This is a genomic window from Streptomyces sp. NPDC049597, from assembly GCF_040675505.1.
Taxonomy (GTDB): Bacteria; Actinomycetota; Actinomycetes; order Streptomycetales; family Streptomycetaceae; genus Streptomyces.
The window spans coordinates 49,229-163,407 of the sequence record NZ_JBFAOY010000003.1 but is presented as its reverse complement, the minus strand read 5'-3'; the positions used below and the strand labels follow the sequence as shown (position 1 = coordinate 163,407).

Sequence of the window (114,179 nt, the reverse complement as noted above, 5' to 3'; positions counted from 1 at the left end):
TGTCCGTCCGCTCCCCGAGCAGCCGCTCGGCGATCTCCTCGATCCGGGCCCGGAGCCCCTCCTGGCTCTTTCCGCCGTCGAGACGCTCGCCTCCGATGACGTACGTCGGCGTGCCCGTCACCCCGATCGCCTTGCCCTCGGCCTGATCCGCGTCGACGATCAGGATGTGCCGGCCGTCGATCAGGGCGGTGTCGAACTCCTCGGCGTCCAGGCCCAGTTCTCGCGCCACCTCCAGCAGTACGGGCTCGCCGCGCGCCGCCAGGTCACCGGTGCGCTCCAGCACGGCCTCCGCGTACGGCCAGCCCTTCCCCTGCTCGGCTGCCTCCTCCGCGGCCTGCGCGGCGGCGAAGGCGTGCTTGTGCTTGTCGAGGGGGAAGTGCCGCAGCCGCATTTCCAGCCGGTCGCCGAACCGCGCGCGCAGGGCCCGCAGGTCCTCCAGGGCGGCATGGCAGTCGGGGCACTGGAGCTCGCACCAGACGTCGAGGACGACGGGGCGGGCGGTGGTGGAGTCGCTCATGGGGCCAGTCTTCCAGCCGGCCCCCGGCGCACCCAATCGGGACCACGGGAGGAGGCCGCCCCCGAGATCCCCCTGAGATCGTCCCCGCGCATGGCCCGCGGTCAGCGGGACGGTGCAGGATGGAAGGGACGTAACACCTCGTGCCCGCCGATGCCTGGAGGACCGGATGCTTGCCGAGACCATTTGCTCCGCGGTGTCCGCGGCGGGCCTGGGCATCGCCGCGATCACGGCGTACCGCAGGCGTTTCCTCGCCGCGACCCGCATCGCCGCGTACTCCCTGGTCCCCGTCGGCCTGGTGCTGACCGGGGCCGTCCAGTGGCTCGTGGACACGGCCTTCAGCCCGTCGGCCTGGCTGGGCTTCGGCCTGCTCGGCGGCGCCTGGCTGCTGTTCATGACCACCCGCGCCGTCGAACGGCGCGCCGGAGGCAGCCGCCGCGAGCGCAAGGCCGCCGCCGCGGCGAAGCGCTCCGCCGCCGAGTCCGGCGCGTCCACGCCCGAGCTCGGCGGTGCGCGTCCCTCCGCGGCGCCGAAGCCGACCGCCGCCGACGACTTCAGCGACATCGAGGCGATCCTGAAGAAGCACGGCATCTGAGGCCCTGTCCGCGCGGACAGGGCGCGGCCCGGATGCGGCCGCGTGGCTCCACGGGATGTGATGAACTACCCCGCCGTCGGGGTGTGTTGGTCGATCACGTCCTGGCGCGCTGCGTCATGATCGGCCCCGAGATGCTCGATACCTCCCGGGGCCAGGCCCCCGCACCGACCCCGGAGCCGCGCGGCTGCCTGTTCGCGCTCTCCCAGCCGCCCCTCATGATCTTCCTCGGGGTGATCGGCCTGCTGCTGCTCATGGGCGCGGTGCACGACCTGTTCCTGCTGTGACCCCTCCCGTGCGCTCGGTGGCCGACGACGACCGGGGCGCGCAACAGGCGGGCCACCCGTCAGCCGGCGGCTTCCTTGCGGCGGGCCCGGTAGGCGGCGACGTGCAGCCGGTTCCCGCACGTGCGGCTGTCGCAGTAACGCCGTGACCGGTTGCGCGAGAGGTCGACGAAGGCACGCCCGCAGTCCGGCGCCTCGCAGCGCCGCAGCCGCTCCTGTTCGCCCGCGACGACGATGAACGCCAGCGCCATCCCGCAGTCCGCCGCGAGGTGGTCCGCCACCGAGGCGCCCGGCGCGAAGTAGTGCACGTGCCAGTCGTAGCCGTCGTGGTCGGTGAGCTGCGGCGTCGTACCGGCCGCGGCGACGAGCTGGTTGATCAGTTCCGCCGCGGTACGGCTGTCGGGCGCCGCGAAGACCTCCGCGAAGCGGTCGCGCACGCCCTGCATGGCGGCGAGGTCCTTCTGTCCCAGCTCACCCACGTCGCTGACGTGGTGGCTCCGTACGAACTCGTGGAGCGCCGCGACGTCCGCGAGTCCGTCCTCCTGGTCGCCCTCCGGTGCGGTGTTCACCAGATCGACGACGGTGTCGAGGGCGATACGGGTGTCGTGGGGGATCAGCACGATTCGCTCCCTGGCCGGCCGCGGGCCGGTGCCCGCCGAATTGCGCCGACTCTAGCGGTTCGTGCCGTGATCACAGCAGCGCCGTCGTCACGGTGGATTCCGCGACGACGGCGCAGGTGCCTGGTGTATCGGAGTTCTCCGCGCGGCGCCGTCTCCCCGAGACGGACGGCGCCGGGCGGCTTTTCGCCTGGCTCAGCTTTCGGCCAGGATGTGCGAGAGCTCCGTGTCGAGGTCGAAATGCCGGTGCTCGGTGCCCGGTGGCACCGCGGCGTCCGTCCGCTTGAGGAACGACTCCAGGGCCCGCGCCGGGGCCTCCAGGAGAGCTTCTCCCTCCGGGGAGCTGAGGGCGATGCAGACGACGCCCTGGCCGTGGCTGCGCGACGGCCAGACCCGTACGTCGCCCGTGCCGGTGGGGCGGTGCAGCCCCTCTGCGAGGAGGTCGCGGGCGAAGACCCACTCGACCGTCTCTTCGGCTCCGGTGTGGAAGGTGGCGTGCACGGCGTAGGGATCGGCCGTGTCATACCGCAGGCCCGCGGGTACAGGCAGTGAGGACTCGCTCGATACAACGAGGCGCAGGTGCAGCTCGCAGCTGACCGTGGTGTTCATAAGCGCCAGGGCCTTTCGCTCAGTGTGCGCTCGGGGATTCGCACGTCGGCGAAATCGACATGCCACCTACGGTGCCGTTGTAAACCCGTCTGACCGTTTTGTGATTCCTCGGGTCGCTCGTACGGCCGTGCATTACTTTGTGTTATACGGCCAATCCGGTGACGGTGTTCGATCGGGTAAGTTGGGCGTTATGAATGCGCAGAGTGACGAGCGGGACGAGGCGGTCGCGGGCGCGGCCTCCGCCCCCGCGACGGGGGACGTGACGACGGGCGCGGCGCAGCCGGCCCCGGAGGCGGAGCGGGACGACGAGCGGGAGCTCGGCTCGCGGGCGCCGCACTTCATCAAGCGGTCGAGAACCCTGCACATCAGCTGGCAGGTCGGCGTCTTCGTCGTCGGCCTCGCGGTCGTCGGCGCGGGCGTGGCGATGCTCGTGCTGCCGGGACCCGGCTGGGTCGTGATCTTCGCGGGCATGGCCATCTGGGCCACCGAGTTCGTCTGGGCCCAGCTGGTGCTGCGCTGGACCAAGCGCAAGGTCACCGAGGCCGCCCAGCGCGCGCTCGACCCGAAGGTCCGGCGGCGGAACATCATCCTCACGACCATCGGCCTGGTGATCGTCGCCGTGCTCGTCGGCATCTACCTCTGGAAGTTCGGGTTCGCGATGCCGTGGAAGATCGACGAGTGACCCCGCAGTGGTCCTGGGGACCCGCTGACATGGGGTAATGTTTGCGGTGCGCCCGGGCGATTAGCTCAGTGGGAGAGCGCTTCGTTCACACCGAAGAGGTCACTGGTTCGAACCCAGTATCGCCCACCCGGACCGAAGGCCCCGGAGACACCAGTCTCCGGGGCCTTCGGCGTTCAGCGCATACGCCCCAGGCCCTCCCTGAGCCTGCGCGCGTCCCGCAGCCGCTGCTCGTACGTGGCGCCGACCGCGAGGAGCAGCAGACCCGCCACCGCCGGGGGCAGCCAGCGCGGGAGCGCGTCGACGACCTGGACCACGTACGGGGTGAGCTCGTGGAGGGCGTCCAGCGCCAGCACCGCGCCGCCCAGCACCAGCAGCGCCTGCAGCCGCAGCCGCGCGCCCGCGAGGGTGACCGCGAGCGCGGCGACGCCCAGCAGGAGTGGTCGCAGCCAGTGCTCGTCGCCCCAGGCAGCGAAGAGACTCGGCACGAAGGTCGCGGCGAGGCCGGGACCGTACGACGTCCACGACGACGTCTGCGGGTCCCGTCGGCGGCGCAGCGCGCCGATCACGAGTGCCGGGACCGTGACGGGCAGCGTGTACGCCTCGGGCGAGGCCACCTCGGAGGCGAACAGACGCACCCAGGTCGCGAGCACGAACAGCACCGCCGCGACGTACCCGGCGGCCGGGCGGCGCTCGGCCCGCACCGCCGTGCCCGCGGCGATCACGCCGCACAGGGCCAGCACCAGGGCCAGGGTGGCCAGGTGTCCGGTGGCGAGCAGCACGGCGAGCGCGCCGGCGCCGGCCGCGGTGGCCTCCACCGGCAGGGCCACGGGGTGGCGGCCGAGGCGTGCCCCGGCCAGGGCGGCCGCGGCGGGGACGAGCAGCAGCACGAGGGCCGCGCGGTGCGCAGGCAGCCCGGCGGCGGCCGCGCAGGCCCCGGCGAGGCCGGTCGCGAACACGGTCGCCGCGCAGGCGGCCGCCTGCTGCGCCGGGCCGCGCGCCCGGAACGCCGCGGCGACGAGGGCCGCCGGCAGCACCCCCAGCACGACGAACGTCGCCGGCCGCGTCGCCAGGGAAAGCAGCGCCACGCTCACGGAGCCGGTCAGGCCGCAGGCCAGGGCGGTGTGCGCGACAGGGGCGGTCCTCGTGGCGCCGAGCACGCACAGCGCCACGGCGAGGACCAGCTGCCAGCCGACCGCGACGCCGTACGGCATGTCGAGGACCAGGGGCAGGACCAGCAGCGCGGCCCACCACAGGACCAGGGAGCCGCAGGCCGCCGCGGGACACAGCAGGGCGCGCAGAGCGCCGCCGCGGCCGTCGGTGGCCGTCGGACGGCCACCGGGCGCCGTGTGGTCCGGGGCGGCCCTCGATGCGGTGTCGTCGGCCCGAAGGCGGCGCGCCACCAGCGCCGCCGTCGCAGCAAGGACCGCGAGGACCAGCGGAGCAGCCGGGAGCACGGCGAGCGGCACGGCCGGGGACAGCGCCTCCCGCGTGCCCGCCGGTGCCGTCGACCAGATGTCCGTGACCCGCGTGACGGGGCCCGCCAGCGACACGAGCACCGCAGGCAGCGCCGTCACCGCGGCCGCCGCCTGCACGGCGCCCGACGACCGGACGAGACCTTGCCGCACACGGTCGGGCAGCGACGTGCGGACGACCGCGAGGAGCGCCGTCGCGCACAGGAGGTAGCCCGCGACCGCCCAGCCCTGCGGGACGGCGGTACGGATCATCCCGCCCACGGCCGCGACCGCCGCCAGACCGGCGACCACCGACGCTCCCGGCGCGGCGGCCGGCGAACGCCACGCCGCGCACAGCGCCACCGCCGATGCCGTGAGCATCAGGACCGCCGGACCGGCCGCCTCCCCGGGCGAGCCAGCGGCCACGGAGAGCCACAGGCCGGTCAGCACCGCCACACCGCCCGTGACCGAGGCGGTCACCCAGGCGAACCCGCGCACCACCGACTGCCGACCCCACAGCGCCACCGCGACGTCCGCCACCGCGGTCAGCAGCAGTGCCCACTGCGTCGAAGGCGCGGCCGGACCACCGGCCAGCGCCCACAGCGGCAGCGGCAACTGCGCCGTCACCAGTGCCGTCGGCAGCGGGGCGCGCAGCCGCGGCAGGGCCAGGCCGTACGCGGACCAGAGCCCGGCCAGCACCGCCGACACCCCGGCCGCGTACGCCAGTCCGTCGGTACCGGCCAGGGCGACCCGGTGCACCGCGTACGCGTCCAGCACCATCAGCACCAGCCCCAGCACGCCCACCGACTCGGCCGTCGAGACGAGACCGCGGCGCAGCAGGACCGCCGGCGTGCCGAGGGCCGCCAGCGTGACCGCGCCGAGCACCGCGCTGCGGCCGCCGATGCCCATGTGGCCCCAGCTGACCAGCGTGAACGCGATCGCCGCGACGGCCAGCAGGATGCCGCCGAGCGCCAGCAGCACGTTCTGCACGCTCGGCGGGGACGCCTCGGCGGGCGGCCGCGGGCCGGCCGGCCAGGGACCGGGCGGCGGGGAGGGCGGCTGCGCGGACACGGCGACCGGCGGCTGCAGGGCGGCCAGCAGCCAGCTGCGCCGGGCCAGCAACTGCGCCCGGCGGGCATCCAGTCGACGCAGCTCGCGGTCGAGGACAGCCAGCTCCTCGGCGGGTGTCGGAACGTTCTTCATGGCCGGAAGTGTGGGCCGCGCCACAAGGACCGGACATGGGCGCGCATACTCAGATCCGCGGTGAGTACGCATGCGGCGGTCGCAGCGGGCCAGACTGGGGCCATGGACTGGTGCCGCTACCGCTTCCGCAGTGTCTGGGACCTGCCCGCCGCCCCGCAGGCCGTCTACCGCGTGCTGGAGCGGGCCGAGGAGTACCCGCGGTGGTGGCCGCAGGTGCGTTCCGTCGACGTCGCGGACGAGGAGTCCGGCACCGTCCGCTTCCGCTCCTTCCTCCCTTACGACCTGTGCGTCACCGCGCACGCCGGCCGCCGGGACCCGGCGGCCGGCGTGCTGGAGATCGCGCTGGACGGAGACCTCGCGGGCTGGTCGCGCTGGACCGTGACGGAGCACGGCGCCGGGACGCGGGCCCTGTTCGAGCAGGAGGTCGAGGTGCGCAAGCCGCTGATGAGGCGCCTCGCCGTGCCCTGCCGCCCGGTCTTCAGGGCCAACCACGCGCTGATGATGCGCGGTGGACGACGCGGTCTGGCCGCCTATCTGGAAGCGGTTTGAAGGAAGGTGGCGACGCCCTGTATGGTTCAGTGCGTTCCCGGGCGATTAGCTCAGTGGGAGAGCGCTTCGTTCACACCGAAGAGGTCACTGGTTCGAACCCAGTATCGCCCACCGGGAGAGGCCGGTCCGTCAGCAGGCGGACCGGCCTCACGCGTTCGTGCCGCCGACCGTCACGCCGCCGCGGGCAGGTCCGGGCGCAGCGGCCACGCCGGATCGACCGGCTCCGGGACACCGCTGCGCGCGAACCACGCCTGCAGCCCCCGCGCCTGCGCCGCGTGCCACACCGCCTGAAGCGTGTGCAGCTCCGCGACGGACAACCGCTCAAGCCGCGCCGCGAAGCGCCGCCCCACCGCCCGTACGACCTCCATCGCCGCCAGCGCGTCGGTCGCGGCGTCGTGTGCCCCGTCCAGTGCCACGTCGTAGTGCGCGCACAGGTCGGTGAGCGTACGCCGTCCCTTGCGATAGCGGTCCAGATGCTTGTCCAGCACCCGCGGATCCAGCACGCACAGCGGTACGTTCTCCAGGTAGCGCGCCAGCGACGAGGCCCGGTGACGGCGCAACTCCCGGTCCAGGATGGTCAGATCGAACGGCGCGTTCATCACCACCAGCGGGCGCGACGCCGCGCACTGCTCCGCCAGCGACCTCGCTATCTCCTCCATCACCGGCGCCGGCCAGCGTCCGTTGCGCTGGAGGTGATCGTCCGTCAGGCCGTGCACCTCCGTGGCGGCCGGCGGCACCGGGATCCCCGGATTCACCAACCACCGTGTGATGCGCGGCCGTCCGCCGGGCGTGTCCTGGACGACCACCGCGGCCGACACGATCCGGTCCGCCTCGACGTCCACTCCGGTTGTCTCCGTGTCAAATGCGGCCAGTGGGCCGTCGAACCAGTGCGTCATCCCCGAACTCCTCGCACGTGCCTGGCAGATGGGCGAAGGGCCCTGCCCGAATCGGTGATACCCGGGCTGTTTGCGCCGTACGCCGCGCGGTGACAACACAGGTGACGGGGAAGGAAATTGTCATGGCGCTCGCCCAGCCCGAATCGGGAGGGCTGTCCCCCGCAAGCGGGAGGTGCCCCCAGCCGCAGTGGACCGTTCCGGTGCGCGGAGCGCTCGCCACCACCGCCTGTATGGAGACGCTCCAGGTGGGCTATCTGCACGCGGTCGCCGCCGCGGCGGGCTGCTCACTGTCCCAGCCGTTCCCTGACAACGGCATCGACTGGCACGTGAGCCACAGCTCGGCCCGGCACACGGTCGACGACGAAGTGACCATCAAGGTGCAGCTCAAGTGCACCTATCAGATCCCGCCCCACCCACCGGGACCCGCGTTCTCCTTCACCCTCGACAACGACCACCTGGTGAAGCTCGCCCGCACCCCGGTCTCGGTCCACAAGATCCTCGTCGTCATGCTCGTCCCCCGCACGCAGGACGAGTGGCTGCGCGCCAGCCACGACCGGCTCGACCTCAGGCACTGCTGCTACTGGACCAATCTGGCCGGCCACCCGGTGACGGGCAGGCGCCGGACCACTGTGCGGATCCCGACGACGCGGATCTTCGACGACCGCGCGCTCTGCGAGATCATGGCGCGCGTCGGGGCGGGAGGAAGACCTTGACGCACCGGCCCTTCGACGAGCACCTCCACCGGTTCCCGCAGCCCGGCGGCCGCCCCCAGCCCACGGCCGACCCACCCGGCCCCTGGGGCGCCTTCGTCGAGCCGGATCCCGCGCAGATCGATCCGGCCGTCCTCGGCGCACTCCTCGACCGCCACGGCTGGCGGCGGCGCGGCGGGGCCGCCGGGCGCTACACGCGCTGGACCCCGCCCGGCCCCGCCGCCGGCGGCACCAGCCTCCTCGTGCCCGAGAGCCGCGCCTTTCCCGACTGGGAGGACCTCATCGGCGAAGCCCTCACCGCACTCGCCCGCAGCGCCGCTCCCTCTGCCCGCGACGTCCTCGTCGGGCTCACCGTTCCCAGCGACGAGATCCGCTGGTGGCGCGACATCCCCCAGGGGCCGTCCGGCACCGTCTCGTGGACCGCGCAGGAACAGCTGCGTTCGGCCGCCCGCCAGATGCTGCTGGCCGGCGCCCTCGCCGTACGGGGCCGCGCCGGCTACTACGGCGCCCGGCACCGCAGGCAGGCGCAGGCCCTGCTCGAAGGCGTCCTGGTGGGCCCCGCGCCCGGCGGCCGCTCCCTCACCGCCTTCGTCCCCGTGCAGACCGGCCGCGCGGTCGCCGTGCGGCTCTCGCACGCGCTCCAGGCCACCCGCGAGGCCATCGACTACCAGCGGGCCACGGGCGGCATGGAGGCGTTCGACACCGCGGTGCAGGCAGGCGTCAGCCGCGAGCTGACCGAGGCCGTGATCGCGCTCGTGCGCGGCTCGGAGGGAGCGCGCATCACGCTCGCCTGGTCCCCGGCCGCCGGAGTGCCCCAGGGCTGCGCCGCCCGCATGGAGCCGGTGGAGTTCTCGGCGGGAGACCTTCCCGCGCTGCGCGAGGCGGGCGCCCGCTACCTCCAGGACGAGCCGTCCGTGCCCGTGCGGATCACCGGCGCCGTCGTCCGCATGCGCCGCTCGGGAACGCGAGGCCCGGGCACCGTACGGCTGCGGGTGCTGGCCGGGGCGGAGGTGCCGCACGTGCGGGTGGCGCTGGACGAGGACTCCTACCGCACGGCGGGCCACGCCCATCTGGTCGGACTGCCGATCCGGGTGGTGGGCCGGCTGGAGAGCCGGGGCGGATTCCGGAGGCTGACGGACGCCTCCGCTGTGACGCCGGTGCCCGTCGACGACGCCGAGCGGGACCGGCTGATGAAGTCGCTCCAGGAGAACCTGGACTTCTTCGGGGAAGCGGGGGACGAGGAGGACTGACGCCCGCGGCGACAATCGTTTCGCGAGTGGTCCCTCCGGCTCGGTACGATTCCAGGTGCGCGCGCTGTGCCAGGCCGTGCATCCACCTTCAGTCAGGAGAGACCGGTGTCAGACGTCCGTGTGATCATCCAACGCGATTCCGAGCGGGAAGAGCGCGTGGTGACGACGGGCACTACGGCCGCCGACCTCTTCGCCGGCGAGCGCACGGTCGTCGCCGCCCGCGTCGCCGGAGAGCTGAAGGACCTCGCGTACGAGATCAAGGACGGCGAGGAGGTCGAGCCCGTCGAGATCTCCTCCGAGGACGGCCTGAACATCCTGCGCCACTCCACCGCGCATGTCATGGCCCAGGCCGTGCAGGAGCTGTTCCCCGAGGCCAAGCTCGGCATCGGCCCGCCGGTCAAGGACGGCTTCTACTACGACTTCGACGTCGAGAAGCCGTTCACCCCCGAGGATCTCAAGGCCATCGAGAAGAAGATGCAGGAGATCCAGAAGCGGGGCCAGCGCTTCTCCCGCCGCGTCGTCACCGACGAGGCGGCCCGCGAGGAGCTCGCCGACGAGCCGTACAAGCTGGAGCTGATCGGCCTCAAGGGCTCCGCCTCGCACGACGACGGCGCCGACGTCGAGGTGGGCGCCGGCGAGCTCACCATCTACGACAACCTCGACGCCAAGACGGGCGACCTGTGCTGGAAGGACCTCTGCCGGGGCCCCCACCTGCCCACCACGCGCAACATCCCGGCCTTCAAGCTGATGCGCAACGCCGCCGCATACTGGCGCGGCAGCGAGAAGAACCCGATGCTCCAGCGCATCTACGGCACCGCCTGGCCGTCCAAGGACGAGCTGAAGGCGCACCTGGACTTCCTCGCCGAGGCCGAGAAGCGCGACCACCGCAAGCTCGGCAACGAGCTGGACCTCTTCTCCATCCCGGACCAGATCGGCTCCGGCCTCGCGGTCTTCCACCCCAAGGGCGGCATCATCCGCCGGGTCATGGAGGACTACTCGCGCAAGCGGCACGAGGAGGAGGGCTACGAGTTCGTCTACTCCCCGCACGCCACCAAGGGGAAGCTCTTCGAGACCTCGGGCCACCTCGACTGGTACGCCGAGGGCATGTACCCGCCCATGCAGCTCGACGAGGGCGTGGACTACTACCTCAAGCCCATGAACTGCCCGATGCACAACCTGATCTTCGACGCGCGCGGCCGGTCCTACCGTGAACTGCCGCTGCGCCTCTTCGAGTTCGGGACCGTGTACCGGTACGAGAAGTCCGGCGTCGTGCACGGTCTGACCCGTGCCCGCGGGTTCACCCAGGACGACGCGCACATCTACTGCACCAAGGAGCAGATGGCGGACGAGCTCGACTCGACGCTCACCTTCGTGCTCAATCTGCTCCGCGACTACGGTCTGACCGACTTCTACCTGGAGCTGTCCACCAAGGACCCGGAGAAGTTCGTCGGCAGCGACGAGGTGTGGGAGGAGGCCACCGAGACGCTGCGACAGGTGGCCGAGAAGCAGGGTCTGCCGCTGGTCCCGGACCCGGGCGGTGCCGCCTTCTACGGTCCGAAGATCTCCGTCCAGGCCAAGGACGCGATCGGCCGGACCTGGCAGATGTCGACCGTGCAGCTCGACTTCAACCTGCCGGAGCGTTTCGACCTCGAGTACACGGGCCCCGACGGGACCAAGCACCGCCCGGTCATGATCCACCGTGCCCTGTTCGGCTCGATCGAGCGGTTCTTCGCGGTGCTGCTGGAGCACTACGCGGGCGCGATGCCGCCGTGGCTGGCGCCCGTTCAGGCCGTCGGCATCCCGATCGGTGACGCGCACGTCGAGTACCTGCAGCAGTTCGCGGCGGACGCGAAGAAGAAGGGCCTGCGGGTCGAGGTCGACGCGTCCTCGGACCGGATGCAGAAGAAGATCCGCAACCAGCAGAAGCAGAAGGTCCCCTTCATGATCATCGTCGGCGACGAGGACATGAACGCGGGCACCGTCTCCTTCCGCTACCGCGACGGCTCGCAGGAGAACGGCATCCCGCGCGAGGAGGCCCTGGCCAAGCTCCTCGACGTGGTGGAACGACGGGTCCAGGTCTGACCCGAGCAGGCACGCGAGGGACGGTCCCGGAAGGGGCCGCCCCTCGCCGCATGCCGTCATCAGCGGCGAATATGCTGGCACGCATGACGACTGAGCCGGAGCAGCAGATCGGAGTCGGGACGCCTGACTCGTTCCAGCGCCTGTGGACGCCTCACCGCATGGCGTACATCCAGGGCGAGAACAAGCCGACCGGTCCCGGGGCCGACGACGGCTGCCCGTTCTGCTCGATCCCGTCGAAGTCCGACGAGGACGGTCTGATCATCGCCCGCGGCGAGACGGTCTACGCCGTGCTCAACCTCTACCCCTACAACGGCGGCCACCTGATGGTCGTCCCCTACCGCCACGTCGCCGACTACACCGAGCTGGACGACGCCGAGACCGTCGAGCTCGCCCGGCTGACCAAGCAGGCGATGACCGCCCTGCGGGCGGCCTCCGGCGCCCACGGGTTCAACATCGGCCTCAACCAGGGCAGCGCCGCCGGGGCCGGGATCGCCGCCCACCTGCACCAGCACATCGTGCCCCGGTGGGGCGGCGACACCAACTTCATGCCCGTCATCGGCACGACCAAGGTGCTGCCGCAGCTGCTCGCCGACACCCGCCGGATGCTCGCCGCCGTCTGGCCCGTCTGAGCCGCCCGCACCGGAGCCGCCCGCGCCGGAGCCGCCCGCACCGAGCCGCCCGCGCCGGAGCCGCTCGTACCGGAGCCGCCCGCACCGAGCCGCCCGCACCGGAGCCGCTCGTACCGGAGCCGCCCGGCTACGCGTCGTACAGGTCCGCGTTCCGCGGGGTCGGGTCCTGGACGAACCCGCTGACGACCATGGAGCGGTTGTCGAACTTCTCCGTGCTCACGCCGTTGTCGGCCAGGACCTTCATCGCGGCGGCGTGGGCCACGCGCAGCACCGGAGTGGCGGCGCGCATCGCGTCGTCAGCCATGAACCGGTGCCGCCAGGGCTTCTCGGCCCAGGCGTGGCGCAGTCCGAACGGCTCGGGCAGCACCAGCTTGCCGCCGAGGAAGTCGAGCAGCGGCGGGAACCAGGTGAAGGGCGCCCGCACCGCGAGGCGCACGACCTCGGGCGCGTCCACCAGCGGCAGCACGCGGTCGACCGTCTCCCAGAACTTGACGGTCTTGCTGACGGTGATCGTCTTGGGCTCGGGCTTGGTGGTGAACAGGGAGTGCACCGGGCCGAGCGCGTGCCCGGTGACCTCCACGCGCAGGGTCTCGTGGAGCACGGTGACCGTGATCATCATCGTGATGACCAACTGGCCGTCCCAGAGCGTGAACTGCACGCCCAGGTAGTGGCGGTTGCCGCCGCCGAACTGCTGGTGGTTGCAGATGCGCTGTATCTCGTGGCCCTTGACCTGGAAGGTCTCCACGTCCTGGCCCTCGGGCCTGGCGACCGCCGCGGCGTTCTCGCCGACCGGGGAGACGATCCAGTGCCGGACGGACGGGGTGGGGAAGCCGCCGGAGTTCAGCGGGCCGCGCTCCAGCAGCTTCAGCTTGTCGTGGATGGCCCGTATGACGTCCCAGCTGCGGAACTGGTTGATCTCCTTGCCCGGCTCGTCGGCGACGAGCTCCTCGGCCATCTGCCAGCTGCCCCAGCGGGTCCCCATGCCCAGTATTCCCTTGGGGCCCGCGTAGAAGACGACGTTGGAGTGCTGTTCGGCGGTGAGCTTCTGCAGACCCTGGCGCAGCTGTTCACGGGCGGTCTCGTCCGGATTCCCCGGCACGGCCTCGGGGACCTTGGCGCCGATGCCGCCGCCGCCGGACAGGAGGCTGTCCCACCGGGCGCGCATGTCCTTCGCGGTGGACTCGCAGATCCTCTTCGCGAGCATCCAGCCGACGACCGGGGCGACGATCATGCCCCGGATGTAGTAGCCCCAGAATCCCGTGAACGGCAGCCGCAGCAGCAGGATCACGGCCATGGCGCCGATGCCCACGAGCAGGATGGTGCCGAGGGCGCCGGCCCGCTTGTTCGCCGCGCCGGCGAGGGTACGGCGCAGCTGGAACACGCCGATCCACAGCAGCAGTCCGGGCAGGAAGACCAGCCCGCACAGCGCCATGACGGCGGTCAGCTTGGCGTCCCGCTCCTTGCGGATGCGGGTGGCGGCCAGGCAGTGCTCCACGACGGTCTGGGGCTCGGTGCCGAAGGACTGGATCAGCGCCTTGCGGGCGCCGCCGAGCATCCGCACCTGGACCGCCCGGGAGAAGGCCTCACCGAGGTTCGGCTCGAAGAGGGAGAACTTGCCCGGCTTCACCTCGGTCTTGTGCCACTCGCTGTTGGCCTTGAGGATCTCGGCGACCGGGCTGTCGCGGTACGCCGCCGAGGCGAGCGCATGGGTCGCCGCGGTCTGCCCGGCCGACCCCATGAGCGGGACCTGAGCCCCGGGTGTGAAATCGAATCCGTCTGTCACTACCGCCCCCATCGCCGCACGCGTCCGCACTGCGGCCTGTTCCCAACTGCCGCGCCCCGCACACCTGGTGAGCTGGACACCTCAGCGTATCGGGGGCCGGGCGGTCGCGGCAGGGGACATCGGGACGACCGTCCGCCGGCGGCGTGCGCCGGCGGACGGCCACCGGCTAGGCCTTCGCCGTCGCCTCCTCCCGCATCCGGTCGGCCACCTGCTGCGGCATCGGTTCGTGCCGTGCGTAGGTCCGGCTGAACCTGCCCGTGCCGTGCGAGATGGAGCGCAGGTCGACCGCGTAGCGCCCGATCTCGATCTCCGGCACCTCGGAGCGCACCAGCGTGCGCCCGCCGCCCGCCTGTTCAGTGCCGACGACCCGGCCGCGCCGGCCGGACAGGTCGCTCATGACCGGCCCCACGTACTCGTCCGGGACGAGCACCTGCACTTCGGCCACCGGTTCCAGCAGGTTGATCCGCGCCTCGGCGGCGGCCTCGCGCAGGGCGAGGGCTCCCGCCGTCTGGAAGGCCGCGTCGGAGGAGTCCACCGAGTGAGCCTTGCCGTCCCGCAGGGTGACCCGTACGTCGACGAGCGGATATCCCGCGGCGACGCCGCGTGCGGCCTGGGCGCGTACCCCCTTCTCCACGGAGGGGATGAACTGGCGCGGCACCGCTCCGCCGACGACCTTGTCGACGAACTCGACGCCGGAGCCGGGCGGCAGGGGCTCGACGTCGATCTCGCAGATCGCGTACTGCCCGTGGCCGCCGGACTGCTTCACATGACGGCCGCGCCCCGCGGAGCCGGCGGCGAAGGTCTCGCGCAGCTGGACCTTGTGGGGCACGACGTCGACCTGGACGCCGTAGCGGTTGCGGAGCCGTTCGAGGGCGACGTCGGCGTGTGCCTCGCCCATGCACCACAGCACCACCTGGTGGGTGTCCTGGTTCTGTTCGAGCCGCATGGTCGGATCCTCGGCGGCGAGCCGGGTCAGGCCCTGCGACAGCTTGTCCTCGTCCGCCTTGCTGTGCGCCTGGATGGCGAGCGGAAGCAGCGGATCGGGCATCGTCCAGGGCGCCATCAGCAGCGGGTCGTCCTTGGCCGAGAGGGTGTCGCCGGTCTCGGCGCGGGACAGCTTCGCCACGCAGGCCAGGTCACCGGCTATGGCGTGGGGGAGCGGACGCTGCTGTTTGCCGAAGGGCGCGGACAGGGCGCCGACGCGCTCGTCGACGTCGTGGTCCTCGTGCCCCCGGTCGGCCAGCCCGTGACCCGAGACGTGCACCGTCTCGTCGGGCCGCAGCGTCCCGGAGAAGACGCGGACCAGGGAGACACGGCCGACGTACGGGTCCGAGGCCGTCTTGACCACCTCGGCGACGAGCGGTCCGGCCGGGTCGCAGGTGATCGCCGGCCGCGGGGAGCCGTCCGGGGTCGTGACGTCGGGCGGCGTCGTCTCCAGCGGGGTCGGGAAGCCGCCGGTGATCAGTTCCAGCAGCTCGACGGTGCCGAGGCCCTGCCGGGCGCCGTCGGCCGCGGGGGCGGCGGCGAGGACGGGATGGAAGGTGCCGCGCGCCACGGCCTTCTCCAGGTCGTCGACGAGCGTCTTGAGGTCGATCTCCTCACCGCCGAGATAGCGGTCCATGAGGGTCTCGTCCTCGCTCTCCGCGATGATGCCCTCGATGAGCCGGTTGCGGGCCTCCTCGATCAGCGGGGTCTGCGCGGGGTCGGGCGGGGACTCCTTCCGTTCGCCGGACGAGTAGTCGAAGATCTTCTGCGTCAGCAGTCCGACGAGGCCGGTGACCGGCGCGTGACCGTCCGCCTGCTGCGGGCCGTACTGCGGCAGGTAGAGCGGCAGGACCGCATCGGGGTCGTCGCCCCCGAAGATCTGCCCGCAGACGGCGGTGAGCTCCTCGAATCCGGTGCGCGCGGTCTCCAGGTGCGTCACCACGATGGCACGCGGCATGCCCACCGCCGCGCACTCCTCCCACACCGCGCGGCAGGCGCCCGCCACGGCGTCGGCCTCCTGCGCGGCCGAGACGACGAAGAGGGCCGCGTCCGCTGCTCGCAGACCGGCCCGCAGCTCCCCGACGAAGTCCGCGTATCCGGGAGTGTCGAGAAGGTTGATCTTGTACCCGCCCCATTCGACGGGCACGAGGGACAGCTGTACGGAACGTTGCTGGCGGTGCTCGATCTCGTCGTAGTCCGAGACCGTGGCGCCGTCCTCGACCCGGCCGGCCCGGTTGACCGCTCCCGCGGTCAGCGCCAGCGCCTCGACCAGCGTCGTCTTGCCCGACCCGCTGTGGCCGACCAGCACCACATTCCGTACGGATGCGGGGTGGTCGGCCGTTACTGCTCTGCCGGCGGCTCCGGGGTGTGCATGCGCCTTGTCGCCCATGATCTTGCCTCCCGATCGATTGCACGGCGAGGAGGGAAAGCCGCGGGCGCGGGAAGCCGGGACGATGTCCCGAATCGTCGTCCGGGGCAGCTCCGGCGATGCCCGCGGTGTCTTTCGAGCTTTCCACTGTCGTCATGGTGCGTCCATACGTCGGACGCCGCAGTACCTGTCCGGGTCCGGCCCATGGGCCGTCACCGTCCTGGCTACGATGGGCCAGCCGGTGGCCGTGGGGCCACACGGCCCACCGAACCCTCGGGAAGGCCATGCTGAACAAGTACGCGCGTGCATTCTTCACGCGTGTTCTCACACCGTTCGCCGCGTTTCTGCTCCGCCGCGGAGTGAGCCCCGACGCCGTCACGCTCATCGGAACCGCCGGAGTCGTGGCGGGAGCGCTGGTCTTCTTCCCCAGGGGCGAGTTCTTTTGGGGCACGATCGTCATCACGCTGTTCGTCTTCTCCGACCTCGTCGACGGCAACATGGCCCGGCAGGCGGGCGTGTCCAGCCGGTGGGGGGCGTTCCTCGACTCGACGCTCGACCGGGTCGCCGACAGCGCGATCTTCGGCGGTTTCGCCCTCTGGTACGCGGGCAAGGGCGACGACAACGTGCTCTGCGCGGTCGCGATCTTCTGCCTCGCGAGCGGCCAGGTCGTGTCGTACACCAAGGCCCGGGGCGAATCGATCGGCCTGCCCGTCGCCGTCAACGGACTGGTCGAGCGCGCCGAGCGGCTCGTCATCTCACTGGTCGCCGCCGGCCTCGCCGGCCTCCACCGGTTCGGCGTGCCCGGCATCGACGTCCTGCTGCCGGTCGCACTGTGGATCGTCGCCGTCGGCAGCCTGGTGACGCTGGGGCAGCGGGTCGTCACCGTACGGCGGGAGTCCGCCGAGGCGGAGGCCGCCGATGCCCGGCCCGGCGGGGCCGAGCAGGAAGGGGCCGGGGCGTCATGATGCGCGACCGCTTGACCGACGCCCTGTACGGACTGGGCTGGGGCGCGGTGAAGAAGCTGCCGGAGCCCGTGGCCGCCGGACTCGGCCGCACCATCGCCGACGCCGCCTGGAGGCGTCGCGGCAAGGGCGTGCTGCGGCTGGAGTCCAACCTCGCACGCGTCGTTCCCGACGCGGGAGCCGAGCGCCTGGCCGAGCTCTCCAAGGCCGGCATGCGCTCGTACATGCGCTACTGGATGGAGTCCTTCCGGCTGCCCAGCTGGAACCAGGAGCGCGCCCGGCTCAGCTTCGACCCCAAGGACATCCACCTCCTGACCGACGCCCTCGCGTCGGGCCGGGGCGTCGTGCTCGCCCTGCCGCACCTCGCCAACTGGGACGTCGCCGGGATCTGGGTGACCCGGGCGCTCGGCATCCCCTTCACCACGGTCGCCGAACGCCTCAGGCCGGAATCGCTGTACGACCGGTTCGTCGCCTACCGCGAGAGCCTCGGCATGGAGGTCCTGCCGCACACGGGCGGCTCGGCCTTCGGCACGCTCGCCCGGCGGCTGCGCGACGGCGGCCTCGTCTGCCTGGTCGCGGACCGCGACCTGTCCGCCTCCGGCGTCGAGGTGACCTTCTTCGGCGAGAAGGCCCGCATGCCCGCGGGTCCCGCGCTGCTGGCCCAGCAGACCGGCGCCCTGCTGCTCCCGGTGACGCTCTGGTACGACGAGACGCCCGTGATGAAGGGCCGCGTCCACCCGCCCGTCGAGGTCCCCTCGTCAGGCACGCGCGCCGAGAAGACGTCCTCCATGACGCAGGCCCTCGCCGACGTCTTCGCCGAGGGCATCGCCGAGCACCCGGAGGACTGGCACATGCTGCAGCGGCTGTGGCTCTCGGACCTCGAACCCCGGGAGGACAGGACGTGAGGATCGGCATTGTCTGCCCGTACTCGTGGGACGTGCCCGGTGGCGTGCAGTTCCACATCAGGGACCTGGCCGAGCACCTCATCCGGCTCGGGCACGACGTCTCCGTCCTCGCCCCGTCGGACGACGACACGCCCCTGCCGCCCTACGTGGTCTCCGCGGGCCGCGCCGTGCCCGTGCCCTACAACGGCTCCGTCGCCCGGCTCAACTTCGGCTTCCTGTCCGCGGCCCGGGTACGGCGCTGGCTCCACGACGGCACCTTCGACGTCATCCACATCCACGAGCCGGCGTCGCCGTCCCTGGGCCTGCTGTCCTGCTGGGCCGCGCAGGGGCCGATCGTCGCCACGTTCCACACGTCCAACCCGCGGTCGCGGGCCATGATCGCCGCCTACCCGATCCTGCAGCCCGCGCTGGAGAAGATCAGCGCGCGGATCGCCGTCAGCGAGTACGCCCGCCGCACGCTCGTCGAGCACCTCGGCGGAGACGCGGTCGTCATCCCGAACGGCGTCGACGTCGGCTTCTTCGAGAGCGCCGAGCCGAAGGCGGAGTGGCAGAACGGCACGATCGGCTTCATCGGCCGCATCGACGAGCCGCGCAAGGGCCTGCCGGTCCTGATGAAGGCGCTGCCGGCGATCTTCGACGCCTGCCCGGACACGCGGCTGCTGGTCGCCGGGCGCGGTGACGAGGAGGAGGCCGTCGCCTCCCTGCCGGCCGAGATGCGCTCCCGGGTCGAGTTCCTCGGGATGGTCAGCGACGAGGACAAGGCACGGCTGCTGCGCAGCGTCGACGTGTACGTGGCGCCCAACACGGGCGGCGAGAGCTTCGGCATCATCCTGGTCGAGGCGATGTCGGCGGGCGCGCCGGTGCTGGCGTCCGACCTGGACGCGTTCGCCCAGGTACTGGACAAGGGCGCGGCGGGGGAGCTGTTCGCCAACGAGGACGCGGACGCGCTGGCCGCGGCGGCGATCCGTCTGCTGGGCGACCCGGACCGGCGGCGGGAGCTGCGCGAGCGGGGCAGCGCGCACGTGCGGCGGTTCGACTGGTCGACGGTGGGGGCGGACATCCTCGCCGTGTACGAGACGGTGACGGACGGTGCGGCGTCGGTGGCGACGGACGACCGGCCGGGCCTGCGGGCCCGCCTGGGGCTGGTGACCCGGGACTGAGGCGCGCCGGGAGCCCGGGGGCGCTCGTGCCCCTGGGCCCCTGGAGCAGTCCCGGACACGAGCCCCGGAGCGGCACGACGCCACCGCCCGCGGACCGGGTCCCCTGCGCGTGAAGCCGGACGTGCCGCCCGTGCCCGTGAAGCGGACGTGCCCCCGTGCCCGGGAAGCCGGACGTGCCCCGTGCACGCTGCGCAACACGCGGGCCCCGGCCGCGCCCGCGACCTCCGGTCCGTCGCTTTCCCCCACAGCCCTTCGGAGCGTGGGAGGCGCCCCCGTGGGCCCGGTAGCCTTGCCGCCCGTGAGCACCCTGATCTGGATCGTCGTCGCCCTCGTGGCCATCGGCATGTACCTCAGCTGGACCGCCGGGCGACTCGACCGGCTCCACGCCCGGATCGACGCCGCCCGGGCCGCGCTCGACGCGCAGCTCCTGCGGCGCGCATCCGTCGCACAGGAGCTCGCGACCTCCGGAGTGCTCGACCCCGCCGCGTCCATCGTGCTGTACGAGGCCGCGCACGCGGCGCGGCAGGCGGAGGAGGAGCACCGCGAGGTCGCCGAGAGCGAGCTCAGCGCCGCACTGCGGGCGGTGTTCGGGGAGGCCGAGCAGATGGAGGCCCTGCGCGCGGTACCGGGCGGCGAGGAGGCCGCCGGCGAGCTCGCACAGGCGGTGCGCCGCGTCCCCATGGCGCGCCGGTTCCACAACGACGCCGTCCGCGCCGCGCGCGCCCTGCGCCGGCACCGCAAGGTGCGCTGGTTCCGGCTCGCGGGCCACGCCCCGTTCCCCATGGCGTTCGAGATGGACGACGAGCCCCCCACCGCGCTGGCGGACCGGCCCGCCTGACCGGTGCCGGGTCGGGCCGGTGGAGTTGCCCGCCTGCCGGTGCCTGGGCGTGCCGGCGACCTGCAAGTCTGAACGGTCCCCGGCTGTTCGGGCGGCCCCGCCCGCCAAAACGATCCACGGGGTGAATATTGGCCCTTGATGTGGACTGGTCCCTGGATGTTCCATCGGTGACGCATCACAACGTCGTCATCGAGTGAGGTCCCTCCGTGTCCAGCACCACCACCCCGCAGACCCCCGAGACCGGCACCGCCCGCGTCAAGCGCGGCATGGCCGAGCAGCTCAAGGGCGGCGTGATCATGGACGTGGTCAACGCCGAGCAGGCGAAGATCGCCGAGGATGCCGGCGCCGTCGCCGTCATGGCCCTGGAGCGCGTGCCCGCCGACATCCGCAAGGACGGCGGCGTGGCCCGGATGTCCGACCCGAACATGATCGAGGAGATCATCGACGCGGTCTCCATCCCGGTGATGGCCAAGTCGCGCATCGGCCACTTCGTCGAGGCACAGGTGCTCCAGTCCCTGGGCGTCGACTACATCGACGAGTCCGAGGTGCTGACCCCGGCCGACGAGGTCAACCACAGCGACAAGTGGGCCTTCACCACCCCGTTCGTCTGCGGCGCCACCAACCTGGGCGAGGCCCTGCGCCGTATCGCCGAGGGCGCGGCCATGATCCGCTCCAAGGGCGAGGCCGGCACGGGCAACGTCGTCGAGGCCGTCCGCCACCTGCGCCAGATCAAGAACGAGATCGCCAAGCTGCGCGGCTTCGACAACAACGAGCTCTACGCCGCCGCCAAGGAGCTGCGCGCCCCGTACGAGCTCGTCAAGGAGGTCTCCGAGCTCGGCAAGCTGCCGGTCGTGCTGTTCTCCGCCGGTGGCGTGGCGACCCCGGCCGACGCCGCGCTGATGCGCCAGCTCGGCGCCGAGGGCGTCTTCGTCGGCTCCGGCATCTTCAAGTCGGGCGACCCGGCCAAGCGCGCCGCCGCCATCGTGAAGGCCACCACCTTCTACGACGACCCGAAGATCATCGCGGACGCCTCCCGCAACCTGGGCGAGGCCATGGTCGGCATCAACTGCGACACCCTGCCCGAGGCCGAGCGCTACGCGAACCGGGGCTGGTAATGACGACGCCCGTGATCGGTGTCCTGGCCCTCCAGGGCGACGTACGGGAGCACCTGATCGCCCTGGCCGCGGCGGACGCCGTGGCCAGGCCGGTGCGGCGGCCCGAGGAACTGGCCGAGGTCGACGGCCTGGTGATCCCCGGCGGCGAGTCGACGACCATGTCGAAGCTCGCCACGCTGTTCGGCATGCTGGAGCCGCTGCGCGAGCGCATCGCGGCCGGCATGCCGGTCTACGGCACCTGCGCCGGTCTGATCATGCTCGCCGAGAAGATCATCGACCCGCGCTCGGGTCAGGAGACGCTCGGCGGCATCGACATGATCGTCCGTCGCAACGCCTTCGGCCGGCAGAACGAGTCGTTCGAGGCGACCGTCGAGGTGTCCGGCGTCGGTCCCGTCGAGGGCGTCTTCATCCGCGCCCCGTGGGTGGAGTCCGTCGGCGCCCAGGTCGAGGTGCTCGCCGAGCACGACGGCCACATCGTCGCGGTGCGGCAGGGCAAGGTGCTCGCCACCTCGTTCCATCCCGAACTGACCGGTGACCACCGTGTGCACGGCCTGTTCGTCGACATGGTGCGCACGGGGGGCTGAGCGGATCCCGGTAGGATCTCTGGGGTTCGTTCAGGAATTGGTTACGCGAAGGAGACAGGCAGATGTCCGGCCACTCTAAATGGGCTACGACGAAGCACAAGAAGGCCGTGATCGACGCCAAGCGCGGCAAGCTCTTCGCGAAGCTGATCAAGAACATCGAGGTCGCGGCCCGTACCGGCGGTGCCGACCCCGACGGCAACCCGACGCTGTTCGACGCCATCCAGAAGGCGAAGAAGCAGTCCGTCCCGAACAAGAACATCGACTCCGCGGTCAAGCGCGGCGGCGGTCTCGAGGGCGGCGGTGTCGACTACGAGACGATCATGTACGAGGGTTACGGCCCGAACGGTGTCGCGGTGCTCATCGAGTGCCTCACCGACAACCGCAACCGCGCCGCCTCCGACGTGCGGGTCGCCATGACCCGCAACGGCGGCTCGATGGCCGACCCGGGCTCCGTCTCGTACCTGTTCAACCGCAAGGGCGTCGTCATCGTCCCCAAGGGCGAGCTGACCGAGGACGACGTCCTCGGCGCCGTCCTGGACGCGGGCGCCGAGGAGGTCAACGACCTCGGCGAGTCCTTCGAGGTGCTGAGCGAGGCCACCGACCTGGTCGCGGTCCGCACCGCCCTCCAGGAGGCCGGCATCGACTACGACTCGGCCGACGCCAACTTCGTCCCGACCATGCAGGTCGAGCTGGACGAGGAGGGCGCGCGCAAGATCTTCAAGCTGATCGACGCGCTCGAGGACAGCGACGACGTGCAGAACGTCTTCGCCAACTTCGACGTCTCGGACGAGGTCATGGAGAAGGTCGACGCCTGATCCACGCTCTGCGACGGGCCGACGGGGCACATCCCCGTCGGCCCGTCGCGTTGTCGGCGGTTGTCGGTGGCAGCCGATAGCCTGCACAAACAGCTGAGCGAAGGAGGGGTGGGACGCGTGCGCGTTCTCGGGGTGGACCCTGGGCTGACCCGGTGCGGTGTCGGCGTCGTGGAGGGCGTGGCCGGCCGGCCGCTGACGATGCGCGCCGTCGGAGTCGTACGGAGCCCGGTGGACGCCGATCTGGGCCACCGGCTGGTCGCGATCGAGCAGGGCATCGAGCAGTGGCTCGACGAGCACCGCCCCGAATACGTCGCCGTGGAGCGCGTGTTCAGCCAGCACAATGTCCGCACGGTGATGGGCACGGCCCAGGCCAGCGCCGTGGCCATGCTCTGCGCCTCCCGCCGCGGGATCCCCGTCGCCCTGCACACGCCCAGCGAGGTCAAGGCGGCGGTCACTGGCAGCGGACGGGCCGACAAGGCGCAGGTGGGCGCCATGGTGACCCGGCTGCTGCGGCTCGAGGCACCGCCGAAGCCGGCCGACGCCGCGGACGCCCTCGCCCTCGCCATCTGCCACATCTGGCGCGCCCCCGTGCAGAACCGCCTGCAGCGGGCAGTCGCCGCCCATCACGCAACGAAAGGCCGGACCGCATGATCGCCTTTGTGAGCGGCACGGTGGCCGCCCTCACCCCGACGACGGCCGTGATCGAGGTCGGCGGCGTCGGCATGGCGGTGCAGTGCACACCGAACACCCTCTCCGAGCTGAGGATCGGTCAGGAGGCCAGACTGGCCACGTCGTTGGTGGTCCGGGAGGACTCACTGACGCTCTACGGCTTCGCCGACGACGACGAGCGCCAGGTGTTCGAGCTCCTGCAGACCGCGAGCGGTGTGGGCCCGCGCCTGGCTCAGGCGATGCTCGCCGTGCACACACCGGACGCGCTGCGGGTGGCCGTCACGAGCGGCGACGAGAAGGCGCTGACGGCGGTACCGGGGATCGGCAAGAAGGGCGCGCAGAAGCTGCTGCTGGAGCTGAAGGACCGCCTCGGCGCACCGGTCGGCTCCACGCCGGCGGTCGGCGCGCCGGTCAGCCAGTCCTGGCGCGACCAGCTGCACGCCGCGCTGATCGGTCTCGGCTACGCGACCCGCGAGGCGGACGAGGCGGTGTCCGCCGTGGCCCCTCAGGCGGAGTCCCTGGGCCCGGCCCCCGAGGTGGGCCCCCTGCTCCGAGCGGCACTCCAGACCCTGAACAGGGCACGCTGAGATGCCCGCGGGGTGTTTTCCGCAACGCGCCCCACGGCTCGGCCGCCGTGGGAGGTACCCCCAGGTGGGGGCCCCGGTGCCTCAATCTCCCCCGACGGCCTGGCGGCCATGAGTGGGGATCCCGGCGACGCCGGGGGAGTGCCCCCAGCGGGGCGTGATCTGCCTGCGGCGCATCAGCCCGTGCGGGGGCGCCCAGGGAGAGATCGAGGACACCGCGCGAGGCGCGGTACGGAGGCCGGGGCTCGCCCCGGCCTCGGGATGGGGGTGCCTCCCACGGCCGCCAGGCCGTAGAGGGAGGGTCCGGGGGTGAAGCCCCCATTCGGGAAGGGGCCGGTAGGGGAAGACCCCGCAGCCCCGCCGGCCCGCACGCAACCGTACGAACCGAGAAGGCAGACACCACGTGAACTGGGACGACGAGACCACCGCCGAGACGGAACCGCGGCTGGTCGGCGGCGCCGCCGACGGCGAGGACCAGGCCGTCGAGGCGGCCCTGCGGCCCAAGTCGCTGGCCGAGTTCGTCGGCCAGGAGCGCGTGCGCGAGCAGCTCGACCTCGTGCTCAAGGCGGCCCTGGCCCGCGGCGCCACCGCCGACCACGTCCTGCTCTCCGGTGCCCCCGGCCTCGGCAAGACCACCCTGTCGATGATCGTCGCGGCGGAGATGAACGCCCCGATCCGCATCACCTCGGGCCCCGCCATCCAGCACGCGGGCGATCTCGCCGCCATTCTCTCCTCGCTCCAGGAGGGAGAGGTCCTCTTCCTCGACGAGATCCACCGCATGTCCCGGCCCGCCGAGGAGATGCTCTACATGGCGATGGAGGACTTCCGCGTCGACGTGATCGTCGGCAAGGGCCCGGGGGCGACCGCCATCCCCCTGGAGCTGCCCCCCTTCACCCTCGTCGGCGCCACGACCAGGGCCGGTCTGCTCCCGCCGCCGCTGCGCGACCGCTTCGGCTTCACCGCGCACATGGAGTTCTACGAGCCCGTCGAACTGGAGCGCGTCATCCACCGTTCGGCGCAGCTCCTCGATGTCGACATCGAGGCGGAGGGCGCCGCCGAGATCGCCGGCCGCTCACGCGGCACGCCGCGCATCGCCAACCGCCTGCTGCGCCGTGTCCGGGACTACGCCCAGGTCAAGGCGGACGGCCTGATCACCCGGGAGGTGGCCGCGGCCGCCCTCGGCGTGTACGAGGTCGACAGCCGCGGCCTGGACCGGCTGGACCGGGCGGTGCTGCAGGCGCTGCTGAAGCTGTTCGGGGGCGGCCCGGTCGGTCTGTCCACCCTCGCGGTCGCTGTGGGGGAGGAACGCGAGACGGTCGAGGAGGTGGCCGAGCCCTTCCTCGTACGCGAGGGTCTGCTGGCCCGGACGCCCCGGGGCCGGGTGGCCACACCCGCGGCCTGGTCGCACCTGGGGCTCGTGCCCCCTCAGCAGGGCGCAAGTGGACAACAGGGGCTGTTCGGGGCGTGACGGCGAGGGGAGTCGTCTCCTGCGGAACCACGGTGGGATGCTGGGCGTTGTTCCAGTGATGCGGACTCGCTTAGACTCCGCCGATGCCGACCTTCCGGGTCGGCATGCCCACCCCCGTAGATCAGGCCGTTCATCAGCGCGGTCGTGCGAAGGAATTCCCCGCCGTGGATATCTTGACCCTCCTCCCCTTCATCGTGCTCATCGGGGCCATGTTCCTGATGACCCGCTCCGCCAAGAAGAAGCAGCAGGCGGCCGCGCAGATGCGCGACCAGATGCAGCCCGGCACCGGAGTGCGGACCATCGGTGGCCTCTACGCGACCGTCAAGGAGGTCAACGACGACACGGTCCTCCTCGAGGCGGCCCCCGGCGTGCACCTGGTGTTCGCGAAGAACGCCATCGGCGCGGTCCTGGCCGACGACGAGTACAACCGCATCGTCCACGGTGACGACGATGTCAAGACCGACGACGCCACCGTCGTCCCCGACGACGTCTCCTCGCTGAGCGGCGACACCGCCGCCGACGAGGCCACCGACACCGGCAAGATCGACCTCGGCAAGAAGGCCGGCACGGACGCGGACGACGCCGAGGCGAAGGACGCCGACGCCAAGGACGGCAAGACCGACGGCGAGGCCGACGCGAAGTAGTCACGATCGGGGACCGCGGCGGCGCCCACCGGCGCCGCGCGGTCCCACGGTTGTGCCGACTGACCTTCGGGGGCAGGTCCCCACAACACTTCGTGGCCGCCTCGGCGCACACCCGGCGCGGGCGGTTGGACAGGGAGAAACGAGAAGGTGGCAGCACCGAACAGGGGCCGAAGGCCCGCGGGGGCTCAGGGCAAGCCAGGACGTTCCCTGGTTCTGATCCTGATCGCCATGGTCGCGCTCACGGGCGGCATGTTCTGGGCGGGGCAGCTCACGCCGCGTCTGGGCATCGACCTGGCGGGCGGTACGACCATCACGCTCGAGGCCAAGAGCGAGCCCGGCAAAGAGAACGCCGTCAACGAGACCAACATGAACACCGCGGTCGGCATCATCGAGCGCCGTGTCAATGGTCTGGGTGTCTCCGAGGCCGAGGTCCAGACCCAGGGCGACCGGAACATCATCGTCAACATCCCCAAGGGGACGAATTCCGAGCAGGCCCGTGAGCAGGTCGGCACCACCGCCCAGCTCTTCTTCCGGCCGGTGCTGACCGTCGCCGCCGGCACCCCCGCGGCCCCCGAGCCCTCCCCGAGCGCGTCGCCCAGCGGCAAGCCCAAGGACGACAAGGCCACGGACAAGCCGAAGGCCGGTGCCCCCTCCGGCTCCCCTTCCGCCGCTCCGTCGGCCAGTGCGACCACCCAGGGCCGTGCCGTGACCGAGGGCCTCAAGGCCCCCGCGGCGAGCCCCACGCCGTCCGCATCGGACAAGCCGAAGAGCTCCGAGAGCCCGAAGCCCTCGGACAAGCCCGAGCCGACGCCCTCCAGCGACCCGGGCGCCGCCGCGCTGGAAAAGCAGTTCACCGCTCTGGACTGCACGGACGCCAAGGCCCGCGGCAGGCTCGGTGACGGCGTCAAGCCGACCGAGACCGCCCTCGCCTGCGGCAAGAACAGCGTGGGCCAGTGGGAGAAGTACATCCTCGGCCCGGCCGAGGTGGACGGCAAGGACGTCGACGACGCCAAGGGCCAGCTCGACCAGCAGCGCGGCATGTGGATCGTCACGATGGACTTCACCGAGAGCGGTGCCAAGAAGTTCCAGAAGATCACCGGCCGCCTGTCCCAGCAGCAGCCCCCGATGAACCAGTTCGCCATCGTCCTCGACGGTGAAGTGGTCTCGGCCCCCCAGGTGAACCAGACGCTGAGCGCCAGCGCCGAGATCACCGGCAACTTCACCCAGGAGTCCGCCCAGAACCTGGGCAACATCCTGTCCTACGGCGCCCTGCCCCTGTCCTTCGAGGAGCAGAGCGTCACCACGGTCACCGCCGCCCTCGGCGGCGAGCAGCTCCAGGCGGGTCTGATCGCCGGTGCGATCGGCCTCGCGCTCGTCGTGATCTACCTGGTCGTCTACTACCGCGGCCTGGCCCTGATCGCGATCCTCAGCCTCATGGTGTCCGCGATCCTGACGTACACGATCATGGCCCTGCTCGGCCCGGGCATCGGCTTCGCGCTGAACCTGCCCGCCGTCTGCGGCGCCATCGTGGCGATCGGCATCACCGCCGACTCGTTCATCGTCTACTTCGAACGCATAAGGGACGAGATCCGCGAGGGCCGTACCCTGCGTCCGGCCGTGGAGCGCGCCTGGCCGCGTGCCCGGCGCACGATCCTGGTCTCCGACTTCGTGTCGTTCCTCGCCGCCGCCGTGCTCTTCGTCGTCACCGTCGGCAAGGTCCAGGGCTTCGCGTTCACGCTGGGTCTGACGACCCTCCTGGACGTGGTGGTCGTCTTCCTGTTCACCAAGCCGGTCATGACGATCCTCGCCCGCAAGAAGTTCTTCGCGAGCGGCCATCCGTGGTCCGGACTGGACCCGAAGCGGCTCGGCGCCAAGCCGCCGCTGCGCCGCTCCCGTCGCGTCTCCGCCCCCACCGACCTGAAGGAGGCGTGAGATGTCACGACTCGGAAACCTCGGTGCCAGGCTGTACCAGGGCGAGGTCGGCTACGACTTCGTCGGCAAGCGCAAGATCTGGTACGGCGTCTCGATCCTGATCACCATCACGGCCGTCCTCGGCCTCGTGGTCCAGGGCCTCAACATGGGCATCGAGTTCAAGGGCGGTGCCGTCTTCACCACTCCGAAGACCAGCGTGTCGGTCGCCCAGGCCCAGGAAGCCGCGGAAGAGGCCTCCGGCCACCCCGCGATCGTCCAGGAGCTCGGCACCGGCGGCATGCGCATCCAGGTCAGTGAGCTGGACACGCAGCAGGCCGACAAGGTCGCCGCCGAGCTCTCCGAGACGCTCGACGTCGACGCCGAGAGGATCAACGCCGAGCTCGTCGGGCCCAGCTGGGGCGAGCAGATCGCCAACAAGGCGTGGACCGGCCTCGGTGTGTTCATGATCCTCGTGGTGATCTACCTGGCCATCGCCTTCGAGTGGCGCATGGCGGTCGCGGCCCTGGTCGCGCTGATCCACGACATCACCATCACCGTCGGCGTCTACGCGCTCGTCGGCTTCGAGGTTACGCCGGGCACCGTGATCGGTCTGCTCACGATCCTCGGTTACTCGCTGTACGACACGGTCGTCGTCTTCGACTCCCTCAAGGAGGGGTCGAAGGACATCACCAAGCAGACCCGCTGGACCTACAGCGAGGTCGCCAACCGCAGCATCAACAGCACCCTGGTGCGTTCGATCAACACCACGGTCGTCGCCCTGCTGCCGGTCGCCGGCCTGCTGTTCATCGGTGGCGGTGTCCTCGGCGCCGGCATGCTGAACGACATCTCGCTGTCGCTGTTCGTCGGTCTCGCCGCCGGTGCGTACTCCTCGATCTTCATCGCCACTCCGCTGGTCGCCGACCTCAAGGAGCGCGAGCCGCAGATGAAGGCCCTGAAGAAGCGGGTGCTCGCCAAGCGCGCGGCCGCCGCGGCCAAGGGCGAGCCGGCGGAGTCCGAGCAGACCGACGGCGCCGACGACACCGACGACGTGCAGGAGGATGCGGCGCCGGCCGGCGCCGTCGTCGGCCAGCGCGGCCGCGGGCGCGGACGTCCCTCGGGCAGGCGCCGGTGACCGCCGCCGACATCCGGGAGCTGCTGCTCAGCCGCATCCGCGACGTCGTCGACCACCCGAAGCCGGGAGTGGTGTTCAAGGACATCACGCCCCTGCTCGCCGACCCGGTCGCCTTCACGGCGCTGACGGACGCGCTCACCGAGTTCTGCGTCCGCCACGGCGCGACGAAGATCGTCGGTCTCGAGGCACGGGGCTTCATCCTCGCGGCACCGGTCGCCGTCCGCGCCGGCGTCGGGTTCATCCCGGTGCGCAAGGCCGGCAAGCTCCCCGGGGCGACGCTGGGACAGGCCTACGAGCTGGAATACGGCACCGCCGAGATCGAGGTGCACGCCGAGGACCTGAGCGCGGGAGACCGCGTCATGGTCATCGACGACGTCCTCGCCACCGGCGGGACCGCCGAGGCCTCGCTGGAGCTCATCCGGCGGGCGGGCGCGGAGGTCGCGGGTGTCGCGGTCCTGATGGAGCTCGGCTTCCTCGGTGGCCGTGACCGGCTGAACGGCGCCCTGGGCGGGGCGCCTCTGGAGGCGCTGATCACGCTCTGACGGCCGGCCGCACGGCGGCCGCACGGCACACGACGGGTGCCCCGGATCTGTTCCGGGGCACCCGTCGCCGTTCCGTCGTGGCCCCGGGCGGCACCTGTGGCGCATGCCTCTCCACCGCCTCGTACGCACCTGGACTGCCGGGTCGATACCATGGGCTTTCCGGGCCTGACCGGGGGACCCGGAACCTCCCCCAGACTCCGTCCGGGGGAACCCCCAGAGGAGTGCCCTTGCCAGACGAGGCCCAGTCCGCCGCCGCGCAGCCCGGCCAGAAGGCCGAGAAGGCCGCGGCAGCCCCTGTCACGCCCGAGCCGAAGCCGGACCGTCGGCCGCAGCCCGCCACGCCCGAGCGCGTGAGCCAGGTGCCCGTCTCCGCGCCCAAGCCCGTACCGCCCGCCACGTCGCGGTCCGGCGGCTCCTCGAACCGGGTACGCGCCCGCCTCGCCCGTCTCGGCGTACAGCGCTCGTCGCCGTACAACCCGGTGCTGGAGCCGCTGCTGCGGATCGTGCGCAGCAACGACCCCAAGATCGAGACCTCCACGCTGCGCCAGATCGAGCGCGCCTACCAGGTCGCGGAGCGCTGGCACCGCGGCCAGAAGCGCAAGAGCGGCGACCCGTACATCACGCATCCCCTCGCCGTCACCACCATCCTCGCCGAGCTCGGCATGGACCCGGCGACGCTGATGGCCGGCCTGCTGCACGACACCGTCGAGGACACCGAGTACGGCCTCGACCAGCTGCGCCGCGACTTCGGCGACTCCGTGGCCCTGCTCGTCGACGGCGTCACCAAGCTGGACAAGGTCAAGTTCGGCGAGGCCGCGCAGGCGGAGACCGTGCGCAAGATGGTCGTCGCGATGGCCAAGGACCCGCGCGTCCTGGTCATCAAGCTCGCCGACCGCCTGCACAACATGCGCACCATGCGCTACCTCAAGCGGGAGAAGCAGGAGAAGAAGGCCCGCGAGACGCTGGAGATCTACGCCCCGCTGGCGCACCGGCTGGGCATGAACACCATCAAGTGGGAGCTGGAGGACCTCGCCTTCGCGATCCTCTACCCCAAGATGTACGACGAGATCGTGCGCCTGGTCGCCGAGCGGGCGCCCAAGCGCGACGAATACCTCGCCATAGTGACCGACGAGGTCCAGGCCGATCTCCGCGCGGCGCGCATCAAGGCCACCGTCACCGGCCGCCCCAAGCACTACTACAGCGTCTACCAGAAGATGATCGTCCGCGGCCGTGACTTCGCGGAGATCTACGACCTGGTGGGCATCCGCGTCCTCGTCGACACGGTCCGCGACTGCTACGCGGCTCTCGGCACGGTGCACGCGCGATGGAATCCGGTCCCCGGCCGGTTCAAGGACTACATCGCGATGCCGAAGTTCAACATGTACCAGTCGCTGCACACGACGGTCATCGGCCCCAACGGCAAGCCGGTCGAGCTGCAGATCCGCACCTTCGACATGCACCGCCGCGCGGAGTACGGCATCGCGGCCCACTGGAAGTACAAGCAGGAGACCGTCGCCGGGGCCTCCAAGATCCGTACGGACGTCCCCAGGGCCGGCAAGGGCACCGCGGGCCAGGACACCGTCAACGACATGGCCTGGCTGCGGCAGCTGCTGGACTGGCAGAAGGAGACCGAGGACCCGAGCGAGTTCCTGGAGTCCCTGCGTTTCGACCTGTCCCGCAACGAGGTCTTCGTCTTCACGCCCAAGGGCGACGTCATAGCGCTCCCGGCGGGCGCCACGCCCGTCGACTTCGCCTACGCCGTCCACACCGAGGTCGGTCACCGCACCATAGGCGCGCGGGTCAACGGCCGGCTCGTCCCGCTGGAGTCGACGCTCGACAACGGCGACCTGGTGGAGGTCTTCACCTCCAAGGCCGAGGGCGCGGGTCCCTCCCGCGACTGGCTCGGCTTCGTCAAATCACCGCGGGCCCGCAACAAGATCCGCGCCTGGTTCTCCAAGGAACGCCGCGACGAGGCCATCGAGCAGGGCAAGGACGCCATCGCGCGCGCCATGCGCAAGCAGAACCTGCCGATCCAGCGCATCCTCACCGGCGACTCCCTGGTCACCCTCGCGCACGAGATGCGCTACCCCGACATCTCCTCGCTGTACGCGGCGATCGGCGAGGGCCATGTGGCCGCGCAGGGCGTCGTGCAGAAACTGGTGCAGGCGCTGGGCGGCGAGGAAGCCGCCAACGAGGACATCGCCGAGTCCACCCCGCCCTCCCGCAGCCGCAGCAAGCGCCGCAACAGCGCGGACCCGGGCGTGGTCGTCAAGGGTGTCGAGGACGTGTGGGTCAAGCTGGCCCGCTGCTGTACGCCCGTCCCCGGCGACCCGATCATCGGCTTCGTGACCCGTGGCAGCGGCGTGTCCGTGCACCGCGCGGACTGCGTCAACGTCGACTCGCTCTCGCAGCAGCCCGAACGGATCCTCGACGTCGAGTGGGCTCCCACCCAGTCGTCGGTCTTCCTCGTCGCCATCCAGGTCGAGGCCCTGGACCGCTCCCGGCTGCTGTCGGACGTGACCCGCGTCCTGTCCGACCAGCACGTCAACATCCTGTCGGCGGCCGTGCAGACCTCCCGCGACCGGGTGGCCACCTCGCGCTTCACCTTCGAGATGGGCGACCCGAAGCACCTCGGCCACGTGCTGAAGGCGGTCCGCAGCGTGGAGGGCGTGTACGACGTCTACCGCGTCACCTCCGCGCGTCGGCCCTGACGGGCCGCGACCACGCCGGCGGCCCCGAGACGGCTCGATCGCGCAGGCTGAGCCGGCTCGCAGGGGCTCACCCCCAGCGACAGCGCCCTGTGCACGGCAAGGCCCCGGTACGCATCGCGTACCGGGGCCTTGTCCGTGAGCCCGAGCCGGCGCCTCAGCCGCCGAACTCCTCCAGCCCCTTCAGCGCCTGGTCCAGCAGCGCCTGACGGCCCTCGAGCTCCTTGGCGAGCTTGTCCGCCTTGGCGTTGTTGCCCGCCGCGCGCGCCGAGTCGATCTGCTCACGCAGCTTGTCCACGGCCGCCTGCAGCTGGCCCGTCAGACCCGCGGCACGCGCACGCGCCTCCGGGTTCGTCCGGCGCCACTCGTTCTCCTCGGACTCCTGCAGGGCCCGCTCCACGGCGTGCATCCGGCCCTCGACCTTCGGCCGGGCGTCGCGCGGCACGTGGCCGATGGCCTCCCAGCGCTCGTTGATGGACCGGAACGCCGCGCGGGCGGCCTTGAGGTCCGTCACCGGCACCAGCTTCTCGGCCTCGGCGGCGAGCTCCTCCTTGAGCTTGAGGTTCTCCGCCTGCTCGGCGTCACGCTCGGCGAAGACGCCGCTGCGGGCGGCGAAGAAGACGTCCTGCGCACCGCGGAAGCGGTTCCACAGGTCGTCCTCGGCCTCGCGCTGGGCACGGCCCGCCGCCTTCCACTGCGCCATCAGGTCGCGGTAGCGGGCGGCGGTGGGGCCCCAGTCCGTCGATCCGGACAGGGCCTCGGCCTCGGCCACCAGCCGTTCCTTGGTCTGACGGGCCTCCTCGCGCTGCGCGTCCAGCGACGCGAAGTGCGCCTTGCGGCGCTTGGAGAACGCCGAGCGGGCGTGCGAGAAGCGGTGCCACAGCTCGTCGTCGGACTTCCGGTCGAGCCGGGGCAGGCCCTTCCAGGTGTCCACCAGTGCCCGCAGCCGCTCACCGGCGGCCCGCCACTGGTCGCTCTGCGCCAGCTCCTCGGCCTCGGTGACCAGGGCCTCCTTGGCCTGACGCGCCTCGTCGCTCTGCTTCGCGCGCTGCGCCTTGCGCTCCTCGCGGCGCTTGTCGACCGTCGCCACGAGGGCGTCGAGACGCACGCGCAGGGCGTCGAGGTCCCCTACGGCGTGGTGCTCGTCCACCTGCTGACGCAGGTGGTCGATCGCCGCCATGGCGTCCTTGGCCGACAGATCGGTGGTCTTCACCCGCCGCTCGAGGAGGCCGATCTCGACCACCAGGCCCTCGTACTTGCGCTCGAAGTAGGCCAGCGCCTCCTCGGGAGAGCCCGCCTGCCACGATCCGACGACCTTCTCGCCCTCGGCAGTACGCACGTACACGGTGCCCGTCTCGTCGACGCGGCCCCACGGGTCGCTGCTCACAGCGCCTCCTCAACCTGATGCCCACGAGGGAGTTCGCCCCCGGGCATCGTCCACAGTTTCCTGGGACGGGCCTCGCCCGTCCTGAACAACGCGAAGCCGGCCCGCGCTGCACAACGCCAATCTAGGCGACCGGCCGCCTGGCTGTCCGCACTCAGCGCGGCCGAAATTCCCCGGCTCACACCTTGGGGACGGTGGCCTTCTCGATGCTGACCGCCTTCTTGGGCGCGCCGTCGCTCGCGCCGCCCTCGACACCGGCCTCGCCCACGGCCTGGACGGCCTTGAGGCTCTTGTCGTCCATCGTGCCGAACGGCGTGTACGTGGGCGGCAGTTTGCTGTCCTTGTACACGAGGAAGAACTGGCTGCCGCCCGAGTTCGGCTGGCCGGTGTTCGCCATCGCGACCGTGCCCGCCGGGTACGTCACGGTGCCGTCGGCGCCCGCCTTGCCCAGCGCCGTGAGGTTCTCGTCCGGGATCGTGTAGCCCGGACCGCCGGTGCCGTCGCCCTTCGGGTCGCCGCACTGCAGGACGAAGATGCCCTGCGTGGTGAGGCGGTGACACTTGGTGCCGTCGAAGTAGCCCTTGTCCGCCAGCGACTTGAACGAGTTGACCGTGCGCGGGGTCTTCGCGGCGTCCATCGCGATCGTGATGGCGCCTTCGTTCGTCTTGAGGGCGAAGGTGTACTTCGCCTTCTTGTCGATCGACATGGCGGGCTCGGGCGAGCTGCTCTCGGACGGCGACGGGGTCGCGCTGGGCGAGGCGTCCGGCGAGGCGCTGTCGTTCCTGTCCTTGTCGCCGTCGCTCAGGGCCGCGCCCGCGTAGACGGCGCCGCCGGCGGCGAGCACGACGGCCAGTGCGGCCGCGATGATCGCGTTGCGCTGCTTCGCCTTCTTCCGCGCCTGCTCCCGACGCTGCTGCTGGCGCTCGAACTTCTCCCTGGCGAGCTGCCGCCGCCGCTGATCGCTGCTGACCACCGGGTCTTCTCCTTGTGGGTCGAGAACGTCGAAACGTCGTGTCCGTCGAGGTGCCGTGCACGTGGCGGGATGCCGACCGCCGGGCTCAGGGGCTGTCCGGCCTGATCCGCCGGACGGCCTCAGCCCCGTACCGTATACGGGTTGGCTGTGTGGTGAGCAGCGCCGGTAGGCTCTGAACTGCTGTGATCGGCGCGGCACAGCCGCGCGCCGATCCGCCGCATGCCTCTCGACGACCGAACTGAGGACGATCGTGCTTATTGCCGGGTTCCCCGCCGGGGCCTGGGGGACCAACTGTTACCTGGTCGCCCCCGCCGCCGGCGAGGAGTGCGTGATCATCGACCCGGGCCACCAGGCCGCCGAGGGGGTCGAGGAGACGCTCAGGAAGCATCGGCTCAAGCCCGTCGCCGTCGTGCTCACGCACGGCCACCTCGACCATGTCGCCTCCGTCGTGCCCGTCTGCGGCGCCCATGACGTGCCGGCCTGGATCCACCCGGCCGACCGCTACATGATGAGCGACCCCGAGAAGGCCCTCGGCCGCTCCATCGGCATGCCGCTCATGGGCGAGCTGACCGTCGGGGAGCCCGACGACGTCAAGGAGCTGACCGACGGCGCCGCGCTCAGCCTCGCCGGCCTCGACTTCTCCGTCTCGCACGCGCCCGGCCATACCAAGGGGTCGGTGACCTTCCGGATGCCCGAGTCCGCGGACGTTCCGTCCGTCTTCTTCTCGGGCGACCTGCTGTTCGCCGGCTCCATCGGACGCACGGACCTGCCCGGCGGCGACATGGACGAGATGCTCGAGTCGCTGGCCCGGGTGTGCCTGCCGCTCGACGACTCGACCGTGGTGCTGTCCGGCCACGGTCCCCAGACGACCATCGGCCGTGAGCGCGCCACCAACCCGTATCTGCGCGAGGTGGCGGCCGGCCTCGGGAGCACCCAGCCCGCTCCCCGACGAGGAATGTGACGAGACTTTCCGTGAGTGTTTTCCAGGCCCCCAAGGGCACGTACGACCTGATCCCGCCGGACTCCGCGAAGTTCCTCGCGGTGCGCGACGCGATCTCCGCCCCGCTGAAGAACTCCGGCTACGGCTACATCGAGACGCCCGGCTTCGAGAACGTGGAGCTGTTCGCGCGCGGTGTCGGCGAGTCCACCGACATCGTCTCCAAGGAGATGTACGCCTTCGAGACCAAGGGCGGCGACCGGCTCGCGCTGCGCCCCGAGGGCACCGCTTCCGTGCTGCGCGCGGCCCTGGAGGCCAACCTCCACAAGGCCGGAAACCTGCCCGTCAAGCTCTGGTACTCGGGCTCGTACTACCGCTACGAGAAGCCGCAGAAGGGTCGCTACAGGCACTTCTCGCAGGTCGGCGCCGAGGCGATCGGGGCGGAGGACCCCGCGCTGGACGCCGAGCTGATCATCCTGGCCGACCAGGCCTACCGCTCGCTCGGTCTGCGCGACTTCCGCATCCTGCTGAACTCCCTGGGCGACAAGGAGTGCCGTCCCGTCTACCGCGAGGCGCTCCAGGGCTTCCTGCGGGACCTCGACCTCGACGAGGACACCCGCCGCCGGGTGGAGATCAACCCGCTGCGGGTCCTCGACGACAAGCGCGCCGACGTGCAGAAGCAGCTGGTGGGCGCGCCGATGCTGCGCGACTACCTGTGCGACGCGTGCAAGGCGTTCCACGAGGAGGTGCGGGCGCTGCTGACGGCGGCCGGCGTCGCCTTCGAGGACGACGAGAAGCTGGTGCGCGGCCTCGACTACTACACGCGCACCACGTTCGAGTTCGTCCACGACGGCCTGGGCTCTCAGTCCGCGGTCGGCGGCGGCGGCCGCTACGACGGCCTGTCCGAGATGATCGGCGGCCCGGCGCTGCCCTCCGTCGGCTGGGCTCTCGGCGTCGACCGCACGGTCCTCGCGCTGGAGGCCGAGGGCGTCGAGCTCGACCTGCCCGAGGCCACCAGCGTCTACGCGGTCCCGCTCGGCGAGGAGGCCCGCCGTGTGCTGTTCGGTGTGGTGACCGAGCTGCGCAAGGCCGGCGTCGCCGCCGACTTCAGCTACGGAGGCAAGGGCCTCAAGGGCGCCATGAAGAACGCCAACCGCTCGGGCGCCCGGTACGCCCTCGTCGCGGGCGAGCGCGATCTGTCCGAGGGCATGATCCAGCTCAAGGACATGGAGTCCGGCGAGCAGCAGCCCGTCGCGCTGGACGGCGTGGTCGCCAGGCTGCGCGCCGAGCTCGGCTGACAGCGCGCCGCGAAGGGGCCCGGGGCGTCAACTGCCGCGGGCCCCTTCGCCGTTGTGCCGTTCCCGCGGCGTCGCCCGGGGGTTTTCCTTATCCGCAGCGAACGGAGAGAACCGGGTGCGGTGCGGCAGAATGGCGGTGCCCAGCAGACCGGCGAACGATGGAACGGCGATATGACGACTGCAGCGGTTGACGGCGTGTCCTCCGGGACGGGGGACGACGCGCGCGGGCGTGTCGGAGCGGGGCGTGGGTTCGCGTGGATGCTGGTGGTCACGGGTGCGGCGGGGCTGCTCGCGGCGTGGGTGATCACGCTCGACAAGTTCAAGCTGCTGGAGGACCCGGGGTTCACGCCCGGGTGCAGTCTGAATCCGGTGGTGTCGTGCGGGAACATCATGAAGAGCGAGCAGGCGGCGGTGTTCGGCTTTCCGAACCCGATGCTGGGCCTGGTCACGTACGGCATGGTGATCGCGATCGGCACGGCACTGCTCGCCGGCGCCCGCTACCGCCGCTGGTACTGGCTGGGGCTGAACGCGGGGACGCTCTTCGGCGTCGGGTTCTGCACGTGGCTGATGCAGCAGTCGCTGTACGAGATCAACGCGCTGTGCCTGTGGTGCTGCCTGGCGTGGGTCGCCACGATCGTCATGTTCTGGTACGTGACCTCGCACAACGTCCGTCACGGTCTGCTGCCGGCGCCGGCCGCGGTGCGGGGGTTCCTGGACGAGTTCACGTGGGTGCTGCCGGTGCTGCACATCGGGATCATCGGGATGCTGGTGCTGACCCGCTGGTGGGACTTCTGGACCGGCTGACCGGCCCATGGGCGGTGTCAGTGCTCTGACATAGGCTTCACGATGTGGAGCCCGACCTGTTCACCGCCGCAGCCGAAGAACGCCAGGAGAAGGACCCGACCAGCAGCCCCCTGGCGGTCCGGATGCGCCCGCGCACCCTGGACGAGGTGGTCGGCCAGCAGCATCTGCTCAAGCCCGGATCACCGCTGCGCAGGCTGGTCGGCGAGGGCGGCTCGGGCCCGGCGGGCGCCTCCTCGGTGATCCTCTGGGGACCGCCCGGCACCGGAAAGACCACCCTCGCGTACGTCGTCTCCAAGGCGACCAACAAGCGCTTCGTCGAGCTGTCCGCCATCACCGCGGGCGTCAAGGAGGTCCGGGCCGTCATCGACGGCGCCCGCCGGGCCGCCGGCGGCTTCGGCAAGGAGACCGTCCTCTTCCTCGACGAGATCCACCGCTTCTCCAAGGCCCAGCAGGACTCCCTGCTCCCCGCCGTGGAGAACCGCTGGGTCACGCTGATCGCCGCCACCACGGAGAACCCGTACTTCTCCGTGATCTCCCCGCTGCTCTCCCGCTCCCTGCTGCTCACCCTGGAGCCGCTCACCGACGAGGACATCGCCGCTCTGCTGGAGCGCGCGCTCACCGAGGAGCGCGGGCTCGGTGGCGCGCTCGCCCTGCGGGAGGACGCGCGGGCGCACCTGCTGCGCATCGCGGGCGGCGACGCCCGGCGGGCCCTGACCGCCCTGGAGGCGGCGGCCGGCGCGGCCATCGACAAGGGCGAGGAGGAGATCACCCTCGAGACCGTCGAGGAGACCGTCGACCGCGCCGCCGTGAAGTACGACCGCGACGGGGACCAGCACTACGACGTCGCGAGCGCGCTCATCAAGTCGATCCGCGGCTCGGACGTGGACGCCGCGCTGCACTATCTGGCCCGCATGATCGAGGCGGGGGAGGACCCCCGGTTCATCGCCCGCCGGCTGATGATCTCGGCCAGCGAGGACATCGGTCTCGCCGACCCCACGGCCCTGCCGACCGCCGTGGCGGCCGCCCAGGCCGTCGCCATGATCGGCTTCCCCGAGGCCGCTCTCACGCTCAGCCACGCGACGATCGCGCTGGCACTCGCCCCGAAGTCGAACGCGGCCACCCTCGCCATCCAGGCAGCCCAGCAGGACATCCGCGACGGTCTCGCCGGCCCCGTCCCGCCGCACCTGCGCGACGGCCACTACAAGGGGGCAAGGAAGCTCGGCCACGCCCAGGGCTATGTCTATCCGCACGACGTCGCCGGAGGCATCGCCGCCCAGCAGTACGCGCCGGACGCGGTCCACGGCCGCCGGTACTACGAGCCGACGCGCTACGGCGCCGAGGCGCGGTACGCGGACGTGGTGGAGAAGGTGCGCGAGCGGCTGCGCGGGGACGCGAAGTAGCCCGCACCGTGCCGGTCAGTGCGCGGCGGCCTCGAAGAGCGTGTGCATCGCGCGCCGCAGTGCGGTGATGTCGCGCACGGGCTCCGGGAAGTCGAAGCGGGCGTCGAACGGCTTGTCGCCGGTGAACCGCACCCGCAGTCCGAAGCGGTCGAGCGCCAGCGGCACCGCCCGCCGTCCCGCGCCCGCGCCCGTGTCCGCGCCGCGCTCGCCGAGCAGTCCGGCGAGCGCCTGCACCTGGTCCGAGTGCGCGGTGTCCAGGTGCTGGAGCAGTTCGGTCTCGTGGGCCACCAGCGGATCCGCCGACGCCCGCGCCAGCTCCTCCGCCTCGACGGCGGACGCGCCCCACAGGTCGTCGACGCTCGCCTCGCCCACCTCCAGGCGCAGCATCATGGAGCCGGGCTCGGTCGCGAGGCCGGGCGCGCAGGTCAGCCAGCCGGAGACCCAGGCGCGGCCGCGGATCCGGTGGGGCACGGCGACCGGCGCGACGTCGGTGATCTCCAGCACGGCCGAGAGCTCGTCGTCCTGCGCGTGGGTCGCCGCCCGGACGACGGGGGAGTCCACGGGGAAGAGGAGGAACACCTCGCCGTCCGTGCCGAAAGCCCTGGCCTGCGGGCTCAGCTGGTCGAACCGGGCCCCCTCGACTCCGGGAACGAGCAGTACCGCCGAGGATGTACTCTGTACGAGAGTTCGTGTGCGCTCGGCTGCTGACGGCATCCGGGTGATTTCAAGCCCGCTGGGACGCGGCTGACCATGAGCTGATCGGACCTCCGTCACCTCGGCGCTCGACGAAGCGTCGGCGTTCTTCGTGCTGTCCGTGATGCGCTTGGTGTTCCCAGGGCGAGACATGCGATCTCCTTGAGTAAGGTGAGCCTAACCTAACCTACAACGGAGGTCTGGAGAACGTGCCTAACCAGTCGCGTCCCAAGGTCAAGAAGTCCCGTGCGCTCGGTATCGCGCTGACGCCTAAGGCCGTCAAGTACTTCGAGGCCCGCCCCTACCCGCCGGGCGAGCACGGCCGTGGCCGCAAGCAGAACTCGGACTACAAGGTCCGTCTGCTCGAGAAGCAGCGTCTGCGTGCCCAGTACGACATCAGCGAGCGCCAGATGGCGCGCGCCTACGACCGCGCCAAGAAGGCCGAGGGCAAGACCGGTGACGCGCTCGTCATCGAGCTCGAGCGCCGCCTCGACGCCCTGGTCCTGCGTTCGGGCATCGCCCGCACCATCTACCAGGCCCGTCAGATGGTCGTCCACGGCCACATCGAGGTCAACGGCGGCAAGGTCGACAAGCCGTCCTTCCGTGTCCGTCCCGACGACGTCGTGATGGTCCGCGAGCGCTCCCGCGACAAGGCCCTGTTCCAGGTCGCTCGCGAGGGTGGCTTCGCCGCCGACGGTGAGACCCCGCGCTACCTGCAGGTCAACCTGAAGGCCCTGGCGTTCCGCCTGGACCGTGACCCGCAGCGCAAGGAGATCCCGGTCATCTGCGACGAGCAGCTGGTCGTCGAGTACTACGCCCGCTGATCCTGGGACCCTCCCAGCGGCAGCCGGCGGAGTAACTCCCCCGCGCCTCAGCCCGCCGCTTCCCCACCGTTTCCGGTGGGGGAGCCGGCGGGCTTCCGCGTTCTCGGGGCCGCGGCCGTACGCGGGTCCGGTGGCGGGGCGCCGCCGGCGCCGGCGGTCAGCAGCGTGACACCGCGGGTCGGCCGCCGCGGGCGCAGGCGGTCAGCACCGTGAACCGCAGGCCGGCCGTCGCGTGCCGCGAGGAGCGGCGACGTGCCGATTCACCGGCGACGACCGCTGTCACCGGCCGGGAGCAGCCGGGAGCAGCCGGGAGCGGTCGGGAGCGGCCGGGCGCGTGGCCGACTGCTGCGAGCTCGTCCGCCCTGCCCACGAGGTGGCTCGGTTCCGCGCGGAGGACCGTCCCCAGGGGGCATCCGGTCGGCCGGTGGGGAGCCGGCGCGAGGGGACCATCGAGCAGGGCACGCAGCGTACCGATACGGAAGCATTGCGTACAGTTCGGTTCCCCATGGCGCCGCTCGCCGACCGCTAATGCGGTACGGGGTGCCACCCCGGGCGCGATAGGGTCGGGATACGACTTTTCAGGTGCCAGACGACAGCAGAGAGCGGTGCGCAGTGACCGGTGGAGAGGTTGCCGGGATTCTGGTGGCCGTCTTCTGGGCGATCTTGGTCTCCTTCCTCGCCGTGGTGCTGGTGAGGCTGGCGCAGACGCTCAGAGCGACCACCCGACTCGTGGCGGACGTGACCGAACAGGCGGTGCCCCTGCTGGCGGACGCCTCCGCGACCGTGCGCTCCGCACAGGCCCAGCTCGAGCGGGTGGACGCCATCGCGAGCGACGTCCAGGAGGTCACCTCCAACGCCTCGGCGCTGTCCACGACCGTCGCCTCGACGTTCGGCGGCCCGCTCGTCAAGGTCGCCGCTTTCGGGTACGGCGTACGGCAGGCTCTCAGCCGCAGGGGCGAGGACGCCCCGGCCCCTGACCCGAGGCGCACCGTGATCGTCGGCCGGTCCGTGCCCTCCGCGCGACGCAAGAAGCGGAAGGGCTGAGGCGCCATGTTCCGCCGCACGTTCTGGTTCACGGCGGGCGCCGCAGCCGGCGTCTGGGCCACCACCAAGGTCAACCGCAAGCTCAAGCAGCTCACCCCCGAGAGCCTCGCCGCGCAGGCGGCGAACAAGGCGATCGACGCGGGCCACCGTCTCAAGGACATCGCCGTCGACATCCGCGCCCAGATGCTGCAGCGCGAGGCCGAACTGGGCGAGGTCCTGGGGCTGAACGCGGCACCCGGCGGTGAACTCCCCGCGGCCGGGCGCCGGGCAGAGATCGAGCACGGCCGGCCCGCGCCGATCACGTACCTGCACAGCAGGACCAAAGACCCCTACCGCACGACCAAGGACACCACCGAAGCCTCGGGCCCCGAGACTTCGTACAACCGGAATGAGGACCACTGATGGAGTCGGCTGAAATCCGCCGCCGCTGGCTGAGCTTCTTCGAGGAGCGCGGGCACACCGTCGTGCCTTCGGCGTCGCTCATCGCGGACGACCCGACTCTGCTGCTGGTCAACGCGGGCATGGTGCCGTTCAAGCCGTACTTCCTCGGTGAGACCAAGCCGCCGGCCCCGCGCGCCACCAGCGTGCAGAAGTGCGTCCGCACCCCGGACATCGAAGAGGTCGGCAAGACCACCCGCCACGGCACGTTCTTCCAGATGTGCGGCAACTTCTCCTTCGGCGACTACTTCAAGGAAGGCGCCATCAAGCTCGCCTGGGAGCTGCTCACCAGCCCCCGGGACAAGGGCGGTTACGGCCTGGAGCCGGAGAAGCTCTGGATCACGGTCTACCTCGACGACGACGAGGCCGAGACGATCTGGCGCGACGTGATCGGCGTGCCCGCCGAGCGCATCCAGCGCCTCGGCAAGAAGGACAACTTCTGGTCGATGGGCGTCCCCGGCCCCTGCGGACCGTGCTCCGAGATCAACTACGACCGCGGCCCGGAGTTCGGCGAGGAGGGCGGCCCGGCCGTCAACGACGAGCGCTACGTGGAGATCTGGAACCTGGTCTTCATGCAGTACGAGCGCGGCGCCGGCGAGGGCAAGGAGGACTTCCCGATCCTCGGCGACCTGCCGAGCAAGAACATCGACACCGGTCTCGGCCTCGAACGCCTCGCGATGATCCTGCAGGGCGTGCAGAACATGTACGAGACCGACACCCTGCGCGTCGTCATGGACAAGGCCACGGAGCTGACCGGCGTCCGGTACGGCGACAAGCACGAGTCGGACGTCTCGATGCGCGTCGTCGCCGACCACATCCGTACGTCCGTGATGCTCATCGGTGACGGCGTCACCCCGGGCAACGAGGGCCGCGGCTACGTGCTGCGCCGCATCATGCGCCGCGCCATCCGCAACATGCGCCTGATGGGCGCCACCGGCCCGGTGGTCAAGGACCTGGTCGACGTCGTGATCGAGACGATGGGGCAGCAGTACCCGGAGCTGATCACCGACCGCAAGCGCATCGAGACCGTCGCCGCCGCCGAAGAGGCCGCCTTCCTCAAGGCCCTCAAGGGCGGTACCAACATCCTCGACACCGCCGTCACCGAGACCAAGGCCGCCGGCGGCACCGTGCTCCCCGGCGACAAGGCGTTCCTGCTCCACGACACCTGGGGCTTCCCGATCGACCTCACTCTCGAGATGGCCGCCGAGCAGGGCCTGAGCGTGGACGAGGACGGCTTCCGCCGTCTGATGAAGGAGCAGCGGGACCGGGCCAAGGCCGACGCCAAGGCCAAGAAGTCCGGCCACGCCGACCTGTCCGCCTACCGCCAGGTCGCCGACACCTCCGGCACCACCGAGTTCACCGGTTACACCTCCACCGAGGGCGAGTCGACCGTCGTCGGCCTGCTCGTCGACGGCGTCTCCTCCCCGGCCGCCTCCGAGGGCGACGAGGTCGAGGTCGTCCTCGACCGCACGCCGTTCTACGCCGAGGGCGGCGGCCAGCTCGCCGACCAGGGCCGGATCAAGCTGGACACCGGTGCCGTCATCGACGTCCGCGACGTCCAGCAGCCCGTCCCCGGCGTCAGCGTCCACAAGGGCGTCGTCCAGGTCGGCGAGGTCACCGTCGGCGCCTCCGCCTACGCCGCCATCGACGTACGGCGCCGCCGGGCCATCGCCCGCGCCCACAGCGCCACGCACCTGACCCACCAGGCGCTGCGGGACGCCCTCGGCCCGACCGCCGCCCAGGCCGGCTCGGAGAACTCGCCGGGCCGCTTCCGCTTCGACTTCGGCTCGCCGAACGCCGTCCCCGGCACGGTCCTCACCGACGTCGAGCAGAAGATCAACGAGGTCCTCGCGCGTGAGCTCGACGTGCACGCCGAGGTCATGAGCATCGACGAGGCCAAGAAGCAGGGCGCCATCGCCGAGTTCGGCGAGAAGTACGGCGAGCGGGTGCGCGTCGTGACCATCGGTGACTTCTCCAAGGAGCTGTGCGGCGGTACGCACGTCCACAACACCGCCCAGCTGGGCCTGGTGAAGCTGCTCGGCGAGTCCTCCATCGGCTCCGGCGTACGCCGCGTCGAGGCCCTCGTCGGCGTGGACGCGTACAACTTCCTCGCCAAGGAGCACACGGTCGTCGCCCAGCTCCAGGAGCTGGTCAAGGGCCGCTCCGAGGAGCTGCCGGAGAAGATCGCCGCCATGCTCGGCAAGCTGAAGGACGCCGAGAAGGAGATCGAGAAGTTCCGTGCGGAGAAGGTGCTGGGCGCCGCCGCCGGTCTCGCCGAGAGCGCCAAGGACGTCCGCGGTGTCGCCCTGGTGACCGGCACGGTCCCGGACGGCACGTCCGCCGACGACCTGCGCAAGCTGGTCCTCGACGTGCGCGGCCGCATCCCCGGCGACCGCCCGGCCGTCGTCGCCGTGTTCACCACCGCCAACGGGCGTCCGCTCACCGTCATCGCCACCAACGAGGCCGCCCGTGAGCGCGGTCTCAAGGCCGGCGACCTGGTCCGCACCGCCGCCAAGACGCTGGGCGGCGGCGGCGGCGGCAAGCCGGACGTCGCCCAGGGCGGCGGCCAGAACCCGGACGCCGTCGGCGACGCGATCGCCGCCGTCGAGCGTCTCGTCGCCGAGACGGCCTGATGACGATGCGCAGAGGACGTCGTCTCGCCATCGACGTCGGGGACGCCCGGATCGGGGTCGCCTCGTGCGACCCCGACGGGCTCCTTGCCACGCCGGTGGAGACCGTGCCGGGACGCGACATCCCGGCCGCCCACCGGCGGCTGCGCCGGCTCGTCGAGGAGTACGAGCCGATCGAGGTCGTCGTCGGTCTGCCCCGCTCGCTCAGCGGCGGCGAGGGACCGGCGGCGAAGAAGGTCCGTAGCTTCGCACAGACGCTCGCCCAGGGCATCAAGCCGGTCCCGGTACGACTGGTGGACGAGAGGATGACCACAGTGACGGCCACCCAGGGCCTGCGGGCTTCGGGTGTGAAGTCCAAAAAGGGCAGGTCCGTCATCGATCAGGCTGCCGCTGTGGTGATCCTCCAGAACGCTCTGGAGTCCGAACGGGCGTCCGGTATTGCTCCGGGAGAGGCCATCGAAGTGGTTGTCTGATCGCGATACGGTAACGTTCCGCGGGATGCGGCGTGTTCGAACAACCGCCGCAGACAAGAGAGGCGGATCGTTTCGCGCCGTCTCGCGGCCCTAGGGGATCGATGACTGAGTATGGCCGGAGCCCCGGCTCCGAACCGTGGCATCCCGAGGACCCCTTGTACGGGGACCAGGGATGGGGAGGCCAGGCGGCCCCGGCCGGCCACGCTCCGTACGGCGGCCAGCCGCAGCAGCAGTACCCACAGGCGCCGCAGTACGGCACGCAGCAGGACGCGTACCAGCAGCAGTACGGCACGCAACAGGGCGGGTACCAGCAGCAGTACGGCACGCAGGACCCCTACCAGCAGGCGCACGACCCCTACCAGCTGGGGGCGCCTCCCGGGCCGCAGGGCCCAGGGGGACAGTACGACGGCGGCTGGGACACCGGACAGCAGACGGCCATGCCCTACGGCGCCGATCACGCGGGCGGCCACGGCGGTCATCCCGCCGGTTACGGCAGTGCCCAGGAGTCCGAAAACTACAGCACGTCCGAGGCGTATCCCCCGCCGCAGCCCCCCGGCCGTCGGCAGCGGGAGCCCGAACCGGCCGTCGACTGGGAGCACGAGGCGGCGCAGGAGGAGACCCACCCGTTCTTCACCGGTGACGACGGGCGGCGGGACGACGGGCGCGGTGACGTCGGGCGCCGTGACGACGGCGACGACGGATATGACGCGGAGCCGCGCGGCGGGGGCCGCGACCGGCGCGGCAAGGGCCAGAAGAAGAGCCGCAACGGCCTGGCCTGCCTGGTGGTCGCGGCAGTCCTCGTCGGAGGCCTCGGCGGCGTCGGCTACGTCGGATACCAGTTCTGGCAGGACCACTTCGGCGCGCCCGAGGACTACGCGGGCGCCGGCACCGGCTCGGTCCAGGTGGAGATCCCGAGGGGCGCCGGCGGCTACGAGATCGGCAACATCCTCAGGGAGGCCGGTGTCGTCAAGAGCGTCGACGCCTTCGTCGCCGCCCAGGAGGAGAACCCGAAGGGCAAGACCATCCAGGACGGTGTCTACCTCCTGAAGAAGCAGATGTCGGCGGCGAGCGCGGTCGAGCTCATGCTGAGCCCCGCCAGCCGCAACAACCTGATCATCGCCGAGGGCTTGCGCAACGCCCAGATCTACGCGGCGATCGACAAGCAGCTCGAACTCAAGCCGGGCACCACCGAGGACGTCGCCGAGAAGCAGGCGGACAAGCTCGGTCTGCCCGACTGGGCCACCGGCCACGAGGATCTGAAGGACCCTCTGGAGGGCTTCCTCTTCCCGGCCAGCTATCCGGCCGCCAAGGGCACCAAGCCCGAGGCCGTCCTCAAGAAGATGGTGGCCCGCGCCAACCAGGAGTACGAGAAGGCCGGCCTGGAGTCCAAGGCGGCCGAGCTGGGGCTCAAGAACCCGTGGGAGCTGCTGACCGTCGCGAGCCTGGTGCAGGAGGAGGGCAAGACGCATGACGACTTCCGCAAGATGTCCGAGGTCGTCTACAACCGCCTCAAGCCCACCAACACCGAGACCAACCAGCTCCTGCAGTTCGACTCGGCCTTCAACTACCTCAAGGGTCAGAGCGAGATCGACATCTCTGAGGACGAGATCAACAGCAACATGGACCCGTACAACACGTACACGCAGAAGGGTCTGACGCCGGGGCCGATCAGCAACCCGGGCAACGAGGCGATCAACGCGGCGCTGAACCCGACGAACGACGGCTGGATCTACTTCGTCGCAACCGACGGAATGAACAAGACGGAATTCGCCAAGACCTACGACGAGTTCCTGGTACTGAGGGACAAGTTCAATGCCAGCTAGGGCCGGAGCCCGCAGGGCGGCCGTACTCGGTTCGCCGATCGCCCACTCTCTCTCCCCGGTGCTGCACCGCGCCGCCTACGCCGAACTCGGCCTCGACGACTGGTCCTACGACCGGTTCGAGGTCGACGAGGCGGCGCTGCCGGCGTTCGTGGAGGGGCTGGACGCGTCCTGGGCGGGCCTGTCGCTGACGATGCCGCTGAAGCGGGCGATCATCCCGTTGCTCGACGGCGTCAGCGACACCGCCGCCTCGGTGGAGGCCGTCAACACCGTCGTGTTCACCGACGACGGCCGTCGCCTCGGCGACAACACCGACATCCCCGGCATGGTCGCCGCACTGCGGGAACGCGGCGTGGACAAGGTCGAGTCCGCCGCCGTCCTCGGCGCGGGCGCGACCGCCTCGTCCGCACTCGCCGCCCTCGCGCAGGTCTGTGCCGGGCCGGTCACGGCGTACGTGCGCAGCGCGGCCCGTGCCGATGAGATGCGCGGCTGGGGCGAGCGCCTCGGCGTCCACGTCCGCGTCGCCGACTGGACCGACGCCGCCGAGGGGCTGAGCGCTCCACTGGTCGTCGCCACGACCCCCGCCGGCACGACCGACGCACTCGCGGCCGAGGTGCCGGAGCGGCCGGGCACGCTGTTCGACGTGCTGTACGAGCCGTGGCCCACGGCGCTCGCGGCCGCATGGTCCGGCAGGGGAGGCGCGGTGGTCGGCGGCCTCGACCTCCTGGTGCACCAGGCGGTGCTCCAGGTCGAGCAGATGACCGGCCGCTCACCTGCGCCCCTGCGGGCGATGCGAATCGCCGGTGAACGCGCGCTCGAAGCCCGCTAGGATCTGCGCGTTCGATCAGGAGCACGTCAATAGCACAGGGGGAGTCCGGCCATGGAAACCGGTCAGCCGCAGGCGTCGATCGCCAAGAACATCTTCGAGGGCATCGTCCAGTTCCTGCCCGACTGGCTGCAGATCCCGATTCTGTGCCTGATCATCCTGCTGATCGTCCTCGGCTGGGTGTCGTCGGTCCGCAAGAAGATCGCGCGGCGCCGTGCGGCGCGGAACCCGCAGCCGGTGCCCACGGCCCTCGGCAGCCAGGGCAGCGGCGCGGATCACCTCGGTCAGTACGCCCCGGCGCAGCAGGCTGCGCAGCAGCCGAGTGGCGCGGACTACCTCGGTCAGTACGCCCCCGCCCAGCCGGCCCCGCAGGCCGCTCCGCAGCAGCCCAGCGGCGCGGACTACCTCGGGTCGTACGCGCCCCAGCAGCGCCGCGACGGCCACTGACGACCCGCTGCCGGCCGTCCACGGGCGTCCGCCAGGTGGACCGGTGGCCGGGAGCCGGGCGCGGACGTGGGAGGATCGAGTCAGGCGGGCCAGGGCCGCGCCTCCCCGGCCCCTGCCGGGAGGTTTCCCCAGGCCGCGCCGTCGCAGTTCCACGCGCGAGCATGAGGAGCACCGTTGAGCAGGTTGCGTTGGCTGACCGCGGGCGAGTCGCACGGACCCGCACTGGTGGCGACGCTGGAGGGTCTTCCCGCCGGTGTGCCGATCACCACCGAGATGGTGGCGGACCACCTTGCCAGGCGGCGCCTCGGCTATGGGCGCGGTGCCCGGATGAAGTTCGAGCGCGACGAGGTGACCTTCCTCGGCGGCGTCCGGCACGGTCTCACCATGGGCTCCCCGGTGGCCGTCATGGTGGGCAACACCGAGTGGCCGAAGTGGGAGAAGGTCATGGCGGCCGACCCCGTCGACCCCGATGAGCTCGCCCAGCTGGCGCGCAACGCGCCGCTGACCCGGCCCCGCCCCGGCCACGCCGACCTCGCCGGCATGCAGAAGTACGCGCTGGAGGAGGCCCGGCCGGTCCTGGAGCGGGCGAGCGCCCGTGAGACCGCTGCGCGCGTCGCGCTCGGCGCGGTGGCCCGTTCGTACCTCAAGGAGACGACGGGCATCGAGATCGTCTCCCACGTCGTCGAGCTCGCCTCGGCCAAGGCGCCGTACGGCGTCGTCCCCGTCCCCGCCGACGAGGAACGCCTGGACGCGGACCCCGTCCGCTGCCTGGACGCCGACGCGAGCAAGGCGATGGTCGCGGAGATCGACCAGGCCCACAAGGACGGCGACACCCTCGGCGGCGTCGTGGAGGTCCTCGCGTACGGCGTGCCCGTCGGGCTCGGCTCGCACGTCCACTGGGACCGCCGCCTCGACGCCCGGCTCGCCGCCGCGCTCATGGGCATCCAGGCCATCAAGGGCGTCGAGGTCGGTGACGGCTTCGAGCTCGCCCGCGTGCCCGGCTCCCAGGCGCACGACGAGATCGTGCCCGGGGAGGACGGCATCCGCCGCAGCTCCGGCCGCTCCGGCGGTACGGAGGGCGGCATGTCGACCGGCGAGCTGCTGCGCGTCCGGGCCGCGATGAAGCCGATCGCGACCGTGCCGCGCGCGCTCAGGACGGTGGACGTCACCACCGGCGAGCCGGCCGCCGCGCACCACCAGCGGTCCGACGTGTGCGCCGTGCCCGCCGCCGGCATCGTCGCCGAGGCCATGGTCGCGCTGGTCCTCGCGGACGCCGTCGCCGAGAAGTTCGGCGGCGACAGCGTCGGCGAGACCCGCCGCAACGTGCAGTCGTACCTCGACAACCTGCACATCCGGTGAACGCCCCGCTGATCGTCCTCGTCGGGCCGATGGGCTCGGGCAAGTCCACGGTCGGCGAGCTGCTGGCCGGGCTCCTCGGCGTCGGGTTCCGGGACACCGACGCCGACATCGTGGCCGCGCAGGGCCGGGAGATCGCCGACATCTTCGTCGACGAGGGCGAGCCGTACTTCCGCGAGCTGGAGCGCGCGGCCGTGCGCGCCGCGCTCGCCGAGCACACCGGCGTCCTGGCCCTCGGCGGCGGCGCGATCCTCGACGAGGGCACCCGGGAGCTGCTGGCCGGACTGCCCGTCGCCTATCTGTCGATGGATGTCGAGGAAGCGGTGCGGCGCGTCGGACTCAACACCGCCCGTCCGCTGCTCGCCGTCAACCCGCGGCGCAGCTGGCGCGAACTCATGGACGCCCGCCGCCACTTGTACACCGAGGTGGCCCGCGTCGTCGTCGCGACGGACGACCGCACACCTGACGAGGTCGCCCGCGCGGTCCTCGACGCACTGGAGCTGAAGACGGTAATCCCGGGTGACGAGACCCCGGAACCCCGGCAGGAGAAGAAGTGACTGACCAGGCAGTGACGCGTATCCAGGTCGGCGGCACGGCCGGCACCGACCCGTACGAGGTGCTGGTCGGCCGGCAGCTCCTCGGCGAGCTGGGCGGGCTGATCGGGCCCAAGGCGCAGCGCGTGGCCGTCATCCACCCCGAGGCGCTCGCCGAGACCGGTGAGGCCCTGCGCGCGGACCTCGCCGACCAGGGCTACGAGGCCGTCGCCATCCAGGTGCCCAACGCGGAGGAGGCCAAGACCGCCGAGGTTGCCGCCTACTGCTGGAAGGCGCTCGGACAGACCGGCTTCACCCGCACCGACGTGATCGTCGGCGTCGGCGGCGGAGCCACGACCGACCTCGCCGGCTTCGTCGCGGCCAGCTGGCTGCGCGGTGTGCGCTGGATCGCCGTCCCCACGACCGTGCTCGCCATGGTGGACGCGGCCGTCGGCGGCAAGACCGGCATCAACACCGCCGAGGGCAAGAACCTCGTCGGCGCCTTCCACCCGCCGGCCGGCGTGCTCTGCGACCTGGCCGCGCTCGACTCGCTGCCGGTCAACGACTACGTCAGCGGCATGGCCGAGATCATCAAGGCCGGTTTCATCGCCGACCCGGTGATCCTCGACCTCATCGAGGCCGACCCCGCCGGCGCTCGCACGCCGGAGGGCCCGCACACGCACGAGCTGATCGTCCGCTCCATCCAGGTCAAGGCGGACGTCGTCTCGTCCGACCTCAAGGAGTCCGGCCTGCGCGAGATCCTCAACTACGGTCACACGCTCGCCCACGCGATCGAGAAGAACGAGCGCTACAAGTGGCGCCACGGCGCGGCCGTCTCGGTCGGCATGGTCTTCGCCGCCGAACTGGGCCGCCTCGCCGGGCGGCTGGACGACGCCACCGCCGACCGGCACCGCGCCGTGCTCCAGTCCGTCGGGCTCCCGCTGACCTACCGCGGCGACCAGTGGCCCAAGCTGCTGGAGACCATGAAGGTCGACAAGAAGTCCCGCGGCAACCTGCTGCGCTTCATCGTCCTCGACGGCCTCGCCAAGCCGACCGTCCTCGAGGGGCCCGACCCGGCGGTGCTGCTCGCCGCGTACGGGGAGGTCTCCGCATGAGCCGCCGGACGCTGGTGCTCAACGGCCCCAACCTCGGCCGCCTGGGCTCCCGCGAGCCGGACGTGTACGGCGCGACGTCGTACGCCGGGCTCGTGGAGACCTGCCAGGCGCTCGGCAAGGAACTCGGTCTCGACGTCGAGGTCCGGGAGACCAACGACGAGGGCGAGATGATCCGCTGGCTCCACGAGGCGGCAGACGGATCGATTCCGGTCGTTCTCAACCCCGGTGCGTTCACGCACTATTCGTACGGGATGCGCGACGCGGCGGCCCAGCGGACCGCGCCGCTGATCGAGGTGCACATCTCCAACCCGTACACCCGCGAGGCCTTCCGGCACACGTCCGTGGTCGCCTCGGTCGCCAGCGGGACCATCGCGGGCTTCGGCATCGGCTCCTACCGGCTCGCGCTGCGCGCGCTGGCCGACGAACTGGACGGCTGAACGCCGGGACCGGGCACTTCTCGCCGCCCTCGGCCGTTGTGGCGACAGCGGCCGGGGGCGGTCGCACATCCGAACGGCTCCGGGAGGGTACCGTTCGGTAGATCAGCGTCAGTCGTACGAGACGGAGTGGCACCGGATGCAGCACGCAGTGGGGGCTCCGCTGCCGCCTCACCACCGCCCGGGGCAGGGACAGGCCGCCTGGACACCCGGCGCCCACCACCCGGGTCCGGTTCCCGGCCCTCCCGCAGGGCCCCCGCCGCCCCCGCCGCCTCCTCCTCCGATGTCCGGTCCGGCGCAGCCCGGGTGGCCCGCCGCGCCGCAGCACCCGTCCGGCCCACAGCACCCGTCCGCATCGCCGTCCCGTGAGACGACGGGCCACGTCCAACTGCCGCCGGCGCAGCCCGTCCCGATACCCGACCCGCCTCCGGCGGACATGGGCACGGGGACGGCCATGCTCGCCGTGCTGCTGATCGGCCCCGCCGGCGCGGGCAAGACGACGGTGGCGCGCCACTGGGCGAAGCACCGCCGCGTGCCCACGGCGCACATCAGCCTCGACGACGTACGCGAATGGGTCTGCTCCGGTTTCGCCGACCCCCAGGACGGCTGGAACGACAACTCCGAGGCCCAGTACCGCCTCGCCCGCCGCACCTGCGGCTTCGCCGCACGCAACTTCCTGGCCAACGGGATCTCCTGCATCCTCGACGACGCGGTCTTCCCCGACCGCCCGGTCGTCGGCCTCGGCGGCTGGAAGCGCCATGTGGGCCCCGGGCTGCTGCCGGTGGTGCTGCTCCCGGGCCTGGAGATCGTCCTCGAACGGAACGCGGAACGCACGGGCAACCGCCGTCTGTCGGACGAGGAGGTCGCGGGGATCCACGGCCGGATGGCGGGCTGGTACGGCTCTGGCCTGCCGATCATCGACAACTCGAAGTACGACGTGGAAACGACGTCCCGCGTACTGGACGACGTCCTGGCCCGCGCGATCGCCAGCCCCCCGACCTGGTAGTCGCCCAAATCCCCGCCGGGGCTCCGCCCGAACCCCGCGCCTCAATCAGTCGCCGGCGGGGCTGGTCATGCCTGGCACAGGTCTCAAGCACCGACGGGACCGCCCACAGCCGCCCTCGAAGGGCCCGGGGCGCCGCCCCGGTCTCGGGGTGGCGGAGGCGAACCCCAGCGCAGCGGCACCCACGCAGCGGCCAGCCGGAGGCCCGGCCGCCGGGCCGGGGTTGCGGCCGTATGGCCGTCGGGTCCCTGGTCAGGCGGTGGCCGGTTCCGGGACGGAGGTGCTGCCCACGGCCGCCGGGCCGTAGCGCAAGGGCGGCCGGAGGGGAAGCGCCCCCGCGGCGGCGCCGTGCCCGTGGCCCCCGCGCACCGGAAGGGCCCCGCTCGGCCGCGTCACCGGGCCGGTCCGCCATCGGGCTCGTACGCTCGGAGAATGTCCGAGGTCTTTGGCGCCCGACGCGGTCGGCTGCGCGACCGGTGCGCGGTCACCGGCAGCGCAGCGGTCCTGATCTCCCGACCCGCCAACGTCCGCTATCTCGCCGGCACCTCCCCGCCCGGCGCCGTACTGCTGCTCGGCCCCGACGAGGACGCCCTGCTGTGCCCCCGCACCCCCACCGGCGACCCCGTCGACGGGCGGCCCGACGAGGAGCTGCGGCTGACCGTGCTCCCCGCGTCCGCCGGCGACCCGGTCGTCGCCGCCGCCGAGCTGGCGCGCGGTTCCTCGGCGGACGCGCTGGCCGTGGAGGAGCACCACTTGACCGTCGCCCGTTACCGGGCGCTGCAGTCCGTCGCACCGCACCTGCGCATCACCGACCTCGGTCTCGCCGTCGAGCAGCAGCGCATCGTCAAGGACGAGGACGAGATCGCCTGTCTGCGCATCGCTGCCGAGATCACCGACCAGGCCGTGGGCGAACTCCTCGAGTCCATCCTCGTCGGCCGCACCGAACGGCATCTCGCCCTCGAACTGGAGCGCCGTCTCGTCGACCACGGCGCCGACGGCCCCGCCTTCCCCACGTCCGTGGCCACCGGTCCGAACTCCGGGCGGCCCGGTCACCGCCCCAGCGACCGCCGTGTCGAGGAGGGCGACTTCCTGTCGGTCTGTCTCGGCGCGAACTACCGTGGCTACCGCTGCGAGATCGGCCGCACCTTCGTGATCGGCACGACGCCCGCGGACTGGCAGGTCGAGCTCTACGACCTCGTCTTCGCCGCTCAGCGCGCGGGCCGCGAGGCACTGCTGCCGGGCACGGCCTACCGCGAAGTGGATCACGCGGCCCGCCACATCCTCGACGCCGCGGGCCACGGCGAGGACCTCGAACCCCGCACGGGGCACGGCGTCGGGCTCGAAATCGGTGAGGACCCGCAGCTCGCCCCTGCGGCCATGGGTAAACTGGACGCTTGCGTGCCGGTCACCGTCGAACCGGGGGTCCACCTCCCGGGCCGGGGCGGCGTCCGGATCGATGACACGCTCGTCGTGCGCCAGGAGGCGGACGGCGGCCCCGAGCTACTCACCATCACGACCAAGGAGCTGCTCGCGCTCTAGTGCGCGCCTCCGCAGCCACTGGGTCGTCCACCAGCGTCAGTCCAGGAGATTCCGCAACCGTGGCTTCCACGAACGACCTCAAGAACGGCATGGTGCTCAAGCTCGACGGAGGCCAGCTCTGGTCCGTCGTCGAGTTCCAGCACGTCAAGCCCGGCAAGGGCCCGGCCTTCGTGCGCACCAAGCTCAAGAACGTGCTCTCCGGCAAGGTCGTCGACAAGACCTTCAACGCAGGCGTGAAGGTCGAAACGGCCACCGTCGACCGCCGCGACATGCAGTTCTCGTACATGGACGGCGAGTACTTCGTCTTCATGGACATGCAGACCTACGACCAGCTGATGATCGACCGCAAGCAGGTGGGCGACGCGGCGAACTTCCTCATCGAGGGCTTCACGGCGAGCGTCGCGCAGCACGAGGGCGAGGTGCTCTACGTCGAGCTCCCGGCCGCCGTCGAGCTCACCATCCAGCACACCGAGCCCGGTGTGCAGGGCGACCGCTCCACCGGCGGCTCCAAGCCCGCCACCCTGGAGACCGGCTACGAGATCCAGGTCCCGCTGTTCATCACCACCGGTGAGAAGATCAAGGTCGACACCCGTTCGGGCGACTACCTCGGCCGGGTGAACAGCTAACCGTGGCTGCCCGTAACAAGGCCCGCAAGCGGGCCTTCCAGATCCTCTTCGAGGCCGACCAGCGCGGGGCGTCCGTGCGGACGGTCCTCGCGGACTGGGTCCGGCACGCCCGTTCCGACGACCGTCAGCCGCCGGTCGCCGAGTACACCATGGACCTCGTCGAGGGCTACGCGGAGCACGCGGAGCGCATCGACGAGCTCATCGCCACGTACGCGGTCGGCTGGACGCTGGACCGGATGCCGGTCGTCGACCGCAACATCCTGCGGCTCGGTGCGTTCGAGCTGGTGTGGATGGACGAGACGCCCGACGCGGTGGTGATCGACGAGGCGGTGCAGCTCGCGAAGGAGTTCTCCACCGACGAGTCGCCGTCGTTCGTGAACGGCCTGCTGGGCCGTTTCAAGGACCTCAAGCCGAGCCTTCGCCGCGACTGAGCCGCGCGGCGGCGCGACCGGCTTCACCGGGCCCGGGCAGAAGACGATCGTCTTCTGCCCGGGCCCGGTGCTTTCCGGCCACGCCGAGCACGCTGCGCCCCGACCACGCGCCGAAAGGATCCGGCCACGGGTGGGCCCTGTGAGGATTCCGTGCGCACCGATGTGGCGCCGGGGGCGCCCGCAGCGCCGCCGCCGGAGCCGTCTCCGGCCCGCCGGGCCGGGCCCGAGCTGCCCCGCGGGACCCCCGTTCGGCTTCCGGCTGCGCTGAGGTCTGCCCGGCCCACGACGTGGTCGCGGCCCGGGATGCGGCCGTGCGAGCGTTTGCGGCCGGGGCGTGCCCGAGGGGCCGCCGCCTGCGTTCCGGCTGCGCTGGGGGCTGCTCGGCCCACGACGTGGTGCGGCCGGGGGTGTGGCCGTGCGAGGCCCGTGGGCGGCTCGTCTCCGAAGGGCCGCCGCCCCTGTTCCGGTCGCGCTGGGGCCCGCTCGGCGACGTGGCCACGGCCCGATGATGTGCGGCCGTGCCAGGGTCTGTGGGCGGCTCGTCTCCGAGGGGCCGCCGCCCGTGTTCCCGTCGGGGTCTGCTCGGCGACGCGGTCACGGCCCGGGATGCGGCCGTGCGAGGGCCTGCGGCCGGGGCGTGTCCGAAGGGCTGTTGTCCGGCTTCCGGCTGCGCTGGGGGCCGCTCGGCCCACGACGTGGTCGCGGCCCGGAATGTGGCCGTGCGAGGCACGTGGACGGCTCGTGTCCGAAGGGCCGCCGCCCACCATCCCGCTTGCCTGGGATCCGCTCGGCGGGCGCAAGCCCCCACCCCGCGCCGGAGCCCGGCATCCGGCCTTCCAGGTGCCCGCGAGACACGGCGCCCGCGTCCAGGCCGCTCCGGGGCTCGATGGCCAGGGCCTCCGTATTGCCGGGACGTGTGGCCGGCGATGACGGTCCCGTCGCACAACGGCGCTCCGCCGGGGCGCGGCAGCGCCGCACACCGCGCTCGCCGTCTTCTCGGCCGGCCGTGCCCGCATGACGAAGGGCGGGCCGGTCCGAGCCGGTCCCGCCCTTCGACGTGACGTTTTTTCAAAAAAGTGGGATCAGCTCTCTTCGTGCGCGACCGCACGACGCGCGTCCGCGTCCAGCACGCCCCAGCTGATCAGCTGTTCGGTCAGGACCGAGGGCGACTGGTCGTAGATCACGGCCAGGGTGCGCAGGTCGTCCTGGCGGATCGAGAGCACCTTGCCGTTGTAGTCGCCGCGCTGCGACTGGATCGTCGCCGCGTAGCGCTGCAGCGGGCCCGCCTTCTCCTGCGGGACGTGGGCCAGGCGCTCCAGGTCCAGGACGAGCTTCGGCGGCGGCTCGGCGGCCCCGCCCGGCGTCGTGCCCGGAAGCAGCTCCTGCACCGGGACGCCGTAGAAGTCCGCGAGCTCGGCCAGGCGCTGCACGGTCACGGCGCGGTCGCCGCGCTCGTACGAGCCGACCACGACGGCCTTCCAGCGGCCCTGGGACTTCTCTTCCACGCCGTGGAGGGACAGTCCCTGCTGGGTGCGGATGGCGCGGAGCTTGGCCCCGAGCTGTTTTGCGTATTCGCTGGACATATAGCTCCCCGGACGCTGTGACAACGTGCGGCTCCGCCGCGCGACTGGTAACTCACTGTGAGGTTACGCAGCGTGACTTGGCTGAGTCAAGCCGAATGATCCGGACCGGTTTCGGCCACGGGCCGGCCTACCCGGATCAGTACACCTATCAAGCACTGGTAACGTGGACGGCGCAATTCCGACGTCCTTTAAGAACCGTCCCGTGAGGCGGAGAAGGAGGTCCGTTTCGTATGGACACGCACAACTCCGATGCGGCCCGCCCCGTTCTCGAGGCTCCCGACATCGCGCGGGTACTGACCCGTATCGCCCACGAGATCGTCGAACGCGCCAAGGGTGCCGACGACGTGGTGCTCCTCGGCATTCCCACCCGCGGCGTCTTCCTCGCCCGCCGGCTCGCCGACAAGCTCGAAGGCATCACCGGCCGGAAGGTGCCGGTCGGCTCCCTCGACATCACCATGTACCGCGACGATCTGCGTCTGAAGCCCGCCCGCGCGCTGGCCCGGACGGAGATCCCCGGTGACGGCATCGACGGCCGTCTCGTCGTCCTCGTCGACGACGTGCTCTTCTCCGGCCGCACCATCCGCGCCGCGCTCGACGCCCTCGGCGACATCGGGCGCCCGCGCGCCGTGCAGCTCGCGGTCCTCGTCGACCGGGGCCACCGTGAACTGCCCATCCGCGCCGACTACGTCGGCAAGAACCTCCCCACGTCGCTGCGCGAGACGGTCAAGGTCCAGCTCGCCGAGGAGGACGGTCGCGACACCGTGCTGCTCGGCCTGCGGGAGACCGCCGCGGCCGGCGAGCGGTAGCACCTCCGTACGACCACCCCTCGTACGGCGTGCGCTGCTGCGCGCCCGCATGTCTTACGAACCTCCACAGACCTGGAGACACCACCCAGATGATGCGCCACCTCATCTCGGCCGCCGACCTCACCCGCGACGACGCCGTCCTCATCCTCGACACCGCCGAGGAGATGGCCCGGGTCGCCGACCGGCCGATCAAGAAGCTCCCCGCACTGCGCGGCCGCACGGTCTGCAACCTCTTCTTCGAGGACTCGACCCGCACCCGGATCTCCTTCGAGGCCGCCGAGAAGCGCCTGTCCGCCGACGTCATCAACTTCGCCGCCAAGGGATCGAGCGTGTCCAAGGGCGAGTCCCTCAAGGACACCGCCCAGACCCTGGAGGCCATGGGCGTCGACGCCGTCGTCATACGGCACAGCGCCTCCGGCGCCCCCTACCGCCTCGCCAACTCCGGCTGGATCGACGCGCCCGTCATCAACGCCGGTGACGGCACCCACCAGCACCCCACCCAGGCCCTGCTCGACGCCTTCACCATGCGCCGCCGGCTCGTCGGCAGGGACGCCGGGCTCGGCCAGGACCTGGCCGGCAAGCGGATCACGATCGTGGGAGACGTCCTGCACAGCCGGGTCGCCCGCTCCAACGTCGACCTGCTGCACACCCTCGGCGCCCACGTCACGCTCGTCGCGCCGCCCACGCTCGTGCCCGTCGGCGTCGAGACCTGGCCCTGCGAGATCTCCTACGACCTGGACAGCACCCTGCCCAAGTCCGACGCCGTGATGATGCTGCGCGTCCAGCGCGAGCGCATGAACGCCGCGTTCTTCCCGACCGAGCGCGAGTACTCGCGCCGCTACGGCCTGGACGGCGACCGCATGGCGCGGATGCCCGAGCACGCCGTCGTGATGCACCCCGGACCGATGGTCCGCGGCATGGAGATCACCGCCGAGGTCGCCGACTCCGACCGGTGCACGGTCGTCGAGCAGGTCGCCAACGGCGTCTCCATCCGCATGGCCGTCCTCTACCTGCTGCTCGGCGGCAACGAATCCGACGCCCCCAACCCCCGTACCGAGGAGAAGTAAGACCATGAGCAAGATCCTTATCCGCGGTGCGAAGGTACTCGGCGGCGAGGCGCAGGACGTCCTGATCGACGGCGAGACGATCGAGGCCGTGGCCACCGCCCGGCAGGGCGATATCGAGCGCAGTGGGCTCTCCGACGAGGGCACCCGGGTGATCGAGGCCCACGGGCAGATCCTGCTGCCGGGCCTGGTCGACCTGCACACCCACCTGCGCGAGCCCGGCCGCGAGGACTCCGAGACCGTCCTCACCGGCACCCGCGCCGCCGCGAGCGGCGGCTACACCGCCGTCTTCGCCATGGCCAACACCTTCCCGGTCGCGGACACCGCCGGCGTCGTCGAGCAGGTCTACCGGCTCGGCAAGGAGTCGGGCTACTGCGACGTGCAGCCCATCGGCGCCGTCACCGTCGGCCTGGAGGGCAAGAAGCTCGCCGAGCTCGGCGCGATGCACGAGTCCGCGGCCGGCGTCACCGTCTTCTCCGACGACGGCAAGTGCGTCGACGACGCCGTGATCATGCGCCGCGCGCTGGAGTACGTGAAGGCGTTCGGCGGCGTCGTCGCCCAGCACGCCCAGGAGCCCCGGCTCACCGAGGGCGCCCAGATGAACGAGGGCATCGTCTCCGCCGAACTCGGCCTCGGCGGCTGGCCCGCCGTCGCCGAGGAGTCGATCATCGCCCGGGACGTGCTCCTCGCCGAGCACGTCGGCTCCCGGGTGCACATCTGCCACCTGTCGACCGCAGGTTCGGTCGAGATCGTCCGCTGGGCCAAGTCCCGCGGCATCGACGTCACCGCCGAGGTCACCCCGCACCACCTGCTCCTGACCGACGAGCTCGTGCGCTCCTACAACCCGGTCTACAAGGTCAACCCGCCGCTGCGCACCGAGCGCGACGTCATGGCGCTGCGCGAGGCGCTGGCGGACGGCACGATCGACATCGTCGCCACCGACCACGCCCCGCACCCGCACGAGGACAAGGACTGCGAGTGGGCCGCGGCCGCCATGGGCATGGTCGGTCTGGAGACCGCCCTGTCCGTGGTCCAGCAGACGATGGTCGAGACCGGGCTGCTCGACTGGGCAGGCGTCGCCGACCGCATGTCGTACGCGCCCGCGCGCATCGGACAGGCGGCCGGGCACGGGCGGCCCGTCTCGGCAGGTGAGCCCGCGAACCTCACGCTGGTCGATCCGGCATACCGTGGTGTCGTGGACCCCGCCGGCTTCGCCTCCCGCAGCCGCAACACCCCCTACGAGGGCCGTGAGCTGCCGGGACGCGTCACGCACACCTTCCTGCGGGGCCGTGCGACGGTCGTGGACGGGAAGCTGGCGTGACACCTGCACTCATCACCATGGCGGCGGAGCGGAAGTCCGCGGAGGTGACCGACTGGGCGGCCCGCCTCGGCTGGGTCGCCGGACTGCTGCTCTTCATCGCCTTCGTCTACTGGCTGATGCGCCAGGGCTGGAAATGGCGCGGCAGCCTCCAGTCCGACCTGCCCGAGCTCCCGGCCGTGCCGGAGCGGCTCAATGAGGCGAAACTGACGATGAGCGGCCGGTACCACGGCTCCACGACCGCCGGCCAGTGGCTCGACCGGATCGTCGCCCACGGCCTGGGCGTGCGCAGCCGGGCCGAGCTCACCCTGACGGACGAGGGACTGGCTGTCGTACGGCCCGGTGCCGTGGACTTCTTCGTACCGAAGGAGGCGCTGCGCGAGGCCCGGCTCGACAAGGGCATCGCCGGCAAGGTCCTCGCCGAGGGCGGTCTGCTGATCGTCACCTGGGAACACGGCGGCAAGCTCATCGACTCGGGCTTCCGCTTCGACCACGCGGCCGAGCAGAGCACCTGGGCCGACGCCCTCACGGCACTCGTCCGGGGCACGACCCCCGGCACCCCCGAGAACATGATCAAGACGACGGAAGGCACCGCACGATGACGACCTCCACCAGGGGATCCGCCTTGAGGCAGAAGGCGTCTCCCGCCGTACTCGTCCTGGAGGACGGCCGCACCTTCCGCGGACGTGCCTACGGGGCCGTGGGGGAGACCTTCGGCGAGGCGGTGTTCAACACCGGCATGACGGGCTACCAGGAGACCCTGACCGACCCGTCGTACCACCGCCAGGTCGTGGTCATGACCGCGCCGCACGTCGGCAACACCGGCGTCAACGACGAGGACGACGAGTCGAAGCGGATCTGGGTCGCCGGCTTCGTGGTCCGTGACCCCGCCCGCATCCCGTCCAACTGGCGCTCCCGCCGCTCCCTCGACGAGCAGCTGGCCGCCCAGGGCATCGTCGGCATCAGCGGCATCGACACCCGCGCCCTCACCCGCCACCTGCGCGAGCGCGGCGCCATGCGCGTCGGCATCTTCTCCGGCGACGCGCTGGCCGACGACGCCGGCCTGCTCGCCCGGGTCCAGCAGGCGCCCGAGATGAAGGGCGCCGACCTGTCCGCCGAGGTCGCCACCACCGAGGCGTACGTCGTCCCGGCCATCGGCCCCGACGGCGAAGCCGTCCCAGTCGGTACAGCGAAGTTCACCGTCGCCGCCCTCGACCTGGGCATCAAGGGCATGACCCCGCACCGCATGGCCGAGCGCGGCATCGAGGTGCACGTCCTGCCCGCGACCGCCACCGCCGACGACGTCTACGCGGTGAACCCCGACGGCGTGTTCCTCTCCAACGGCCCCGGCGACCCCGCCACCGCCGACCTGACCGTCATCAAGGCGGTGCTGGAACGCCGGACCCCGCTGTTCGGCATCTGCTTCGGCAACCAGCTGCTCGGCCGCGCGCTCGGCTTCGGCACGTACAAGCTGAAGTACGGCCACCGCGGCATCAACCAGCCCGTGCAGGACCGCACGACCGGCAAGGTCGAGGTCACCGCGCACAACCACGGATTCGCCGTCGAGGCCCCCCTCGACAAGGTCTCCGACACCCCCTACGGCCGTGCCGAGGTCTCCCACGTCTGCCTCAACGACAACGTGGTGGAGGGCCTCCAGCTGCTCGACCAGCCGGCCTTCAGCGTCCAGTACCACCCCGAGGCGGCCGCCGGCCCGCACGACGCCGCGTACCTCTTCGACCGCTTCGTATCCCTGATGGAGGCCGAGCGTGCCTAAGCGCACCGATATCCAGTCCGTCCTGGTCATCGGCTCCGGCCCGATCGTCATCGGCCAGGCCGCCGAGTTCGACTACTCCGGCACCCAGGCCTGCCGCGTCCTCAAGTCCGAGGGCCTGCGCGTCATCCTGGTCAACTCCAACCCGGCCACGATCATGACCGACCCGGAGATCGCCGACGCCACCTACGTCGAGCCGATCACGCCCGAGTTCGTCGAGAAGATCATCGCCAAGGAGCGCCCCGACGCGCTGCTGCCCACCCTCGGCGGCCAGACCGCGCTCAACACCGCCATCTCCATGCACGAGCAGGGTGTGCTGGAGAAGTACGGCGTCGAGCTGATCGGCGCCAATGTCGAGGCCATCAACAAGGGCGAGGACCGCGACCTGTTCAAGGAGGTCGTCGAGGAGGTCCGGCGCAAGACCGGCCACGGCGAGTCCGCCCGCTCGGTCATCTGCCACTCGATGGACGACGTCATCAAGGGCGTCGACACGCTCGGCGGTTACCCCGTCGTGGTCCGCCCCTCCTTCACCATGGGCGGCGCGGGCTCCGGCTTCGCGCACGACGAGGACGAGCTGCGCCGCATCGCCGGCCAGGGCCTCACGCTCTCCCCGACCACCGAGGTGCTCCTGGAGGAGTCCATCCTCGGCTGGAAGGAGTACGAGCTGGAGCTGATGCGCGACAAGAACGACAACGTCGTGGTCGTCTGCTCCATCGAGAACTTCGACCCGATGGGCGTCCACACCGGTGACTCCATCACCGTCGCCCCGGCGATGACCCTCACCGACCGCGAGTACCAGCGCCTGCGCGACATCGGCATCGCGATCATCCGCGAGGTCGGCGTGGACACCGGCGGCTGCAACATCCAGTTCGCCGTCAACCCAGAGGACGGCCGGATCATCGTCATCGAGATGAACCCGCGCGTCTCCCGCTCCTCGGCGCTCGCCTCCAAGGCCACCGGCTTCCCGATCGCCAAGATCGCCGCGAAGCTCGCCGTCGGCTACACGCTGGACGAGATCCCGAACGACATCACGGAGAAGACGCCGGCCTCCTTCGAGCCGACCCTCGACTACGTCGTGGTCAAGGCCCCGCGGTTCGCCTTCGAGAAGTTCCCGCAGGCGGACTCCACCCTCACCACCACCATGAAGTCGGTCGGCGAGGCCATGGCCATCGGCCGCAACTTCACCGAGGCGCTCCAGAAGGCCCTGCGCTCGCTGGAGAAGAAGGGCAGCCAGTTCTCCTTCACCGGCGAGCCCGGTGACAAGGACGAGCTGCTGCGCGAGGCCGTGCGCCCGACCGACGGCCGGATCAACACCGTCATGCAGGCCATCCGCGCGGGCGCCACGCCCGAGGAGGTCTTCGAGGCGACGAAGATCGACCCCTGGTTCGTCGACCAGCTGTTCCTGATCAAGGAGTACGCCGACGAGCTCGCCGCCGCCGAGAAGCTCTACCCGGAGCTGCTCGCCGAGGCCAAGCGCCACGGCTTCTCCGACGCCCAGATCGCCGACATCCGCGGCCTGCGCGAGGACGTGGTGCGCGAGGTGCGGCACGCGCTCGGCATCCGCCCGGTCTACAAGACGGTCGACACCTGCGCCGCCGAGTTCGCCGCCCGGACCCCGTACTTCTACTCGTCCTACGACGAGGAGTCCGAGGTCGCCCCGCGCACCCGGCCCGCCGTGATCATCCTCGGCTCCGGCCCCAACCGCATCGGCCAGGGCATCGAGTTCGACTACTCCTGCGTCCACGCCTCCTTCGCGCTGCACGACGCCGGGTACGAGACCGTGATGGTCAACTGCAACCCGGAGACCGTCTCCACGGACTACGACACCTCCGACCGCCTGTACTTCGAGCCGCTCACGCTCGAGGACGTGCTGGAGATCGTGCACGCCGAGTCGCTCGCCGGTCCCATCGCCGGTGTCGTCGTCCAGCTCGGCGGCCAGACGCCGCTGGGTCTCTCCCAGGCGCTGAAGGACAACGGCGTCCCGGTCGTCGGCACCTCTCCGGAGGCCATCCACGCCGCCGAGGACCGCGGCGCCTTCGGCCAGGTCCTCGCCGAGGCCGGTCTGCCCGCGCCCAAGCACGGCACGGCCACCACCTTCGCCGGCGCCAAGGACATCGCCGACGAGATCGGCTACCCGGTCCTGGTCCGCCCGTCGTACGTGCTCGGCGGCCGGGGGATGGAGATCGTCTACGACGAGGCGCGGCTGGAGGCGTACATCGCCGAGTCCACCGAGATCTCCCCGACCCGCCCGGTGCTGGTCGACCGCTTCCTCGACGACGCGATCGAGATCGACGTCGACGCGCTCTACGACGGCCACGAGCTCTACCTCGGCGGCGTCATGGAGCACATCGAGGAGGCCGGCATCCACTCCGGTGACTCGGCCTGCGCCCTGCCCCCGATCACCCTGGGCGGCTTCGACATCAAGCGCCTGCGCGCCTCCACCGAGGCGATCGCGAAGGGCGTCGGGGTCCGCGGCCTGATCAACATCCAGTTCGCGATGGCCGGCGACATCCTGTACGTCCTGGAGGCCAACCCCCGCGCCTCCCGGACCGTCCCCTTCACCTCGAAGGCGACCGCGGTGCCGCTGGCGAAGGCCGCCGCGCGCATCTCGCTCGGCGCGACCATCGCCGAGCTGCGCGAGGAGGGCCTGCTGCCGAAGAGCGGCGACGGCGGCACCCTGCCGCTGGACGCGCCGATCTCCGTCAAGGAGGCCGTCATGCCGTGGAGCCGCTTCCGCGACGTGCACGGTCGCGGCGTGGACACCATCCTCGGCCCGGAGATGCGCTCCACCGGCGAGGTCATGGGCATCGACTCCGTCTTCGGCACGGCGTACGCCAAGTCGCAGGCCGGAGCCTACGGACCGCTGCCCACCAAGGGACGCGCGTTCGTCTCCGTCGCCAACCGCGACAAGCGCTCGATGATCTTCCCCGCGCGCGAGCTGGTCGCCCACGGCTTCGAACTGCTCGCCACGTCCGGCACGGCCGAGGTGCTCAAGCGCAACGGCATCAACGCCACCGTCGTGCGCAAGCAGTCCGAGGGCCCGGGGCCGGACGGCGAGCGGACCATCGTCCAGCTCATCCACGACGGCGAGGTCGACCTCATCGTCAACACCCCGTACGGCACCGGCGGCCGCCTCGACGGCTACGACATCCGTACGGCGGCGGTGGCCCGCTCCGTACCGTGCCTCACGACGGTCCAGGCGCTCGCCGCGGCGGTCCAGGGCATCGACGCCCTCAACCACGGCGGCGTGGGCGTCCGATCGCTCCAGGAACACGCGGAACACCTGATCGCGGCCCGCGACTAGCAACCCATGAGGGGGACACCGGAAACGGTGTCCCCCTCCTCATGAGGACACCACTTCCCATGTACAAGTTCTTCTTCCACCTGGTCTTCAAGCGCATGGACCCGGAGGAGGCCCACTACCTGGCCTTCCGGTGGATCCGCCTCGCGGTCCGCGTCCCCGTTCTGCGCACCTTCGTCGCCGCGGTGCTCGCCCCCCGCTACGAGGAGCTGCGCACCGAGGCCCTCGGACTGCGCATGCACGGCCCGTTCGGGCTCGCGGCCGGTTTCGACAAGAACGCCGTGGCCATCGACGGCATGGCGATGCTGGGCTTCGACCATGTCGAGATCGGCACGGTCACGGGGGAGGCCCAGCCGGGCAACCCCAAGAGGCGGCTCTTCCGGCTGGTCCCGGACCGCGCCCTGATCAACCGCATGGGCTTCAACAACGAGGGCTCCGCCGCGGTCGCCGAACGACTGCGCACCCGGGTGCCGGTCTTCAGGACCGTCGTCGGCGTCAACATCGGCAAGACCAAGGCCGTCCCGGAGGCCGAGGCCGCCGCCGACTACGTGAAGTCGACCGAGCGCCTGGCCGCCCACGCCGACTACCTCGTCGTCAACGTCTCCTCGCCCAACACCCCCGGCCTGCGCAATCTCCAGGCCACCGAGTCGCTGCGCCCGCTGCTCACCGCCGTGCGCGAGGCGGCGGACCGCACGGTCACCGACCGCCGCGTCCCGCTCCTGGTCAAGATCGCCCCCGATCTGGCGGACGAGGACGTCGACGCCGTGGCGGACCTCGCCCTCGAGCTGGGCCTCGACGGCATCATCGCCACCAACACCACGATCGCCCGTGAGGGCCTGGGGCTGACGTCCTCGCCCGAGCTGGTCAAGGAGACCGGCGGCCTGTCCGGCGCACCGGTCAAGGCGCGCTCCCTGGAGGTCCTGCGCCGCCTGTACGCCCGCGTCGGCGACCGCATCACCCTCGTCGGCGTCGGCGGCATCGAGAACGCCGAGGACGCCTGGCAGCGCATCCTCGCCGGTGCCACCCTCGTGCAGGGCTACAGCGCCTTCATCTACGAGGGCCCCTTCTACGCCCGCGCGATCCACAAGGGCCTCGCCGCACGCCTCGCGGCCAGCCCGTACGCCACCCTCGCCGATGCCGTCGGCGCCGAGACGCGAAAGGTCACCGCATGAGTCCTCTGGAGCCCTTCGGCGCACGACTGCGCCACGCCATGGACACCCGTGGCCCGCTGTGCGTCGGCATCGACCCGCACGCCTCGCTGCTGACCGCGTGGGGGCTGAACGACGACGTCGCCGGCCTGGAGCGGTTCACCCGCACCACGGTCGAGGCGCTCGCCGACCGGGTCGCCGTACTGAAGCCGCAGTCCGCGTTCTTCGAGCGCTTCGGCTCGCGCGGCATCGCCGTCCTGGAGAAGGCCGTCGAGGAGGCACGGGCCGCCGGCGCGCTGGTCCTCATGGACGCCAAGCGCGGCGACATCGGCTCGACCATGGGCGCGTACGCGGAGACGTTCCTGCGCAAGGACTCGCCGCTGTTCTCGGACGCCGTCACGGTGTCCCCGTACCTCGGCTTCGGTTCGCTGCGACCCGCGCTCGACCAGGCCGTGCTGAGCGGCTGCGGCGTCTTCGTCCTGGCCCTGACCTCCAATCCGGAGGGCGCCGAGGTGCAGCGCTCCACGGCGGCGGACGGCACGTCCCTGGCGCAGCTGATGCTGAACCACATGGCCGCCGAGAACGAGGGTGCCGAGCCGCTCGGTTCGGTCGGCGCGGTCGTGGGCGCGACGCTGGGCGACGCCGGTGTGGACCTCGACATCAACGGCCCGCTGCTGGCTCCGGGGATCGGCGCCCAGGGGGCGACCCCGGCGGACCTCCCCGGTGTCTTCGGCTCGGCCGTCGGCAGCGTGCTGCCGAGCGTCAGCCGCGGTGTGCTCAGGCACGGCCCCGACCCGGCCGCGCTGCGGGCAGCCGCCGAGCGGTTCACGGACGAGGTGCGCGAGGCGGTGGCGTCGGCCGGGGTCTGACCGGCGACATCGGGCAGCGCGTGCGCTGCGGGGCACCGTCCGCACGCGCTGAGTGACCGCCGAGACGCCCGGCCGTCGGTCCATGCAGGACTTCTCGGCCGAAAAGCGGGTCGTTATGTCTGAAATGTCCTGGTCGGTCGATGCTGACCAGGACTTTTCGTCTGTTCTCGCTGACTGGAGCGGTGATGGCCGCTAGTCTCCGTCGAAGAGCGAACGTGCAGGCAGCGTCCCGCAAAGGCGTCCTGCGTTGCTCGTTGCTCCCCTGGTGTGGGGCGACTAGGTTCCTCACCGGTCCGTATCCGACAGTTCGACATCCGAGGTGACGTAGGCGTGGCTCTTCCGCCCCTTACCCCTGAACAGCGCGCAGCCGCGCTCGAAAAGGCCGCCGCGGCTCGCCGGGAGCGGGCCGAGGTCAAGAATCGACTCAAGCACTCCGGCGCCTCCCTCCACGAGGTCATCAAGCAGGGCCAGGAGAACGACGTCATCGGCAAGATGAAGGTCTCCGCCCTCCTCGAGTCCCTGCCGGGCGTGGGCAAGGTCCGCGCCAAGCAGATCATGGAGCGGCTCGGCATCTCCGAGAGCCGCCGGGTCCGTGGTCTCGGCTCCAACCAGATCGCTTCCCTGGAGCGTGAGTTCGGCGGCGGCGCCGCCTGACGTTCCCGGGCACTCCCGGGAACCTGGATAATCGCTGCATGGCAGCAGAGGTACGTCCGCGGCTGACCGTGCTCTCCGGCCCCTCCGGGGTCGGCAAGAGCACGGTCGTCGCCCATATGCGCAAGGTCCACCCCGAGGTCTGGCTCTCGGTGTCGGCGACCACCCGGAAGCCGCGGCCCGGCGAGAAGCACGGTGTCCAGTACTTCTTCGTCACGGACGAGGAGTTCGACAAGCTGGTCGCCAACGGCGAGCTGCTGGAGTGGGCCGAGTTCGCGGGCAACCGCTACGGCACGCCCCGTCGCGCGGTCCTCGACCGCCTGGAGGCGGGCGAGCCGGTGCTGCTGGAGATCGATCTCCAGGGTGCTCGGCAGGTGAAGGAGTCCATGGCGGAGTCGCAGCTGGTCTTCCTGGCCCCGCCGAGCTGGGACGAGCTGGTCCGCCGGCTCACCGGCCGCGGCACCGAGTCCGCGGAGGTCATCGAGCGCCGGCTGGCGGCCGCCAAGGTCGAACTCGCCGCCGAGTCGGAGTTCGACACGACCCTGGTCAACACCTCCGTCGAGGACGTGGCGCGCGAGCTGCTAGCCTTGATGGCAGTTGTTTGATCTTTTGTCCGATCTTTCTGCACGTTCTTCGGAAGGCTTAGAGTGTCCTCTTCCATCACCGCGCCCGAGGGCATCATCAACCCGCCGATCGACGAGCTGCTCGAGGCGACTGACTCGAAGTACAGCCTCGTGATCTACGCGGCCAAGCGCGCGCGCCAGATCAACGCGTACTACTCGCAGCTCGGTGAGGGCCTGCTCGAGTACGTCGGTCCGCTGGTGGACACCCACGTCCACGAGAAGCCGCTGTCGATCGCCCTGCGTGAGATCAACGCGGGTCTGCTGACCTCCGAGGCCATCGAGGGCCCGGCGCAGTAGGCGCGACCCATCGTTCTTCACCACAGGCCCGGCGGAGCGTCCGCCGGGCCTGTGGTCTGTCCGGGGGCGCGCAAGGCCGTGCCCACGGAGTGATGCAGCATGGGGGAACCAACCGAGTGCGGGGAGGCGCGCAGTGGACGCAGTGGACGCGAGTGTCAGGCCGAGGGTCGTCCTCGGGGTCAGCGGCGGCATCGCCGCGTACAAGGCGTGCGAGCTGCTGCGCAGGCTCACCGAGTCCGGCCACGACGTCCGGGTCGTGCCGACCGCGTCGGCCCTGAACTTCGTCGGAGCCGCGACCTGGTCGGCGCTGTCGGGCCACCCCGTGTCCACCGAGGTCTGGAACGACGTCCACGAGGTCCCGCACGTCCGCATCGGCCAGCACGCCGACCTCGTCGTCGTCGCGCCCGCCACCGCCGACATGCTCGCCAAGGCCGCTCACGGCCTCGCCGACGACCTGCTCACCAACACGCTGCTCACGGCCCGCTGTCCGGTCGTCTTCGCGCCCGCGATGCACACCGAGATGTGGGAGCACCCCGCCACCCAGGAGAACGTCGCCACGCTGCGCCGCCGCGGCGCCGTCGTCATCGAGCCCGCCGTCGGCCGGCTCACCGGCGTCGACACCGGCAAGGGCCGGCTGCCCGAGCCGGGCGAGATCTTCGAGGTGTGCCGCCGGGTGCTCGCCCGCGGGGTGACCGCGCCCGACCTCGCCGGCCGCCACGTCGTCGTCAGCGCCGGCGGCACCCGCGAGCCGCTCGACCCGGTCCGCTACCTCGGCAACCGCTCCTCCGGCAAGCAGGGCTACGCCCTGGCCCGTACCGCGGCCGCCCGGGGCGCGCGCGTCACCCTCGTCGAGGCGAACACCGGCATCCCCGATCCGGCGGGCGTCGACGTCGTCCACGTCGGCACGGCGGTCCAGCTGCGCGAGGCGGTCCTCAAGGCCGCCGCCGACGCCGACGCCGTGGTCATGGCGGCGGCGGTCGCCGACTTCCGGCCCGCCGAGTACGCCACGGGCAAGATCAAGAAGAAGGACGGCGTCGAGGCTCCGACCGTCGCGCTCGTGCGCAACCCCGACATCCTCGCCGAGATCTCGGCCGACCGCGCCCGCCCCGGACAGGTGGTCGTCGGCTTCGCGGCCGAGACCGACGACGTCCTCGCCAACGGACGCGACAAGCTGCGCCGCAAGGGGTGCGACCTGCTCGTCGTCAACGAGGTGGGGGAGCGCAGGACCTTCGGGGCCGAGGAGAACGAGGCGGTCGTCCTGGCCGCCGACGGCGCCGAGACCCCCGTCCCGTACGGGCCCAAGGAGGCCCTCGCCGACACGGTCTGGGACCTCGTCGTCCCCCGGCTCGGCTGAGGGGCGTCGCGGGCCGTGTGACGAACTCTGGGCGAATTTCCGGCGACGGCCCGCGGGTGAGAAACCAGCGAAATGTGGCGAATCGCTCAGCCTGTAGGCGCTATGGTCATAGCGTCTCGGCCATGGACCACAGGTCAGGGGGCTCCCAAGCTGCGAGACGGTTGTCCGGCGATGGAAAGCGACCGATAAACTGGTTCGCGGAACGTCGCGGGGCGCAGCCCCCTGCCGGTCCGTCAATGATCAGCCAGCAGCCGCTGCAACCCCAGGGAGCGATGTGTCCCGCCGTCTCTTCACCTCGGAGTCCGTGACCGAGGGCCACCCCGACAAGATCGCCGACCAGATCAGCGACACGATTCTCGACGCCCTTCTGCGGGAGGACCCGACCTCCCGGGTCGCCGTGGAGACCCTGATCACCACCGGCCTCGTGCACGTCGCCGGTGAGGTGACCACCAAGGCGTACGCCGACATCCCCACCCTCGTGCGCAACAAGATCCTGGAGATCGGTTACGACTCCTCGAAGAAGGGTTTCGACGGCGCCTCCTGCGGAGTGTCGGTGTCCATCGGCGCGCAGTCTCCCGACATCGCGCAGGGCGTCGACACGGCGTACGAGAAGCGCGTCGAGGGCGATGAGGACGAGCTCGACAAGCAGGGCGCCGGCGACCAGGGCCTGATGTTCGGTTACGCGTGCGACGAGACGCCCGAGCTGATGCCGCTGCCGATCCACCTCGCGCACCGGCTCTCGCGCCGCCTGTCCGAGGTCCGCAAGAACGGCACCATCCCCTACCTGCGTCCGGACGGCAAGACCCAGGTCACCATCGAGTACGACGGTGACAAGGCCGTCCGCCTCGACACCGTGGTGGTCTCCTCGCAGCACGCGTCCGACATCGATCTGGACTCGCTCCTCGCGCCCGACATCCGCGAGTTCGTCGTCGAGCACGTGCTCAAGCAGCTCGTCGAGGACGGCATCAAGCTCGACACCGACGGCTACCGCCTCCTGGTGAACCCGACCGGCCGCTTCGAGATCGGCGGCCCGATGGGCGACGCGGGTCTGACCGGCCGCAAGATCATCATCGACACCTATGGCGGCATGGCCCGCCACGGCGGCGGCGCCTTCTCCGGCAAGGACCCGTCCAAGGTGGACCGCTCGGCCGCCTACGCGATGCGCTGGGTGGCGAAGAACGTCGTCGCGGCCGGCCTCGCGGCCCGTTGCGAGGTCCAGGTCGCGTACGCGATCGGCAAGGCCGAGCCCGTCGGTCTGTTCGTGGAGACGTTCGGCACCGCGACGACCGAGGTCGAGAAGATCGAGCAGGCCATCGCCGAGGTCTTCGACCTGCGCCCGGCCGCGATCATCCGCGACCTCGACCTGCTGCGTCCGATCTACGCCCAGACCGCGGCGTACGGCCACTTCGGCCGCGAGCTCCCCGACTTCACCTGGGAGCGCACGGACCGCGTCGACGCGCTGCGCGCGGCGGCGGGGCTGTGAGCCAGTAGCCCGACGGCTTCTCCGAGGGCCCCGGACCGTGTCGGTCCGGGGCCCTCGCGCGTGCGCGGGCGGCTCCGGGCAGTAGTCGGCGGGGCGGGCGGCCCGCGGGGCCGAGCTGTCCGCAGAGCCGAGGCCGGAGGGGTGCCGGCCTCGTCGACGGGCCCGAGCACTGTCAGCGGGCTCTGGTAGGAATGGGGCTGTGAGCAGCGACGACGAGCAGCCGGAGGAGTCCGCCGCGAGCGGGCCCGAGCAGCTTGCGCTCATCAGGGAGACCGTGCGCAGGGCCAAGGTGCCCAAGGCCAAGCCGCGCACCTGGCGGGGGGCGGCGCTCGCCAAGGAGCTGCCGGTCGCCCGGGTCGTCGTCAACAAGGGTGTCCTGCACCTCGACCAGTTCTTCGACTACGCCGTCCCCGAGGAGCTCGACGCGGCGGCACAGCCCGGTGTGCGGGTGCGCGTACGGTTCGGGGCGGGGGCGCACCGGGTGCGGGAGGGGCGCCGTGAGGGCGGCGGGCTCATCGACGGCTTCCTGGTCGAGCGCCTGGCCGAGACCGACTACACCGGACCCCTCGCGGCACTCGCCCACGTCGTCTCCCCCGAGCCCGTCCTCGGCCCGCGGATGCTCCGCCTCGCCCGCGCTGTCGCCGACCGGTACGCGGGCAGCCTCGCCGACGTGCTGCAGCTCGCGGTGCCGCCGAGGAACGGACGGGCGGAGGCCAAGCCGTCGCCGGAGCCCCTGCCGCCGCCCGCACCCCCCGGCGCGGGCTCCTGGGAGCGGTACGGGCGGGGGGCCGCCTTCATCGACGCCCTCGCCACGGGCGGCACCCCACGTGCCGTGTGGACCGCGCTGCCCGGCCCGCACTGGCCGGAGGAGCTGGCCCGCGCCGTGGCCGCGACGCTGGCGTCCGGGCGCGGCGCGCTCGTCGTCGTGCCCGACGGGCGGCGCGCCGCCCGCGTGGACGCCGCCCTCACGGCTCTGCTGGGCGAGGGCCGCCACGCCCTCCTGACCGCCGAATCCGGGCCCGAGAAGCGCTACCGGCAGTGGCTCGCCGTACGCCGGGGCTCCGTGCGGGCCGTGGTGGGCACCCGGGCCGCCATGTTCGCGCCCGTGCGGGATCTCGGCCTGGTCGTCGTCTGGGACGACGGCGACGCGAGCCACAGCGACGACAACGCCCCCTTCCCCCACGTCCGCGAGGTCCTGGAGCTGCGCGCGGCCCATGACGGATGCGCCTTCCTGCTGGGCAGCACCAGCTGCACGGTCGAGGCCGCCCAGCTCGTCGAGAGCGGCTGGGCCATGCCGCTCGTCGCCGACCGGGCTCGGGTCAGGGCCGCGGCGCCCCTGGTGCGCACCGTCGGCGACCAGGACCTCGCGCGGGACGAGGCCGCGCGTGCGGCCCGCCTGCCGAGCCTCGCCTGGCAGGCGGTACGGGACGGGCTGCGCAGCGGACCCGTGCTGGTCCAGGTCCCCCGTCGCGGTTATGTGCCCCGGCTCGCCTGTGAACGCTGCCGCACGCCGGCGCGCTGCCGGCACTGCTCGGGGCCGCTGGAGGCGCCGGACGAGCGCGAGCTGCGCTGCGCGTGGTGCGGGCAGGGCGAGCCCGGGTGGCACTGCGTCGCGTGCGGCTCCGTCCGGCTGCGGGCACGGATCGTGGGCGCGCGCCGTACGGCGGAGGAACTCGGCCGCGCCTTCCCCGCCGTGCCCGTGCGCACCTCCGGACGGGACCACGTCCTGGACGCCGTGCCGGGACGCCCCGCGCTTGTGGTCTCCACCCCGGGCGCCGAGCCCGTGGCCGAGGGCGGGTACGCCGCCGCGCTGCTGCTGGACGGCTGGGCCATGCTCGGGCGGCCCGATCTCCGCGCGGGCGAGGAGGCGCTGCGCCGCTGGATCGCCGCGGCCTCGCTGGTGCGTGGCCAGGAGGAGGGCGGCACGGTCGTCGTCGTCGCCGAGCCGACGCTGCGGCCGGTCCAGGCGCTCGTGCGGTGGGACCCGGTCGGCCATGCGCTGCGGGAGCTCGCCGAGCGGTCGGAGCTGGGCTTTCCGCCGGTGTCGCGGATGGCGGAGGTGGTGGGCCGTCCGGAGGCGGTCGCGTCGTTCCTGCTCGCCACCGAACTGCCCGAGGAGGCCGAGGTATTGGGGCCTGTCCCGCTCCCGGTGACCGACGCCGGGCGGGCGCGCAGGCCCGGGGAGGCCCCGGTGGGGGAGCGCTGGGAGCGGGCGCTGCTGCGGGTGCCGCCGGGCCGGGGGGCGGCGCTGGCGGCTGCTCTCAAGTCGGCGCAGGTCTCGCGGCTCGCCCGCGGCGGCACGGACCCGGTCCGGATCAGGATCGACCCGCCGGACATCGGCTGAGGGCGGGCCGACCGCGGGGCCCTGGCCGGGCGCCCGGGGCACGGGGCCGGGGCCTCGGGAGTGGGGGACCCGGACGGCTTTCCGGCGGCCGGACGTCACGCCTCTCGCGACGTCTGACGTCCGGGCTCTCCCCACGCGACCTCTCCTGCCGGAGGAGGCCGTTGCGGCTGCCGGTCGCGTCCACGGCAGTGGTCTCCGGTCCTCGGACGCGGGCGGCTGCGGGGCGGGGACGTCAGCCCCAGCCAGGCGTCAGCCGTTGCGCGGGCCGGGGAACGCGCCCGGGCGCGGGTCGGCCGGCTGCGGAGGCATCGAGCGTGCGGCCGGAACAGCCGGCATGGGCGGCAGTGTGCGGGTCGTCGCCGGCTCGGCCTCCGCGGCGCCTGGCTGGGGCGTCGCCCTGCGGGCGCCGTAACGGCGGTGCACCGCCTGCTTCGTGACTCCGAGCGCCGAGCCCACCGCGTCCCAGGAGAAGCCCAGCGAACGGTCGAAGTCCACTGCCGCGGTCACCAGCGTCTCGACGCTGTCGCGCAGCTCCTGCGCGAGACGGACGGTCGGCGCCGGGGCCCTGCCGTAGACGACGAAGCCCGTGGACGGGCCGGAGCGGCGCGGGCGGTAGACATTGCCCAGCTGGGCGGTGAGCGTGCGCAATGCGTCCACCTGCCGGCGGACCCGCTCGATGTCCCGCACCAACAGGTGCAGACTTGCCCGGGCTTGGGCGTCATGGGTTGCGTGGTCGGCCATTGACAAGCCTCTCGAACCGGCGTTGAAAGGGGTCGGGCCGCATCCGGGCGGCCCGCTTCGGTCAATCTCTCTTGACCAACGTCCCAGCCGCCGATCTGGTCACGCTTCGGGGCGTATGTGCTTATGCGCAGGGCGCACGGTCTCCCGTACGCCCCCTGCGGCCCTGCCCCATAGACTGGTGAGCTGCTCGTCGCACCAGTACGCACCCCACACGTCCGAGAGGCAGTCAGCCACCGATGAAGCTCGTCTTCGCAGGTACCCCCGAGGTCGCCGTCCCCGCCCTGGACGCCCTGCTCTCCTCCGGACGGCACGAGGTCGCCGCCGTGGTCACGAGGCCGGACGCGCCCGCCGGACGTGGCAGGCACCTGGTGGCCAGCCCGGTCGCCCAGCGCGCCGAGGAGGCCGGGATCGAGGTGCTCAAGCCGGCCAGGCCGCGCGACGAGGCGTTCCTGGAGCGGCTGCGCGAGATCGCCCCCGACTGCTGCCCGGTCGTCGCCTACGGGGCGCTGCTGCCCAAGGCGGCGCTCGACGTGCCCGCCCGCGGCTGGGTCAACCTGCACTTCTCCCTGCTGCCGGCCTGGCGCGGAGCCGCCCCGGTCCAGCACGCGATCCTCGCCGGGGACGAGATGACCGGTGCCGCCACCTTCCAGATCGAGGAGGGCCTCGACTCGGGGCCGGTGTACGGCGTGATCACCGAGCCCGTACGGCCCACCGACACCAGCGGTGACCTGCTGACGCGGCTGGCCTTCGCCGGCGCCGGGCTGCTCTCGGCGACGATGGACGGCATCGAGGACGGCACCCTGAAGCCCGTGCCGCAGCCCGCCGACGGAGTCTCCCTCGCCCCGAAGATCACCGTCGAGGACGCCCACGTGGACTTCGCCGCCCCCGCGTTGCGCGTCGACCGCGTCGTCCGCGGCTGCACGCCCGCCCCCGGCGCATGGACGCTCTTCCGCGGTGAGCGGCTCAAGCTGATCCAGGTCACGCTGCTCCCCGACCGCACGGACCTGGCCCCCGGCGAGCTGGACCCGGGCAAGAACAACGTCTACGCGGGCACCGGATCGCACGCCGTCGAGCTGCTCTGGGTCCAGCCCCAGGGCAAGAAGCCGATGCGGGCGGCGGACTGGGCGCGCGGGGTGCGCATCGCCCCGGGCGAGAGGCTCGGCGCGTAGGCCCTCTCTTGCGGCTCCTGCCGGCCGCGCGCGTGGCACACCGCCTTTCGGCTTCCTGGCGGGCCCGCGCGTGCCGGCACCGCGATTCTCTCCGTCTCCCCGGGGCCCTTCGGGCATGGGGAGGCGCCCCGGCGTCGTCGTCGGTCGCCGACGCTCCGAGGGGACTCTCCCCAGGGGGCACCTCCCAGCGGCAGCCGGGGGGCTCCGGCCGGGCGGCGGCCCCCGTCCACCGCCTTGCGATGCGTCCCACGGGCCCCGGCGGGCCCTGCGGAGATTTCAGGCCCGTACCGGCCTCGGGACACCCCCTGCGGTCCGGTGCCCGGCCAGGGCGAACTCATGCAGTGAGCTTGCGGGCCCGGGGAACCTCATGGCGTCCCCTGCGGGCCCCGGGAGACGCCGTGCACGACCCTTCCCCTACGCCCTGCGGCGAGGGGGACCGTGGGGGACTCCCACCCTCTGATCCGGCCCGATCGGGAAGACGAGGACCTGGGGTGTCCGGGCGGGAGGCGCCGCGCCGCGGCGTAGGCTGGCAGGGTTCAACCCTCTTCGAACGCGGAGCACCTTTTGAGCGAGCAGTCCCGTCGCCGTCCCCCCAAGCCGTACCGCCGGCCCAAGAAGGACCCCGTCCGGATCCTCGCCTTCGAGGCGCTGCGGGCCGTCGACGAGCGGGACGCGTACGCGAACCTGGTCCTGCCGCCCCTGCTGAAGAAGGCCCGCGAGAAGGACGACTTCGACGCGCGGGACGCGGCGCTCGCCACGGAGCTCGTCTACGGCACACTGCGCCGCCAGGGCACGTACGACGCGATCATCGCCGCCTGCATCGACCGGCCGCTGCGCGAGGTCGACCCGCCCGTGCTCGACGTGCTCGCGCTCGGCGCGCATCAGCTGCTGGGGACGCGGATCCCGACGCACGCGGCGGTGTCGGCGAGCGTGGAGCTCGCGCGGGTGGTGCTCGGCGACGGACGGGCCAAGTTCGTCAACGCCGTGCTCCGCAAGATCTCGCAGGACGACCTGGACACCTGGGTGGAGCGCGTCGCCCCGCCGTACGACGAGGACGCCGAGGACCACCTCGCGGTCGTGCACTCGCACCCGCGATGGGTGGTCTCCGCGCTGTGGGACTCGCTCGGCGGTGGTCGCGCCGGGATCGAGGACCTGCTGGAGGCGGACAACGAGCGGCCCGAGGTGACCCTGGTCGCCCGGCCCGGCCGCACGACGACCGGTGAACTGCTCGACGTGCTGGGCGAGGAGTCGGCTCTGCCGGGCCGCTGGTCCCCGTACGCCGTCCGGCTCGCGGAGGGCGGCGAGCCCGGCGCGATCGCGGCCGTGCGCGAGGGGCGGGCCGGCGTCCAGGACGAGGGCAGCCAGCTCGTGGCGATCGCCCTGGCCAACGCCCCGCTGGAAGGATCCGACGAGCGGTGGCTCGACGGCTGCGCCGGGCCCGGCGGCAAGGCCGCGCTGCTCGGTGCCCTCGCGGCCGCTCGCGGCGCGATGCTGCTGGCCTCGGAGAAGCAGCCGCACCGCGCACGGCTCGTGGACCGCGCCCTGACCGGCAACCCCGGCCCGTACCAGGTGATCGCGGCGGACGGCACCCGCCCGCCGTGGCGCCCCGGGTCCTTCGACCGGGTGCTCGTCGACGTGCCGTGCTCGGGTCTCGGCGCGCTGCGCCGCCGGCCCGAGGCCCGCTGGCGCCGCCGCCCGGAGGACCTGGAGGGCTTCGCGCCGCTCCAACGGGGCCTGCTGCGCGAGGCGTTGAGGGCCGTGCGGGTCGGCGGCGTGGTCGGGTACGCCACCTGCTCGCCGCATCTCGCCGAGACGCGGGTCGTCGTGGACGACGTGCTGCGCGGGCGCGGCGGACCCGCGCCCGAGGCGGAGCTGGTGGACGCGCGGCCGCTGATGCCCGGCGTCCCGGCGCTCGGCGACGGCCCCGACGTCCAGCTGTGGCCGCATGTGCACGGGACCGACGCGATGTACCTGGCGCTGCTGCGCCGCACCGCGTAGCCGCCCGGCGGCCCGGTCCGTCAGCCGGGCCGGGCCGCGGCGGTGGGTCCGCCGCTATTTCCCGTGAGGTGGGGCCACCACTTCGGGTGCGATGCGCCGCTCGGCGTCCGGCAAGGGTGCTCCGGAGGACGAGCGGCCGGTCGAATGGCCGGTATTGCGGTGGGCTGTGCGCATCCTGCCCGAGTCCGGTCCGTACCGAGTACCGTCCCGGGGAGGGGAAGCGCCTCAGAACATGGCAGGCTTGGCACATGGCCGTTCAGATCAATCCCAGTATCCTCTCCGCCGACTTCTCGCGACTGGCGGAGGAGGCGGAGGCCGTCGCCGGCGCCGACTGGCTCCACGTCGACGTCATGGACAACCACTTCGTGCCCAATCTGACGCTGGGCGTGCCGGTCGTGGAGTCGCTCGCCAAGGCCACGGACACCCCGCTGGACTGCCACCTGATGATCGAGGACCCCGACCGCTGGGCTCCGCAGTACGTCGAGGCCGGTGCCGGCTCGGTCACCTTCCACGTCGAGGCCGCCGCGGCTCCCGTGCGTCTCGCCCGTGAGATCCGCGCCAAGGGTGCGCGCGCCTCCATGGCGCTCAAGCCGGCGACGCCGATCGAGCCGTACGAGGACCTGCTGCCCGAGCTCGACATGCTGCTGATCATGACCGTGGAGCCGGGCTTCGGAGGGCAGGCGTTCCTGGACATCATGCTGCCGAAGATCCGTCGCACCCGGGAGCTGATCGCCAAGCACGGTCTCGAGCTGTGGCTGCAGGTCGACGGCGGGGTGTCGGCGTCGACGATCGAACGGTGCGCGGAGGCGGGCGCCGACGTCTTCGTGGCGGGCTCCGCGGTCTACAACGCGGACGACCCGGCCGCGGCGGTGCGGATGCTCCGCGACCAGGCCTCGGCGGCCACCGCCTCCGCGGCCTGGGCGTGCGGCCACTGAGGAAGCGCTCCGATGGCCGCGCTTGTTCAACCGATGTTGGCCCATCAGGGCTGATCAAGGACCGGTGGATCTGACAGGATGGCCGGACCCGGGAGTGTGTGTACGTGTGTACAGCAGTGAGGAGATCGCGGTGACTGCTAGGCCGGCGGGACGGTCCGCCCTGCGGATGGGACCCGCTGAGCTGGTGCAGGCGGCGGCCATGGCACGTCGCTTCTATCTCGAGGGCAAGTCGAAGATCCAGATCGCGGAGGAGTTCGGCGTCAGCCGCTTCAAGGTCGCGCGGGTCCTCGAGACCGCCCTCGAACGTGATCTGGTACGGATCGAGATCCGCGTGCCCGCCGAGCTCGACGCCGAGCGTTCGGACGCGTTGCGCGCCCACTACGGACTGCGGCACGCGGTCGTCGTCGAGTCCCCGGCGGAGGCGGACGAGTCGCCCGACCCGGAGAACCTGGGCGAGGTGGCCGCGGACCTGCTCGGCGAGCTGGTGAACGAGGGCGACGTCCTGGGTCTGGCCTGGGGCCGTTCGACGATCCACATGGCGGCGGCGCTGGACCGGCTGCCGCCGTGCACGGTCGTGCAGCTGACGGGCGTCTACGACGCGGGGACCGCCGAGCGCGGCTCCGTCGAGGCGGTACGGCGGGCGGCCCAGGTCTCCGGTGGCGAGGCCCACCCCATCTACGCGCCGATGCTGCTGCCGGACCCGGCGACCGCGGCGGCGCTGCGCCACCAGACGGGGATCGCACGCGCCTTCGACTACTTCGACAAGGTGACCGTCGCCTGCGTCTCCATCGGCTCCTGGGAGCCGGGCATCTCGACGGTCCACGACATGCTCTCCGACGAGGAGCGCGCGCACTACGCCTCGCTCGGCGTGGCCGCGGAGATGTCGGCGCACCTCTTCGACACGCAGGGCCGCCGCGTCGGGCGCGACCTGGGGGAGCGGTGCATCACGGTCGAGGCCGACCGGCTCCGGCGCATCCCCGAGGTCGTGGCGATCGCGGGCGGCCAGCGCAAGGCGGAGGCCATCGCGGCGGTGCTGCGCTCCGGTCTCGTGACCAGCCTGGTCACGGACACCGCGGCCGCCGACCTGCTGCTGACGTCGGAACCGGGCCAGCGGCCCGCCCTGGAGCGCGCGGACCCGGACGACTGACGGGGCGGCGGGCCGCGCCTCGTATCGCGGTCCGCCGGCCCCCGTGAGACCGGTCGTTTGGAGGATCCGCTCGACGCGCGGCGCCGTGACTGGAGCTTTCGCCGGGGCATGACAACGGGTCCGGCATGGGAGAATGAAGTACGTGCGTTTTCCCCGGCTGCCATGCCCGGGGATCCTCCGATCGACTGGGATGTTCAGCACGTGCGTTTCCTCAATGACCAGAAGCCGCCGTACGACCTGACGTACGACGATGTGTTCATGGTGCCGAGCCGTTCGGCGGTGGGTTCCCGCCAGGGCGTGGACCTGTCCTCCCCCGACGGCACCGGCACGACCGTCCCGCTGGTCGTCGCCAACATGACGGCCATCGCCGGCCGCCGGATGGCCGAGACGGTCGCCCGCCGCGGCGGACTCGTCGTGATCCCCCAGGACATCCCGATCGACGTCGTCACCGACGTCATCTCCTGGGTCAAGACGCGCCACCACGTGCTCGACACCCCCATCGTCCTCGCGCCGCACCAGACCGTCGCCGACGCCCTGTCGCTGCTGCACAAGCGCGCCCACGGCGCCGGTGTCGTCGTCGACGACGAGCACCGCCCCATCGGCATCGTCACCGAGCACGACCTGGCCGGCGTGGACCGCTTCACCCAGCTGTCCGAGGTCATGTCCAAGGACCTCCTGCTCCTGGACGCGGACATCGACCCGCGCGAGGCGTTCAACCGGCTCGACGGCGCCAACCGCCGCTACGCCCCCGCGGTGGACGGCGACGGCAGGCTGGCCGGTGTCCTCACCCGCAAGGGCGCGCTGCGCGCCACGCTCTACACCCCGGCCGTCGACGCGCGGGGCAGGCTGCGCATCGCCGCCGCCGTGGGCATCAACGGCGATGTGGCCGGCAAGGCCAAGCAGCTGCTCGACGCCGGTGTCGACACGCTGGTCGTGGACACCGCGCACGGCCACCAGGAGTCGATGATCAGCGCGGTCAGGTCCGTGCGGGGCCTCGACCCCCAGGTGCCGGTCGTCGCGGGCAACATCGTGGCCGCCGAGGGCGTGCGCGACCTGGTCGAGGCCGGCGCGGACATCGTCAAGGTCGGTGTCGGACCGGGCGCCATGTGCACCACCCGCATGATGACCGGCGTGGGCCGCCCGCAGTTCTCGGCCGTCCTCGAATGCGCCGCCGAGGCGAAGAAGTACGGCAAGCACGTGTGGGCCGACGGCGGTGTCCGTCACCCGCGCGACGTCGCCATGGCGCTGGCCGCCGGCGCGTCGAACGTGATGATCGGCTCCTGGTTCGCCGGGACGTACGAGTCCCCGGGCGACCTCCAGCAGACCGCCGACGGGCGCCTGTACAAGGAGTCCTTCGGCATGGCGTCCAAGCGTGCCGTGCGCAACCGCACCAGCGAGGAGTCCGCGTACGACCGGGCCCGCAAGGCGCTGTTCGAGGAGGGCATCTCCCACTCGCGCATGTTCCTCGACCCGGCCCGCCCGGGCGTCGAGGACCTGATCGACTCGATCATCGCGGGAGTGCGCTCCTCCTGCACGTACGCCGGTGCCGGCTCCCTCGAGGAGTTCGCCGAGAAGGCGATCGTGGGCGTCCAGAGCGCCGCCGGTTACGCGGAGGGCAAGCCGCTGCACGCCAGCTGGAGTTGATGCGTTCTGTGACCGACTCGTCCGGCTTCCGCACCAGTTGCGGGGGCCGGACGTCGCGTTTCCGCGCGGCGTTCTCCGCTTTCCCGAAATTCCAAGCATGCGCGGGGACATCCGGGGTAGGCGCGCCTTCGCACTGACATCGGAGCAGGGGAGGATGAAGTGTCCACGGCGAGCACGGTCCCGACCGAACTCACGCAGCCTGGAGTTCAGCGCCCGGATATGGCGGAGCTGAATCTTCCGGATGTGCGGAATCCGGGGGAGGTTGCACCCAAGGACGCCCGCGAGATCTCCAAGGTCTTCTTCGAGCGGCTCGCCTCACTCGAGGAAGGCACCCATGAGTACCAGTACGTCCGCAACACCCTGATCGAGCTCAACCTGGCTCTGGTCAAGTACGCGGCCGGCCGCTTCCGCAACCGCGCCGAGCAGATGGAGGACATCGTCCAGGTCGGCACCATCGGCCTGATCAAGGCGATCGACCGCTTCGAGCTCAGCCGCGAGGTCGAGTTCGCGACGTTCGCCGTCCCGTACATCGTCGGTGAGATCAAGCGGTTCTTCCGCGACACCAGCTGGGCCGTCCATGTGCCGCGCCGGCTCCAGGAGTTGCGGATCGACCTGGCGAAGGCCGTCGACGAGCTCTCCCAGAAGCTGGACCACACGCCGACCACCGCCGAACTCGCCGAGCACCTGGGGCTGGAGGAGGAGGAGGTCATCGAGGGCGTCGTCGCCAGCAACGGCTACACGGCCGGATCCATCGACATGCCCATGGACGACGCCTCCGACCACGCCGCGGTACCGCTGTCCGACCGCCTCGGCGCACCCGACGCCGACCTGGAGACGGCGGAGAACGTGCAGGCCCTCAAGCCGCTGATCGAGGAGCTCGACGACCGCGACCGGCGGATCCTGCGCATGCGTTTCGGCGAGGAGATGACCCAGTCGGAGATCGGTGAGGAGCTCGGCGTGTCCCAGATGCACGTGTCGCGGCTGCTGTCCCGGATCACCGGGCGGCTGCGTGAGGGGCTGCTCGTGGTGGAGTGACACCACCCGAGGGAAGCGGGCGGCGGCACAGACCGCCGCCCGTCCCGAAGCCACATTCCCCCCACGGCAGAAACGGCGTCCTGGCAGACCAGGACGCCGTTTCTGTACCTCAGGGACGTGAGACACGCCGTTTTCCGTACGTGAGTGACGTGAGAGAAGCGGTTTCCTGCGTGGGTGGCGGGAGAGCGTCAGCAGGGCGCCGCGGCCGGACGCATCCAGGTCGCCTGGACCGTTTTCCCGCACGACTGCGGGCAGACCTCGACACGGCCCGCGAGCCGCTGCACCAGGTGCCAGCCGAATCCGCCCTCGCCCGAGAAGGAGGGCGGGCGCGCGACGGGCGGCAGCGGGCTGGAGTCCTCGATCCCCACCACGAGCGTGTCCGCCCCTGCCGTCAGGTGCAGGCGCCACCAGCCGGCCGTGTGCCGGACCGCGTTGGAGATCAGCTCCGAGACGACGAGCAGCACGGCGTCCGGATCCGCCCAGGGACAGTGGCGCAGCAGGAACTCCGCAGTGGCCGTTCGGGCCCCCGCGGTGTCCATGCTCTCCGGATGCGGTGATTCCTCGATCACCACATGGCGCTGTGCGTTCATCAATCGCTCGCCTACCCGGTCCGCGCGCGTCTATGAGGGTGTCTCGCCGCACACCCCCTGCGACGCCCTCCGTGATCTTCTCGTTCACCCGGGTGCAATGTTTCCCCGTGTGCCGCGTCAGCGCGCAATGATCGGCCGCCGATGCGCAACAACGGTGCATTACGGGCGTGAGCTGCGGACTCGTAGGCTCGGGCCCCGTACCAGGAGTGGCGGTGACCGTCTGCTCGGCGGTCCCTTTCCCCCTGCGTGGTTCCACGCCTGCGGGCCGCCGGAGGTCCCCCCGCGCCCATCCCCGCAGCGATGAAGGAGCCCTCGACGTGCTTGACCACGGAGCAGCGCCGCCCGCGACCGAGTCACCGTCCTCCCCGAATCCCACCCGCGGCCCCGGTCTCGGCGCGCGGCTGATGCGCCGCAAGCCCGTCGAGCGGCTGGTCGCCGAGGGCGGTCAGGGTGAGGGCGGAGCGCTCCGCCGCTCGCTGACCATGTGGCAGCTGACGATGATCAGCATCGGCGCGACGCTCGGCACGGGCATCTTCGTGGTGCTGGGTGACAGCGTCCCCAAGGCCGGCCCCGCCGTCACTCTGGCGTTCGTCCTCGCCGGACTCACCGCGCTCTTCTCCGCCCTCTCGTACGCGGAGCTGGCCGGCACCATACCGGTCGCCGGCTCCTCCTACTCGTACGCGTACGCGACGATGGGCGAACTCGTCGCCTGGGTCTGCGGCTGGTGTCTGGTCCTCGAATACGGCGTGTCGGTCGCCGCCGTGGCCGTCGGCTGGGGCGAGTACCTCAACGAGCTGCTGAACGGCACGATCGGCGTCACCATCCCGGGCGTGCTCTCCTCGGCGCCCGGCGAGGGCGGCATCATCAACCTGCCCGGCCTGATCGTCGTCCTGCTCGCCATGGTCTTCCTGCTGGGCGGCGCCAAGGAGTCCGCCCGGGCCAACACCATCATGGTCGTCGTGAAGATCGGCGCGCTGGTCCTGTTCTGCGCCATCGGCTTCATGGGCTTCAAGTCCGGCAACTACGCCGACTTCATGCCGCTCGGCATGGCGGGCGTCAGCGCCGCCGGGGCCAGCCTGTTCTTCTCGTACATCGGCTTCGACGCCGCCTCCACCGCCGGTGAGGAGGCGAAGAACCCGCAGCGCGACCTGCCCCGCGCGATCATGCTGTCGCTGATCATCGTCACCGCGCTGTACGTCCTGGTCGCCGCCGTCGCCGTCGGTGCCTGGCACTGGAAGGACTTCGAGGGCTCCGAGGCCTCCCTGACCGCGATCATGAACGACGTCAGCGGCCAGACCTTCTGGGGCACGCTGCTCGCGGCCGGCGCCGTCATCTCCATCGCCAGCGTCGTCCTGACCGTGCTCTACGGCCAGACCCGCGTGCTGTTCGCCATGTCCCGTGACGGCCTGGTGCCCAGGGTGTTCGGCAAGGTCAGCGGCAAGACCGGCACCCCCCGCGTCAACACCGTCATCGTGTCGCTCTTCTGCGGCGCCCTCGCCTCCGTCATTCCGCTGGGCAAGCTCGTCGATGCCACCAGCATCGGCACCCTCTTCGCCTTCGCGCTGGTCAACGTCGCGGTGATCGTGCTGCGCCGCACCCGGCCCGACATGCCGCGGACCTTCACGGTGCCGCTCGGCTGGCTGTTCCCGGTGCTCGGCTTCGGCTTCTGCGTCTACAACATGTTCAGCCTCGACTCCGTCACCTGGGTCGTCTTCGGTGCCTGGATGGCCGCGGGCCTCGTGTTCTACTTCCTGTACGGCCTTCGCCGCTCCCGACTCGCCACAGCAGAGAAGTGACCCGCCCGCAGTGCGACTGAACGATCTCGACGAACGCATCGTCCACGCCCTCGCCGAGGACGCCCGCCGCTCCTACGCCGACATCGGAGCGATGGTCGGCCTCTCCGCCCCCGCCGTGAAGCGCAGGGTGGACCGGCTGCGGGCGGAAGGTGCCATCACCGGATTCACCGTACGGGTGGACCCGGCGGCGCTCGGCTGGGAGACCGAGGGCTTCATCGAGATCTACTGCAGTCGCAACACCTCGCCCGAGGCCATCGAGCGCGGGCTCAAGCGCTACCCGGAGATCGCGTCCGCCTCCACCGTCACCGGTGACGCGGACGCGATCGTCCAGGTCTTCGCCGCCGACATGCGCCACTTCGAGCGGGTACTGGAACGGATCGCGGGCGAGCCCTTCGTGGAGCGCACCAAGTCGGTGCTGGTGCTCTCACCGCTGCTGCGGCGCTTCTCGTCGGGCGCGCCCGCGTAGCCGCCCGCGAAAGAGCGTGGCGATGAATCGCCGCGCGGGGGGCGACGCGCAACGAATCGCCGCAGCAGGCACGGGTCACGCAACGGATCGTCCATCGGTCCGCAATGGTTGCGTCTTGTCCCGGCCGAGCGCGAAAACGTACCGTTTTTGACGTCCCACCGACACCTCCCCCTCCGCCCCCCTTCACGACAGAGGTCTGCCGATGCCGTCGCTGCGCACCGCCCTGCTCCAGAGCTCCGGACGGCCCGGTGACGTCGCCGAGAACCTGAAGGTGCTCGACGAGGCCGCGGGCCGCGCCGCGGCCGCCGGCGCGCGCCTGCTGGTGTGTCCCGAGATGTTCCTCACCGGGTACGCGATCGGCGACGACGTGCCGAAGCTGGCGGAGCCCGCCGACGGCCCCGGCGCCCGCGCGGTCGCCGAGATCGCGGTGCGCCACGGCGTCGCCGTCCACTACGGCTACCCGGAGCGCGCCGGCGACCTGATCCACAACTCGGCTCAGCTGATCGGCCCGGACGGCGAGAGCCTCGCGAACTACCGCAAGACGCACCTCTTCGGCTGCTTCGAGCAGCAGTGGTTCACCCCCGGTGACACCGCCGTCGTGCAGGCGGAGCTCGACGGCATCCGCATCGGGCTGCTGATCTGCTACGACGTGGAGTTCCCCGAGAACGTGCGGGCCCATGCGCTGGCCGGCACCGACCTGCTCCTCGTGCCCACCGCGCAGATGCACCCCTTCCAGTTCGTCGCCGAATCGCTGGTGCCGGTGCGGGCGTTCGAGAGCCAGATGTACATCGCGTACGTCAACAGGACCGGCCCCGAGGGCGAGTTCGAGTTCGTCGGACTCAGCTCGCTCGCGAGCCCCGACGGCGCCGTCCGCACCCGCGCAGGGCGAGGCGAGGAACTCGTCGTCGGCGACGTCGACCCGGCGCTCCTCGCCGCCTCGCGCGAGAACAACCCCTACCTGCGCGACCGCCGGCCCGGCCTCTACCGCTCCCTGGTCTGACCGCCGCCCCCCTCCCCGCTTCCCCACGCCTCACCGTTCCGTGCAAGGAGTCCGTACCCCATGACGTCCACGGTGCCCACCACCGCCGTCCAGCACAGCGACGTTCCCCCGGCGTCCGGCCAGGGGCGCCCCCTGCCGCCGATCACCATGTTCGGTCCGGACTTCCCCTATGCCTACGACGACTTCCTCGCGCACCCGGCGGGACTCGGCCAGATACCCGCGACCGAGCACGGCACCGAGGTCGCCGTCGTCGGCGGCGGTCTGTCCGGCATCGTCGCCGCGTACGAGCTGATGAAGATGGGCCTCAAGCCGGTCGTGTACGAGGCGGACCGCATCGGCGGCCGCCTGCGCACCGTGGGCTTCGAGGGCACCGGCACGGACGAGCTGAGCGCCGAGATGGGCGCGATGCGCTTCCCGCCTTCCTCGACGGCCCTGCAGCACTACATCGACCTGGTGGGCCTGACCACCAAGCCGTTCCCCAACCCGCTCGCGCCCTGCACCCCCTCCACCGTGGTGGACCTCAAGGGCGAGTCGCACTACGCCGAGACCATCGACGACCTGCCGCAGGTCTACCGCGACGTGATGGACGCCTGGAACGCCTGTCTGGAGGAGGGCGCCGACTTCTCCGACATGAACCGCGCCATGCGCGAGCGCGACGTCCCGCGCATCCGCGAGATCTGGGCGAAGCTCGTCGAGAAGCTCGACAACCAGACCTTCTACGGCTTCCTGTGCGAGTCGGAGGCCTTCAAGTCCTTCCGCCACCGCGAGATCTTCGGCCAGGTCGGCTTCGGCACCGGCGGCTGGGACACCGACTTCCCGAACTCCATCCTGGAGATCCTGCGCGTCGTCTACTCCGAGGCCGACGACCACCACCGCGGCATCGTCGAGGGCAGCCAGCAGCTCCCGCTGCGCCTGTGGGACCGCGAGCCCGAGAAGATCGTCCACTGGCCGCTCGGCACCTCGCTGTCGTCGCTGCACGACGGCGAGCCGCGGCCCGCCGTCACCCGGCTGAACCGCACCGCGGGCAACCGGATCACGGTCACGGACGCGTCCGGTGACATCCGCACGTACCGGGCCGCCGTCTTCACCGCGCAGTCCTGGATGCTGCTCTCCAAGATCGCCTGCGACGACTCGCTCTTCCCGATCGACCACTGGACGGCGATGGAGCGGACCCACTACATGGAGTCCTCCAAGCTGTTCGTGCCCGTGGACCGGCCGTTCTGGCTGGACAAGGACGAGGTCACCGGTCGCGACACGATGTCGATGACGCTGACCGACCGCATGACCCGCGGCACGTACCTCCTCGACGACGGTCCCGACAAGCCCGCCGTGATCTGCCTGTCGTACACCTGGTGCGACGACAGCCTGAAGTGGCTGCCGCTGTCCGCGAACGAGCGGATGGAGGTCATGCTCAAGTCGCTCGGGGAGATCTACCCGAACGTCGACATCCGCAGCCACATCATCGGCAACCCGGTGACCGTGTCGTGGGAGAACGAGCCCTACTTCATGGGCGCCTTCAAGGCGAACCTGCCCGGCCACTACCGCTACCAGCGCCGCCTGTTCACCCACTTCATGCAGGACGCGCTGCCCGAGGACAAGCGCGGCATCTTCCTCGCCGGCGACGACATCTCGTGGACGGCCGGCTGGGCCGAGGGCGCCGTGCAGACCGCGCTGAACGCCGTCTGGGGCGTGATGAACCACCTCGGCGGGTCCACCGACCCGTCCAACCCCGGTCCCGGCGACCTCTACGACGAGATCGCGCCCGTCGAACTGCCGGAGGACTGAACCGCCGCCCCGGCTCCCGGCCGACTGCCCGTGGAGCCGGGGCGCGTCAGCGCCAGGGGGTCAGCAGGCAGCGGCCCACCAGACCGACGCCCGCGTCGAGGCGCTCGGTGAACTCCTCGGCCAGGTCCGGCAGATCACGCAGCCCCCACAGCAGCCGCGCCGCCGACCACGCCCCCTCCCGGGCGCGCTCCAGGCTCCACGAGCCGACGAGGTGCGTCAGGGGGTCGGCGATCTGCAGCAGGTCGGGCCCGGGCATCACGTCCTCGCGGATGCGTTCCTCCAGCAGCACGAGCACGTCGCCCACCCGGTCGAACGCGCCCTCCAGGTCGGCCGGTTCGCAGCCGAGCGCATGGCAGGTGTCGACGACGGCGAGCGCCAGGTCGTGCCCGATGTGCGCGTTGATCCCGGCGAGCGCGAACTGGAGCGGCCGTACGCCGGGATGGCGGCGGTACTGGAACAGCGGCCGCCAGCAGGCCGGCGGACGCAGCCCCTCGGACACCGCGTCGACCGCCGACAGGTAGCGGCGGGCGAACAGCACCTCGAGCGTGACGGCGGCCCGCCGGTCCGCGATCAGGCCGTCCTCGATGTGCCGGCCGAGCTCCCGGGTGACCGCGAGATAGACGCGGTTGAACACCGCGACGCCGTCCCCGGCCGGCCAGGCGGAGCCGTACGCGAGCATCCGCCGCACCACCGAGTCAACCGCTGCCGGGCCTTGGCCCGGCAGCACTGCGAGCTGTTCACTCTGCGCCATGGAGGCAGGGTCCCAGGCCACCGCCCGGCGGCGCGCTGACGGGCCGCGGCTTCGCCGGAAAGGAGGACGGGGCGCCTCTAGGAACCCGCGCCGGGCCTGCTCGGGGCGCCCTCGGCGTTCTCGGCGTCCTTCACGTCGTACGAGGAGGTCCCGGCGTCCAGCAGGGGCTCCTGCTCCTGCATCCGCTCCTTCATGTGCGCCGGGGCGAAGGCGCGCAGCACGTGGTAGCCGGTGATGACGACGATCGTGCCGAGCGCGATGCCACCGAGCTCGAAGGTGTCGGTGATCTTCAGGCTGACGCCGCCGACCCCGATGACGATGCCCGCGGCGGCCGGCACGAGATTGAGCGGATTGCGCAGGTCGACATCGGCGTTGATCCAGATCTGGGCGCCGAGCAGCCCGATCATGCCGTACAGGATCACGGTGATGCCGCCGAGCACTCCGCCGGGGATGGCGGCCACGACGGCGCCGAACTTGGGGCACAGCCCGAAGAGGAGCGCGAATCCGGCGGCGGCCCAGTAGGCGGCCGTGGAGTAGACGCGGGTGGCGGCCATGACGCCGATGTTCTCGGAGTACGTGGTGTTGGGCGGGCCGCCCACGGCGGTGGACAGCATCGACGCGGCGCCGTCGGCAGCGATCGCCGTGCCGAGCCTGTCGTCGAGCGGGTCGCCGGTCATCTCGCCGACGGCCTTGACGTGTCCGGCGTTCTCCGCGATGAGCGCGATCACCACGGGGAGGGCGACGAGGATCGCGGACCACTCGAAACTCGGGGCGTGGAACGACGGCAGGCCGATCCAGTCGGCCTTCGCCACGCCGGAGAGGTCCAGCCGCCAGTGGTCGACGGCCTGGCCGCCGACGGAGGAGTGGATCTTCCCGAAGATCCGGTCGAGCGCCCAGGACAGCGCGTATCCGAAGACCAGGCCCAGGAAGATCGCGATGCGCGAGAAGAACCCGCGCAGGCACACCACCGCGAGACCGGTGAACAGCATGACGAGCAGCGCGGTCCACTGGTCCTGGGGCCAGTACGTGGACGCGGTGACGGGCGCGAGGTTGAAGCCGATGAGCATGACCACCGCGCCGGTGACGATCGGCGGCATGGTCGCGTGGATGAGACGTGCGCCGAACCGCTGCACCGCGAGGCCCGCGACGAAGAGCGCCGCGCCGACCACGAGCACAGCGCCGGTCACGGTCGCGCTGTCGCCGCCGGTCGCCCGGATCGTCGCGGCGACACCGACGAAGGAGAGCGAGCAGCCGAGGTAGCTGGGCACCTTGCCGCGCGTGGCGAGCAGGAAGATCACGGTCGCGATGCCGGACATCATGATCGCGAGATTCGGGTCGAGCCCCATCAGCACGGGCGCCACGAACGAGGCGCCGAACATGGCGACGACGTGCTGGGCGCCGAGGCCGGCGGTACGCGGCCAGGACAGCCGCTCGTCGGGTCGTACGACGGCACCCGGAGCGGGGGTCCGCCCGTCGCCGTGCAGGGTCCAGCGCACGCCGAGGTCCACGGGCCGCTCCACTTCATGCAGTAGTCAACTATCGGGCGTCATCGTAGTGGCCGGGAGGGACGCATCGGTGCGGAGGAAGACGGCCGCACCATGGCGCCGGACCCCGGGGCGGGGAACGCTCTGAGCGCTCGCTCAGGATGAGGCGGTTTTCAGCCGGAGACCGCTCAGGAGCCGCGCCCGTGACCGCCCACACCCCGTCCGCCCCGGCCGTCCTGCCCGGCGTTCTCGTGCCCGTCACCGTCCACTTCGACGACCTCGACGCGCTGGGACTCCTGCACAACGCCCGCTGTCCGCTCCTTGTCGAGCGGGCATGGCCGGCGTACTGGCACGAGCGCGGCTTCCGCTACGAGGGCGACTGGGCCGCCGCCGGTGACGCCTGCACCGCCGTCAGGGAACTGCGCATCGGCTACCAGCAGCCCGTCACGCGAGCCGGGCAGTACGCCGTGCACCTGTGGCTGGACCGGCTCGGCCGTACCGGGCTGACGTACGGCTTCCGGTTCTGCTCGGCCGATGGCGCGACGACCTACGCGCAGGGCTCCCGGGTGCTCGTCAGGCTCGACCCCGGCAGCCTGCGGCCCGCCCCCTGGAGCGAGCGGTTCAGGGACGCCGGCCGGGCACTGCTGCGTCCCGCGGAGTGACCTTCACGCTCTCCCGGCCGGCCGTCCGCAGCACGCCCGCGCCGAGGACCAGCCCGAGCGCGAGAACGGTCACCAGGCCGAAGGAGACGACGAGGCTGGTCGCGTCGGCGACCGCGCCGATGGCCGACGGCGCGATCAAGCCGGACGTGTAGGTGATGGTGGCGACGCCCGCGATCGCCTGGCTCGGGTTCGGCCCGCTGCGGCCCGCGGCCGCGAAGGCCAGCGGCACGACGACCGCGACCCCCAGGCCGATCAGCCCGAACCCGCACAGCGCCACCGCCGGCCGGGGCGCGACGACGACCAGCAACCCACCCGCCGTCGCCAGCACGCCCCCGACGCGCACCGTGCGCACCGGCCCGAACCGGTCGACGATCCGGTCGCCGGCGAGCCGCGCCACCGCCATCGTCAGCGCGAAGGCCGTGGTCGACGCGGCGGCGAGCCCCGGCGACGTGTCCAGCACGTCGCGCAGGTACACCGCTGACCAGTCCAGGCTCGCGCCCTCCGCGAACACCGCGCAGAAGCCGATCGCGCCGATGACCAGCGCCGACCTGGGCGGCAGCGCGAAGCGCGGCGGCGGCTCCTCGTCGGGCGTGCTGCGCAGGTCCAGTACGCCCTGGCAGGCGATCAGCCCGAGCGCGGTGAGCGTCGCGGCTGCGAGCAGGTGGTGGAGGCGGGCGTCGCTGCCCAGGTGGGCGGCGAGTGTCCCGCCCGCCGAGCCGATCAGTGCTCCCGCACTCCACATGCCGTGCAGCCCGGACATGATCGAGCGGTCGAGGCGGTTCTCGATCTCCACGCCGAGCGCGTTCATCGCCACGTCCGACATGCCCGCGGTCGCGCCGAACGCGAACAGCGCGGCGCACAGCGTGAAGAGGTTCGGCGCGAGGGACGGCAGGGCCAGGCTCAGCGTCCACAGCGCGAGCAGTCCGCGCAGCGAGGTCCGCGCCCCGAAGCGGTGGCTGATCGCCCCGGCCAGCGGCATCGCCACGGACGCGCCGAGCGCCGGGAACGCCAGCGCCAGCCCCAACTGCCCCGCACTGACGCCCGCGTGGTCCTGGATCCAGGGAATGCGGGTCGCGAAGCTGCCGGTCACGGCGCCGTGCACACAGAAGACGGCGGCGACGGCGACACGGGCGCGCTTCAGCCGGCGCGGCTCCGTGGCCATTTCCCTCGACATGCGGACATCCCCTCCCCGAGTAGGTGAGCCGTAAACTATCAGGGAGCCTTCCTGATAGATACTGGATTTCCGTGCTCCTCGCCCCCGAGCGACCGGGCCGTCTGGAAGGATTCCGGCATGCCCGCATCCCCGAGCACCGCCCGGGCCATCAACGACCGGCTCGCCCTGGAACTCCTCCAGGAGGAGGGCCCGTTGACGGCAGGCCAGCTCAAGAGCCTCACCGGCCTGTCCCGGCCGACCGTCGCCGACCTGGTGGAGCGGCTCCAGGGGGCCGGCCTCGTCCGGGTGGTCGGCGAGGCGGGCGCCGACCGGCGCGGGCCCAACGCCCGCCTGTACGGGATCGTCGCCGATCGCGCGCATCTCGCCGCCCTCGACGTCCGCACCCAGAGCGTCTCCGTCGTGGTCGCCGACCTCCTCGGTACCACGCTGGCCGAGGCCACGCTGCCCATCGACGGTGACACCGGCACCGAACCCGCCGTCGAACAGGCCGCCGCGCTCCTGGAGCGCGCCGTCCGTGAAGCCGGTGCCGCCCGCCTGCACAGCGTGGGCATCGGGGCGCCGGGGCTGATCGACCCGGTCGCCGGGGAGCTGCGCGAGTCCAGCGGTCTGCCCGCCTGGCACCGGCGTCTGGTCACCGCGCTCCAGGAGCGGCTCCCCGCTCAGGTGGTCGTCGAGAACGAGACGAACCTCGCGGCCCTGGCCGAACAGCGCGCCGGTGCGGCCCGCGACCGGGACACGTTCGCCTTCCTCTGGCTGGGCCACGGCGTCGGCGCGGCACTGTTCCTGGACGGGCGGCTGCGCAGGGGAGCGTCCGGCGGAGCGGGCGAGATCGGCTTCCTGCCCGTGCCGGGGACGGCGGGCCTGCCGTCGGCGGTCGACTGCGGCGGCGGTTTCCACTCGCTGGCCGGGTCGGCCGCGGTCTGTGAGCTGGGCGAGCGTCACGCGATCGCGGCGCCGGCCGAAGACCCGGAACCACTGGCCGCCGCGGTGGTCGCGACCGCCGTCGCCGACGGACGCGACGACTTCCTCGACGCCCTGGCCGACCGCATCGCCGTGGGCGCGGCGGCGGTCGTGTCGGTGCTGGACCCGGGCTGCGTGGTACTCGGCGGCGAGGTGGGCCACGCGGGCGGCACGGCGCTGGCCTCGCGCGTGGAGACACGGCTCGCGAGGATGTCGCCGCTGCGGACGGAGGTGCGCGCGGGGGAGCTGGGCGGATCGGCGGTCCTCAGCGGCGCGCTGCGCCTGGCACGCGAGGCGGCGCAACGGGAACTGTTCGCGGGGCCGTGAGGCTGGGCGCACCCCAAGGCCGCCAGGCCATAGGGACACCCCAGCCCCGCCGGCGTTTGAGGCGCGGGGTTCAGGGCGGAGCCCCGACGGGCGCGCCGCGTACAAGCAGCCCCGCCGCCTGAGGCGCGATGGCCCGGCAGCACACCGGCCCCCCGCCCCCGGCCCCTGCCCCCGGCAACCGGCGGCGGCAAGGACCCAAGACCGCTGCCCCGCTGCGCGGATGGGGCCGCTTTCCGATCGACATGTGCCTGTATGCCCGGACCGTCCCGCAGGGGCTGTGTCATGTGTGAGTCAGCCCACAGCGTTCCCCCGCTTGGCCGAGCGCCCGGCATGGCACACTGGCCCTGTATCAGCAGCAGCGCACTCCGGGGTCGGTGCAATTCCGAACCGGCGGTTACAGTCCGCGACCCGTCCGCAGCCAGCGGCCGGTTGACCAGGTGAAATTCCTGGACCGACGGTTAAAGTCCGGATGGGAGGCAGTGCGCGGCGGGTGACCCTCACGGGTGTGCCGGCCGTACGGTACGGGTCGACGTTCGCGGCGATCCCGTGCCCTCGGCCTCGGCGTTCCCCGGTGCGGTGTCGTTTCCCGCTCTCTGTCGTCATCGACAGGCCCCGGAGTCCGTGCCCGAATGAGGCAGGAGGACCCGGTGGCCACACCCGACACGGACGCCATGCGACGGGCGATCGCGCTCGCCGTCCGTGGTCTCGGCTCCACCAGCCCCAACCCGGTCGTCGGGTGCGTCGTCACCGACGCCGCCGGACGCGTCGTCGGCGAGGGCTTCCACCTGCGTGCCGGCGGGCCGCACGCCGAGGTCCACGCCCTGCGCGCCGCCAGCGACCTGGCCCGCGGCGGCACCGCGTACGTCACCCTCGAACCCTGCAACCACACCGGACGCACCGGCCCCTGCGCACAGGCCCTGATCGAGGCCGGTGTCGCCCGCGTCGTGTACGCGGTCGCCGACCCCACCCCGCAGGCCACCGGCGGGGCCGACACCCTGCGCGCCGCCGGACTCCGGGTCGAACAGGGGCTCCTGGAGGACGAGGCCGAGGCGGTCAACGCCGCCTGGCTCACCTCCGTACGCCTCGGCCGCCCCCACGTCACCTGGAAGTACGCGGCCACCCTCGACGGCCGCATCGCCGCGGCCGACGGCAGCAGCCGCTGGATCAGCTCGCCTGAGTCCCGGGCCGATGTGCACCGCCTGCGTGCCGAGTCCGACGCGGTCGTCGTCGGCTCGGGCACCATGCGGGCCGACGACCCCCACCTCGCGGTGCGCGGCGTCGAGGGTGCGACCCAGCCCCTGCGGGTCGTCGTCGACACCGACGCCGCGGCGGTGCGGCCCGGCGCGCGCGTGCTCGACGCGGCCGCGCCCACGCTCGTCGCGATCGCCGAGGACGCCGAGAGCGACCTGCCCGACGTCCTGCGCCTGCCGCGCGCCGAGGGCGGGCTGTCCGTGCCCGCGCTGCTCGCGGGGCTGCACGAGCGCGGCGTCCGCTCCGTCCTGCTCGAAGGCGGCCCGACCCTCGCCGGAGCCTTCGTCACCGCGAACGCCGTCGACCGCGTCGTCGGCTACCTCGCGCCCATACTCCTCGGCGCGGGCCCCGCGGCCCTCGCCGACGCCGGAATCACCACCATCGCCGAAGCGTTGCGGCTCGACGTCACCGAGACCGTGCGCATCGGGCCCGATCTGCGCATCACCGCGACCGTCACCAAGGGAGCTTGAGTGTTCACCGGAATCGTCGAAGAGCTGGGTGAGGTCACCGCCGTCGAGAACCTCGGCGACGCCTCCCGCTTCCGCCTGCGCGGACCCGTCGTCACCGAGGGGGCCAAGCACGGCGACTCGATCGCCGTCAACGGTGTCTGCCTCACCGTCGTGGAGACCGGCGACGGCGAGTTCACCGCCGACGTGATGGCCGAGACGCTCAAGCGGTCCAGCCTCGGGGCCCTCACCACCGGCTCCCGCGTCAACCTGGAGCGCCCGATGGTGGCCGACGGACGCTTCGGCGGCCACATCGTCCAGGGGCACGTCGACGGCACCGGCACCATCGTCGAGCGCATCCCCTCGGAGCACTGGGAGATCGTGAAGATCTCCCTCCCCGCCGAGCTGGCCCGGTACGTCGTCGAGAAGGGCTCCGTCACCGTCGACGGCGTGAGCCTCACCGTCGTCGAAGCGGGCCCCGACTACTTCACGATCAGTCTGATCCCCACGACGCTCGCCCTGACCACGCTCGGCGTCAAGCAGAGCGGCGACCCGGTCAACCTCGAGGTCGACGTCATCGCCAAGTACGTCGAGCGGCTGCTCGGCGCCGACCCGAAGGGCAACGCGAAGTGAGCGCGCTGAGCTGGCTCAACACGGAGGCGTTCACCCTCTTCGGGCAGCACATCATGTGGTCCGACATGATCGGCAACGCGATCGGGCTCATCGCGCTCGCCCTCGGCTGGCGCCGCTCCGTCCTCACCTGGCCCGCGCAGCTGCTGTCCGGCGTCATCCTCGTCGGCGCGTACGCCTCCGCCCATCTCAGCGGCGGCGTCGGCAAGCAGCTCCTGGTCATCGGTGTGGCCGCCTGGGGCTGGCACCAGTGGACCCGCGGCCGCCGGCAGGCCCAGGACGGCTCCATCGCCGTTCGCTTCGCCTCCTGGAAGGAGCGCGGCCGGCTCGCCGCCGGCGCGGTGCTCGGCACGCTCGCGGTGGGCGGCCTGTTCACCGCGTTCCCGTCGCTGTCCTGGAGCCCGTGGGCCGACGCGTACATCTTCGTCGGCACGCTGGTCGCGATGGTCGCCCAGGCCCGGGGCCTGGTCGAGTTCTGGTTCGCCTGGCTGCTGGTCGACCTCGTCGGTGTGCCGCTCGCCTTCAGCAGCGGCCTCGCCTTCTCCGGCCTCGTCTACGTGATCTACTTCGCCCTCGTCGTCTGGGGCGCCTACGACTGGTGGCAGCGCTCACGCCGGAGTGCCGCGCCCGCTCTGGAAGGAGTCGCCGCATGACCGCCCTGCCCACCTGGTACGCCGCCGACAGCCTCGAGGACCTCGCGCTCGACCCGGTCGAGCAGGCCATACGCGACATCGCCGCGGGCCGCCCGGTCGTCGTCGTCGACGACGAGGACCGCGAGAACGAGGGCGACCTCGTCATCGCCGCGGAGAAGGCCACGCCCGAGATCATCGCCTTCATGATGAGCGAGTGCCGCGGCCTCATCTGCGCCCCGATGGAGAGCGACGAGCTGGAGCGCCTGGAGCTGCCCCAGATGGTGGGCAACAACACCGAGTCGATGCAGACGGCCTTCACCGTCTCCGTCGACGCGGGCCCCGCCTACGGCGTCACCACCGGCATCTCCGCCTCCGACCGCGCCACCACGCTCCGGCTGCTGGCCGGCGGGCAGGCCGGCCCGTCCGACTTCGTGCGCCCCGGGCACATCTTCCCGCTGCGCGCCAAGCCCGGCGGCGTGCTGACCCGTCCCGGCCACACCGAGGCCGCCGTCGACCTCGCGCGCCTCGCGGGTCTGCGCCCGGCCGGAGCGATCGTCGAGATCGCCGGTGAGGACGGCGTCATGCTGCGGCTGCCCGAGCTCGTCCCGTTCGCCCGCAAGCACGGCCTGACGATCATCTCCATCGAGGACCTGATCGCCTACCGTCGCAGCTCCGAGCCGACCGTCAAGCGCGAGGCGGAGGTCAACCTGCCCACCGCGCACGGGCAGTTCACCGCCTACGGGTACCGCTCCACCGTCGACGGCGTGGAGCACGTCGCCCTCGTCCACGGCGACATCGGCGACGGCGAGGACGTGCTCGTGCGCGTCCACTCCGAGTGCCTGACCGGCGACATCTTCCACTCGCTGCGCTGCGACTGCGGTCCGCAGCTGGAAGCCTCCATGGACCGCATCACCGAGGCCGGCCGCGGCATCGTGGTCTACCTGCGCGGTCACGAGGGCCGTGGCATCGGACTGCTGTCCAAGCTGCGGGCGTACGAGCTCCAGGAGCGCGGCCGCGACACCCTGGACGCCAATCTGGAGCTCGGCCTGCCCGCCGACGCCCGTGACTACGCGGCCGGGGCGCAGATCCTCGCCGACCTCGGGGTGCGCAGCACTCGGCTGATGACCAACAACCCGGACAAGACCGCCGCGCTCACCCGGCACGGCATCGCCGTCCTCGGACGCGAGCCGATGCCCGTGACGGCCGGCGAGCACAACCTGCGGTACCTGCGCACCAAGCGGGACCGGATGGGCCACGACCTGCCCTGGCTCGACGCCGCCGGCACGTCCGCCTGCAACAACCAGTAAGACACTCACAGACCATCGAGGAGACACGTACGTGAGCGGCAAGGGCGCACCCGAACTGAGCGTGAAGAACTGCGGCGACCTCCGGGTCGCCGTGATCGCGGCGCAGTGGCACGAGAAGATCATGGACGGACTCGTCGACGGCGCCCTGCGGGCCCTCCACGAGCTCGGCATCGACGAGCCGACCCTCCTGCGGGTCCCCGGCAGCTTCGAGCTCCCGGTCGTCGCCAAGGTCCTCGCCGGCCGCGGCTACGACGCGATCGTGGCGCTCGGCGTGGTCATCCGCGGTGGCACCCCCCACTTCGAGTACGTGTGCCAGGGCGTCACCCAGGGCCTCACCCAGGTGTCCATCGACACCGGCGTCCCGGTCGGCTTCGGCGTGCTGACCTGCGACACCGAGGAGCAGGCGCTCGACCGGGCCGGACTGGAAGGGTCGAACGAGGACAAGGGGCACGAAGCGGTCACCGCGGCGGTGGCCACCGCGGCCATCCTGCGTTCAGTATCCGAACCCTGGCGCTGAGGAGAGCCCACTTCCGCGTAGGGTGGGAGCACCATGTCCAAGAAGACGTTCGAGGAGCTCTTCACCGAGCTCCAGCACAAGGCCGCCAACGGCGACCCCGCCACCTCCCGGACCGCCGAGCTGGTGGGCAAGGGTGTGCACGCCATCGGCAAGAAGGTCGTCGAGGAGGCCGCCGAAGTGTGGATGGCCGCCGAGTACGAGGGCAAGGACGCCGCCGCCGAGGAGATCTCCCAGCTGCTGTACCACGTCCAGGTGATGATGGTCGCGCGCGGGATCTCCCTCGACGACGTCTACGCCCACCTCTGAGCCCGCCCGCCCGTACGTACAACCCACGCGAACGAAGGAAGCCCGTCTCATGCTGCGCATCGCCGTCCCCAACAAGGGTTCACTGTCCGGACCTGCGGCGGAGATGCTCCATGAGGCCGGCTACCAGCAGCGCAAGGAGTCCAAGGAACTCGTCCTCGTCGACCCCGAGAACGAGGTCGAGTTCTTCTACCTGCGCCCCCGCGACATCGCGATCTACGTCAGCTCCGGCAGGCTCGACATCGGCATCACCGGCCGCGACCTGCTGCTGGACTCCGGCGCGAACGCCGAGGAGATCCTCCAGCTCGGCTTCGCCCGCTCCACCTTCCGCTACGCCACCAAGCCCGGCACGGCGAAGGGCGTCCAGGACTTCGGCGGCATGACGATCGCCACGTCCTACGAGGGCATCGTCGACAAGCACCTCGCCGACAACGGCGTCGACGCCTCCGTCGTCCACCTCGACGGTGCTGTCGAGACCGCGATCGAGCTGGGCGTCGCCCAGGTCATCGCGGACGTCGTCGAGACGGGCACCAGTCTGCGCAACGCGGGCCTCGAAGTCATCGGCGAGCCGATCATGACCTCGGAGGCCGTCGTCATCCGGCGTACCGGAGCCGACGCCGAGGACCCGCAGGTGCAGCAGTTCCTGCGGCGTCTCCAGGGCGTCCTCGTCGCCCGCAGCTACGTGATGATGGACTACGACTGCCGCGTCGAGAACCTGGAGCAGGCCGTCGCGCTCACCCCCGGGCTCGAGTCGCCGACCATCTCCCCCCTCCACCACGAGGGCTGGGTCGCCGTCCGCTCGATGGTCGCCGCCAAGGAGGCCCAGCGGATCATGGACGACCTCTACGCCCTCGGCGCGCGGGCCATCCTCACCACGGCCATCCACGCCTGCCGGCTCTGAGGACCGCCCGACACATGCCCGCCACGACACCCCGCGTCCCCGCGCTCCCGGTCACCTTCAGGCCGACCCGCACCCGGATCGTCCTGCTCACCGTGGGCGCGGTGATGTGCACCGTTCTCATCGCCGTCACCCTCCTCCTCGAACGCCTCAGCGGTCCCGAGCGGGTGAGCTTCATCTTCACCGCGCTGCTCTTCTTCGGTGTGCTGGCACTGCTCAGCAGGCCGAAGGTGGTCGCCGACGAGGGCGGCGTGACCGTCGTCAACCTCACCCGGACGCGCCGGCTCGCCTGGGCCGAGATCCTGCGCGTCAACCTGCGTCCCGGTGACCCGTGGGTCTTCCTCGACCTCAGCGACGGAACGAGCCTGCCCGCCCTCGGCATCCAGCCGGGCATCGCCAAGGCTCAGGCCATCGACGACGCCCGCGCCCTGCGCGCCCTCGCCGAAGCCCACGGCACCCGCCCGGACGAGGACTAGCCCCCCACATCTGCCCCCGCCGCCCCCGGCTTGATTACTCTGGTGGGCGGCGGCGCCAGGTGCGCCCCGCCCCGCACCACGCGGCCCCGAGCGGCCGGCGGGGCTTTCCTACGACCCGAGGAGTGACTCCCTCCGGCAATGGACGGATCGTCCGGTAGTACCTGCGCCGCCCCCTCACAGGAGGCGGCGGCATGATCATCCCGCTTCTGCTGCTCGCCGCAGCGTTCCTTCTCATCCTCGCCAACGGCTTCTTCGTGGCGGCCGAGTTCGGCCTCGTCACCGTGGAGCGAGCCGACGCCGAGCGTGCCGCCGCCGAAGGCGACAAACGCGCCCGCCGGGTCGTCGCCGCTCTGCGGCAGCTGTCGTTCCAGCTCTCCGGCACCCAGCTCGGCATCACCATCACCTCTCTGGTCGTCGGCATGCTCGCGCAGCCGGCGCTCGCCCAGCTGCTCGACGGACCGCTCACCGCCACCGGACTGCCCGACGGCGTCGTCCCCGGCGTCGCCGTCGTGATCGGCATGCTGCTCGCCTCGGCCGTCCAGATGGTCGTCGGCGAACTCGTCCCGAAGAACTGGGCGGTGTCCAGGCCGTTGCAGGTCGCGCGCTTCGTCGCCGGTCCGCAGACCCTGTTCTCGGCCGTCTTCCGCCCTGTGATCACCCTGCTCAACGCCGCGGCGAACCGCCTTGTACGGCTCTTCGGCGTCGAGCCCGCCGAGGAGCTGGCCTCCGCCCGTACCCCGGGCGAGCTGGTGTCCCTCGCCCGTCACTCGGCCCAGGCCGGCGCGCTGGAGCAGGACACCGCGGACCTTTTCGTACGGACCCTGTCCCTGGGCCACCTGACGGCCCAGCACGTCATGACGCCGCGGGTGAAGGTGAGCGCGCTCCAGTCGGACGCCACCGCCGCCGACGTCCTCAACCTCACGCGTGCCACGGGCCTCTCCCGGTTTCCCGTCTACCACGAGCGCATCGACGAGATCATCGGAATGGTGCACCTCAAGGACGCGCTCGCGGTCCGGGCCGAGGAGCGCCGGCGCATCCGGGTGTCCGGCATCGCCGTACCGCCGCTGCTCGTTCCCGAGACGCTGCCCGTGCAGCAGCTCCTCGAACGGCTGCGCAGCGAACAGCCGATGGCCGTCGTCGTCGACGAGTACGGCGGCACGGCCGGCGTGGTCACCCTCGAGGACATCGTCGAGGAACTGGTCGGCGAGGTCCGCGACGAGCACGACGCCGAGGCCGACGCCCGGCCGGAGCTCGTGCCCGTCGCGCCCGAGGACGGCAGGCCGGCCTGGGAGGCCGACGGAAGCTGCCGGGTCCTCACCCTGCGCCGCATAGGCCTCGACGTGCCCGACGGCCCGTACGAGACCGTCGCCGGCCTCGTCGCCGACTTGCTGGGCCGCATCCCCGCCCCCGGCGACCGGGCCGAACTGCCCGGCTGGCGCCTCTCGGTGCGTCAGGTCGACCGCTATCGCGCCGAGCGCGTGCGCCTCGTGCGCACCGCCGGCGTACCGGCGCTGACGGAGGCCGCCCGATGAGCGCCGTTCAACTGCTGTTCGCCCTGCTCCTGGTCCTGGCGAACGGTTTCTTTGTCGGGGCCGAGTTCGCCCTCGTCTCCGTACGCCGCAGCCAGATCGAACCGCTCGCCGCCGACGGCTCGGGGCGGGCCCGGCAGGTCCTGCACGGTCTGGAGAACCTGCCGCAGATGATGGCGGCCGCCCAGTTCGGCATCACCGTCTGCTCGCTCACCCTCGGCGCCGTCGCCGAACCGACCGTCGCGCATCTCCTCGAGCCCGTCTTCCACGCGGCCCGTGTCCCCGAGGGGCTGATCCACCCTCTCGGCTACGTGATCGCGCTGGCGGTCGTCGTCTTCCTGCACCTCGTCGTCGGCGAGATGCTGCCGAAGAACCTGGCCATGGCCGCGCCCGAGCGGACGGCGATGTGGCTCAGCCCCGGCCTCGTCGGTTTCGCGCGGCTGTGCCGTCCGGTGACGTCGGCGCTCGGGGCCTGCGCCAAGCTGGTGCTGCGCGCCTTCCGGGTCGAGCCGAAGGACGAGGTGGAGGCCGTCTTCACCAGCGACCAGCTGGGACAGCTCGTCGAGGACGCGGGCCAGGCCGGACTGCTGGCCCCCGCGGAACAGGAGCGTCTGGAGGACGCGCTGGAACTGGGCAGCAGGCCGGTGAGCGAGGTGCTCATCGCCCGGTCCGCGCTCGTGACCGTGCCGCCGTCGGTGACGGCGCGGCAGGTGGAGGAGCTGACCGTCCGCACGGGCTACTCCCGGTTCCCGGTCTCCGCCGGAGGCACCGGCCCCTTCATGGGCTATCTGCACGTCAAGGACGTGCTGGACCTGGAGGACGGCGAGCGGCCCGTGCCCCAGCACATCTGGCGGCCGATGGCGACGCTCCGCGCCGAGCTTCCGCTCGACGACGCGCTCACCGTGATGCGCCGCGCGGCGACGCACCTGGCGCAGGTCGCCGACGAGTCCGGGCGGGTGCTCGGTCTCGTCGCCCTGGAGGACGTGCTGGAGATGCTGGTGGGCGAGGTCCGCGACCCGGCACACCGCGTCACGGTGGCGGCACGAGCGCCGCGGACGTCCGCGAGCCCGGACTCGGCCCTCGTGAGCTGAGCCGGGCGTTCCGCAACGACCGGGCGGCGGCGCCCTAGCCGAGGGGAGGCTCCTGCGGATCGCGGCCCGCCGGGCCGCGGCCCGACAGGACCTCCCCGTAGGCCTGCATCAGATCCGGGAGCCGCAGCGTCGACAGGTCCTCGCGGTTCAACGTGCCCGGATACATGGACAGCCGCAGGTCCCGGTACGCGCAGCTCTTCTCGTACAGCGTGCGCAGGAACCGGCCGTTGCCCAGCTCGTCGATCCAGCCCTGCTCGACGACATGGCCGCTGATCGAGCACAGCTCCTCCCGGGCCTCCTCGTCCCACACGTCGCCGTTCTCCGCGGCCAGCACCTCGCCGATCGCGGTGAGTTCGAGGGGACGGTAGGACGGGAAGTCGACCCGGGTGGTGAACCGCGAGGAGAGGCCGGGATTGGTCGCGAGCAGGCGGTCCATGCCCTCGGGGTAGCCCGCCAGGATGACCACCAGATGGTCGCGGTTGTCCTCGGCGCGCTTGAGCAGCACCTGCAGCGCCTCGTCGCCGTACGCGTCGCCCTTGCTGTAACCCGAGTTGGACAGGCTGTACGCCTCGTCCACGAAGAGCACCCCGCCGAGCGCCGAATCGATCAGCTCATTGGCCTTCACCGCCGTCTGGCCGAGGAACTCGCCCACGAGATCGGCCCTTTGGGCCTCCACCAGGTGGTCGCCGCCGAGCAGCCCGAGCGCGTAGAACACCCGGCCGAGGATGCGGGCCACGGTGGTCTTGCCGGTGCCGGACGGGCCGGAGAAGACGAAGTGCCGCTTGGGCGGTTGTACGGGAAGGCCCTGACCGGCCCGCAACCGGGCCATCTCCAGCTGCGCCGACAACGCCTTGACCTGCCGTTTCACCGGCTCCAGGCCCACCATGCGCTCCAGCTCCGCCAGCGCCTCGGCCAGGCGCACCGGGTCGGTGGGGCCCGACGGGAAGTGCGGGGGAGCGGCCTGCGGGGGCACGGTGGCGCGCCGCCGGAGCCCGTCCGCGGACGCAGGCCCGCTGCCCGGCAGCTGGCTCCCCGGGTCGCCGGGCAGCCGCTCGGTGGCGACGGGGCCCTCGCCCTCGGCCTGGACGTCCGCGGTGTCGGCGCCGAAGCCGGTCAGCGACACGGTGGCCAGGCCCGCCGCCTCGTCGTAGCCGTCGATGCCGTCGTACTCCGCGATGGCGGCGAGCCGTGCCGAGGTGTCCATGAAGGCCGGATCGATCCGGTGCACGGCCCGGTACAGCGGCAGGGCCGCGGCGCTGCGTCCGGTGCCCTCGTGGGCACGCGCCAGCCAGTACCTCAGCTCCTTGCGCTGCGGCTGCTCGCTGCGGCAGCGCATCAGCGCGGCGGACAGCATGGGCTCCGCCTGGCTGAACATCTCCAGCCGCACCCGGGCCATCCCGCCGAACAGGCCGGCCTCGATGCCCAGCAGCGGATCGTCCACCAGCGGCTCGGTGTGGCGCACCAGCTCTTCCCAGTCCTTGACCAGGTAGGCGCGGCAGGCGTGCAGGAAGCGCACCTGGGGATCGGCGTCCACGGGCGGAAGCCCGGCCAGCGCCCGGTCGAGCTCGGGCACGTGGCGGCCGTCGAGCCAGTGGGAGGCGTGCGCCAGCAGGAGATCGCGCCGGCTCTCCAGCACGGGCTGCACCCACCAGCCCAGCCAGTACCAGGAGTTGAGCGTACGGCGGTGGCGTGCGCGCTGCTCGCCGAACCGTTCGCGGTGGCGGTACATGCGCAACAGGGCGGTGGTGGTGTCGACGCGCAGGGCGTGGAGCCCCAGCCACGCGTCGGCCATTCCCGGGTCGAGCCGCACGGCGGCGCGGAACTCCTCCTCCGCCTGCGGGTAGGCACCCATGGTGCAGGCGTCCACGCCGCGCAGCCAGGCGAACTCGGCCGGAGTCCGTGCCCCCTGCGTGCCGTCGTCCATAGGGTCCCCCACACTCCCCCCACAAACCGTGCACCAGTGTTGTCGCGCCAGGGGGCGCCCACCGGCAGCGTATGCAACGACCATGCCGCGGACGGGAATTGAGCCCACCGGGTTGCATCGTACCGGCGCGCGGGAGCTGCGCTAAGAGCGCCGCGAGGGCCAGGCGCCGGTGACCCACGGTGAGCGAAGGGGCCGGAAGAGTGCCGACGGCCCGGGGGGAAGGGCAGAACGAAGCCCCCGATCACGGGGGAACAACCGGGGGCTTCGTGTCTGCGGCGGCTCCGGAAAGCCGCACATTGAGAACGTAAGACCTGTACGCCCCGTCGGTCAAGCAGAGTTGAGGCGACTCTTCCGCGGCTGACCCGACTGCTCGGTATGCCTGGCCAGGGCGATCACCGTCGGTGATCGCGTCGTCCGTTCATGCTGCCCCGTCAGATACCACCGACCACTCATAACCCTCGGGACACTCGCGTACCAGGATGTCCGCGTGCGGACGGGACGGATCCGCGGAGAAATGGCGCAACTCCGCCGTCGTCCACCCGTCCCAGAAGGCACCGAGCCCGGCGCCGTCGCGCTGCCTGCCGCGTGCCCAGGACTCCTCGGCGGCACGGTCCATCCACAGCAGACGGGCCAGGTGGGGCCGCAGAGCCCGCCTCCCCGCGCCGACGCCCTCGACCAGGACGACGGGCGCCGCCGGCAGCGGACTTGGCTGAAGGAAACGCCTCAGATTCCAGTCGTACGGGTGAAACAGCGCCGTTCGTCCACGGGACAGCGGGGCGATCACCTCGTCCAGCATCCGGCCGGTCCACGCGAACAGCTCCTCGTGCGTGGCGAGGTCGTCCAGGTGCAGCACCGGCACGTCGTCCTCGCCGAACGCGGCGGCGAGCCGGGCCGTGAACGTGCTCTTGCCCGAGCCGGCGTGGCCGTCCACAGCGATCAGGCGTACCGGGCCGCACGAAGGGGCCAGTGCGCGCAGCCGCGCGGCGAGCCGGTCGAGATCGTCCATGGGGCAAGGGTAGAAGCCGCCACGGTGCGAGAGGGGACGCACCCGCAGGTCATGCCAGTGGACCAGACCAATATTGCCCCGGCCGACGCGGTCCGAGGTGCTGGCCGAAGCCCCGCCCGAGCCGGGATAGTTGGCCCACTGTCGCGCACCTGACTTGGGGGTCCCATGGCCAGATCCACTTCGCGCAGAACCGTCCTGGGCGCCGCGATCGCGGCCGCCGCGAGCGCCGGAACACTGTCCGCCGCCGCCGGGCCGGCGGCCGCCTCACCGGTGGCCGGCCCGGCCGGCGCCGCCCCTTCCTCCCGCCGGAACGCCGCCACGGCCCCGCTCGTCGACAACCGCTTCTGGTCCACCTACACCGACTGGCGCTGCGGCGACCGGGCCGGCACCGCCGCCGTCTCCGGCCGCCGCCCCGGCGTCGTGATCACCACGCCCGCGGGCACCGTCGACTACACCGATCCGCACACCGGGCGCAGCGCCCGCTGGGAGTACGCGACCTGGACCTCGCCGGTGCACCGCTCGGCGGTGCCCGCGACCGAGGTCATCGCGTCCTGGAACGCGCACACCCCTGCCGGGACCTGGCTCCAGGTCGAACTCACGGGCACCTATTCGGACGGCACGGACACACCCTGGTTCGTGATGGGCCGCTGGGCCGCGGGCGACGGCGACATCCGCCGCACCTCCGTCGACGACCAGGGCGACGGCAAGGCGAGCATCTGGACCGACACCTTCGCCGTCGACGACGCGGCGAGCGGGCTGCGCCTGACCTCCTACCGGCTGCGGCTGACGCTCCACCGCAGGCCCGGCACCCGCCTCACCCCGACCGTGTGGCGCCTCGGCGCGATGGCCTCGGACATCCCGGACCGCTTCGGCGTACCGGCCTCGGAGCCGGGCCTCGCCCGCGAGCTCGCTGTCCCGCGGTACTCGCAGAACACGCACGTCGGCCAGTACCCGGAGTACGACAACGGCGGCGAGGCATGGTGCAGCCCCACGTCGTCCCAGATGATCATCGAGTGCTGGGGGCGCAGGCCGAGCGCCGACGACCTGGCCTGGGTGAACCCGGAGTTCGCGGACCCGCAGGTCTGCCACGCGGCCCGCTTCACCTACGACTACCAGTACGAGGGGTGCGGCAACTGGCCCTTCAACGCGGCCTACGCGGCGACCTACCGCGACATGAGCGCGGTGGTCACCCGGCTCTCCTCGCTCACCGACCTGGAGACCCTGATCCGTGCCGGCATCCCGGCCATAACGTCGCAGTCGTTCCTCGAGGAGGAACTGACCGGAGCCGGCTACGGGACCGCGGGGCACCTGATGACGGTGATCGGCTTCACCGCCGACGGGGATGTGATCGCCAACGACCCGGCGTCGCCGAGCAACGAGGCCGTGCGCCGTGTCTACCGGCGGGCCGAGTGGGAGAAGATCTGGCTCCGCACCAAGCGCTACAACGCGAGCGGGAAGGTCGTGTCCGGCACCGGCGGCGTCTGCTACGTGTACTGGCCCGCCGCCCCCACGCCCGCCCAGCGCCAGGCTCTGGCGGCGGTCGGCATCCACTGAGGCGGCCGGTGAGGCGGCCGGCCGGGTCCCGGGGAGTGACGAACGTCTCTACCCCGGGGCCCGGCGGGGCTGGCACTGTGGTGGGGCCACGGGGGAGACCACCCGCACGCCGACCGAACGAGACCGCCATGACTTCGACCGCCGCCACCGTCGACACCACCCGGCTCCGTACCCGCACCGGAGGCCCCGACGACGAGTCGTCGGTGCTGGAGCACGTCCTCGGCTGGACGCTCGTGGTCGTGCTCGCCATGCTGATCACCCAGCTCGGCCTGCTCTAGATCCTTTCTTTCGTAGGAGTGGGCCTGGACCGCGCCGCCGTCGGTCAGGACCGCGGACCGGTTTCGCCGCTTTCCGGCACCATCGCGGCATCGCCGCAGGTGCTTCCCGGCACCTCGTGACGGGAGCCGTCCGATCGGGCATACTCAACGCGCCAACAGCCGCCAACCAGGCTCTTTCGTGATCCGGAAGGGCACCATCGGCGTGGCAGAAGACCCGGCGACGCGCCCTCACCCTGCCCGCGCGACGCCGCAGCGCCCGACAGGGAGGAGAGCGCCGCAATGCCCGACCGCGCCCCGCAGCCGGTGGACCGTCAGCTGCCCACCGAGGAGGCCAGGGACCTGATCGCCCTGGTCCGCGACATCGCCGAGCGGGAGATCGCTCCCCGTGCGGCCGAGGAGGAGGAGGCCGGGCACTTTCCGCGCGAGGTCTTCCGGCTCCTGTCCGAATCCGGCCTGCTCGGCCTGCCCTACCCCGCCGAGTACGGCGGCGGTGACCAGCCGTATGAGGTCTACCTCCAGGTCCTCGAGGAGCTGGCGGCCGCCCGTCTCACCGTGGGCCTCGGCGTGAGCGTCCACTCCCTCGCCTGTCACGCGCTCGCCGGCTACGGCACCAAGGAACAGCGCGCCGACCACCTGCCCGCGATGCTCGGCGGCGGCCTGCTCGGGGCGTACTGCCTCTCCGAGCCCGCCTCAGGGTCCGACGCCGCCTCGCTGCGCACCAAGGCGGTGCGCGACGGCGACGACTGGGTCATCACCGGCACCAAGGCGTGGATCACTCACGGCGGCGTCGCCGACTTCTGCACCGTCCTCGCCCGTACCGGTGGCGAGGGCGCCCGCGGCATCACCGCGTTCCTGGTCCCGGGCGACGCTCCGGGGCTGAACGCCGCCCTGCCGGAGAAGAAGATGGGCATGAAGGGCTCGCCCACCGCCCAGCTGCACTTCGACGGCGTCCGCATCCCCGACGCGCGCCGCATCGGCGACGAGGGCCAGGGCTTCGCCATCGCGCTCTCCGCGCTGGACTCCGGGCGCCTGGGCATCGCGGCCTGCGCCATCGGCGTGGCCCAGGCCGCGCTCGACGCGGCCGTGGGGTACGCGACGGACCGCAAGCAGTTCGGCCGCCCGATCGCCGACTTCCAGGGACTGCGCTTCATGCTCGCCGACATGGCGACGCGCATCGAGGCCGGTCGGGCGCTGTACCTGGCGGCGGCGCGGCTGCGGGACGCGGGCCGGCCGTTCTCGCGGCAGGCCGCCATGGCCAAGCTGTTCTGCACCGACGCCGCCATGAGCGTCACCACGGACGCCGTCCAGGTGCTCGGCGGCTACGGCTACACGCAGGACTTCCCGGTCGAGCGCTACATGCGCGAGGCCAAGGTCCTGCAGATCGTCGAGGGCACCAACCAGATCCAGCGCATGGTCATCGCCCGTCACCTGGCCGGGCCCGAGACCCGCTGACCCGCCCCTCCCACGCCAGGGGCGCCGCGAGCCTGCTCCACTCGGGATCCCGGCGCCCCGGCAGTGTCCTGCCGCGGCTCGCCCACAGTGTGAGCAGCTCGCGGTAGATGGGTGGATCCGCCGGGTGATGAACCGATTCTTCATAGGCGGGCACGAGAAGCCGCCGACGGCCGCGCGTCGCGGTCGTGGAGTACAGCGTCATGCCGGGCCAACGCCCGGGCCCCGCGACGGGTTACCGCCGGACCGATTCGAGCGCCAGTCCACGGTGTACACAGGACGTCCGCGCGGTGGACGCATGGGGTCCGCGCGGTGGCGTGGCGGCGGGCCGCGGCAGCGCGGCCCGCGCGCTCAGGGGTGCTCCGTCAGGCCGCGCGCCGCATCTGCGGCACCTTCAGCGGCCGCGATCCCGGACCGCCGACGTGCGAGAACGGCTGGGTGCGCCAGTCGAGCCCCTGGGGCAGCGTCAGCAGCAGGGCGGTGTCCTGCTCCTGCGCCTCCAGCGACTCGTCCGCGGGCCGGGCCTCGCCGGCGGACCGGCCGGTGCCCGAGCACACCGTCAGTCCGAAGGGGTTCCACGGGGTCGGGCACAGCGCGTGCTCCGGCAGGACGTCCTCGTCCGCCAGGAGCGCGATCGGCTGGGCGCAGTCCGGGCACACGACCCGGTACATCTCGAAGGTGTCGTACGTGTCGAACTCGTCGCCGTCGGCCTGTGCGGCCGAATCGACGGGCTCCAGTTCGGTACGGCCGTCGTTCTTAACGCTCTGCATGGAGAATCTCCCCCTCGGATGGGCCGACCAGGCGCTGATGGCCTCGACCACAGCAAGCAATGCCCATCGCGCGGGGCGGGTAACCGTGAGGTCACGGCCGACCCGGGCGCAAACCTGTGGTGTTCGTCACATGGGTGTCGTCAGGCCCCCTCGCGGCCCTCGTGGACTGTGCCGGAGACGGCCCGGGGCAATAGGTTGATCCGCATGGAGGAGCTGGATCGTCAGATCGTGGAGTTGCTCGTCAAGGACGGGCGGATGAGCTACACCGACCTGGGCAAGGCCACGGGCCTGTCCACCTCGGCGGTGCACCAGCGCGTCCGTCGTCTGGAGCAGCGGGGCGTCATCCGCGGCTACGCCGCCGTCGTCGACCCCGAGGCCGTGGGTCTGCCGCTCACCGCGTTCATCTCGGTGAAGCCGTTCGACCCCAGCGCCCCCGACGACATCGCGGACCGGCTCGCCGGGGTCCCCGAGATCGAGGCGTGCCACAGCGTCGCGGGCGAGGAGAACTACATCCTCAAGGTGCGCGTCGCCACGCCGCTCGAACTGGAGCACCTGCTCAGCCGCATCCGCTCCCTGGCCGGCGTCTCCAGTCGCACCACGGTCGTCCTGTCGACCCCGTACGAGGCCCGCCCGCCGCGTATCTAGTCTTGGTCCCATGACCGAGCGCACCGCCCCCCAGAGCGAACACCGCACCGTGCTGCTGCGCGGTGGAGAAGTCCACAGCCCCGCCGATCCGTTCGCCACCGCGATGGTCGTCGAGAAGGGACATGTCGCCTGGGTGGGCTCCGAGGGCGCGGCCGACGCCTTCGCCTCCGGCGTCGACGAGGTCGTCGACCTGGAAGGCGCCCTCGTCACCCCCGCGTTCACCGACGCGCACGTGCACACCACGGCGACCGGACTCGCCCTCACCGGCCTCGACCTCTCCGGCGCCGTCTCGCTGGCCGAGGCCGCCGCACTCGTCCGGGCGTACGCGGACGGCCGCCCCGGCGACCGCATCCTGATCGGACACGGCTGGGACGCCGCACGCTGGCCCGAGGCCCGTGCGCCGCGGCGCGAGGAGCTCGACCAGCTCACCGGCGGACGTCCCCTCTACCTCACCCGTATCGACGTCCACTCCGCCGTCGTCACCACGGCCCTGCTGGACCTCGTCCCGGGCGTCCGCTCGCTGGCCGGCTTCCGCGACGGCGAACCGCTGACCGGCGACGCCCACCACGCCGTACGCGCCGCCGCCTACGCGGCCCTGTCCCCACAGCAGCGCACCGAGGCGCAGCGCGCCGCGCTCCGGCACGCCGCGTCCCTCGGCATCGGAACCGTCCACGAATGCGGCGGCCCCGACATCTCCTCCGAGGACGACTTCACGGGCCTGCTCACGCTCTCCCGGGACGAACCGGGACCGCGCGTGGTCGGCTACTGGGCCGACCGGGACGTCGAGCGGGCGCGCGCTCTGGGCGCGCTGGGCGCGGCGGGCGACCTGTTCGCCGACGGTTCGCTCGGTTCGCACACTGCCTGCCTCCACGAGCCGTACGCCGACGCCGGCCACACCGGCTCCGCCCACCTCGGCGCCGCCGACGTCGCGTCCCACGTCGTCGCCTGCACCGAGGCCGGCCTCCAGGCCGGGTTCCACGCCATCGGCGACGCTGCCCTGACCGCGGTCGTCGACGGCGTCCGCGCCGCGGCCGACAAGCTGGGCCTCGCCCGTCTCCGCGCCGCCCGTCACCGCGTCGAGCACGCCGAGATGCTCACCCCCGAAACCACCGCCGCCTTCGCCGAGTTCGGGCTCACCGCTTCCGTCCAGCCGGCCTTCGATGCGGCCTGGGGCGGCGAGACGGGCATGTACGCCCAGCGGCTCGGCGCCGAACGCGCCCGCACGCTCAACCCGTACGCGGCGCTGCTGCGCGCCGGCGTCCCCCTGGCGTTCGGCTCCGACAGTCCCGTGACCCCGCTGGACCCGTGGGGCACCGTCCGGGCCGCCGCCTTCCACCGCACCCCCGAGCACCGCGTCTCGGCCCGGGCTGCCTTCACCGCCCACACGCGGGGCGGCTGGCGGGCCGTCGGCCGCGACGACGCGGGCGTCCTGGTGCCGGGGGCGCCGGCGGACTACGCGGTCTGGCGCACCGGCGAACTCGTCGTCCAGGCGCCCGACGACCGCGTCGCCCGCTGGTCCACCGACCCGCGCTCCGGCACCCCCGGTCTGCCGGACCTCACGCCCGGCAACGACCTGCCCGTCTGCCTGCGGACGGTGGTCCGCGGCCGCACCGTCTTCGAAGGACCGAACGGGTGACGTGCGGACATTTCGTACCGCCGATCGATGTCCGGACCGCTCGGCCTCGACCTGCGGATCTTCGCCTCTGACCTGGTGATACGGCCGATTCCCGCTGGTGGCGCGACTGTTGACAGCGAGCGCCCACCGGCCGGTAGGTTCGGCCGGGTCCACCACAGGACGTCCGACCGGCACCTTCCACGCAGTCGTCGAACGCCGCTGGGTCATGGGGTGGTGTGCCGCACCGGCGCACCACCACTGGGAGCCAGGTTCAGCGCCCGCGCCTCGGGGGCAGAGGGAAGTGCGGCCGGTCGGCAGGTGCGACCCGGGTGGGGCCCGGCGTTCAGTAGACAACGGCTCTCGGTCGACCCGCAGCCAGCGGGCCCCAGGTCGGCCCGAAGGACGCCGGGTCCGATCCGCTGCCGGACGCCGCGGCACGGCGGCCCGTTCGCCGCTCCCGCAGCCGGTTCCGGCCCCGCACCCGCCCCGTACGGCATCCGTTGCGTCATGATCCGCCGCCACCCGGCGGTGCGCTCCGAGCGCTCGCTATGGTGGGGCTCTGCGTACGGACTTTAAGGGGCAGCAGTGAACGACGGTGGTGCGGTTCCCCATGGCGGACCCCAGGGGAGGAGGTACGGCCCGCTCGGCAGGACCCTCGTGATCATCCCGACCTACAACGAGGCCGAGAACATCAAGGCGATCGTCTCGCGGGTGCGCGCCGCCGTTCCCGACGCCCACGTCCTCGTCGCCGACGACAACAGCCCCGACGGCACGGGCAAGTTCGCCGACGAGCTCGCCGTCGCCGACGAGCAGGTGCACGTCCTGCACCGCAAGGGCAAGGAAGGGCTCGGCGCCGCGTACCTCGCGGGCTTCCGCTGGGGCATCGAGCACGGTTACGGCGTCCTCGTCGAGATGGACGCCGACGGATCCCACCAGCCGGAGGAACTGCCCCGGCTGCTCACCGCGCTCAAGGGCGCGGACCTGGTCCTCGGCTCGCGCTGGGTGCCGGGCGGCCGTGTCGTCAACTGGCCCCGGCACCGGGAGTTCCTCTCCCGCGGCGGCAGCACGTACTCCCGCATGCTGCTCGGCGTGCCCATCCGTGACATGACCGGCGGGTACCGGGCCTTCCGTGCGGAGACGCTGCAAGGTCTGGGGCTCGACGACGTCGCCTCGCAGGGCTACTGCTTCCAGGTCGACCTCGCGCGCCGGGCCGTGGCCGCGGGCTTCCACGTGGTCGAGGTCCCGATCACCTTCGTCGAACGCGAGCTGGGCGACTCCAAGATGAACAGGGACATCGTGGTCGAGGCGCTGTGGCGGGTCACGGCCTGGGGCGTGGGGAACCGGGCGAGCCGGCTGCTGGGCCGGAAGCCCGGGGCTTCCTGATCCATCCCTTACGCCACTCCGGCGGGCGCCCAGGCACACTGGGGGGCATGACATCCGGCGCATCGACCTCGACCGCACCCCGGCGCTCACGCGCCCGCACCCTCGCTCCCCTCGGCATCGCCGCCTGGCTGGTCCTGGAGATCTGGCTGCTGACTCTCGTGGCCGGAGCGGCCGGCGGCTTCGCCGTCCTCGGCCTCCTGGCCGGAGCGGGCGTGCTCGGCGCGGTGGTGATCAAGCGGGCGGGACGCCGTGCGTTCACCAACCTCACGCAGACGCTGCAACAGCAGCCGGGTGCCGCCGCGCCGACGGGTAGCGGCGAGGGCAACGGCCTGCTGATGCTCGGCGGTCTGCTGCTGATGCTGCCGGGTCTGGTCTCGGACGTACTGGGTCTGCTGCTCCTGCTGCCTCCCGTGCGCACCCGCCTCGGCCGCTACGCGGAGCGCTCGCTGGAACGCCGGATGAGGGCGGCGTCGCCGGGCTCGCTGGGCAATGTCTTCCAGCAGGCCAGGATCCACCGCCCCGACGGGAAGGTGGTCCAGGGAGAGGTCATCCGCGACGACGCGCCCCCGGCCGACAGCCGGACCCGTCACCCGCGTCCGCCGCTGACCCCCTGACGGCCGGGCCACGGCGGGGTGCCGACGGCCTGCGAGGGCGCAGGCCCGGGCCATGAGGGTGTAGCGGCCCCGCCTGCCCGCTGCCCCCGGGAGACCGTATGCCCCGAGGTGCGGGCCACCTGGCCGGATACGGCCCGCTGCCCCCGGAGACCGTATGCCCCGACGGGCCGGGCCACCCGGCCGGGTGCGCCCGAGGGTGCGCTGCCCCGCCTGCCCGGGCGGACCGCCGCCACGCGGCCCGGAGCCCGACGCAGCGGAGCCGCGGGGGGGGGGGGGGGGCGGGGGCGGGGGGGGGGGGGGGGGGGGCGGGCCGGAG

Annotated in this window: 105 protein-coding genes, 2 tRNA genes and 1 riboswitch (1 of these 108 cut by a window edge); of the genes, 88 read left to right on the top strand and 19 right to left on the bottom strand. The window is 71.9% G+C overall.

All coding sequences use genetic code 11. The features are described 5' to 3' along the window. A protein-coding gene (locus tag AB0K02_RS06040; RefSeq protein ID WP_365991140.1) for a DsbA family protein crosses the window boundary here: on the bottom strand, positions 1-517 show its 5' portion. 8 nt of this gene lie to the left of the window's left edge; the window shows 517 of its 525 coding nt (coding positions 1-517); its start codon is at positions 515-517; its stop codon lies beyond the left edge, outside the window. A gap of 166 nt (positions 518-683) precedes the next feature. Between AB0K02_RS06040 and AB0K02_RS06035 the strand changes: the two genes are divergently transcribed. Continuing rightward, a complete protein-coding gene (locus AB0K02_RS06035; RefSeq protein ID WP_365991139.1) occupies positions 684-1,109 on the top strand; it encodes a hypothetical protein in 426 nt (141 codons plus the stop codon). A gap of 83 nt (positions 1,110-1,192) precedes the next feature. Beyond that, complete coding sequence (locus AB0K02_RS06030; protein WP_365991270.1) at positions 1,193-1,393, top strand: hypothetical protein; 201 nt, start codon at positions 1,193-1,195, stop codon at positions 1,391-1,393. 59 nt (positions 1,394-1,452) lie between these two features. Here the strand turns inward: AB0K02_RS06030 and AB0K02_RS06025 are convergent, their stop codons facing one another. Next, positions 1,453-2,010 carry a CGNR zinc finger domain-containing protein gene (locus AB0K02_RS06025; RefSeq protein ID WP_365991138.1) on the bottom strand — a complete coding sequence of 186 codons (558 nt, stop codon included), beginning with the start codon at positions 2,008-2,010 and terminating at the stop codon, positions 1,453-1,455. A gap of 192 nt (positions 2,011-2,202) precedes the next feature. Continuing rightward, the gene (locus AB0K02_RS06020; protein WP_003959770.1) at positions 2,203-2,616 is read right to left on the bottom strand and encodes an SsgA family sporulation/cell division regulator; all 414 of its coding nucleotides are present in this window, start codon (positions 2,614-2,616) and stop codon (positions 2,203-2,205) included. Positions 2,617-2,806: 190 nt separating this feature from the next. Here AB0K02_RS06020 and AB0K02_RS06015 point away from each other — a divergent pair, with 190 nt between their 5' ends. Together AB0K02_RS06015 and AB0K02_RS06010 are read left to right on the top strand one after the other, a co-directional pair. Continuing rightward, positions 2,807-3,298, top strand: a complete 492-nt coding sequence (locus AB0K02_RS06015; RefSeq protein WP_365991137.1) for a TIGR02611 family protein — start codon at positions 2,807-2,809, stop codon at positions 3,296-3,298. 54 nt (positions 3,299-3,352) lie between these two features. Further along, positions 3,353-3,424: transfer RNA gene (locus AB0K02_RS06010), tRNA-Val, on the top strand. Positions 3,425-3,471: 47 nt separating this feature from the next. Here the strand turns inward: AB0K02_RS06010 and AB0K02_RS06005 are convergent. Next, a complete protein-coding gene (locus AB0K02_RS06005; protein ID WP_365991136.1) occupies positions 3,472-5,952 on the bottom strand; it encodes a hypothetical protein in 2,481 nt (826 codons plus the stop codon). 102 nt (positions 5,953-6,054) lie between these two features. On the opposite strand from AB0K02_RS06005, the gene AB0K02_RS06000 reads away from it, so the two are divergent. Beyond that, positions 6,055-6,501 (top strand): SRPBCC family protein, encoded by a 447-nt coding sequence (locus AB0K02_RS06000; protein WP_365991135.1) that lies wholly within the window; start codon positions 6,055-6,057, stop codon positions 6,499-6,501. Positions 6,502-6,540: 39 nt separating this feature from the next. Beyond that, positions 6,541-6,612: transfer RNA gene (locus tag AB0K02_RS05995), tRNA-Val, on the top strand. 59 nt (positions 6,613-6,671) lie between these two features. Here the strand turns inward: AB0K02_RS05995 and AB0K02_RS05990 are convergent. After that, the gene (locus tag AB0K02_RS05990) at positions 6,672-7,397 is read right to left on the bottom strand and encodes a 3'-5' exonuclease (RefSeq protein ID WP_365991134.1); all 726 of its coding nucleotides are present in this window, start codon (positions 7,395-7,397) and stop codon (positions 6,672-6,674) included. Positions 7,398-7,519: 122 nt separating this feature from the next. Between AB0K02_RS05990 and AB0K02_RS05985 the strand changes: the two genes are divergently transcribed. The 4 genes from AB0K02_RS05985 (at position 7,520) to AB0K02_RS05970 (ending at position 12,068) form a co-directional block, all read left to right on the top strand. Beyond that, positions 7,520-8,110, top strand: a complete 591-nt coding sequence (locus AB0K02_RS05985; RefSeq protein ID WP_365991133.1) for a DUF4365 domain-containing protein — start codon at positions 7,520-7,522, stop codon at positions 8,108-8,110. Further along, complete coding sequence (locus AB0K02_RS05980; protein ID WP_365991132.1) at positions 8,107-9,357, top strand: hypothetical protein; 1,251 nt, start codon at positions 8,107-8,109, stop codon at positions 9,355-9,357. The genes AB0K02_RS05985 and AB0K02_RS05980 overlap by 4 nt, the downstream gene beginning before the upstream one ends. Before the next feature lie 105 nt (positions 9,358-9,462). Continuing rightward, complete coding sequence (thrS, locus tag AB0K02_RS05975; RefSeq protein ID WP_365991131.1) at positions 9,463-11,439, top strand: threonine--tRNA ligase; 1,977 nt, start codon at positions 9,463-9,465, stop codon at positions 11,437-11,439. 71 nt (positions 11,440-11,510) lie between these two features. Continuing rightward, positions 11,511-12,068: an HIT domain-containing protein gene (locus AB0K02_RS05970; RefSeq protein WP_365991130.1), complete on the top strand. Its 558-nt coding sequence runs from the start codon at positions 11,511-11,513 to the stop codon at positions 12,066-12,068. Between the two features lie 127 nt (positions 12,069-12,195). Here AB0K02_RS05970 and AB0K02_RS05965 read toward each other — a convergent pair whose 3' ends face one another. Both AB0K02_RS05965 and AB0K02_RS05960 read right to left on the bottom strand, forming a co-directional pair. Next, positions 12,196-13,863 carry a hypothetical protein gene (locus AB0K02_RS05965; protein ID WP_365991129.1) on the bottom strand — a complete coding sequence of 556 codons (1,668 nt, stop codon included), beginning with the start codon at positions 13,861-13,863 and terminating at the stop codon, positions 12,196-12,198. Between the two features lie 154 nt (positions 13,864-14,017). Then, positions 14,018-16,225 (bottom strand): elongation factor G-like protein EF-G2, encoded by a 2,208-nt coding sequence (locus AB0K02_RS05960; RefSeq protein ID WP_365991128.1) that lies wholly within the window; start codon positions 16,223-16,225, stop codon positions 14,018-14,020. A gap of 263 nt (positions 16,226-16,488) precedes the next feature. On the opposite strand from AB0K02_RS05960, the gene pgsA reads away from it, so the two are divergent. The 15 genes from pgsA to AB0K02_RS05885 all read left to right on the top strand — a co-directional run bounded on the left by pgsA (position 16,489) and on the right by AB0K02_RS05885 (position 32,244). After that, positions 16,489-17,169: a phosphatidylinositol phosphate synthase gene (pgsA, locus tag AB0K02_RS05955; protein WP_365991127.1), complete on the top strand. Its 681-nt coding sequence runs from the start codon at positions 16,489-16,491 to the stop codon at positions 17,167-17,169. Next, on the top strand, positions 17,169-18,071 hold the full coding sequence (locus tag AB0K02_RS05950) for a phosphatidylinositol mannoside acyltransferase (RefSeq protein ID WP_365991264.1): 903 nt from the start codon (positions 17,169-17,171) through the stop codon (positions 18,069-18,071). Before pgsA ends, AB0K02_RS05950 begins: the two co-directional genes overlap by 1 nt. Next, on the top strand, positions 18,068-19,231 hold the full coding sequence (locus AB0K02_RS05945) for a glycosyltransferase family 4 protein (RefSeq protein WP_365991126.1): 1,164 nt from the start codon (positions 18,068-18,070) through the stop codon (positions 19,229-19,231). Before AB0K02_RS05950 ends, AB0K02_RS05945 begins: the two co-directional genes overlap by 4 nt. A gap of 343 nt (positions 19,232-19,574) precedes the next feature. Then, positions 19,575-20,069 (top strand): hypothetical protein, encoded by a 495-nt coding sequence (locus AB0K02_RS05940; protein WP_365991263.1) that lies wholly within the window; start codon positions 19,575-19,577, stop codon positions 20,067-20,069. A 206-nt stretch (positions 20,070-20,275) separates the two neighbouring features. Then, positions 20,276-21,184 carry a pyridoxal 5'-phosphate synthase lyase subunit PdxS gene (pdxS, locus tag AB0K02_RS05935; protein WP_177153221.1) on the top strand — a complete coding sequence of 303 codons (909 nt, stop codon included), beginning with the start codon at positions 20,276-20,278 and terminating at the stop codon, positions 21,182-21,184. Continuing rightward, a complete protein-coding gene (pdxT, locus tag AB0K02_RS05930; protein ID WP_365991125.1) occupies positions 21,184-21,768 on the top strand; it encodes a pyridoxal 5'-phosphate synthase glutaminase subunit PdxT in 585 nt (194 codons plus the stop codon). The genes pdxS and pdxT overlap by 1 nt, the downstream gene beginning before the upstream one ends. Positions 21,769-21,830: 62 nt before the next feature. Further along, entirely contained in the window at positions 21,831-22,583 is a 753-nt protein-coding gene (locus AB0K02_RS05925) for a YebC/PmpR family DNA-binding transcriptional regulator (protein WP_365991124.1), read from the top strand. A gap of 117 nt (positions 22,584-22,700) precedes the next feature. Next, on the top strand, positions 22,701-23,234 hold the full coding sequence (gene ruvC, locus AB0K02_RS05920) for a crossover junction endodeoxyribonuclease RuvC (RefSeq protein WP_365991123.1): 534 nt from the start codon (positions 22,701-22,703) through the stop codon (positions 23,232-23,234). Beyond that, positions 23,231-23,839 (top strand): Holliday junction branch migration protein RuvA, encoded by a 609-nt coding sequence (gene ruvA / locus AB0K02_RS05915; protein ID WP_365991122.1) that lies wholly within the window; start codon positions 23,231-23,233, stop codon positions 23,837-23,839. The genes ruvC and ruvA overlap by 4 nt, the downstream gene beginning before the upstream one ends. Positions 23,840-24,239: 400 nt before the next feature. After that, the gene (gene ruvB / locus AB0K02_RS05910) at positions 24,240-25,304 is read left to right on the top strand and encodes a Holliday junction branch migration DNA helicase RuvB (protein WP_365991121.1); all 1,065 of its coding nucleotides are present in this window, start codon (positions 24,240-24,242) and stop codon (positions 25,302-25,304) included. A gap of 164 nt (positions 25,305-25,468) precedes the next feature. Beyond that, positions 25,469-25,948, top strand: coding sequence for a preprotein translocase subunit YajC (gene yajC / locus AB0K02_RS05905; RefSeq protein WP_365991120.1), 480 nt, complete (start codon positions 25,469-25,471; stop codon positions 25,946-25,948). A 147-nt stretch (positions 25,949-26,095) separates the two neighbouring features. Further along, on the top strand, positions 26,096-27,880 hold the full coding sequence (gene secD / locus AB0K02_RS05900; RefSeq protein ID WP_365991119.1) for a protein translocase subunit SecD: 1,785 nt from the start codon (positions 26,096-26,098) through the stop codon (positions 27,878-27,880). A gap of 1 nt (position 27,881) precedes the next feature. After that, entirely contained in the window at positions 27,882-28,991 is a 1,110-nt protein-coding gene (gene secF, locus AB0K02_RS05895) for a protein translocase subunit SecF (RefSeq protein ID WP_365991118.1), read from the top strand. After that, a complete protein-coding gene (locus AB0K02_RS05890; RefSeq protein WP_365991117.1) occupies positions 28,988-29,533 on the top strand; it encodes an adenine phosphoribosyltransferase in 546 nt (181 codons plus the stop codon). Before secF ends, AB0K02_RS05890 begins: the two co-directional genes overlap by 4 nt. Before the next feature lie 350 nt (positions 29,534-29,883). Continuing rightward, entirely contained in the window at positions 29,884-32,244 is a 2,361-nt protein-coding gene (locus AB0K02_RS05885) for a bifunctional (p)ppGpp synthetase/guanosine-3',5'-bis(diphosphate) 3'-pyrophosphohydrolase (RefSeq protein ID WP_365991262.1), read from the top strand. A 154-nt stretch (positions 32,245-32,398) separates the two neighbouring features. On the opposite strand, the gene AB0K02_RS05880 is transcribed toward AB0K02_RS05885, so the two are convergent. Together AB0K02_RS05880 and AB0K02_RS05875 are read right to left on the bottom strand one after the other, a co-directional pair. After that, positions 32,399-33,628, bottom strand: coding sequence for a DUF349 domain-containing protein (locus tag AB0K02_RS05880; protein ID WP_365991116.1), 1,230 nt, complete (start codon positions 33,626-33,628; stop codon positions 32,399-32,401). A 175-nt stretch (positions 33,629-33,803) separates the two neighbouring features. Then, positions 33,804-34,598 (bottom strand): peptidylprolyl isomerase, encoded by a 795-nt coding sequence (locus tag AB0K02_RS05875; RefSeq protein WP_365991115.1) that lies wholly within the window; start codon positions 34,596-34,598, stop codon positions 33,804-33,806. 250 nt (positions 34,599-34,848) lie between these two features. Here AB0K02_RS05875 and AB0K02_RS05870 point away from each other — a divergent pair, with 250 nt between their 5' ends. From AB0K02_RS05870 to AB0K02_RS05855, 4 genes are all read left to right on the top strand, one after another. Beyond that, positions 34,849-35,559, top strand: a complete 711-nt coding sequence (locus tag AB0K02_RS05870) for an MBL fold metallo-hydrolase (RefSeq protein WP_365991114.1) — start codon at positions 34,849-34,851, stop codon at positions 35,557-35,559. A gap of 11 nt (positions 35,560-35,570) precedes the next feature. Then, positions 35,571-36,833: a histidine--tRNA ligase gene (gene hisS / locus AB0K02_RS05865; protein WP_365991113.1), complete on the top strand. Its 1,263-nt coding sequence runs from the start codon at positions 35,571-35,573 to the stop codon at positions 36,831-36,833. A 171-nt stretch (positions 36,834-37,004) separates the two neighbouring features. Continuing rightward, a complete protein-coding gene (locus AB0K02_RS05860; protein ID WP_365991112.1) occupies positions 37,005-37,637 on the top strand; it encodes a vitamin K epoxide reductase family protein in 633 nt (210 codons plus the stop codon). 44 nt (positions 37,638-37,681) lie between these two features. Beyond that, on the top strand, positions 37,682-39,037 hold the full coding sequence (locus tag AB0K02_RS05855; RefSeq protein WP_365991111.1) for a replication-associated recombination protein A: 1,356 nt from the start codon (positions 37,682-37,684) through the stop codon (positions 39,035-39,037). Positions 39,038-39,052: 15 nt separating this feature from the next. On the opposite strand, the gene AB0K02_RS05850 is transcribed toward AB0K02_RS05855, so the two are convergent. Beyond that, positions 39,053-39,751, bottom strand: a complete 699-nt coding sequence (locus tag AB0K02_RS05850) for a DUF2470 domain-containing protein (protein ID WP_365991261.1) — start codon at positions 39,749-39,751, stop codon at positions 39,053-39,055. Between the two features lie 188 nt (positions 39,752-39,939). Between AB0K02_RS05850 and rpsD the strand changes: the two genes are divergently transcribed. The 16 genes from rpsD (at position 39,940) to nusB (ending at position 55,269) form a co-directional block, all read left to right on the top strand. Next, positions 39,940-40,554 (top strand): 30S ribosomal protein S4, encoded by a 615-nt coding sequence (gene rpsD, locus AB0K02_RS05845; protein ID WP_177153203.1) that lies wholly within the window; start codon positions 39,940-39,942, stop codon positions 40,552-40,554. Positions 40,555-41,166: 612 nt separating this feature from the next. Continuing rightward, complete coding sequence (locus AB0K02_RS05840; protein ID WP_365991110.1) at positions 41,167-41,598, top strand: DUF948 domain-containing protein; 432 nt, start codon at positions 41,167-41,169, stop codon at positions 41,596-41,598. A gap of 6 nt (positions 41,599-41,604) precedes the next feature. Continuing rightward, positions 41,605-42,000, top strand: a complete 396-nt coding sequence (locus tag AB0K02_RS05835; protein ID WP_365991109.1) for a hypothetical protein — start codon at positions 41,605-41,607, stop codon at positions 41,998-42,000. Beyond that, positions 42,000-44,669: an alanine--tRNA ligase gene (gene alaS / locus AB0K02_RS05830; RefSeq protein WP_365991108.1), complete on the top strand. Its 2,670-nt coding sequence runs from the start codon at positions 42,000-42,002 to the stop codon at positions 44,667-44,669. The genes AB0K02_RS05835 and alaS overlap by 1 nt, the downstream gene beginning before the upstream one ends. After that, a complete protein-coding gene (ruvX, locus tag AB0K02_RS05825) occupies positions 44,669-45,139 on the top strand; it encodes a Holliday junction resolvase RuvX (RefSeq protein ID WP_365991107.1) in 471 nt (156 codons plus the stop codon). The genes alaS and ruvX overlap by 1 nt, the downstream gene beginning before the upstream one ends. 101 nt (positions 45,140-45,240) lie before the next feature. Next, positions 45,241-46,962, top strand: a complete 1,722-nt coding sequence (mltG, locus tag AB0K02_RS05820; protein WP_365991106.1) for an endolytic transglycosylase MltG — start codon at positions 45,241-45,243, stop codon at positions 46,960-46,962. Next, on the top strand, positions 46,952-47,788 hold the full coding sequence (locus AB0K02_RS05815) for a shikimate dehydrogenase (protein WP_365991105.1): 837 nt from the start codon (positions 46,952-46,954) through the stop codon (positions 47,786-47,788). Before mltG ends, AB0K02_RS05815 begins: the two co-directional genes overlap by 11 nt. A gap of 51 nt (positions 47,789-47,839) precedes the next feature. Then, complete coding sequence (locus AB0K02_RS05810; protein WP_365991104.1) at positions 47,840-48,232, top strand: hypothetical protein; 393 nt, start codon at positions 47,840-47,842, stop codon at positions 48,230-48,232. A 174-nt stretch (positions 48,233-48,406) separates the two neighbouring features. Continuing rightward, positions 48,407-49,591 carry a chorismate synthase gene (gene aroC / locus AB0K02_RS05805; RefSeq protein WP_365991103.1) on the top strand — a complete coding sequence of 395 codons (1,185 nt, stop codon included), beginning with the start codon at positions 48,407-48,409 and terminating at the stop codon, positions 49,589-49,591. A gap of 29 nt (positions 49,592-49,620) precedes the next feature. Next, positions 49,621-50,145: a shikimate kinase gene (locus tag AB0K02_RS05800; protein ID WP_365991260.1), complete on the top strand. Its 525-nt coding sequence runs from the start codon at positions 49,621-49,623 to the stop codon at positions 50,143-50,145. Next, positions 50,142-51,236, top strand: a complete 1,095-nt coding sequence (gene aroB, locus AB0K02_RS05795; protein WP_365991102.1) for a 3-dehydroquinate synthase — start codon at positions 50,142-50,144, stop codon at positions 51,234-51,236. The genes AB0K02_RS05800 and aroB overlap by 4 nt, the downstream gene beginning before the upstream one ends. Then, positions 51,233-51,673, top strand: coding sequence for a type II 3-dehydroquinate dehydratase (gene aroQ / locus AB0K02_RS05790; protein ID WP_177153193.1), 441 nt, complete (start codon positions 51,233-51,235; stop codon positions 51,671-51,673). The genes aroB and aroQ overlap by 4 nt, the downstream gene beginning before the upstream one ends. Before the next feature lie 136 nt (positions 51,674-51,809). Beyond that, a complete protein-coding gene (locus AB0K02_RS05785; RefSeq protein WP_365991101.1) occupies positions 51,810-52,676 on the top strand; it encodes a Pro-rich N-terminal domain-containing protein in 867 nt (288 codons plus the stop codon). A gap of 429 nt (positions 52,677-53,105) precedes the next feature. Continuing rightward, positions 53,106-54,212, top strand: a complete 1,107-nt coding sequence (locus AB0K02_RS05780; protein ID WP_365991100.1) for an aminopeptidase P family protein — start codon at positions 53,106-53,108, stop codon at positions 54,210-54,212. 59 nt (positions 54,213-54,271) lie between these two features. Then, on the top strand, positions 54,272-54,838 hold the full coding sequence (efp, locus tag AB0K02_RS05775) for an elongation factor P (RefSeq protein WP_177153303.1): 567 nt from the start codon (positions 54,272-54,274) through the stop codon (positions 54,836-54,838). Between the two features lie 2 nt (positions 54,839-54,840). Then, the gene (nusB, locus tag AB0K02_RS05770) at positions 54,841-55,269 is read left to right on the top strand and encodes a transcription antitermination factor NusB (protein WP_365991099.1); all 429 of its coding nucleotides are present in this window, start codon (positions 54,841-54,843) and stop codon (positions 55,267-55,269) included. A gap of 1,082 nt (positions 55,270-56,351) precedes the next feature. On the opposite strand, the gene bldD is transcribed toward nusB, so the two are convergent. After that, positions 56,352-56,852, bottom strand: a complete 501-nt coding sequence (bldD, locus tag AB0K02_RS05765; RefSeq protein ID WP_005319862.1) for a transcriptional regulator BldD — start codon at positions 56,850-56,852, stop codon at positions 56,352-56,354. 230 nt (positions 56,853-57,082) lie between these two features. On the opposite strand from bldD, the gene pyrR reads away from it, so the two are divergent. From pyrR to AB0K02_RS05695, 14 genes are all read left to right on the top strand, one after another. Continuing rightward, a complete protein-coding gene (gene pyrR, locus AB0K02_RS05760; RefSeq protein ID WP_365991098.1) occupies positions 57,083-57,658 on the top strand; it encodes a bifunctional pyr operon transcriptional regulator/uracil phosphoribosyltransferase PyrR in 576 nt (191 codons plus the stop codon). A gap of 89 nt (positions 57,659-57,747) precedes the next feature. Continuing rightward, positions 57,748-58,725 (top strand): aspartate carbamoyltransferase catalytic subunit, encoded by a 978-nt coding sequence (locus AB0K02_RS05755; RefSeq protein WP_365991097.1) that lies wholly within the window; start codon positions 57,748-57,750, stop codon positions 58,723-58,725. 4 nt (positions 58,726-58,729) lie between these two features. Further along, on the top strand, positions 58,730-60,043 hold the full coding sequence (locus tag AB0K02_RS05750) for a dihydroorotase (RefSeq protein WP_365991096.1): 1,314 nt from the start codon (positions 58,730-58,732) through the stop codon (positions 60,041-60,043). Between the two features lie 17 nt (positions 60,044-60,060). After that, positions 60,061-60,642, top strand: coding sequence for a hypothetical protein (locus AB0K02_RS05745; protein WP_365991259.1), 582 nt, complete (start codon positions 60,061-60,063; stop codon positions 60,640-60,642). Continuing rightward, positions 60,639-61,814: a glutamine-hydrolyzing carbamoyl-phosphate synthase small subunit gene (carA, locus tag AB0K02_RS05740; protein ID WP_365991095.1), complete on the top strand. Its 1,176-nt coding sequence runs from the start codon at positions 60,639-60,641 to the stop codon at positions 61,812-61,814. The genes AB0K02_RS05745 and carA overlap by 4 nt, the downstream gene beginning before the upstream one ends. Next, positions 61,807-65,115 carry a carbamoyl-phosphate synthase large subunit gene (carB, locus tag AB0K02_RS05735; protein ID WP_365991094.1) on the top strand — a complete coding sequence of 1,103 codons (3,309 nt, stop codon included), beginning with the start codon at positions 61,807-61,809 and terminating at the stop codon, positions 65,113-65,115. The genes carA and carB overlap by 8 nt, the downstream gene beginning before the upstream one ends. Before the next feature lie 59 nt (positions 65,116-65,174). Further along, on the top strand, positions 65,175-66,284 hold the full coding sequence (locus AB0K02_RS05730; protein WP_365991093.1) for a quinone-dependent dihydroorotate dehydrogenase: 1,110 nt from the start codon (positions 65,175-65,177) through the stop codon (positions 66,282-66,284). After that, positions 66,281-67,129 (top strand): orotidine-5'-phosphate decarboxylase, encoded by an 849-nt coding sequence (gene pyrF / locus AB0K02_RS05725; protein ID WP_365991092.1) that lies wholly within the window; start codon positions 66,281-66,283, stop codon positions 67,127-67,129. The genes AB0K02_RS05730 and pyrF overlap by 4 nt, the downstream gene beginning before the upstream one ends. A gap of 330 nt (positions 67,130-67,459) precedes the next feature. Then, the gene (locus tag AB0K02_RS05720) at positions 67,460-67,783 is read left to right on the top strand and encodes an integration host factor (RefSeq protein WP_005319887.1); all 324 of its coding nucleotides are present in this window, start codon (positions 67,460-67,462) and stop codon (positions 67,781-67,783) included. A 38-nt stretch (positions 67,784-67,821) separates the two neighbouring features. Further along, positions 67,822-68,385, top strand: a complete 564-nt coding sequence (gene gmk, locus AB0K02_RS05715; RefSeq protein ID WP_365991091.1) for a guanylate kinase — start codon at positions 67,822-67,824, stop codon at positions 68,383-68,385. A 42-nt stretch (positions 68,386-68,427) separates the two neighbouring features. Then, a complete protein-coding gene (gene rpoZ, locus AB0K02_RS05710; RefSeq protein WP_005319902.1) occupies positions 68,428-68,700 on the top strand; it encodes a DNA-directed RNA polymerase subunit omega in 273 nt (90 codons plus the stop codon). A 142-nt stretch (positions 68,701-68,842) separates the two neighbouring features. After that, the gene (coaBC, locus tag AB0K02_RS05705; RefSeq protein ID WP_365991258.1) at positions 68,843-70,054 is read left to right on the top strand and encodes a bifunctional phosphopantothenoylcysteine decarboxylase/phosphopantothenate--cysteine ligase CoaBC; all 1,212 of its coding nucleotides are present in this window, start codon (positions 68,843-68,845) and stop codon (positions 70,052-70,054) included. 274 nt (positions 70,055-70,328) lie between these two features. Further along, positions 70,329-71,537, top strand: coding sequence for a methionine adenosyltransferase (gene metK, locus AB0K02_RS05700; protein ID WP_365991090.1), 1,209 nt, complete (start codon positions 70,329-70,331; stop codon positions 71,535-71,537). A 199-nt stretch (positions 71,538-71,736) separates the two neighbouring features. After that, on the top strand, positions 71,737-73,881 hold the full coding sequence (locus AB0K02_RS05695) for a primosomal protein N' (protein ID WP_365991089.1): 2,145 nt from the start codon (positions 71,737-71,739) through the stop codon (positions 73,879-73,881). A gap of 249 nt (positions 73,882-74,130) precedes the next feature. On the opposite strand, the gene AB0K02_RS05690 is transcribed toward AB0K02_RS05695, so the two are convergent. Further along, positions 74,131-74,622, bottom strand: coding sequence for a hypothetical protein (locus AB0K02_RS05690; RefSeq protein WP_365991088.1), 492 nt, complete (start codon positions 74,620-74,622; stop codon positions 74,131-74,133). Positions 74,623-74,858: 236 nt separating this feature from the next. Here AB0K02_RS05690 and fmt point away from each other — a divergent pair, with 236 nt between their 5' ends. From fmt to AB0K02_RS05660, 6 genes are all read left to right on the top strand, one after another. After that, on the top strand, positions 74,859-75,791 hold the full coding sequence (fmt, locus tag AB0K02_RS05685) for a methionyl-tRNA formyltransferase (RefSeq protein ID WP_365991087.1): 933 nt from the start codon (positions 74,859-74,861) through the stop codon (positions 75,789-75,791). 564 nt (positions 75,792-76,355) lie between these two features. Then, the gene (locus AB0K02_RS05680; protein ID WP_365991086.1) at positions 76,356-77,789 is read left to right on the top strand and encodes a transcription antitermination factor NusB; all 1,434 of its coding nucleotides are present in this window, start codon (positions 76,356-76,358) and stop codon (positions 77,787-77,789) included. Positions 77,790-78,037: 248 nt separating this feature from the next. Then, positions 78,038-78,724 carry a ribulose-phosphate 3-epimerase gene (rpe, locus tag AB0K02_RS05675; RefSeq protein ID WP_307716457.1) on the top strand — a complete coding sequence of 229 codons (687 nt, stop codon included), beginning with the start codon at positions 78,038-78,040 and terminating at the stop codon, positions 78,722-78,724. A gap of 106 nt (positions 78,725-78,830) precedes the next feature. Next, entirely contained in the window at positions 78,831-79,871 is a 1,041-nt protein-coding gene (locus AB0K02_RS05670) for a sugar-binding domain-containing protein (RefSeq protein ID WP_365991085.1), read from the top strand. 201 nt (positions 79,872-80,072) lie between these two features. Further along, positions 80,073-81,515: a GuaB1 family IMP dehydrogenase-related protein gene (locus AB0K02_RS05665; RefSeq protein WP_365991084.1), complete on the top strand. Its 1,443-nt coding sequence runs from the start codon at positions 80,073-80,075 to the stop codon at positions 81,513-81,515. A gap of 159 nt (positions 81,516-81,674) precedes the next feature. Beyond that, complete coding sequence (locus AB0K02_RS05660; RefSeq protein ID WP_365991083.1) at positions 81,675-82,550, top strand: SigB/SigF/SigG family RNA polymerase sigma factor; 876 nt, start codon at positions 81,675-81,677, stop codon at positions 82,548-82,550. Positions 82,551-82,738: 188 nt separating this feature from the next. On the opposite strand, the gene AB0K02_RS05655 is transcribed toward AB0K02_RS05660, so the two are convergent. After that, entirely contained in the window at positions 82,739-83,140 is a 402-nt protein-coding gene (locus tag AB0K02_RS05655) for an ATP-binding protein (protein ID WP_365991082.1), read from the bottom strand. Between the two features lie 317 nt (positions 83,141-83,457). Between AB0K02_RS05655 and AB0K02_RS05650 the strand changes: the two genes are divergently transcribed. From AB0K02_RS05650 to AB0K02_RS05635, 4 genes are all read left to right on the top strand, one after another. Beyond that, complete coding sequence (locus tag AB0K02_RS05650; RefSeq protein ID WP_365991081.1) at positions 83,458-84,936, top strand: amino acid permease; 1,479 nt, start codon at positions 83,458-83,460, stop codon at positions 84,934-84,936. Between the two features lie 10 nt (positions 84,937-84,946). Further along, entirely contained in the window at positions 84,947-85,402 is a 456-nt protein-coding gene (locus AB0K02_RS05645) for an Lrp/AsnC family transcriptional regulator (protein WP_177153281.1), read from the top strand. 202 nt (positions 85,403-85,604) lie between these two features. Next, positions 85,605-86,402: a carbon-nitrogen hydrolase family protein gene (locus AB0K02_RS05640; protein WP_365991080.1), complete on the top strand. Its 798-nt coding sequence runs from the start codon at positions 85,605-85,607 to the stop codon at positions 86,400-86,402. A 60-nt stretch (positions 86,403-86,462) separates the two neighbouring features. Continuing rightward, the gene (locus tag AB0K02_RS05635) at positions 86,463-88,187 is read left to right on the top strand and encodes an NAD(P)/FAD-dependent oxidoreductase (RefSeq protein WP_365991079.1); all 1,725 of its coding nucleotides are present in this window, start codon (positions 86,463-86,465) and stop codon (positions 88,185-88,187) included. A gap of 46 nt (positions 88,188-88,233) precedes the next feature. Here AB0K02_RS05635 and AB0K02_RS05630 read toward each other — a convergent pair whose 3' ends face one another. Further along, the gene (locus AB0K02_RS05630) at positions 88,234-88,938 is read right to left on the bottom strand and encodes a DUF5995 family protein (protein WP_365991078.1); all 705 of its coding nucleotides are present in this window, start codon (positions 88,936-88,938) and stop codon (positions 88,234-88,236) included. A gap of 77 nt (positions 88,939-89,015) precedes the next feature. Next, a complete protein-coding gene (locus tag AB0K02_RS05625) occupies positions 89,016-90,446 on the bottom strand; it encodes a solute carrier family 23 protein (RefSeq protein WP_365991077.1) in 1,431 nt (476 codons plus the stop codon). Between the two features lie 179 nt (positions 90,447-90,625). Here AB0K02_RS05625 and AB0K02_RS05620 point away from each other — a divergent pair, with 179 nt between their 5' ends. Beyond that, entirely contained in the window at positions 90,626-91,084 is a 459-nt protein-coding gene (locus tag AB0K02_RS05620; protein ID WP_365991076.1) for a thioesterase family protein, read from the top strand. Here AB0K02_RS05620 and AB0K02_RS05615 read toward each other — a convergent pair. Further along, a complete protein-coding gene (locus AB0K02_RS05615) occupies positions 91,044-92,258 on the bottom strand; it encodes an MFS transporter (protein ID WP_365991075.1) in 1,215 nt (404 codons plus the stop codon). The genes AB0K02_RS05620 and AB0K02_RS05615 overlap by 41 nt on opposite strands. A gap of 117 nt (positions 92,259-92,375) precedes the next feature. Between AB0K02_RS05615 and AB0K02_RS05610 the strand changes: the two genes are divergently transcribed. The 11 genes from AB0K02_RS05610 to AB0K02_RS05560 all read left to right on the top strand — a co-directional run bounded on the left by AB0K02_RS05610 (position 92,376) and on the right by AB0K02_RS05560 (position 102,625). Further along, entirely contained in the window at positions 92,376-93,545 is a 1,170-nt protein-coding gene (locus AB0K02_RS05610; protein ID WP_365991074.1) for an ROK family transcriptional regulator, read from the top strand. A 356-nt stretch (positions 93,546-93,901) separates the two neighbouring features. Beyond that, a riboswitch (FMN riboswitch) is annotated at positions 93,902-94,032 on the top strand. A gap of 184 nt (positions 94,033-94,216) precedes the next feature. Further along, the gene (gene ribD / locus AB0K02_RS05605) at positions 94,217-95,266 is read left to right on the top strand and encodes a bifunctional diaminohydroxyphosphoribosylaminopyrimidine deaminase/5-amino-6-(5-phosphoribosylamino)uracil reductase RibD (protein ID WP_365991257.1); all 1,050 of its coding nucleotides are present in this window, start codon (positions 94,217-94,219) and stop codon (positions 95,264-95,266) included. Next, a complete protein-coding gene (locus tag AB0K02_RS05600; RefSeq protein WP_365991073.1) occupies positions 95,267-95,875 on the top strand; it encodes a riboflavin synthase in 609 nt (202 codons plus the stop codon). Then, positions 95,872-96,525 (top strand): nicotinamide mononucleotide transporter family protein, encoded by a 654-nt coding sequence (locus tag AB0K02_RS05595; RefSeq protein WP_365991072.1) that lies wholly within the window; start codon positions 95,872-95,874, stop codon positions 96,523-96,525. The genes AB0K02_RS05600 and AB0K02_RS05595 overlap by 4 nt, the downstream gene beginning before the upstream one ends. Further along, a complete protein-coding gene (locus AB0K02_RS05590; protein ID WP_365991071.1) occupies positions 96,522-97,811 on the top strand; it encodes a bifunctional 3,4-dihydroxy-2-butanone-4-phosphate synthase/GTP cyclohydrolase II in 1,290 nt (429 codons plus the stop codon). Before AB0K02_RS05595 ends, AB0K02_RS05590 begins: the two co-directional genes overlap by 4 nt. 31 nt (positions 97,812-97,842) lie before the next feature. Next, positions 97,843-98,328: a 6,7-dimethyl-8-ribityllumazine synthase gene (ribH, locus tag AB0K02_RS05585; RefSeq protein ID WP_365991070.1), complete on the top strand. Its 486-nt coding sequence runs from the start codon at positions 97,843-97,845 to the stop codon at positions 98,326-98,328. Positions 98,329-98,361: 33 nt separating this feature from the next. Further along, positions 98,362-98,634, top strand: a complete 273-nt coding sequence (locus AB0K02_RS05580; RefSeq protein ID WP_028803646.1) for a phosphoribosyl-ATP diphosphatase — start codon at positions 98,362-98,364, stop codon at positions 98,632-98,634. Positions 98,635-98,683: 49 nt separating this feature from the next. Beyond that, complete coding sequence (gene hisG, locus AB0K02_RS05575) at positions 98,684-99,532, top strand: ATP phosphoribosyltransferase (RefSeq protein ID WP_365991069.1); 849 nt, start codon at positions 98,684-98,686, stop codon at positions 99,530-99,532. 14 nt (positions 99,533-99,546) lie between these two features. Next, positions 99,547-100,005, top strand: a complete 459-nt coding sequence (locus tag AB0K02_RS05570) for a PH domain-containing protein (RefSeq protein ID WP_365991068.1) — start codon at positions 99,547-99,549, stop codon at positions 100,003-100,005. Between the two features lie 191 nt (positions 100,006-100,196). After that, positions 100,197-101,537, top strand: a complete 1,341-nt coding sequence (locus AB0K02_RS05565; protein ID WP_365991067.1) for a hemolysin family protein — start codon at positions 100,197-100,199, stop codon at positions 101,535-101,537. After that, positions 101,534-102,625: a hemolysin family protein gene (locus tag AB0K02_RS05560; protein WP_365991066.1), complete on the top strand. Its 1,092-nt coding sequence runs from the start codon at positions 101,534-101,536 to the stop codon at positions 102,623-102,625. The genes AB0K02_RS05565 and AB0K02_RS05560 overlap by 4 nt, the downstream gene beginning before the upstream one ends. Before the next feature lie 34 nt (positions 102,626-102,659). On the opposite strand, the gene AB0K02_RS05555 is transcribed toward AB0K02_RS05560, so the two are convergent. Both AB0K02_RS05555 and AB0K02_RS05550 read right to left on the bottom strand, forming a co-directional pair. Then, positions 102,660-104,549, bottom strand: a complete 1,890-nt coding sequence (locus AB0K02_RS05555) for an AAA family ATPase (RefSeq protein WP_365991065.1) — start codon at positions 104,547-104,549, stop codon at positions 102,660-102,662. A gap of 418 nt (positions 104,550-104,967) precedes the next feature. Beyond that, positions 104,968-105,555, bottom strand: a complete 588-nt coding sequence (locus tag AB0K02_RS05550; protein ID WP_365991064.1) for a hypothetical protein — start codon at positions 105,553-105,555, stop codon at positions 104,968-104,970. Between the two features lie 165 nt (positions 105,556-105,720). Between AB0K02_RS05550 and AB0K02_RS05545 the strand changes: the two genes are divergently transcribed. From AB0K02_RS05545 to AB0K02_RS05535, 3 genes are all read left to right on the top strand, one after another. Further along, positions 105,721-107,109, top strand: coding sequence for a peptidase C39 family protein (locus AB0K02_RS05545; protein WP_365991063.1), 1,389 nt, complete (start codon positions 105,721-105,723; stop codon positions 107,107-107,109). Between the two features lie 128 nt (positions 107,110-107,237). Continuing rightward, complete coding sequence (locus AB0K02_RS05540) at positions 107,238-107,387, top strand: SCO1431 family membrane protein (RefSeq protein ID WP_365991062.1); 150 nt, start codon at positions 107,238-107,240, stop codon at positions 107,385-107,387. A 279-nt stretch (positions 107,388-107,666) separates the two neighbouring features. Beyond that, the gene (locus AB0K02_RS05535) at positions 107,667-108,839 is read left to right on the top strand and encodes an acyl-CoA dehydrogenase family protein (protein ID WP_365991061.1); all 1,173 of its coding nucleotides are present in this window, start codon (positions 107,667-107,669) and stop codon (positions 108,837-108,839) included. Between the two features lie 362 nt (positions 108,840-109,201). Here AB0K02_RS05535 and AB0K02_RS05530 read toward each other — a convergent pair whose 3' ends face one another. Next, positions 109,202-109,606, bottom strand: coding sequence for a hypothetical protein (locus tag AB0K02_RS05530; protein WP_365991060.1), 405 nt, complete (start codon positions 109,604-109,606; stop codon positions 109,202-109,204). Positions 109,607-109,810: 204 nt separating this feature from the next. Between AB0K02_RS05530 and AB0K02_RS05525 the strand changes: the two genes are divergently transcribed. From AB0K02_RS05525 to fxsA, 4 genes are all read left to right on the top strand, one after another. Then, positions 109,811-110,251, top strand: a complete 441-nt coding sequence (locus AB0K02_RS05525) for an Lrp/AsnC family transcriptional regulator (RefSeq protein ID WP_365991059.1) — start codon at positions 109,811-109,813, stop codon at positions 110,249-110,251. A 10-nt stretch (positions 110,252-110,261) separates the two neighbouring features. After that, positions 110,262-111,887, top strand: coding sequence for an amidohydrolase (locus AB0K02_RS05520; protein ID WP_365991058.1), 1,626 nt, complete (start codon positions 110,262-110,264; stop codon positions 111,885-111,887). A gap of 564 nt (positions 111,888-112,451) precedes the next feature. Then, entirely contained in the window at positions 112,452-113,249 is a 798-nt protein-coding gene (locus AB0K02_RS05515) for a polyprenol monophosphomannose synthase (protein ID WP_365991057.1), read from the top strand. Positions 113,250-113,296: 47 nt separating this feature from the next. Beyond that, complete coding sequence (fxsA, locus tag AB0K02_RS05510; RefSeq protein WP_365991056.1) at positions 113,297-113,863, top strand: FxsA family membrane protein; 567 nt, start codon at positions 113,297-113,299, stop codon at positions 113,861-113,863. The last annotated feature ends 316 nt before the right edge of the window (positions 113,864-114,179 follow it).

Excerpts from the sequence above, each read along its gene's own strand:
- AB0K02_RS05835 (WP_365991109.1), top strand. The coding sequence starts at position 41,605 with ATGTTCCGCCGCACGTTCTGGTTCACGGCGGGCGCCGCAGCCGGCGTC.
- rpe (WP_307716457.1), top strand. The coding sequence starts at position 78,038 with ATGGCCGTTCAGATCAATCCCAGTATCCTCTCCGCCGACTTCTCGCGA.
- mltG (WP_365991106.1), top strand. The coding sequence starts at position 45,241 with ATGACTGAGTATGGCCGGAGCCCCGGCTCCGAACCGTGGCATCCCGAG.
- gmk (WP_365991091.1), top strand. The coding sequence starts at position 67,822 with ATGGCAGCAGAGGTACGTCCGCGGCTGACCGTGCTCTCCGGCCCCTCC.
- carA (WP_365991095.1), top strand. The coding sequence starts at position 60,639 with ATGACGACCTCCACCAGGGGATCCGCCTTGAGGCAGAAGGCGTCTCCC.
- AB0K02_RS05545 (WP_365991063.1), top strand. The coding sequence starts at position 105,721 with ATGGCCAGATCCACTTCGCGCAGAACCGTCCTGGGCGCCGCGATCGCG.
- pyrF (WP_365991092.1), top strand. The coding sequence starts at position 66,281 with ATGAGTCCTCTGGAGCCCTTCGGCGCACGACTGCGCCACGCCATGGAC.
- pyrR (WP_365991098.1), top strand. The coding sequence starts at position 57,083 with ATGGACACGCACAACTCCGATGCGGCCCGCCCCGTTCTCGAGGCTCCC.
- AB0K02_RS05750 (WP_365991096.1), top strand. The coding sequence starts at position 58,730 with ATGAGCAAGATCCTTATCCGCGGTGCGAAGGTACTCGGCGGCGAGGCG.
- AB0K02_RS05965 (WP_365991129.1), bottom strand. The coding sequence starts at position 13,863 with ATGGGGGCGGTAGTGACAGACGGATTCGATTTCACACCCGGGGCTCAG.
- AB0K02_RS05690 (WP_365991088.1), bottom strand. The coding sequence starts at position 74,622 with ATGGCCGACCACGCAACCCATGACGCCCAAGCCCGGGCAAGTCTGCAC.
- AB0K02_RS05810 (WP_365991104.1), top strand. The coding sequence starts at position 47,840 with ATGGAAACCGGTCAGCCGCAGGCGTCGATCGCCAAGAACATCTTCGAG.
- AB0K02_RS05985 (WP_365991133.1), top strand. The coding sequence starts at position 7,520 with ATGGCGCTCGCCCAGCCCGAATCGGGAGGGCTGTCCCCCGCAAGCGGG.
- ruvA (WP_365991122.1), top strand. The coding sequence starts at position 23,231 with ATGATCGCCTTTGTGAGCGGCACGGTGGCCGCCCTCACCCCGACGACG.
- AB0K02_RS05565 (WP_365991067.1), top strand. The coding sequence starts at position 100,197 with ATGATCATCCCGCTTCTGCTGCTCGCCGCAGCGTTCCTTCTCATCCTC.
- AB0K02_RS05785 (WP_365991101.1), top strand. The coding sequence starts at position 51,810 with ATGCAGCACGCAGTGGGGGCTCCGCTGCCGCCTCACCACCGCCCGGGG.
- AB0K02_RS05635 (WP_365991079.1), top strand. The coding sequence starts at position 86,463 with ATGACGTCCACGGTGCCCACCACCGCCGTCCAGCACAGCGACGTTCCC.
- AB0K02_RS05630 (WP_365991078.1), bottom strand. The coding sequence starts at position 88,938 with ATGGCGCAGAGTGAACAGCTCGCAGTGCTGCCGGGCCAAGGCCCGGCA.
- ribD (WP_365991257.1), top strand. The coding sequence starts at position 94,217 with ATGCGACGGGCGATCGCGCTCGCCGTCCGTGGTCTCGGCTCCACCAGC.
- AB0K02_RS05570 (WP_365991068.1), top strand. The coding sequence starts at position 99,547 with ATGCCCGCCACGACACCCCGCGTCCCCGCGCTCCCGGTCACCTTCAGG.
- AB0K02_RS05940 (WP_365991263.1), top strand. The coding sequence starts at position 19,575 with ATGTACCTCAGCTGGACCGCCGGGCGACTCGACCGGCTCCACGCCCGG.
- fmt (WP_365991087.1), top strand. The coding sequence starts at position 74,859 with ATGAAGCTCGTCTTCGCAGGTACCCCCGAGGTCGCCGTCCCCGCCCTG.
- AB0K02_RS05550 (WP_365991064.1), bottom strand. The coding sequence starts at position 105,555 with ATGGACGATCTCGACCGGCTCGCCGCGCGGCTGCGCGCACTGGCCCCT.
- AB0K02_RS05730 (WP_365991093.1), top strand. The coding sequence starts at position 65,175 with ATGTACAAGTTCTTCTTCCACCTGGTCTTCAAGCGCATGGACCCGGAG.
- AB0K02_RS05560 (WP_365991066.1), top strand. The coding sequence starts at position 101,534 with ATGAGCGCCGTTCAACTGCTGTTCGCCCTGCTCCTGGTCCTGGCGAAC.
- AB0K02_RS05780 (WP_365991100.1), top strand. The coding sequence starts at position 53,106 with ATGTCCGAGGTCTTTGGCGCCCGACGCGGTCGGCTGCGCGACCGGTGC.
- pdxT (WP_365991125.1), top strand. The coding sequence starts at position 21,184 with ATGACGACGCCCGTGATCGGTGTCCTGGCCCTCCAGGGCGACGTACGG.
- AB0K02_RS06005 (WP_365991136.1), bottom strand. The coding sequence starts at position 5,952 with ATGAAGAACGTTCCGACACCCGCCGAGGAGCTGGCTGTCCTCGACCGC.
- AB0K02_RS05525 (WP_365991059.1), top strand. The coding sequence starts at position 109,811 with ATGGAGGAGCTGGATCGTCAGATCGTGGAGTTGCTCGTCAAGGACGGG.
- AB0K02_RS05580 (WP_028803646.1), top strand. The coding sequence starts at position 98,362 with ATGTCCAAGAAGACGTTCGAGGAGCTCTTCACCGAGCTCCAGCACAAG.
- AB0K02_RS05925 (WP_365991124.1), top strand. The coding sequence starts at position 21,831 with ATGTCCGGCCACTCTAAATGGGCTACGACGAAGCACAAGAAGGCCGTG.
- AB0K02_RS05950 (WP_365991264.1), top strand. The coding sequence starts at position 17,169 with ATGCGCGACCGCTTGACCGACGCCCTGTACGGACTGGGCTGGGGCGCG.
- AB0K02_RS06015 (WP_365991137.1), top strand. The coding sequence starts at position 2,807 with ATGAATGCGCAGAGTGACGAGCGGGACGAGGCGGTCGCGGGCGCGGCC.
- pgsA (WP_365991127.1), top strand. The coding sequence starts at position 16,489 with ATGCTGAACAAGTACGCGCGTGCATTCTTCACGCGTGTTCTCACACCG.
- AB0K02_RS05655 (WP_365991082.1), bottom strand. The coding sequence starts at position 83,140 with ATGAACGCACAGCGCCATGTGGTGATCGAGGAATCACCGCATCCGGAG.
- AB0K02_RS05540 (WP_365991062.1), top strand. The coding sequence starts at position 107,238 with ATGACTTCGACCGCCGCCACCGTCGACACCACCCGGCTCCGTACCCGC.
- AB0K02_RS05610 (WP_365991074.1), top strand. The coding sequence starts at position 92,376 with ATGCCCGCATCCCCGAGCACCGCCCGGGCCATCAACGACCGGCTCGCC.
- AB0K02_RS05990 (WP_365991134.1), bottom strand. The coding sequence starts at position 7,397 with ATGACGCACTGGTTCGACGGCCCACTGGCCGCATTTGACACGGAGACA.
- fxsA (WP_365991056.1), top strand. The coding sequence starts at position 113,297 with ATGACATCCGGCGCATCGACCTCGACCGCACCCCGGCGCTCACGCGCC.
- AB0K02_RS05745 (WP_365991259.1), top strand. The coding sequence starts at position 60,061 with ATGGCGGCGGAGCGGAAGTCCGCGGAGGTGACCGACTGGGCGGCCCGC.
- AB0K02_RS05850 (WP_365991261.1), bottom strand. The coding sequence starts at position 39,751 with ATGCCGTCAGCAGCCGAGCGCACACGAACTCTCGTACAGAGTACATCC.
- AB0K02_RS05555 (WP_365991065.1), bottom strand. The coding sequence starts at position 104,549 with ATGGACGACGGCACGCAGGGGGCACGGACTCCGGCCGAGTTCGCCTGG.
- ruvX (WP_365991107.1), top strand. The coding sequence starts at position 44,669 with ATGACGATGCGCAGAGGACGTCGTCTCGCCATCGACGTCGGGGACGCC.
- AB0K02_RS05860 (WP_365991112.1), top strand. The coding sequence starts at position 37,005 with ATGACGACTGCAGCGGTTGACGGCGTGTCCTCCGGGACGGGGGACGAC.
- AB0K02_RS05520 (WP_365991058.1), top strand. The coding sequence starts at position 110,262 with ATGACCGAGCGCACCGCCCCCCAGAGCGAACACCGCACCGTGCTGCTG.
- aroQ (WP_177153193.1), top strand. The coding sequence starts at position 51,233 with ATGAGCCGCCGGACGCTGGTGCTCAACGGCCCCAACCTCGGCCGCCTG.
- AB0K02_RS05590 (WP_365991071.1), top strand. The coding sequence starts at position 96,522 with ATGACCGCCCTGCCCACCTGGTACGCCGCCGACAGCCTCGAGGACCTC.
- AB0K02_RS05530 (WP_365991060.1), bottom strand. The coding sequence starts at position 109,606 with ATGCAGAGCGTTAAGAACGACGGCCGTACCGAACTGGAGCCCGTCGAT.
- AB0K02_RS05755 (WP_365991097.1), top strand. The coding sequence starts at position 57,748 with ATGATGCGCCACCTCATCTCGGCCGCCGACCTCACCCGCGACGACGCC.
- AB0K02_RS05640 (WP_365991080.1), top strand. The coding sequence starts at position 85,605 with ATGCCGTCGCTGCGCACCGCCCTGCTCCAGAGCTCCGGACGGCCCGGT.
- AB0K02_RS05815 (WP_365991105.1), top strand. The coding sequence starts at position 46,952 with ATGCCAGCTAGGGCCGGAGCCCGCAGGGCGGCCGTACTCGGTTCGCCG.
- alaS (WP_365991108.1), top strand. The coding sequence starts at position 42,000 with ATGGAGTCGGCTGAAATCCGCCGCCGCTGGCTGAGCTTCTTCGAGGAG.
- AB0K02_RS05800 (WP_365991260.1), top strand. The coding sequence starts at position 49,621 with ATGGGCTCGGGCAAGTCCACGGTCGGCGAGCTGCTGGCCGGGCTCCTC.
- AB0K02_RS05960 (WP_365991128.1), bottom strand. The coding sequence starts at position 16,225 with ATGGGCGACAAGGCGCATGCACACCCCGGAGCCGCCGGCAGAGCAGTA.
- AB0K02_RS05970 (WP_365991130.1), top strand. The coding sequence starts at position 11,511 with ATGCTGGCACGCATGACGACTGAGCCGGAGCAGCAGATCGGAGTCGGG.
- bldD (WP_005319862.1), bottom strand. The coding sequence starts at position 56,852 with ATGTCCAGCGAATACGCAAAACAGCTCGGGGCCAAGCTCCGCGCCATC.
- AB0K02_RS05615 (WP_365991075.1), bottom strand. The coding sequence starts at position 92,258 with ATGTCGAGGGAAATGGCCACGGAGCCGCGCCGGCTGAAGCGCGCCCGT.
- AB0K02_RS06035 (WP_365991139.1), top strand. The coding sequence starts at position 684 with ATGCTTGCCGAGACCATTTGCTCCGCGGTGTCCGCGGCGGGCCTGGGC.
- AB0K02_RS05535 (WP_365991061.1), top strand. The coding sequence starts at position 107,667 with ATGCCCGACCGCGCCCCGCAGCCGGTGGACCGTCAGCTGCCCACCGAG.
- AB0K02_RS06000 (WP_365991135.1), top strand. The coding sequence starts at position 6,055 with ATGGACTGGTGCCGCTACCGCTTCCGCAGTGTCTGGGACCTGCCCGCC.
- secF (WP_365991118.1), top strand. The coding sequence starts at position 27,882 with ATGTCACGACTCGGAAACCTCGGTGCCAGGCTGTACCAGGGCGAGGTC.
- hisG (WP_365991069.1), top strand. The coding sequence starts at position 98,684 with ATGCTGCGCATCGCCGTCCCCAACAAGGGTTCACTGTCCGGACCTGCG.
- AB0K02_RS06020 (WP_003959770.1), bottom strand. The coding sequence starts at position 2,616 with ATGAACACCACGGTCAGCTGCGAGCTGCACCTGCGCCTCGTTGTATCG.